121 protein-coding genes, 10 tRNA genes and 1 pseudogene are annotated in these 110,016 nt (G+C 57.8%); 79 read left to right on the forward strand and 53 right to left on the reverse strand.

Annotated elements, in window-relative coordinates; genetic code table 11:
* Positions 1–54: 54 nt before the first annotated feature.
* Positions 55–2,466: a YncE family protein gene (locus J1G18_RS28240; protein ID WP_223007819.1), complete on the forward strand. Its 2,412-nt coding sequence runs from the start codon at positions 55–57 to the stop codon at positions 2,464–2,466.
* Between the two features lie 255 nt (positions 2,467–2,721).
* Here J1G18_RS28240 and J1G18_RS13145 read toward each other — a convergent pair.
* A tRNA-Asn gene (locus tag J1G18_RS13145) sits at positions 2,722–2,797 on the reverse strand.
* Positions 2,798–3,024: 227 nt separating this feature from the next.
* Between J1G18_RS13145 and J1G18_RS13150 the strand changes: the two genes are divergently transcribed.
* Positions 3,025–3,255, forward strand: coding sequence for a hypothetical protein (locus J1G18_RS13150; protein ID WP_003226459.1), 231 nt, complete (start codon positions 3,025–3,027; stop codon positions 3,253–3,255).
* On the opposite strand, the gene J1G18_RS13155 is transcribed toward J1G18_RS13150, so the two are convergent.
* Both J1G18_RS13155 and J1G18_RS13160 read right to left on the reverse strand, forming a co-directional pair.
* Positions 3,252–3,452: a hypothetical protein gene (locus J1G18_RS13155; RefSeq protein ID WP_003226457.1), complete on the reverse strand. Its 201-nt coding sequence runs from the start codon at positions 3,450–3,452 to the stop codon at positions 3,252–3,254. The two genes, J1G18_RS13150 and J1G18_RS13155, sit on opposite strands and share 4 nt — an antisense overlap.
* A 226-nt stretch (positions 3,453–3,678) precedes the next feature.
* Positions 3,679–4,875 (reverse strand): amino acid aminotransferase, encoded by a 1,197-nt coding sequence (locus J1G18_RS13160; protein ID WP_223007820.1) that lies wholly within the window; start codon positions 4,873–4,875, stop codon positions 3,679–3,681.
* A gap of 337 nt (positions 4,876–5,212) precedes the next feature.
* On the opposite strand from J1G18_RS13160, the gene uvrB reads away from it, so the two are divergent.
* Positions 5,213–7,228, forward strand: coding sequence for an excinuclease ABC subunit UvrB (gene uvrB / locus J1G18_RS13165; RefSeq protein ID WP_007969222.1), 2,016 nt, complete (start codon positions 5,213–5,215; stop codon positions 7,226–7,228).
* A gap of 227 nt (positions 7,229–7,455) precedes the next feature.
* Here uvrB and J1G18_RS13170 read toward each other — a convergent pair whose 3' ends face one another.
* Together J1G18_RS13170 and J1G18_RS13175 are read right to left on the reverse strand one after the other, a co-directional pair.
* Positions 7,456–8,946 carry an MDR family MFS transporter gene (locus tag J1G18_RS13170; protein WP_210559006.1) on the reverse strand — a complete coding sequence of 497 codons (1,491 nt, stop codon included), beginning with the start codon at positions 8,944–8,946 and terminating at the stop codon, positions 7,456–7,458.
* Between the two features lie 49 nt (positions 8,947–8,995).
* The gene (locus J1G18_RS13175) at positions 8,996–10,045 is read right to left on the reverse strand and encodes an HlyD family secretion protein (protein WP_027611523.1); all 1,050 of its coding nucleotides are present in this window, start codon (positions 10,043–10,045) and stop codon (positions 8,996–8,998) included.
* Between the two features lie 229 nt (positions 10,046–10,274).
* Between J1G18_RS13175 and gltX the strand changes: the two genes are divergently transcribed.
* The 12 genes from gltX to J1G18_RS13235 all read left to right on the forward strand — a co-directional run bounded on the left by gltX (position 10,275) and on the right by J1G18_RS13235 (position 19,811).
* Positions 10,275–11,756: a glutamate--tRNA ligase gene (gene gltX / locus J1G18_RS13180; protein WP_003226448.1), complete on the forward strand. Its 1,482-nt coding sequence runs from the start codon at positions 10,275–10,277 to the stop codon at positions 11,754–11,756.
* A gap of 203 nt (positions 11,757–11,959) precedes the next feature.
* Positions 11,960–12,035 (forward strand) — tRNA-Ala (locus J1G18_RS13185).
* 79 nt (positions 12,036–12,114) lie between these two features.
* Positions 12,115–12,190, forward strand: a tRNA-Glu gene (locus J1G18_RS13190).
* Positions 12,191–12,243: 53 nt separating this feature from the next.
* A tRNA-Ala gene (locus tag J1G18_RS13195) sits at positions 12,244–12,319 on the forward strand.
* A gap of 81 nt (positions 12,320–12,400) precedes the next feature.
* A tRNA-Glu gene (locus J1G18_RS13200) sits at positions 12,401–12,476 on the forward strand.
* Between the two features lie 181 nt (positions 12,477–12,657).
* The gene (locus J1G18_RS13205; RefSeq protein ID WP_007969225.1) at positions 12,658–13,197 is read left to right on the forward strand and encodes a TetR/AcrR family transcriptional regulator; all 540 of its coding nucleotides are present in this window, start codon (positions 12,658–12,660) and stop codon (positions 13,195–13,197) included.
* Between the two features lie 30 nt (positions 13,198–13,227).
* Complete coding sequence (locus J1G18_RS13210; RefSeq protein ID WP_096796149.1) at positions 13,228–14,061, forward strand: alpha/beta fold hydrolase; 834 nt, start codon at positions 13,228–13,230, stop codon at positions 14,059–14,061.
* Between the two features lie 46 nt (positions 14,062–14,107).
* Positions 14,108–14,557 carry an acyl-CoA thioesterase gene (locus tag J1G18_RS13215; protein WP_098964657.1) on the forward strand — a complete coding sequence of 150 codons (450 nt, stop codon included), beginning with the start codon at positions 14,108–14,110 and terminating at the stop codon, positions 14,555–14,557.
* Positions 14,558–14,719: 162 nt separating this feature from the next.
* On the forward strand, positions 14,720–15,679 hold the full coding sequence (locus J1G18_RS13220) for a tRNA dihydrouridine synthase (RefSeq protein WP_223007821.1): 960 nt from the start codon (positions 14,720–14,722) through the stop codon (positions 15,677–15,679).
* Between the two features lie 122 nt (positions 15,680–15,801).
* On the forward strand, positions 15,802–16,248 hold the full coding sequence (locus J1G18_RS13225; RefSeq protein WP_108183245.1) for an Hsp20 family protein: 447 nt from the start codon (positions 15,802–15,804) through the stop codon (positions 16,246–16,248).
* Positions 16,249–16,434: 186 nt separating this feature from the next.
* A complete protein-coding gene (locus J1G18_RS13230; protein ID WP_223007822.1) occupies positions 16,435–17,130 on the forward strand; it encodes a DUF1266 domain-containing protein in 696 nt (231 codons plus the stop codon).
* A complete protein-coding gene (locus J1G18_RS13235; protein WP_223007823.1) occupies positions 17,127–19,811 on the forward strand; it encodes a DUF805 domain-containing protein in 2,685 nt (894 codons plus the stop codon). The genes J1G18_RS13230 and J1G18_RS13235 overlap by 4 nt, the downstream gene beginning before the upstream one ends.
* Here the strand turns inward: J1G18_RS13235 and J1G18_RS13240 are convergent.
* The 3 genes from J1G18_RS13240 to J1G18_RS13250 all read right to left on the reverse strand — a co-directional run bounded on the left by J1G18_RS13240 (position 19,808) and on the right by J1G18_RS13250 (position 25,823).
* Positions 19,808–21,499, reverse strand: a complete 1,692-nt coding sequence (locus J1G18_RS13240) for a molecular chaperone HscC (RefSeq protein ID WP_223007824.1) — start codon at positions 21,497–21,499, stop codon at positions 19,808–19,810. The genes J1G18_RS13235 and J1G18_RS13240 overlap by 4 nt on opposite strands.
* 86 nt (positions 21,500–21,585) lie before the next feature.
* A complete protein-coding gene (locus J1G18_RS13245; RefSeq protein ID WP_135296209.1) occupies positions 21,586–24,864 on the reverse strand; it encodes a PAS domain S-box protein in 3,279 nt (1,092 codons plus the stop codon).
* A gap of 68 nt (positions 24,865–24,932) precedes the next feature.
* Positions 24,933–25,823: a LysR family transcriptional regulator gene (locus J1G18_RS13250; RefSeq protein WP_007969232.1), complete on the reverse strand. Its 891-nt coding sequence runs from the start codon at positions 25,821–25,823 to the stop codon at positions 24,933–24,935.
* Positions 25,824–25,964: 141 nt separating this feature from the next.
* On the opposite strand from J1G18_RS13250, the gene leuC reads away from it, so the two are divergent.
* The 23 genes from leuC (at position 25,965) to J1G18_RS13365 (ending at position 51,177) form a co-directional block, all read left to right on the forward strand.
* Positions 25,965–27,383, forward strand: a complete 1,419-nt coding sequence (gene leuC / locus J1G18_RS13255) for a 3-isopropylmalate dehydratase large subunit (protein WP_096796153.1) — start codon at positions 25,965–25,967, stop codon at positions 27,381–27,383.
* A gap of 13 nt (positions 27,384–27,396) precedes the next feature.
* Positions 27,397–28,041 (forward strand): 3-isopropylmalate dehydratase small subunit, encoded by a 645-nt coding sequence (leuD, locus tag J1G18_RS13260; protein WP_098964653.1) that lies wholly within the window; start codon positions 27,397–27,399, stop codon positions 28,039–28,041.
* A gap of 137 nt (positions 28,042–28,178) precedes the next feature.
* On the forward strand, positions 28,179–28,946 hold the full coding sequence (locus J1G18_RS13265; RefSeq protein ID WP_223007825.1) for a class I SAM-dependent methyltransferase: 768 nt from the start codon (positions 28,179–28,181) through the stop codon (positions 28,944–28,946).
* Positions 28,947–29,000: 54 nt separating this feature from the next.
* Positions 29,001–30,083 (forward strand): 3-isopropylmalate dehydrogenase, encoded by a 1,083-nt coding sequence (gene leuB / locus J1G18_RS13270; RefSeq protein ID WP_027611530.1) that lies wholly within the window; start codon positions 29,001–29,003, stop codon positions 30,081–30,083.
* Positions 30,084–30,149: 66 nt separating this feature from the next.
* Positions 30,150–31,262 (forward strand): aspartate-semialdehyde dehydrogenase, encoded by a 1,113-nt coding sequence (gene asd / locus J1G18_RS13275; RefSeq protein WP_003226428.1) that lies wholly within the window; start codon positions 30,150–30,152, stop codon positions 31,260–31,262.
* Positions 31,263–31,509: 247 nt separating this feature from the next.
* A complete protein-coding gene (locus tag J1G18_RS13280; protein WP_027611531.1) occupies positions 31,510–32,520 on the forward strand; it encodes an aspartate-semialdehyde dehydrogenase in 1,011 nt (336 codons plus the stop codon).
* A 209-nt stretch (positions 32,521–32,729) separates the two neighbouring features.
* Positions 32,730–35,366: a FimV/HubP family polar landmark protein gene (locus J1G18_RS13285; protein ID WP_223007826.1), complete on the forward strand. Its 2,637-nt coding sequence runs from the start codon at positions 32,730–32,732 to the stop codon at positions 35,364–35,366.
* 273 nt (positions 35,367–35,639) lie between these two features.
* Complete coding sequence (gene truA / locus J1G18_RS13290) at positions 35,640–36,464, forward strand: tRNA pseudouridine(38-40) synthase TruA (RefSeq protein WP_223007923.1); 825 nt, start codon at positions 35,640–35,642, stop codon at positions 36,462–36,464.
* Positions 36,465–36,528: 64 nt separating this feature from the next.
* Entirely contained in the window at positions 36,529–37,173 is a 645-nt protein-coding gene (locus J1G18_RS13295) for a phosphoribosylanthranilate isomerase (RefSeq protein WP_139055550.1), read from the forward strand.
* Between the two features lie 200 nt (positions 37,174–37,373).
* Positions 37,374–38,294: an acetyl-CoA carboxylase, carboxyltransferase subunit beta gene (gene accD / locus J1G18_RS13300; RefSeq protein ID WP_027611535.1), complete on the forward strand. Its 921-nt coding sequence runs from the start codon at positions 37,374–37,376 to the stop codon at positions 38,292–38,294.
* On the forward strand, positions 38,291–39,598 hold the full coding sequence (folC, locus tag J1G18_RS13305; RefSeq protein ID WP_223007827.1) for a bifunctional tetrahydrofolate synthase/dihydrofolate synthase: 1,308 nt from the start codon (positions 38,291–38,293) through the stop codon (positions 39,596–39,598). Before accD ends, folC begins: the two co-directional genes overlap by 4 nt.
* Entirely contained in the window at positions 39,582–40,235 is a 654-nt protein-coding gene (locus J1G18_RS13310; protein ID WP_134786871.1) for an SPOR domain-containing protein, read from the forward strand. The genes folC and J1G18_RS13310 overlap by 17 nt, the downstream gene beginning before the upstream one ends.
* A gap of 98 nt (positions 40,236–40,333) precedes the next feature.
* Positions 40,334–40,894, forward strand: coding sequence for a CvpA family protein (locus J1G18_RS13315; RefSeq protein WP_007961197.1), 561 nt, complete (start codon positions 40,334–40,336; stop codon positions 40,892–40,894).
* Between the two features lie 41 nt (positions 40,895–40,935).
* The gene (gene purF / locus J1G18_RS13320) at positions 40,936–42,441 is read left to right on the forward strand and encodes an amidophosphoribosyltransferase (RefSeq protein WP_003226416.1); all 1,506 of its coding nucleotides are present in this window, start codon (positions 40,936–40,938) and stop codon (positions 42,439–42,441) included.
* A gap of 80 nt (positions 42,442–42,521) precedes the next feature.
* Positions 42,522–43,733, forward strand: a complete 1,212-nt coding sequence (locus tag J1G18_RS13325) for an O-succinylhomoserine sulfhydrylase (protein WP_098964646.1) — start codon at positions 42,522–42,524, stop codon at positions 43,731–43,733.
* Positions 43,730–44,506: an SDR family oxidoreductase gene (locus J1G18_RS13330; protein ID WP_003226413.1), complete on the forward strand. Its 777-nt coding sequence runs from the start codon at positions 43,730–43,732 to the stop codon at positions 44,504–44,506. Before J1G18_RS13325 ends, J1G18_RS13330 begins: the two co-directional genes overlap by 4 nt.
* Positions 44,507–44,723: 217 nt before the next feature.
* Positions 44,724–44,799, forward strand: a tRNA-Val gene (locus J1G18_RS13335).
* Positions 44,800–44,854: 55 nt separating this feature from the next.
* A tRNA-Asp gene (locus tag J1G18_RS13340) sits at positions 44,855–44,931 on the forward strand.
* 94 nt (positions 44,932–45,025) lie between these two features.
* Positions 45,026–45,102, forward strand: a tRNA-Asp gene (locus tag J1G18_RS13345).
* A gap of 500 nt (positions 45,103–45,602) precedes the next feature.
* A complete protein-coding gene (locus J1G18_RS13350) occupies positions 45,603–48,434 on the forward strand; it encodes a xanthine dehydrogenase family protein molybdopterin-binding subunit (protein ID WP_223007828.1) in 2,832 nt (943 codons plus the stop codon).
* A complete protein-coding gene (locus J1G18_RS13355; RefSeq protein ID WP_003226408.1) occupies positions 48,427–48,966 on the forward strand; it encodes a (2Fe-2S)-binding protein in 540 nt (179 codons plus the stop codon). Before J1G18_RS13350 ends, J1G18_RS13355 begins: the two co-directional genes overlap by 8 nt.
* A gap of 2 nt (positions 48,967–48,968) precedes the next feature.
* Positions 48,969–50,204, forward strand: a complete 1,236-nt coding sequence (locus tag J1G18_RS13360; RefSeq protein ID WP_210558991.1) for a c-type cytochrome — start codon at positions 48,969–48,971, stop codon at positions 50,202–50,204.
* Between the two features lies 1 nt (position 50,205).
* On the forward strand, positions 50,206–51,177 hold the full coding sequence (locus tag J1G18_RS13365; RefSeq protein WP_223007829.1) for an XdhC family protein: 972 nt from the start codon (positions 50,206–50,208) through the stop codon (positions 51,175–51,177).
* 147 nt (positions 51,178–51,324) lie between these two features.
* Here the strand turns inward: J1G18_RS13365 and J1G18_RS13370 are convergent, their stop codons facing one another.
* The gene (locus J1G18_RS13370; RefSeq protein WP_134786865.1) at positions 51,325–52,608 is read right to left on the reverse strand and encodes an NAD(P)/FAD-dependent oxidoreductase; all 1,284 of its coding nucleotides are present in this window, start codon (positions 52,606–52,608) and stop codon (positions 51,325–51,327) included.
* A gap of 183 nt (positions 52,609–52,791) precedes the next feature.
* Between J1G18_RS13370 and J1G18_RS13375 the strand changes: the two genes are divergently transcribed.
* The 7 genes from J1G18_RS13375 (at position 52,792) to J1G18_RS13405 (ending at position 58,799) form a co-directional block, all read left to right on the forward strand.
* Positions 52,792–52,868: transfer RNA gene (locus J1G18_RS13375), tRNA-Val, on the forward strand.
* A gap of 282 nt (positions 52,869–53,150) precedes the next feature.
* Positions 53,151–53,510 carry a nucleotide pyrophosphohydrolase gene (locus J1G18_RS13380; RefSeq protein WP_223007830.1) on the forward strand — a complete coding sequence of 120 codons (360 nt, stop codon included), beginning with the start codon at positions 53,151–53,153 and terminating at the stop codon, positions 53,508–53,510.
* Entirely contained in the window at positions 53,507–54,499 is a 993-nt protein-coding gene (locus J1G18_RS13385; protein ID WP_223007831.1) for a hypothetical protein, read from the forward strand. The genes J1G18_RS13380 and J1G18_RS13385 overlap by 4 nt, the downstream gene beginning before the upstream one ends.
* 234 nt (positions 54,500–54,733) lie before the next feature.
* Positions 54,734–55,807, forward strand: a complete 1,074-nt coding sequence (locus J1G18_RS13390; protein ID WP_223007832.1) for an SMEK domain-containing protein — start codon at positions 54,734–54,736, stop codon at positions 55,805–55,807.
* Between the two features lie 81 nt (positions 55,808–55,888).
* On the forward strand, positions 55,889–56,959 hold the full coding sequence (locus J1G18_RS13395; RefSeq protein WP_223007833.1) for a PIN domain-containing protein: 1,071 nt from the start codon (positions 55,889–55,891) through the stop codon (positions 56,957–56,959).
* Between the two features lie 314 nt (positions 56,960–57,273).
* A complete protein-coding gene (locus J1G18_RS13400) occupies positions 57,274–58,152 on the forward strand; it encodes a hypothetical protein (RefSeq protein WP_223007834.1) in 879 nt (292 codons plus the stop codon).
* The gene (locus J1G18_RS13405) at positions 58,149–58,799 is read left to right on the forward strand and encodes a hypothetical protein (protein WP_223007835.1); all 651 of its coding nucleotides are present in this window, start codon (positions 58,149–58,151) and stop codon (positions 58,797–58,799) included. The genes J1G18_RS13400 and J1G18_RS13405 overlap by 4 nt, the downstream gene beginning before the upstream one ends.
* A gap of 308 nt (positions 58,800–59,107) precedes the next feature.
* Here J1G18_RS13405 and J1G18_RS13410 read toward each other — a convergent pair whose 3' ends face one another.
* The 3 genes from J1G18_RS13410 to J1G18_RS13420 form a co-directional block, all read right to left on the reverse strand.
* Positions 59,108–59,728 (reverse strand): recombinase family protein, encoded by a 621-nt coding sequence (locus J1G18_RS13410; protein WP_223007836.1) that lies wholly within the window; start codon positions 59,726–59,728, stop codon positions 59,108–59,110.
* A gap of 132 nt (positions 59,729–59,860) precedes the next feature.
* Positions 59,861–60,076 (reverse strand): hypothetical protein, encoded by a 216-nt coding sequence (locus J1G18_RS13415; protein WP_223007924.1) that lies wholly within the window; start codon positions 60,074–60,076, stop codon positions 59,861–59,863.
* 343 nt (positions 60,077–60,419) lie between these two features.
* The gene (locus tag J1G18_RS13420) at positions 60,420–60,671 is read right to left on the reverse strand and encodes a multiprotein-bridging factor 1 family protein (RefSeq protein ID WP_223007837.1); all 252 of its coding nucleotides are present in this window, start codon (positions 60,669–60,671) and stop codon (positions 60,420–60,422) included.
* Positions 60,672–61,270: 599 nt separating this feature from the next.
* On the opposite strand from J1G18_RS13420, the gene J1G18_RS13425 reads away from it, so the two are divergent.
* Entirely contained in the window at positions 61,271–61,693 is a 423-nt protein-coding gene (locus tag J1G18_RS13425; RefSeq protein ID WP_223007838.1) for a 3-isopropylmalate dehydratase, read from the forward strand.
* 580 nt (positions 61,694–62,273) lie between these two features.
* Here the strand turns inward: J1G18_RS13425 and J1G18_RS13430 are convergent.
* The 5 genes and pseudogenes from J1G18_RS13430 to J1G18_RS13445 form a co-directional block, all read right to left on the reverse strand.
* Entirely contained in the window at positions 62,274–62,921 is a 648-nt protein-coding gene (locus J1G18_RS13430; protein WP_223007839.1) for a hypothetical protein, read from the reverse strand.
* A gap of 415 nt (positions 62,922–63,336) precedes the next feature.
* Entirely contained in the window at positions 63,337–63,858 is a 522-nt protein-coding gene (locus J1G18_RS13435; RefSeq protein ID WP_223007840.1) for a hypothetical protein, read from the reverse strand.
* Complete coding sequence (locus J1G18_RS13440) at positions 63,848–64,099, reverse strand: hypothetical protein (protein WP_223007841.1); 252 nt, start codon at positions 64,097–64,099, stop codon at positions 63,848–63,850. The genes J1G18_RS13435 and J1G18_RS13440 overlap by 11 nt, the downstream gene beginning before the upstream one ends.
* Positions 64,100–65,016: 917 nt before the next feature.
* Positions 65,017–65,213 (reverse strand): annotated as a pseudogene (locus J1G18_RS28005) (integrase); the annotation flags it as partial.
* Positions 65,214–65,303: 90 nt separating this feature from the next.
* Positions 65,304–66,260: a tyrosine-type recombinase/integrase gene (locus tag J1G18_RS13445; protein ID WP_223007842.1), complete on the reverse strand. Its 957-nt coding sequence runs from the start codon at positions 66,258–66,260 to the stop codon at positions 65,304–65,306.
* Positions 66,261–66,607: 347 nt separating this feature from the next.
* On the opposite strand from J1G18_RS13445, the gene J1G18_RS13450 reads away from it, so the two are divergent.
* Both J1G18_RS13450 and J1G18_RS13455 read left to right on the forward strand, forming a co-directional pair.
* Positions 66,608–66,871 (forward strand): hypothetical protein, encoded by a 264-nt coding sequence (locus J1G18_RS13450; RefSeq protein WP_223007843.1) that lies wholly within the window; start codon positions 66,608–66,610, stop codon positions 66,869–66,871.
* Between the two features lie 37 nt (positions 66,872–66,908).
* Positions 66,909–67,364, forward strand: a complete 456-nt coding sequence (locus J1G18_RS13455; protein WP_115989376.1) for a DUF2214 family protein — start codon at positions 66,909–66,911, stop codon at positions 67,362–67,364.
* Between the two features lie 224 nt (positions 67,365–67,588).
* Here J1G18_RS13455 and csrA read toward each other — a convergent pair whose 3' ends face one another.
* A complete protein-coding gene (csrA, locus tag J1G18_RS13460; protein WP_003179932.1) occupies positions 67,589–67,783 on the reverse strand; it encodes a carbon storage regulator CsrA in 195 nt (64 codons plus the stop codon).
* Positions 67,784–68,033: 250 nt separating this feature from the next.
* Here csrA and J1G18_RS13465 point away from each other — a divergent pair, with 250 nt between their 5' ends.
* Both J1G18_RS13465 and J1G18_RS13470 read left to right on the forward strand, forming a co-directional pair.
* Positions 68,034–68,402, forward strand: coding sequence for a sporulation protein (locus tag J1G18_RS13465; RefSeq protein ID WP_047293271.1), 369 nt, complete (start codon positions 68,034–68,036; stop codon positions 68,400–68,402).
* A gap of 86 nt (positions 68,403–68,488) precedes the next feature.
* Positions 68,489–69,400, forward strand: coding sequence for a siderophore-interacting protein (locus tag J1G18_RS13470; protein ID WP_223007844.1), 912 nt, complete (start codon positions 68,489–68,491; stop codon positions 69,398–69,400).
* A gap of 55 nt (positions 69,401–69,455) precedes the next feature.
* Here the strand turns inward: J1G18_RS13470 and J1G18_RS13475 are convergent, their stop codons facing one another.
* The 3 genes from J1G18_RS13475 to J1G18_RS13485 form a co-directional block, all read right to left on the reverse strand.
* Positions 69,456–70,145 (reverse strand): endonuclease, encoded by a 690-nt coding sequence (locus J1G18_RS13475; protein ID WP_003226397.1) that lies wholly within the window; start codon positions 70,143–70,145, stop codon positions 69,456–69,458.
* A gap of 4 nt (positions 70,146–70,149) precedes the next feature.
* Complete coding sequence (locus tag J1G18_RS13480; RefSeq protein WP_371917862.1) at positions 70,150–70,419, reverse strand: DUF1654 domain-containing protein; 270 nt, start codon at positions 70,417–70,419, stop codon at positions 70,150–70,152.
* A gap of 198 nt (positions 70,420–70,617) precedes the next feature.
* Positions 70,618–71,706, reverse strand: coding sequence for an asparaginase (locus J1G18_RS13485; protein ID WP_027611548.1), 1,089 nt, complete (start codon positions 71,704–71,706; stop codon positions 70,618–70,620).
* A gap of 348 nt (positions 71,707–72,054) precedes the next feature.
* On the opposite strand from J1G18_RS13485, the gene J1G18_RS13490 reads away from it, so the two are divergent.
* The 8 genes from J1G18_RS13490 (at position 72,055) to J1G18_RS13525 (ending at position 79,694) form a co-directional block, all read left to right on the forward strand.
* Complete coding sequence (locus tag J1G18_RS13490) at positions 72,055–72,510, forward strand: hypothetical protein (RefSeq protein ID WP_223007845.1); 456 nt, start codon at positions 72,055–72,057, stop codon at positions 72,508–72,510.
* A gap of 202 nt (positions 72,511–72,712) precedes the next feature.
* Positions 72,713–73,669 (forward strand): sugar ABC transporter substrate-binding protein, encoded by a 957-nt coding sequence (locus J1G18_RS13495; protein ID WP_098964634.1) that lies wholly within the window; start codon positions 72,713–72,715, stop codon positions 73,667–73,669.
* 57 nt (positions 73,670–73,726) lie between these two features.
* Positions 73,727–75,280: a sugar ABC transporter ATP-binding protein gene (locus J1G18_RS13500; RefSeq protein ID WP_223007846.1), complete on the forward strand. Its 1,554-nt coding sequence runs from the start codon at positions 73,727–73,729 to the stop codon at positions 75,278–75,280.
* Positions 75,277–76,254 carry an ABC transporter permease gene (locus J1G18_RS13505; RefSeq protein ID WP_007961238.1) on the forward strand — a complete coding sequence of 326 codons (978 nt, stop codon included), beginning with the start codon at positions 75,277–75,279 and terminating at the stop codon, positions 76,252–76,254. The genes J1G18_RS13500 and J1G18_RS13505 overlap by 4 nt, the downstream gene beginning before the upstream one ends.
* A gap of 3 nt (positions 76,255–76,257) precedes the next feature.
* Positions 76,258–77,277 (forward strand): LacI family DNA-binding transcriptional regulator, encoded by a 1,020-nt coding sequence (locus J1G18_RS13510; protein WP_027611551.1) that lies wholly within the window; start codon positions 76,258–76,260, stop codon positions 77,275–77,277.
* Between the two features lie 24 nt (positions 77,278–77,301).
* On the forward strand, positions 77,302–78,219 hold the full coding sequence (gene rbsK / locus J1G18_RS13515; RefSeq protein ID WP_223007847.1) for a ribokinase: 918 nt from the start codon (positions 77,302–77,304) through the stop codon (positions 78,217–78,219).
* Positions 78,216–78,620 (forward strand): D-ribose pyranase, encoded by a 405-nt coding sequence (gene rbsD, locus J1G18_RS13520; RefSeq protein ID WP_223007848.1) that lies wholly within the window; start codon positions 78,216–78,218, stop codon positions 78,618–78,620. The genes rbsK and rbsD overlap by 4 nt, the downstream gene beginning before the upstream one ends.
* 45 nt (positions 78,621–78,665) lie before the next feature.
* Entirely contained in the window at positions 78,666–79,694 is a 1,029-nt protein-coding gene (locus J1G18_RS13525; protein ID WP_096796176.1) for a nucleoside hydrolase, read from the forward strand.
* A 33-nt stretch (positions 79,695–79,727) separates the two neighbouring features.
* Here J1G18_RS13525 and J1G18_RS13530 read toward each other — a convergent pair whose 3' ends face one another.
* Positions 79,728–79,940, reverse strand: a complete 213-nt coding sequence (locus J1G18_RS13530; protein WP_096796226.1) for a hypothetical protein — start codon at positions 79,938–79,940, stop codon at positions 79,728–79,730.
* A 132-nt stretch (positions 79,941–80,072) separates the two neighbouring features.
* Between J1G18_RS13530 and J1G18_RS13535 the strand changes: the two genes are divergently transcribed.
* Both J1G18_RS13535 and J1G18_RS13540 read left to right on the forward strand, forming a co-directional pair.
* Positions 80,073–80,378, forward strand: coding sequence for a hypothetical protein (locus J1G18_RS13535; RefSeq protein WP_098964626.1), 306 nt, complete (start codon positions 80,073–80,075; stop codon positions 80,376–80,378).
* Positions 80,379–80,546: 168 nt separating this feature from the next.
* On the forward strand, positions 80,547–80,864 hold the full coding sequence (locus tag J1G18_RS13540) for an I78 family peptidase inhibitor (RefSeq protein ID WP_098964624.1): 318 nt from the start codon (positions 80,547–80,549) through the stop codon (positions 80,862–80,864).
* Positions 80,865–80,936: 72 nt separating this feature from the next.
* Here the strand turns inward: J1G18_RS13540 and J1G18_RS13545 are convergent, their stop codons facing one another.
* Positions 80,937–81,149 (reverse strand): cold-shock protein, encoded by a 213-nt coding sequence (locus J1G18_RS13545; RefSeq protein WP_003179963.1) that lies wholly within the window; start codon positions 81,147–81,149, stop codon positions 80,937–80,939.
* Between the two features lie 292 nt (positions 81,150–81,441).
* A complete protein-coding gene (locus J1G18_RS13550) occupies positions 81,442–81,741 on the reverse strand; it encodes a hypothetical protein (RefSeq protein ID WP_003226370.1) in 300 nt (99 codons plus the stop codon).
* Positions 81,742–82,123: 382 nt separating this feature from the next.
* Between J1G18_RS13550 and thrS the strand changes: the two genes are divergently transcribed.
* From thrS to J1G18_RS13595, 9 genes are all read left to right on the forward strand, one after another.
* Positions 82,124–84,046, forward strand: coding sequence for a threonine--tRNA ligase (gene thrS / locus J1G18_RS13555; RefSeq protein ID WP_003226368.1), 1,923 nt, complete (start codon positions 82,124–82,126; stop codon positions 84,044–84,046).
* Positions 84,046–84,597, forward strand: a complete 552-nt coding sequence (gene infC / locus J1G18_RS13560; RefSeq protein WP_170929410.1) for a translation initiation factor IF-3 — start codon at positions 84,046–84,048, stop codon at positions 84,595–84,597. Before thrS ends, infC begins: the two co-directional genes overlap by 1 nt.
* Positions 84,598–84,657: 60 nt before the next feature.
* Positions 84,658–84,852: a 50S ribosomal protein L35 gene (rpmI, locus tag J1G18_RS13565; protein ID WP_002553160.1), complete on the forward strand. Its 195-nt coding sequence runs from the start codon at positions 84,658–84,660 to the stop codon at positions 84,850–84,852.
* A gap of 28 nt (positions 84,853–84,880) precedes the next feature.
* Positions 84,881–85,237 carry a 50S ribosomal protein L20 gene (gene rplT, locus J1G18_RS13570; protein ID WP_002553161.1) on the forward strand — a complete coding sequence of 119 codons (357 nt, stop codon included), beginning with the start codon at positions 84,881–84,883 and terminating at the stop codon, positions 85,235–85,237.
* Between the two features lie 109 nt (positions 85,238–85,346).
* A complete protein-coding gene (gene pheS, locus J1G18_RS13575) occupies positions 85,347–86,363 on the forward strand; it encodes a phenylalanine--tRNA ligase subunit alpha (RefSeq protein ID WP_003226365.1) in 1,017 nt (338 codons plus the stop codon).
* A gap of 26 nt (positions 86,364–86,389) precedes the next feature.
* On the forward strand, positions 86,390–88,768 hold the full coding sequence (gene pheT, locus J1G18_RS13580; RefSeq protein WP_139055542.1) for a phenylalanine--tRNA ligase subunit beta: 2,379 nt from the start codon (positions 86,390–86,392) through the stop codon (positions 88,766–88,768).
* A 3-nt stretch (positions 88,769–88,771) separates the two neighbouring features.
* Positions 88,772–89,074 (forward strand): integration host factor subunit alpha, encoded by a 303-nt coding sequence (gene ihfA / locus J1G18_RS13585; protein WP_002553164.1) that lies wholly within the window; start codon positions 88,772–88,774, stop codon positions 89,072–89,074.
* A complete protein-coding gene (locus J1G18_RS13590; protein ID WP_003179985.1) occupies positions 89,055–89,411 on the forward strand; it encodes a MerR family transcriptional regulator in 357 nt (118 codons plus the stop codon). The genes ihfA and J1G18_RS13590 overlap by 20 nt, the downstream gene beginning before the upstream one ends.
* Before the next feature lie 88 nt (positions 89,412–89,499).
* Positions 89,500–89,576: transfer RNA gene (locus J1G18_RS13595), tRNA-Pro, on the forward strand.
* An 81-nt stretch (positions 89,577–89,657) separates the two neighbouring features.
* Here the strand turns inward: J1G18_RS13595 and J1G18_RS13600 are convergent.
* From J1G18_RS13600 to J1G18_RS13725, 29 genes are all read right to left on the reverse strand, one after another.
* Complete coding sequence (locus tag J1G18_RS13600) at positions 89,658–90,809, reverse strand: tyrosine-type recombinase/integrase (RefSeq protein WP_262415583.1); 1,152 nt, start codon at positions 90,807–90,809, stop codon at positions 89,658–89,660.
* Complete coding sequence (locus J1G18_RS28010; RefSeq protein WP_262415575.1) at positions 90,710–91,126, reverse strand: hypothetical protein; 417 nt, start codon at positions 91,124–91,126, stop codon at positions 90,710–90,712. Before J1G18_RS28010 ends, J1G18_RS13600 begins: the two co-directional genes overlap by 100 nt.
* A 46-nt stretch (positions 91,127–91,172) precedes the next feature.
* Positions 91,173–91,532: a hypothetical protein gene (locus J1G18_RS13605; protein WP_223007850.1), complete on the reverse strand. Its 360-nt coding sequence runs from the start codon at positions 91,530–91,532 to the stop codon at positions 91,173–91,175.
* A gap of 51 nt (positions 91,533–91,583) precedes the next feature.
* Positions 91,584–91,901 (reverse strand): hypothetical protein, encoded by a 318-nt coding sequence (locus J1G18_RS13610; protein ID WP_223007851.1) that lies wholly within the window; start codon positions 91,899–91,901, stop codon positions 91,584–91,586.
* The gene (locus J1G18_RS13615; RefSeq protein WP_223007852.1) at positions 91,898–92,230 is read right to left on the reverse strand and encodes a hypothetical protein; all 333 of its coding nucleotides are present in this window, start codon (positions 92,228–92,230) and stop codon (positions 91,898–91,900) included. The genes J1G18_RS13610 and J1G18_RS13615 overlap by 4 nt, the downstream gene beginning before the upstream one ends.
* A gap of 61 nt (positions 92,231–92,291) precedes the next feature.
* Positions 92,292–92,666, reverse strand: coding sequence for a hypothetical protein (locus J1G18_RS13620; RefSeq protein ID WP_223007853.1), 375 nt, complete (start codon positions 92,664–92,666; stop codon positions 92,292–92,294).
* 4 nt (positions 92,667–92,670) lie between these two features.
* Positions 92,671–93,234: a hypothetical protein gene (locus tag J1G18_RS13625; protein WP_223007854.1), complete on the reverse strand. Its 564-nt coding sequence runs from the start codon at positions 93,232–93,234 to the stop codon at positions 92,671–92,673.
* Between the two features lie 46 nt (positions 93,235–93,280).
* Entirely contained in the window at positions 93,281–93,904 is a 624-nt protein-coding gene (locus J1G18_RS13630) for a hypothetical protein (RefSeq protein ID WP_223007855.1), read from the reverse strand.
* Positions 93,905–93,917: 13 nt separating this feature from the next.
* The gene (locus J1G18_RS13635; RefSeq protein WP_223007856.1) at positions 93,918–94,433 is read right to left on the reverse strand and encodes an NUMOD4 motif-containing HNH endonuclease; all 516 of its coding nucleotides are present in this window, start codon (positions 94,431–94,433) and stop codon (positions 93,918–93,920) included.
* Positions 94,426–94,575 (reverse strand): hypothetical protein, encoded by a 150-nt coding sequence (locus J1G18_RS13640; RefSeq protein WP_223007857.1) that lies wholly within the window; start codon positions 94,573–94,575, stop codon positions 94,426–94,428. Before J1G18_RS13640 ends, J1G18_RS13635 begins: the two co-directional genes overlap by 8 nt.
* Positions 94,572–94,850 (reverse strand): hypothetical protein, encoded by a 279-nt coding sequence (locus tag J1G18_RS13645; RefSeq protein ID WP_223007858.1) that lies wholly within the window; start codon positions 94,848–94,850, stop codon positions 94,572–94,574. Before J1G18_RS13645 ends, J1G18_RS13640 begins: the two co-directional genes overlap by 4 nt.
* A gap of 41 nt (positions 94,851–94,891) precedes the next feature.
* Positions 94,892–96,049 (reverse strand): RNA-directed DNA polymerase, encoded by a 1,158-nt coding sequence (locus tag J1G18_RS13650; protein WP_262415576.1) that lies wholly within the window; start codon positions 96,047–96,049, stop codon positions 94,892–94,894.
* 212 nt (positions 96,050–96,261) lie between these two features.
* Positions 96,262–96,615, reverse strand: a complete 354-nt coding sequence (locus tag J1G18_RS13655) for a four helix bundle protein (RefSeq protein ID WP_108183214.1) — start codon at positions 96,613–96,615, stop codon at positions 96,262–96,264.
* 57 nt (positions 96,616–96,672) lie between these two features.
* A complete protein-coding gene (locus J1G18_RS13660) occupies positions 96,673–97,269 on the reverse strand; it encodes a DUF1566 domain-containing protein (protein WP_223007859.1) in 597 nt (198 codons plus the stop codon).
* Positions 97,270–97,387: 118 nt separating this feature from the next.
* Entirely contained in the window at positions 97,388–97,864 is a 477-nt protein-coding gene (locus J1G18_RS13665) for a hypothetical protein (protein WP_223007860.1), read from the reverse strand.
* A 55-nt stretch (positions 97,865–97,919) separates the two neighbouring features.
* Positions 97,920–98,231 (reverse strand): hypothetical protein, encoded by a 312-nt coding sequence (locus tag J1G18_RS13670; protein WP_223007861.1) that lies wholly within the window; start codon positions 98,229–98,231, stop codon positions 97,920–97,922.
* A gap of 81 nt (positions 98,232–98,312) precedes the next feature.
* Positions 98,313–98,777 carry a hypothetical protein gene (locus J1G18_RS13675; protein WP_223007862.1) on the reverse strand — a complete coding sequence of 155 codons (465 nt, stop codon included), beginning with the start codon at positions 98,775–98,777 and terminating at the stop codon, positions 98,313–98,315.
* On the reverse strand, positions 98,774–99,016 hold the full coding sequence (locus J1G18_RS13680) for a hypothetical protein (RefSeq protein ID WP_223007863.1): 243 nt from the start codon (positions 99,014–99,016) through the stop codon (positions 98,774–98,776). The genes J1G18_RS13675 and J1G18_RS13680 overlap by 4 nt, the downstream gene beginning before the upstream one ends.
* A gap of 7 nt (positions 99,017–99,023) precedes the next feature.
* Entirely contained in the window at positions 99,024–99,587 is a 564-nt protein-coding gene (locus J1G18_RS13685) for a siphovirus Gp157 family protein (RefSeq protein ID WP_223007864.1), read from the reverse strand.
* Positions 99,584–100,321: a hypothetical protein gene (locus tag J1G18_RS13690; RefSeq protein WP_223007865.1), complete on the reverse strand. Its 738-nt coding sequence runs from the start codon at positions 100,319–100,321 to the stop codon at positions 99,584–99,586. The genes J1G18_RS13685 and J1G18_RS13690 overlap by 4 nt, the downstream gene beginning before the upstream one ends.
* Positions 100,322–100,363: 42 nt before the next feature.
* Complete coding sequence (locus J1G18_RS13695) at positions 100,364–100,600, reverse strand: DUF551 domain-containing protein (protein ID WP_123587644.1); 237 nt, start codon at positions 100,598–100,600, stop codon at positions 100,364–100,366.
* Between the two features lie 157 nt (positions 100,601–100,757).
* Positions 100,758–100,883, reverse strand: coding sequence for a hypothetical protein (locus tag J1G18_RS28015; protein ID WP_256616944.1), 126 nt, complete (start codon positions 100,881–100,883; stop codon positions 100,758–100,760).
* Positions 100,880–101,050, reverse strand: coding sequence for a hypothetical protein (locus J1G18_RS13700; protein WP_223007866.1), 171 nt, complete (start codon positions 101,048–101,050; stop codon positions 100,880–100,882). The genes J1G18_RS28015 and J1G18_RS13700 overlap by 4 nt, the downstream gene beginning before the upstream one ends.
* Positions 101,047–101,262, reverse strand: a complete 216-nt coding sequence (locus tag J1G18_RS13705; RefSeq protein WP_123587643.1) for a hypothetical protein — start codon at positions 101,260–101,262, stop codon at positions 101,047–101,049. Before J1G18_RS13705 ends, J1G18_RS13700 begins: the two co-directional genes overlap by 4 nt.
* Positions 101,259–101,687 carry a hypothetical protein gene (locus J1G18_RS13710; protein WP_223007867.1) on the reverse strand — a complete coding sequence of 143 codons (429 nt, stop codon included), beginning with the start codon at positions 101,685–101,687 and terminating at the stop codon, positions 101,259–101,261. Before J1G18_RS13710 ends, J1G18_RS13705 begins: the two co-directional genes overlap by 4 nt.
* Positions 101,684–101,944 (reverse strand): hypothetical protein, encoded by a 261-nt coding sequence (locus tag J1G18_RS13715; RefSeq protein WP_223007868.1) that lies wholly within the window; start codon positions 101,942–101,944, stop codon positions 101,684–101,686. Before J1G18_RS13715 ends, J1G18_RS13710 begins: the two co-directional genes overlap by 4 nt.
* A gap of 162 nt (positions 101,945–102,106) precedes the next feature.
* Positions 102,107–102,280 (reverse strand): hypothetical protein, encoded by a 174-nt coding sequence (locus J1G18_RS13720; protein WP_223007869.1) that lies wholly within the window; start codon positions 102,278–102,280, stop codon positions 102,107–102,109.
* Between the two features lie 373 nt (positions 102,281–102,653).
* Complete coding sequence (locus tag J1G18_RS28020) at positions 102,654–102,785, reverse strand: hypothetical protein (protein WP_262415577.1); 132 nt, start codon at positions 102,783–102,785, stop codon at positions 102,654–102,656.
* Positions 102,786–103,304: 519 nt separating this feature from the next.
* Complete coding sequence (locus tag J1G18_RS13725; RefSeq protein ID WP_223007870.1) at positions 103,305–104,018, reverse strand: XRE family transcriptional regulator; 714 nt, start codon at positions 104,016–104,018, stop codon at positions 103,305–103,307.
* Positions 104,019–104,110: 92 nt separating this feature from the next.
* Here J1G18_RS13725 and J1G18_RS13730 point away from each other — a divergent pair, with 92 nt between their 5' ends.
* The 10 genes from J1G18_RS13730 to J1G18_RS13780 all read left to right on the forward strand — a co-directional run bounded on the left by J1G18_RS13730 (position 104,111) and on the right by J1G18_RS13780 (position 109,875).
* Positions 104,111–104,320 (forward strand): hypothetical protein, encoded by a 210-nt coding sequence (locus J1G18_RS13730; protein ID WP_044463860.1) that lies wholly within the window; start codon positions 104,111–104,113, stop codon positions 104,318–104,320.
* 29 nt (positions 104,321–104,349) lie between these two features.
* The gene (locus J1G18_RS13735; protein ID WP_039012569.1) at positions 104,350–104,550 is read left to right on the forward strand and encodes a hypothetical protein; all 201 of its coding nucleotides are present in this window, start codon (positions 104,350–104,352) and stop codon (positions 104,548–104,550) included.
* Positions 104,551–104,865: 315 nt separating this feature from the next.
* A complete protein-coding gene (locus tag J1G18_RS13740; RefSeq protein ID WP_223007871.1) occupies positions 104,866–105,627 on the forward strand; it encodes a phage antirepressor KilAC domain-containing protein in 762 nt (253 codons plus the stop codon).
* Positions 105,627–106,409, forward strand: coding sequence for a hypothetical protein (locus J1G18_RS28025; RefSeq protein WP_262415578.1), 783 nt, complete (start codon positions 105,627–105,629; stop codon positions 106,407–106,409). The genes J1G18_RS13740 and J1G18_RS28025 overlap by 1 nt, the downstream gene beginning before the upstream one ends.
* Positions 106,399–107,205 (forward strand): ATP-binding protein, encoded by an 807-nt coding sequence (locus J1G18_RS13755; RefSeq protein WP_223007872.1) that lies wholly within the window; start codon positions 106,399–106,401, stop codon positions 107,203–107,205. Before J1G18_RS28025 ends, J1G18_RS13755 begins: the two co-directional genes overlap by 11 nt.
* Positions 107,206–107,397: 192 nt before the next feature.
* Positions 107,398–107,874: a hypothetical protein gene (locus J1G18_RS13760; RefSeq protein WP_223007873.1), complete on the forward strand. Its 477-nt coding sequence runs from the start codon at positions 107,398–107,400 to the stop codon at positions 107,872–107,874.
* Positions 107,871–108,269 carry a recombination protein NinB gene (locus J1G18_RS13765; RefSeq protein WP_223007874.1) on the forward strand — a complete coding sequence of 133 codons (399 nt, stop codon included), beginning with the start codon at positions 107,871–107,873 and terminating at the stop codon, positions 108,267–108,269. Before J1G18_RS13760 ends, J1G18_RS13765 begins: the two co-directional genes overlap by 4 nt.
* Positions 108,269–108,880 carry a recombination protein NinG gene (locus J1G18_RS13770; protein ID WP_223007875.1) on the forward strand — a complete coding sequence of 204 codons (612 nt, stop codon included), beginning with the start codon at positions 108,269–108,271 and terminating at the stop codon, positions 108,878–108,880. The genes J1G18_RS13765 and J1G18_RS13770 overlap by 1 nt, the downstream gene beginning before the upstream one ends.
* Entirely contained in the window at positions 108,877–109,572 is a 696-nt protein-coding gene (locus tag J1G18_RS13775; protein WP_223007876.1) for a hypothetical protein, read from the forward strand. Before J1G18_RS13770 ends, J1G18_RS13775 begins: the two co-directional genes overlap by 4 nt.
* Positions 109,573–109,710: 138 nt before the next feature.
* Positions 109,711–109,875, forward strand: coding sequence for a hypothetical protein (locus J1G18_RS13780; protein WP_158547276.1), 165 nt, complete (start codon positions 109,711–109,713; stop codon positions 109,873–109,875).
* Positions 109,876–110,016 lie beyond the last annotated feature (141 nt).

Consider the following 110,016-nt stretch of genomic DNA (forward strand, 5'->3'; position numbering starts at 1 on the left):
CCCAGGCCTGTGGTGAAGCCATGGGTAGCCAACGACGAGGCCACCTGGAAGTGGGTGGGCGACATCTCCGGCGAGGAACCCGGGTCCCGCAAATTCAATGCCGTAACCGCCCAACAAGACTGGGTCATCAACCTGGACGCCGCCTTCGTCGCCCAGCACATCGAACCGAACCGCGGCAGCAAGATCACCGTCCGCTACCAGCTCTGGCGGAATGCCACAGATGAGACCAGCCTTTCGAATCCATTGGTGTTCACCGTGGGTGTCGCGCTGGAACTGCTCGCCCCCTCGATCAAGGAGAACAACGGCGACAGCGCACTCAACCCGCTGCTGGTCAGGGACACCTTGACCATCGTGGTGCCGGACAACAGCGCGTTGCTGCCAACTGATGAAATCATCGCCACCTGGACTGGCGCACAGGGTACGCCCGCAGGCGGTTCGCACACCTCTGTTCCTCGGCCGCTGGGCAGCAACCGGGAGTTTGCGATTCCAAATAGTGTGGTCGCGTTCAACCTGAACAAAGATGTGAAGGTGTCCTACGTCGTCATCCGCGACGGCAAGCCGCTGCCGTCCCTCGTCTTTGATTTGACTGTGTTGAGCATGCCGGAGAATGAACTGCTCAAACCGATCATCAAGGACGCGGACAACAACGGCGAAGGCCCGGAGTTCAACGTAGGGAATCTGACCACCAATGCCACCTATCGCATGGGCGTCTGGCCGTTGATTGCCACAGGCCAATATGTCTGGCTGCGCCTGAAAGGGACGAACGCTGATGGCAGCGACTACAACCTGCAGATTCATACGGCACCAGGCTCAATGGTCAGCGCCCAGTGGATCAATCAAGGTTATTACGAGCGAAGCATCGCCTTTGCAGGCTTGAGAAACCTCAAGGATGGCAGCACGCTAAGGATGGAATTCAAAGCCGCGTTCGGCAAGAACACGAATGAGAGCGAGGCAGTGGACTTCCCTGTGCGCACTTACATGATCAAAGCGCTTGAGGATGTGCGCCCCGACATTACCCGAGTGGAAGACTCCAAAGGGAATGAGATTCTCCCGGGCGGCACGACCGTCGACACCTCGATCACGCTTGAGGGCACCGGGGCTGTAGGGCAGGAAGTGGAAATCTTCGACGGTGCTACCTCCACTGGCAAAAAGCCCAAGGCCGATGACAAAGGTATATGGACTGTTGAACTGACCGGGCTGACACGTACGAAGCATGTGTTCCAGGCCAAAGCGTTGTATGGCAGCGGGACGGAGTCGGGGGAGTGGACGGTGAACATAGAGAACGACTGGGCTCTGGCTTTTACCAACTCTCCCTATCTGACCACTTCACTCGGCCAGGTCCAAGCCATAGTCCTGAGCTTGAGCACTACTCAAGGCGCGCCTGTGCCGAATGGAAAAATCACCTTGACCCTGCCGGCAGACTTCACTTATGCCGACAGTGGCACGGGGGGACGTGACTTCTTGACTGACAGTAACGGCACGTTGACCGTCAGTGGCGTGAAAAGCCAAGGAGCACCGGGGGCTTATAATCTGACTGCGGTTAGCGGTACTCAGACAGTCACGGCAAGGCTAGTGGTTTTTGGGGAGATTGGGACCATTTCCCTGCCAAACTCCCCCTTTGACATAGCCTTCACACCGGATGGTTTGCGAGCGTTCATTACTTTACAAACAAGCAGCGGTGGAGTCCTAGTGCTCGATATGCTGAACCAATCAGTGATCAAGACCATTGAGACTAGAGGAGGCTTCTATGATGGAGTGGCCATCACGCCAGACGGGAGATACGTGTACATAACCAACAGTGCCGGCTCAACTGTTTCAATCATCGATACACTGAGTCTTTCCGTGATTAATACCATTTCCGTAGGGAATCGTCCGTATAGAATTGCTTTCACCCCGGACGGTACGCATGCGTATGTTGCTAACGGCGAAAGCCAACATATCTCGGTCATCAACACGATGAGCCAGTCAGTGATAAAGCAAATTCACATAGGGAATTCCAATTGGGACGTTGCCATCACACCAGACGGCAAGCATGCGTATGTTAGCCTGCCCTATAGCGACACATTTGCAGTTATAGATACGGAAAGTCTTTCGGTGATTAATCGGATCCCTGTCAGGATCGAGTCCGGGATAGTCTTTACACCGGACGGCTTGCTCGCATTTGTGGGTAGACCATCGGGCAATCAGGTGTCGGTTATCGATACGCTAACGCAATCGGTGAGCCGGATACTCAACATTGCGGGAGGCCATAAACGAGTTGCCATCACACGGGGTGGCCAGCATGCCTTCGTTACCCATAATTATAATCATGGCATCTCGGTCATCGATACGGTAACCCCGTCAGTGATTAACAACATTAATTCATCTTCAGATTTGCCGGCTGGGATCGCAATTACCCCGGATGGCACACGCGCCTTTGTCTGTAATCTTAGTAAAAAGGAACTCATGATCTTAGCCGTAGGATGAGCCGAACCCATGCTAAACGTCTCATATATGTTCTCGCCAGAGACGGACCCAAGATACCGTTCGAATTAACTATATAAGTGAGTGTGGAGGGCTGGAGCACGATCTACATCACGGGCAAAAAGCCTAATGAGCTCACGACTCGAGTCCCTCCCTCGAAAGTCGAGATACAAAGAGCTGCAGCAGGTTGCGATCTTTTGACTTTTCGAGCGTCCACAAAAAAGCCCCTGAATCTTGCGATTCAGGGGCTTTGCTATTTGGCTCCACAACCTGGACTCGAACCAGGGACCCAATGATTAACAGTCATTTGCTCTACCAACTGAGCTATTGCGGAATTGGTGCGTATGTTACTGATTCAAAAAGAGAAGTCAAGCACGGGATATAAAATTTCTGGTTTGAGCAGGACGGACGGTGCTTTGTCAGCGATTAGCGATTACCAGAACCGCCTCACAGGTCTACCATGGTTGCCCGGAAGTGGTCACACGCGCTGCCGGCCATTCGCCAAAAGGTACGCGCCATGATTCAAACCGTTCTGATTTCTCTTTCACGCGAGGTGTTCGTATGAGCGTCACGCAGATCAGCCTGCCTAAAGGCGTCGGCCCGCACGCCGAGAAACTCTTCGACGCGATTACCCAGGCCAGCACCGCTGAGGAGTTGAACCGCGCTGGCGGCAAGGCCGAAGGTTTCGTGCTCGGTCTGGAAAGCACCAAGGCGATCAAGAGCCAGATCGCCGAATCGCTCTACGTCGCGTATGACGATGCGGCCAGTCAACGGGCGACGGAACTGGCCTAACCGCCGAAGGTGATCGTACCGAGCATCAGTTTGGCGTAAGCGGCGGTGGCGGCCAGTTGCACCAGCCACAGGGCCAGGCCGCCGAGGAAGACGCCCGCTGCGACTTGCAGCACCAGGCTTTTGTCGCGTTTGGCCGTGGTGCGGGGGATGAAGTCATCCAGGTCGTCTCGGTCGGCGCGCAGGTTGTCGTTTTTCATGTTGTCTCTCTTCAGAAATCTCGGGTGTACACAAAACCTGTAGGAGTGAGCCTGCTCGCGATAGCGGTGCGTCAGGCAGTGCAGCCTCAACTGATCAGACGCTATCGCGAGCAGGCTCACTCCTACAGTTTCGATTTGTGTGCAGTTTAGAGGGAATGTTGCATTCCTTCGGACAAATAAAAAACGGGAAGCCCCAAGGCTTCCCGTTTTTCATTGCCAGGCGAAATCAGATGACCTGAACGATCGCATCCGTGACCGCTTTGATGTTGCTCTGGTTCAGTGCCGCGACGCAGATGCGGCCGGTGTCCAGGGCGTAGATGCCGAACTCGTTGCGCAGGCGGTGCACCTGTTCGGTGGTTAGGCCGGAGTAGGAGAACATGCCGCGCTGACGGCCGACGAAGCTGAAGTCACGCTGCGGGGCTTTTTCGGCCAGCAGGGCGACCATCTGCTCGCGCATGCCGCGAATGCGCAGGCGCATTTCTGCCAGTTCCGCTTCCCACTGGGCGCGCAGTTCCGGGCTGTTCAACACAGCGGCGACGATGCTTGCACCGTGGGTCGGCGGGTTGGAGTAGTTGGTGCGGATCACACGCTTGACCTGCGACAGCACGCGCGCGCTTTCTTCTTTCGATTCGCTGACGATCGACAGGGCGCCAACGCGCTCGCCGTACAGCGAGAACGACTTGGAGAACGAGCTCGAAACGAAGAAGGTCAGGCCCGATTCAGCGAACAGACGCACAGCCGCGGCGTCTTCGTCGATGCCGTCGCCGAAACCCTGGTAAGCCATGTCGAGGAACGGCACGTGACCTTTGGCCTTGACCGCTTCCAGCACGTTTTTCCAGTCGGCCGGGGTCAGGTCGACGCCGGTCGGGTTGTGGCAGCAGGCGTGCAGCACAACGATCGAGCCGTTCGGCAGGGCGTTGAGGTCGTCGAGCATGCCGGCGCGGTTCACGTCGTGGGTGGCGGCGTCGTAGTAACGGTAGTTCTGCACCGGGAAACCAGCGGTTTCGAACAGCGCGCGGTGGTTTTCCCAGCTCGGGTCGCTGATCGCCACGACGGCGTTCGGCAGCAGTTGCTTGAGGAAGTCGGCACCGATTTTCAGCGCGCCGGTACCGCCGACCGCCTGAGTGGTGACGATGCGACCGGCAGCGATCAGCGGCGAGTCGTTACCGAACAGCAGCTTTTGCACGGCCTGGTCATAGGCGGCGATGCCGTCGATCGGCAGGTAGCCACGGGAGGCGTGCTGAGCAGCGCGAATGGTTTCGGCTTCGATCACCGCGCGCAGCAGGGGAATTCGCCCCTCTTCGTTGCAGTAAACACCTACACCCAGGTTGACCTTGGTGGTCCGGGTATCGGCGTTGAATGCTTCGTTGAGGCCCAGGATTGGATCGCGGGGTGCCATTTCGACAGCGGAGAACAGGCTCATTATTACGGCGGCTCTGAATGGAGAGTGGAGGGACGTGTCGCGCTCCAGCCGAATGCACTAGAGCGGTGCACAAACGGGGAGCTAGTATAGAGGCCATCACTGAGCAATGGCGACAGGCGATTCAGCTTTTCAGGCAAGTTTTTCCGATTATTTCTTGACCGTTAGTCGATTGACTCTGTCAGAGACTTTACCGGATGTAGGACGTTTGCCTTGAAAGGCGAGGCAATCGGCTCCACATTGAGCACAATCTTCGTTTTTCCTTGGGCGACAACGGTCGTTTGCGGTCATCCCCGCGGCTCGGCTGTTTTCTGCGCGAGCCGCGATCCCAGAGGTGTGTATGTCCGAATTCCAGCTAGTCACCCGCTTCGAGCCCGCCGGCGATCAGCCTGAAGCGATCCGCCAATTGGTCGAGGGCATCGAGGCTGGGCTGGCGCACCAGACGCTGCTCGGTGTGACCGGCTCGGGCAAGACCTTCAGCATCGCCAATGTCATCTCGCAGGTACAGCGCCCGACGCTGGTGCTGGCGCCGAACAAGACCCTCGCCGCGCAACTGTATGGCGAGTTCAAGGCGTTCTTCCCGAACAACGCGGTCGAGTATTTCGTTTCCTACTACGACTATTACCAGCCCGAAGCCTATGTGCCGTCGTCCGACACCTTCATCGAGAAGGACGCGTCGATCAACGATCACATCGAACAGATGCGTCTGTCCGCGACCAAGGCGTTGCTCGAGCGCAAGGACGCGATCATCGTTACCACGGTGTCGTGCATCTACGGTCTCGGTAGCCCGGAAACCTATTTGAAGATGGTGCTGCACGTCGATCGCGGCGACAAACTCGATCAGCGCGCCTTGCTGCGGCGTCTGGCCGATCTGCAGTACACCCGCAACGACATGGATTTTGCCCGCGCGACGTTCCGTGTGCGCGGCGACGTTATCGACATCTATCCGGCGGAATCCGATCTGGAAGCGATCCGCATTGAGCTGTTCGACGATGAGGTCGAGAGCATCTCCGCGTTCGACCCGCTGACCGGCGAAGTCATCCGCAAGATGCCGCGCTTCACCTTCTACCCGAAGAGTCACTACGTGACGCCGCGCGAGACCCTGCTCGACGCCATCGAGCACATCAAAGTCGAGTTGCAGGAGCGCCTCGAATACCTGCGCAGCAACAACAAACTGGTCGAGGCCCAGCGCCTCGAACAGCGCACCCGTTTCGACCTGGAAATGATCCTCGAACTGGGTTACTGCAACGGCATCGAAAACTACTCGCGCTACCTGTCCGGACGTCCGGCCGGTGCCGCGCCGCCGACGCTGTATGACTATCTGCCGGCCGACGCCTTGCTGGTGATCGACGAATCCCACGTCAGCGTCCCGCAAGTCGGCGCGATGTATAAGGGCGACCGTTCGCGTAAAGAAACCCTGGTCGAATACGGCTTCCGCCTGCCGTCGGCGCTGGACAACCGGCCGATGCGTTTTGACGAGTGGGAAGGGGTCAGCCCGCAGACGATTTTCGTCTCGGCGACGCCGGGCAACTACGAGGCCGAGCATGCCGGTCGCGTGGTTGAGCAAGTGGTGCGTCCGACCGGTCTGGTCGACCCGCAGGTTGAGGTGCGTCCGGCGCTGACCCAGGTTGATGACCTGCTCTCGGAAATCACCAAACGCGTGGCGGTCGAGGAGCGGGTGCTGGTCACCACGCTGACCAAACGCATGGCCGAAGACCTCACCGATTACCTCGCCGACCACGGCGTGCGCGTGCGTTATCTGCACTCGGACATCGACACCGTCGAGCGGGTCGAGATTATCCGCGACCTGCGTCTGGGCACCTTCGACGTACTGGTGGGGATCAACCTGCTGCGCGAGGGTCTGGACATGCCGGAAGTGTCGCTGGTGGCGATTCTCGACGCGGACAAGGAAGGCTTCCTGCGTTCCGAGCGCTCGCTGATCCAGACCATCGGCCGGGCCGCGCGTAACCTCAATGGCCGGGCGATTCTCTACGCTGATCGCATCACTGGCTCGATGGAGCGGGCGATTGGCGAGACCGAGCGTCGTCGCGACAAGCAGATCGCCTTCAACCTGGAAAACGGCATCACCCCGAAGGGTGTGTTCAAGGACGTCGCCGACATCATGGAAGGCGCCACCGTGCCCGGTTCGCGCAGCAAGAAGCGCAAGGGCATGGCCAAGGCTGCCGAAGAAAACGCCAAGTACGAAGCCGAACTGCGCTCACCGAGCGAAATCACCAAACGTATTCGCGCGCTGGAAGAGAAGATGTACCAGTTGGCGCGGGATCTGGAGTTCGAAGCGGCGGCGCAGATGCGCGATGAGATTGCCAAGTTGCGCGAGCGGCTTTTGGCTGTTTGATCTTCATCGCCTGACCGGGCCTTTTCGCGAGCAAGCCCGCTCCCACAGGGATTGATGGTGTACACAAAATGTGTGATCACCAAAGAAGCCTGTGAGGGCTGACTTGGCCCCATCACTGGCAAGCCAGCTCCCACAAGGATTGATGGTGTACACGAAATGTGTGAGCACCAAAGAAACTTGTGGGAGCGGGCTTGCTCGCGAAGAGGCCGGTCCAGACACCACAAAAATCAGTGAGCTTCCCCAGCCTTCAACCCCGCCGGTAATTTCCTGGTCAACAAGATCGCCAACATGCTGACCCCCAGTGCAATCCCGACAAAGTGAAACGCATCGTTGTAGGCCATGATCAGCGCCTGCTGATGCACGATCTCACTCAACTTGCCGAGCGCCGCCGTGTCACTGCCAAAGCGGTCGGTCATTGATGCCAGTCGCTCGGCCACTTGCGGATTGGTCGGCACCACCGCTTCACGCAAATAATCGAAGTAGGTCTTGGTGCGCGCATCCAATAGCGTGGCGAGCAGGGCAATGCCGATCGCACCGCCGAGGTTGCGCAGGATGTTGAACAGACTCGATGCCGACCCCGCGTCCTGCGGCAGGATGTACGCCGTAGCGATCAGCGAAATGGTCACCATGATCAGCGGCTGACCCAGCGCGCGGATGATCTGGATCTGATTGAACTGCGGCCCGGCGAAGTCCGGGTTGAGCACCCCCGACGAAAAACTCGCCAGCCCGAACAACCCGAAGCCCAGGGTGCACAGCCACTTCGGCGAAACGAACTTCATCAGCTTCGGCACCAGCGGAATCAGGAACAGCTGCGGCACGCCCATCCACATGATCACTTCGCCGATCTGCAGAGCGTTGTAGTTCTGGATCTGCGCCAGGTACAGCGGCAGCAGATAAATCGAGCCATACAAGCCGACGCCCATGCCGAGGCTGGAAATGCTCGACAGGCCGAAGTTGCGATTGCGCAGAATGCCGAGGTTGATCAGCGGATTGGGTTTGGAAATCTGCACGATGACGAAGGTGATCAGGCTGAGCAGGGCAATGCTGCCCAGGGTCACGATCAGGTTCGATTCGAGCCAGTCCTTGCGGTGGCCTTCTTCGAGAAAGACTTGCAGGCAGCCGAGGCCGACACCCAGCGTGAGAATCCCGGTGTAGTCAGTGCTTTTCAGCAGTTCCCAGTGCGCTTCCTTCTTTTCCAGCCCGTACATCAGCCCGGCGATCATGATCAGCCCCGGCGGGATGTTGATGTAGAAAATGTATTCCCAGCCCCAGTTTTCCGTGAGCCAGCCGCCCAGTGTCGGGCCGATGGACGGGGCGAAGGTCGCGGTCATGGCGAACATCGCCATGCCTTTGGCGCGATGGTGTTCGGGGAGTTTGATCAGGGTCAGGGTGAACGCGAGCGGGATCAGTGCGCCGCCGGTGAAGCCCTGCATGGCGCGAAAGACGATCATGCTTTCGAGGCTCCAGGCCATCGAGCACAGCAGCGATGACACCAGGAAACCCAGCGACACCCATACCGCCAAGCGTCGCGCCGAGAGCAACTGCACCAGCCACGCGGTCAGCGGGATCATGATGATTTCCGCGACCAGATAGGAGGTGGAAATCCACGAGCCTTCTTCCAGCGTCGCCGACAGGGCGCCCTGAATGTCCTTGAGCGAAGAGTTGGTGATCTGGATGTCGAGCACCGCCATGAACGCGCCGAGCATCACGCTCATCACCGCGATCCAGTCCCGCCGGGTCGGTTCGCCGACCGGGCGGATCAGCGAATCACCGGCCATTGTCTGGGGCGTCTTTGATGTTCACGGTGGCGGTGACCGACATGCCCGGGCGGATCTTGCCATGCAACGGGTTATCGGCCTTGAAGGTCAGCTTTACCGGAATCCGCTGCACGACTTTGGTGAAGTTGCCGGTGGCGTTGTCTGGCGGCAGCAGGCTGAACTGCGCACCCGAGGCGGCGAACAGGCTGTCGACTCGCGCTTCGATCGGCGTGTCGCTGTAGGCATCGAAGGTCAGCTCGGCTTTCTGTCCGGGCTGCATGTGGCCGATCTGGGTTTCCTTGAAGTTGGCCTGCACCCAGATGTCTTCGTCCGGGACGATCGACAGCAGATAGGCGCCGGCCTGCACCACCTGGCCATTGCGTGCGGCGCGCTGGCCGACCATGCCGCTGATCGGAGCGTGGATTTCGCTGCGGGTCAGGTTGAGTTCGGCTTGCGCCAGATCGGCGCGGGCGTTGGCAATCTGTGCGTCGAGGCGTTTGATCTCGGCCGTCAGTGCATTGACCTGCTGGCGCTGGCTCTGCGCATCGGCCTGGGCCTTGGCTACCTGTGAGCGGGCGATATGGGCGTCAGCGGAGAGGGTGGTCACCCGTTCCTCGGAAACGTAACCGGGTTTGCGCAGGGTTTCAGCACGCGATAAATCCATCTGCGAGCGGCCAAGCGTGGCCTGGGTGGTCGCCACTTGTGCGTCACTGGCGGCGATCAGGCTCGATTGCTGAGTCAATTTGCTCTGCGCCTGCAAACGCTCGGCTTCGCGGGTGGCGAGGGCGGCATTGGCGCGGTCGACCGCGAGGCGGAAATCATTGGGTTCAAGGCGCACCAGCAACTGGCCTTTTTCCACGTGCTGGTTGTCCTGCACCAGCACTTCGTCGATGCGCGCACTCAACTGGCTGGAGACGCGGGTGATCTCGCCCTGGACATAGGCGTTATCGGTGCTTTCATAAAAACGCCCCTTGAAAAACCAATGGGCGAAGAAGCCCCCGGCAATCAACAGCACCAGGAGCAGGAAAATAAACAGACGACGCTTGAGTTGGGCAGGCATGAGGCAAACTGTAGTCGAGGAATTGTAAGGAAAGTTATCTGCGGCTGAATCTGGCATACCGCCGATAAACGGTAAATGCCAATGGCTGATATTCGGGCCGTCACCACGGTCTATGGGCGTTACAGACGCAAACTTGGCTTAAATGCCCTGCCCGCTGGAGCGGGGCGGGTGTCGCCTGTTACCATTCGCCGCTTGATTGTTTTGCTTTTCATTCTTTTCGAGACATGCCATGACCACCGTCCGCACTCGCATCGCGCCATCGCCTACCGGGGACCCCCACGTAGGTACCGCTTACATCGCATTGTTCAACTACTGCTTTGCCAAGCAGCATGGCGGTGAGTTCATCCTGCGCATCGAAGACACCGACCAGTTGCGTTCGACCCGCGAGTCCGAACAGCAGATCTTCGACGCCCTGCGCTGGCTGGGGATCGACTGGAGCGAAGGCCCGGACGTTGGCGGCCCGCACGGCCCGTACCGGCAGAGCGAGCGTGGCGATATCTATCAGAAGTATTGCCAGCAACTGGTCGACATGGGCCACGCGTTCCCGTGCTTCTGCACCGCTGAAGAGCTGGACCAGATGCGCGCCGAACAAATGGCGCGCGGCGAGACCCCGCGCTACGACGGCCGCGCGCTGCTGCTGTCGAAGGAAGAAGTCGCCGCCCGTCTGGCCGCCGGCGAACCGCACGTGATCCGCATGAAGGTGCCGACCGAAGGCGTCTGCGTGGTGCCGGACATGTTGCGCGGCGATGTCGAGATCCCGTGGGATCGCATGGACATGCAAGTGCTGATGAAGACCGACGGCTTGCCGACGTACTTCCTCGCCAACGTGGTCGACGACCACCTGATGGGCATCACCCACGTGCTGCGCGGCGAAGAATGGCTGCCATCGGCGCCGAAACTGATTCTGCTGTACGAATACTTCGGCTGGGAGCAGCCGGAGCTGTGCTACATGCCGCTGCTGCGTAACCCGGACAAGAGCAAGCTGTCCAAGCGCAAGAACCCGACCTCGGTGACCTTCTACGAGCGCATGGGCTTCATGCCGGAAGCGATGCTCAACTACCTCGGTCGCATGGGCTGGTCGATGCCCGACGAGCGCGAGAAGTTCTCGCTGCAGGAAATGGTCGACAACTTCGACCTCAAGCGTGTGTCCCTCGGTGGGCCGATCTTCGACATCGAGAAACTGTCGTGGCTCAACGGCCAGTGGCTGCGTGACCTGCCGGTGGAAGAGTTCGCCGCACGCGTGCAGAAGTGGGCGTTCAATTCCGAGTACATGATGAAGATCGCACCGCTGGTGCAGGGGCGTGTGGAAACTTTCAGCCAGGTTGCACCGCTGGGCGGCTTCTTCTTTGCCGGTGGCGTCAATCCCGATGCCAAGCTGTTCGAATCGAAAAAGCTTTCCGGTGATCAGGTGCGTCAGTTGATGCAATTGATTCTGTGGAAGCTGGAAAGCCTGCGTCAGTGGGAGAAGGACAGCATCACCGCGACGATTCAGGCGGTGGTCGAATCCCTTGAGCTGAAGCTGCGTGACGCGATGCCGTTGATGTTTGCCGCGATTACCGGGCAGGCGAGTTCGGTATCGGTGCTCGATGCGATGGAAATCCTCGGCCCGGATCTGACCCGTTTCCGTCTGCGCCAGGCGATTGACCTGCTGGGTGGCGTGTCGAAGAAAGAAAACAAAGAGTGGGAAAAGCTGCTGGGCGCGATTGCTTAAGCACGTCTGACTCTGCGGTAACCGCCGAAGGCCGGGATCGTTTGATTCCGGCCTTCGGCGTTTTTCCCCCGGATTTTCGGGGGGAGGGCGGTAAGTGATTGTTATGCCGACAAAAAACTTTGAAATTTTTCAAAAATAAGTTTGACAGGCTTTCGATACGCCCTTAAGATTCGCCCCGTCCTCAGCGATGACATCAACGATGAGGGGCTATAGCTCAGCTGGGAGAGCGCTTGCATGGCATGCAAGAGGTCGACGGTTCGATCCCGTCTAGCTCCACCAATTTACACTTCGAAGCCTGGCCACACCGGCTCCGAAGCGATCAACACTCAGCGTTGATCAGTTGTATAGAAGGGTTTGCGTCCCCTTCGTCTAGTGGCCTAGGACACCGCCCTTTCACGGCGGTAACAGGGGTTCGAGTCCCCTAGGGGACGCCAGTTTTACAGAAGCGATGTTGCAAGATGTCGCTCCGCCGCGAGGCGAAAAATCCGGGGCTATAGCTCAGCTGGGAGAGCGCCTGCATGGCATGCAGGAGGTCAGCGGTTCGATCCCGCTTAGCTCCACCAATTTTACAGTTCAAGGTCTGGCCACACCGGCCTTGAATCAGATCAGATCTCAGCACTGATCAGCTGTATAGAAGGGTTTGTGTCCCCTTCGTCTAGTGGCCTAGGACACCGCCCTTTCACGGCGGTAACAGGGGTTCGAGTCCCCTAGGGGACGCCACGATTACCCGCTCTGCGGGATTTATAAGGGTCATTCAATTATTGAATGGCCCTTTTGTTTGTCTGGCGTTTGGCCAACTCTCCTTTTTCCTTACACTGTGCTTCAGACCAGCGGTCATATCCTCGACTTGCGGAATATTATTATGCGAATAATATTCTAGTCGTAATATTCGGAGGCAACGATGAACGATAAAAAAGCTCAAACCCGCGAACGCATCCTCAAGGCGGCCAGCGCCGCACTGATGCAGCGTGGCCCGGCGGATCCCAGCGTGGGCGAAGTGATGGGCGCCGCCGGCCTGACCGTCGGTGGTTTCTACGCGCACTTCGAAAGCAAGGACGCGATGATGCTCGAGGCGTTCAAGCAACTGCTCAGCCGTCGACGCGACCTGATTGCCGACATGGATTCCGAGCTGACCGGCGAAGAGCGTCGCGCCTTGGTCGCTGCGTTCTACCTGTCGCGCAAGCATCGCGATTCCAGCGATGCCGCGTGCCCGATTCCGGCTTCCATCGGCGAACTGGGGCGTCTGCCGGAATCCTTCCGCATCGCACTGAACGAGCACCTGGAACTGATGATTGCGCAGTTGGCGTCCAGCCCCGAGGACACCGACAAGGCGTTGGCTGATGTGGCGTTGATGGTGGGTGGTCTGGCGCTGGCACGTGCGCTGGGCCCGGGCGATTTATCCGATCGATTGCTGCGCGCTGCCAAGTCGGCGGTGCGTTGACCTGAAGGCAACACGCCTGAGGAGAAAGCGATGAACACGTTGAAGTGGGTTCGTGGCGTTAATGGCACCTTGGGCTGGATTGCACCGCAACGAGTAGCAAGCAAAATGCGTCAGGCGTTCATGACGCCGCGCACGTTGCCACTGCGCGATTGGGAGCTGCCGCTGCTGGCGAGTGCCGAACGCATCACGCTGCGCTTCGGCCTGTCGGCGCTGCGTTGGGGGCAGGGGCCGGCGGTGCTGTTGATGCACGGTTGGGAAGGGCGGCCCACCCAGTTTGCGGCATTGATCACGGCGCTGGTTGAGGCCGGTTACACCGTCGTTGCCCTCGATGGCCCGGCCCATGGTCGCTCACCGGGGCGTGAAGCCAACGTCGTACTGTTCGCCCGCGCCATGCTCGAAGCGGCCGCCGAACTGCCACCGTTGCAAGCCGTCATCGGCCACTCCATGGGCGGCGCCAGTGCCATGCTCGCGGTGCAACTGGGCCTGCGCACCGAAACCCTGGTCAGCATCGCAGCCCCCGCACGGATCCTCGGCGTACTGCGCGGTTTTGCCCGCTATGTCGGCATGCCACCGCGGGCCCGATCGGCGTTCATCCGCCAGGTCGAGCAGGACGTTGGCATGCGCGCCGCGACCCTTGATGTCGCGCACTATCAACTGGATATGCCGGGCCTGATCGTGCATGCCGAGGACGACACCTTTGTCTCGGTCAAGGAATCGCAATTGATCCACGAATCCTGGTTCGACAGTCGCCTGCTGCGCCTGGAAAGCGGCGGCCACCAGCGCGTGCTGGCCGACCCTCGAGTGGTTGATGGCGTGTTATCACTGTTGGCGGGGCGCAGCCTTCAAGCGCGGCAATCGGCCTGACATCCGTTACACTGCCCCGGTTGAATCATCTGACCGGGAGTGGGGCATGGGCTGGGATCGGGCAACGCCGTTCACCATTGATCTGCAAGTAGGCGCCGAGGACATCGACGGGCTGGGCCACGCGAACAACGCGGTGTACGTGACCTGGCTCGAGCGCTGCGCCTGGCGCCACTCGCAGCGTCTGGGGCTGGATCTGGTCGAATACCGGCGCCTGGATCGGGCGATGGCCGTGGTGCGTCACGAAATCGATTATCTCGCGGCTGCCTACGAAGGCGACGAGCTGCAACTGGCGACCTGGATCGTCGATTGGGATCAGCGCCTGAAAATGACCCGGCACTTCCAGCTGATCCGCCCCAGCGACAACGCCACCCTGCTGCGTGCCCAGACCACATTCGTCTGCATCGAACTGTCCAGCGGCAAACCCAAGCGCATGCCGGCGGAGTTCATCGAGGGTTACGGCCCGGCGATCCAAAATCCAGAAACAGCCCAAATCTAAACTGTAGGAGTGAGCCTGCTCGCGATAGCGGAGTGTCAGTCGGCATTCCTCTATCTGACCCACCGCTATCGCGAGCAGGCTCACTCCTACAAGGGATCTGCGGTTTCTTGCGATATCCAGTAAACTGCCGCACGTTTTTTCTTCCTGAGTAGTGTTTTCCCCATGCAAATTGCCTTGGCGCCCATGGAGGGGTTGGTCGACGACATCCTGCGCGACGTGCTGACCCGCGTTGGCGGCATCGACTGGTGCGTGACCGAGTTCATTCGGATCAACGATCAGTTGCTCACCCCGGCCTACTTCCACAAGTTCGGCCCGGAGCTGCTCAACGGCGCCCGCACCCGTTCCGGTGTGCCGTTGCGCGTGCAATTGTTGGGCTCCGATCCGGTGTGCCTGGCGGAAAACGCAGCGCTGGCCTGCGAGCTCGGCTCGGAAGTGATCGACCTGAACTTCGGCTGCCCGGCCAAGACCGTCAACAAATCCCGGGGCGGGGCAGTGCTGCTCAAGGAGCCAGAACTGCTCAACAGCATCGTCGAACACGTGCGTCGCGCCGTGCCGGCGCACATCCCGGTCACCGCGAAAATGCGCCTCGGTTTCGACAGCCCTGACGGCTCGCTGGTCTGCGCCACGGCGCTGGCCGAGGGCGGCGCCGAGCACATCGTGGTGCATGCCCGGACCAAGGTTGATGGCTACAAGCCGCCGGCGCATTGGGAGTGGATTCCGCGGGTGCAGGACGTGGTCAAGGTGCCGGTGTTCGCCAACGGTGATATCTGGAGCGTCGAGGACTGGCGTCGTTGCCGCGAGATCAGCGGCGTCGAAGACATCATGCTCGGACGCGGTCTGGTGTCGCGCCCGGATCTGGCCCGGCAGATCGCTGCCGCGCGCGCCGGTGAAGAAGTGGTCGAGATGAGCTGGGCCGAGCTGCTGCCGCTGATTCAGGACTTCTGGCTGCAAGCCAAGGCGCAGATGACTGCACGCCAATCGCCGGGTCGCTTGAAGCAATGGCTGGCGATGCTGACGCGCAATTATCCCGAGGCGACGGAGCTGTTTACCGTGCTGCGCCGCGAGACAGAGCCGGACCAGGTCTCGCGCTTGCTCGGTTTGCCGGTCGTCGCCGCAGCCTGAAAAAAAATCTGCAAATACTCTCTTGAAAACATTTTGGCGGTCCCTATCTAAGGGGTACGCGATGCCGAATTCGGGTCGCGGAGTCAAAAAACCTTGCTGATTGTTTTCAGGAGATTTGAACCATGAGTACTGCATTTTCCCTGGCACCACTGTTCCGTTCCTCGGTGGGTTTCGACCGTTTCAACGACCTGTTCGAAACCGCGCTGCGCAACGAGCCAGGCAGCACCTACCCACCCTACAACGTGGAAAAACACGGTGACGATCAATACCGCATCGTCGTAGCGGCCGCCGGTTTCCAGGAAGAAGACCTGGAGCTGCAAGTCGAGAAGGGTGTGCTGACCATCAGTGGCGGCAAGCGTGATGCCAACGAAGGCGTGACCTTCCTGCATCAAGGCATTGCCCAGCGTGCTTTCAAGCTGTCCTTCCGCCTGGCCGATCACATCGAGATCAAGGCCGCCGATCTGAGCAACGGTCTGTTGAGCATCGACCTGTTGCGGGTGATTCCGGAAGAAGCGAAAGCCAAGCGCATCCCGATCAACGGAGCGCAGAAGCCGGTTCTGCAGCACTGATTCACGTGCAGATACAAAATGCCTGAACAGGCGCTGAGCCGCTGAATGAAGGCCCCGATCCGTCGGGGCCTTTTTTGTGGCCGCAAGAAAAGCGCTGTTCGACTTTGCCCCTGACAGCGGTTTCTCTACAATTCTCCGCAATTTTGCCGGCCCCACTCCTTGGCGGTCGGCCTGGAGCCTTTTTTCATGGACGAGATTCAACAGCGCTGGCTGTGCGCCCTTTCTGCACCAATGGCTGCGCTCAATACCGGCGCCGGGTACGACGACCCCGCGTTCTGCGACGACCACTACATTGATCTGAAAGACAGCTGGGGAATCGATGATCGGCGGCAATTGTTCGACATGCTCGAATGGATGACCGATGACGGCCATGCCAAGCATCTCAGCGGTGCCTATCTGGCTTGGCAGCGTTGTCTGCCGAGTCAATGGCAGGCGTTGCTCGAAGTATTGAGCCCCCGCGAGCGTGTCCTGCATGAATTCGCCAGCCGTACGTTCGGCAGTTGCGGCCCCGGGGGGATTTTGTCCTGGGATTACGGGCGGATGGGGTTTCTCCTGCGGTGTGCGGTACGCAATCAGTGGATCGATTTGGTCGAGAGCAACTGGCTGCACAGTCGCTTGGCCATCAGGGCGCAATTTCACTACGGCAGCTGGATGGCTTATTTCAATGGTTTTGTGGTGGGTCGGACCTTTTGGAGCTGCCTGAGCACCAGCGATGACGAGCTGGCTTGCGAGCTGGACCGACAGGGTAACAGCGCCCACAACCTGCGGATTACTCGTGGCCTTGCGCAGAACATTCCGCACTTTCTGGCTGATTTGCCTTGGCACATGGAAATTGAGCTGCCGCCACGGCCGGCATCGCTCAAGGAGTTCGACTGGTCATGAGTTGCTGGATCCGACTGGGCATCGAGCCTACTACTGACGAAAACCTGATTCGCAATGCCTACCGCGCACGCCTGCCGGCGCATCATCCAGAGACCGATCCGGAGGGCTTTCAGGCGTTGCGCGTGGCTTACGAAAACGCGATGCGTCTGGCGCGTGAGGAAGAGGAGGACGAGTCCGAAGAGGCAGAGCAGGAGATCGTCGCGATCCCTCAGGTGTTCGTGAATTTCTGCGAGCTGCTTGATGATCCCGCGCGGCGGTTCAATTTTGCGGCATGGCAGGCATTTGTTCAGGCACTGGATGAATTGTCACTGGATGAGCTTGATGAGCTCAGTTGGGGGCTCTACCACCGGATGGCGGGTGCCGGTCCGTTGTCCTACCGTTGCGCGAACCTGTTGGCCAGGCGAATGGCCTGGGATCAACAGTTGCTCGATCTGGAGTTCGATGATGCACACCGGGTGGAAGCCTTTCTGCAGCGAATCGAAACGCCCGACCCATTCAACACGGATCTGATGAGCGCCTGGTCAGAGTCTGCGCAGACTGAATCGCTGTGGTACGCCCGTAGTCTCGACTTCATCTTCTCTCAGCGCCCCCTCCATGAGTTCGCCGACTTCGCCAGTCAGCACACGTGCCTGCCGTTGCCGGATGATGCTGTGTTCATCAAGCGCTTGCTGGTGCAGTTCACTCAAGCGGGAATCGGTGCGTCGACATTTTTGCAGTGCTGTGTCGAGCAGCAACTTGCAGCTCCGGATGATGTGGACTGGCTGTACTTGCTGGCCTGTCAGAACAGCTTGTTGGGCCGGGACGATCATGCATTGCCTTGCTGGATCCGGCTGTGGAGCGAACATCGTCATCCGATGGCTGAAAGCCGTCTGCTGGAGCTATGTGCCAAGCGACAGCCGACCTTTCTACCGCTGCTGATTCAGGCATTCGATCGTCTGCAGGACTGCGCTGACTGGTCAGAGGATCTCGGGGATGAGTGCCAGGTCTATGGCAGTCCGTCACAGCGCCCGGAGACGCTGAATCGTTGGCTGGATGTCGGGCAGTTGCAGCTTGATAGTCTGGCGCAGAGCTTTGTCGACTGGCGCATGACGGGCGATGAACTCCCATTGTTAGCACAGCTGTTGGGCGAAAATGCCGACAGCCGATTGCTGCAGCTGTACCGCCAGGCCTGGGCGTTGCATCGGGGGGATTCGGCGTTGCTGCAGCAGATTCTGGATGCGCCGCTGCCGGTCGATGCGCTCGAATGCCTGGTGATGGGCGGTTTCAAATATCAGGCCGGGCAGCATCTGCGCTGGTTGAGCAGTGCCCCGATTGCGCAGGCGATGGACGCTTTCTGCGAGGCGGACGCGATTTCGCGCAGCTTGCCCGAGGTGCTGACAAAAGGCGAAACGCACAAGGTCTGTCGTTTGTGGCTGCGACGCTTGCGGCCCTACAGCGCCGCGGCGCTGGAGCGAATGGCCGAAGCGTTCAGCCTGAGCGCCGTCAAAGACGACTGCGACTTGTCCGAACTCGATCTGCTGCTGCAGTTGAGCCTTCGCGGTATTGAATTGCCGCCGGTTGGCTTGGGGCAGGCTACATGGGAATGGAATGCCCAGACCCTGTTTTTACTGGCGTTGCTGGAGCAGCCCGGGCGTTGGCTGCAGTTGATTGATGCACAGTGCCTGGAGCGCCTGGCATTCAATCCTGCTCATCCTTTGGCTCGGTTGCAGCCACTGTTGCAACGCTTGCGGCGTGAGCAAGGCAGTTGCGACGGTTTACTGGGATGGCTGCAAGGCGATGATCCGGTTCATGGTTTGTTGGTGCAGCAATTGTTCAGCGTGCAACAGGCTCTCGACAGCGCCAGACTGCCTGCCAATACCTTGCTTTACACCTGCGTCGAAAGCGACCGGGAAGCCTGCGGTGACGATCTGCTGGGTTTGTTGATGTTCTGGGGCGTGCTCTATCACGACCCGAGCCTGGGCGCCGAACAGCATCGTGCCTTGTTGCAGTCGATCGCGGCGGTCAGTTGTGAGGACGACTGGTTCGAAGGTTTTCGCGACGGCTTGATCAAGGGCGAGCCGGTGTGGCCGCCGCGCAAGGTGTTGACGGATTTTGGTGTCGACAAACTGCTGGCGTATGAGGCACTGGACGCACTCAAGTCCCTGATTCGTTATGGCGCTGCCGGTGTGCCGAAAACGCGCGTACTGCGCCAATTGCAGCAGGGCAAGGATGACGTGCAGAACAGTATCGGGTTACGGCTGGCATTGTGTGCCTTGCTGTCCTGGTCGGAACGGTTACTGCTGGCCAACAGTGATATTCAGCCGGTACCGGCGGGTGCGATCTGGCGCCTGGGGTCTCGGCTGGGGCGCAAGGCTTTTATCGCTCAGGTTCTGGGGGTTGTGGTGATTACACCGGTGGCAGGTCTGATCAGTGGCACCACGGCCTCTGGCATTCTCATCCTGTTACTCGGTGTCCTGCTGTTGCTCGGCGCCATTCTGCGCCGGTTGCACGACATGGGCCGGGGCATACCCACGTTGCTGATATTCATGGCGCTGTCACCGGTCCTGCCATTTTTGCCATTGGTGCTGTTCGGTTTTCCGGGAGATAAATTACCCAACCGCTACGGCGAGCCGCCGGACAGCGGTGGTAGCGACATGCTTTCCGGCGGCCTGCAGGCTGCTTTGCGTCGGCTCAACGGCTAAAGGCGCAGTTGATCCAGCGCCTTGTTGAGCTCCGAGCGGTGGCTGGCAATCTCTGACGGTTGCTGGCCGCCGAGTACCGTAGTGAAACTGTGCAGCCATTCGGCAATGCATTCGCGTTGTGTGCCGAGGCTCTGCATCCACGCTCGTTCCAGGCGGGCCAGCAATGTGCGGTTGGGTAATGCATCACGTGGATGGACCTTCAGTGTGGACAGGCGGTTGTGGCTTTCCCTTCGCGCCTGTTCATCCAGCCCCGTGGGGCTGCGGTCAATACTGTGGCTGTGGCGATCACCGGTTTCGAGCAGCGTGACGTCGACTTCGAGCAGCCCGTTGATGTCGTAACTGAAGCGCACATCCAGTTCCTGAATGTGATCGCAGGGCGTCAAGTCGACATCGAAAGCGTCAATCAGGATGTTGTCGCGTACCCACGGCCGTTCGCCCTGATAGACCGCAATGCGGATCTGTGCCTGACCGGGATGGGTGGTGTGATAGCGCTCCACCCGTGACGTCGGGATGATGGTGTTACGTTCGATGATCGGCGAAAAGGCACCGTCGATACCGTTGCCGCGCATGGTCGCAATACCCAGCGTGTAAGGGCAGACATCGGTCAGGATCAACTCTTCCACCGCACCATCACGCGCCTTGCACGCGGCTTGTGTCGCCGCTCCCAGCGCAACAATCGTATCTGGATCGAGATGCCGATACGGCAAGCGTCCAAATAGCGTGGCGACCATCTGCTGCACCGCCGGCATCCGCGTGGCGCCACCGACCAGCACCAGGCTGTCGAGATCCCTAGGCTTCAGGCGTGCATCGCGCAGAGCCTGTTCGATCGGTGCGCGCAATCGTGCGAGCAATGGCTCCCAGATCTTCACGGCGGCGGCTTCGTCCAGCGACCATTCAAATGACCGGTCGACATGCTGCCAGCGCAATGACTGAGTGCCTTCGCCGAGTTTGCACTTGAGCTGCTCCAGCGCGTCGCCAAGGCTGGCCATGCCTTGAGCATCGATCGTTGACGGGGTCAGTTGCCAGTTTTTCAGGCAGGCTTGCAACAGCGCAGCGGTGAAGTCCTCGCCACCAAGGAAGTTGTCGCCGGTGGAGGCATGCACTTCGATCAACGGCAGTGCGTATTCCAGCACCGTGACGTCGAACGTGCCGCCACCCAGATCGAAGATCAATGTGCGCTCGACCTTTTGCTCGTGCAGCCCATAGGCCATCGCGGCAGCGGTCGGTTCATTGATCAGGCGCGTGACGGTGAGGCCGGCCAGTTCGGCGGCGAACAGGGTGCGCTTGCGTTGCTCGTCACTGAAATACGCCGGCACCGAAATTACAGCTTCCGATACCGGGTAGCCGAGAAATGCTTCGGCGTCCTGTTTGAGCGAGCCGAGCACCAGCGCCGACAATTCTTCCGGGCTGAAGTGGCGATTCCCGAGTTCGATTCGCTTGTCGCTGCCCATGAAGCGCTTGAAAGCAGCGGCTGTGCGATCGGGATGCGTGGTCAGGCGAGCGCGAGCGGCTTTGCCGACCAGAATCGTGTCATCTTCATCGAGGCTGACCACTGACGGGGTGAGTACCTCGCCGAGGGCGTTGGGGATCAATCGGGCCTGACCGTCCTGCCAGACGGCGATCAGGCTGTTGGTGGTGCCAAGGTCAATGCCCAGCAGGGCTGGGCGGGGAAGGGTTGCATCCTGCATGATCGATCTCGAAACAGCGCAAAAAACGCGACCCTACAGGTTGTCGCAAATCCTGACAATTATTGATCTGTTGCAAACTGCCCGCCTCACGACAGCATCTTTTTCAACGCCTCCAACGCCACCGGCCGACTGTGCAGATAGCCCTGATACAAATGGCAGCCCAGCCCCTGAAGGAACGCCAGTTGCTCCGGCGTCTCCACGCCTTCGGCAATCACCTCCAGTTCCAGGCTGCGGGCCATGGCGACGATGGCGCGGATGATCTCGGCGTCGTTGGGGTCGGTGGTTGCGTCGCGGATGAACGACTGGTCGATTTTCAGGGTGTCCACCGGCAGGCGCTTGAGGTAGGTCAGCGATGAATAGCCGGTGCCGAAATCGTCCATGGCGAAGCTCACACCGAGTTTTTTCAGGCGGCGCATCTTGCTGATGGTGTCCTCCAGGTTCTGGATGACGATGCCTTCGGTGATCTCCAGTTTCAGCAGCGAGCAGGGCAGGCCGTGGCTGCTCATGCTGTGTTCGATGCGTTCGACGAAGTCGTTCTGGCGGAACTGCCGTGGGCTGATGTTTACGCACAGGCTGAAGTTGAGCGGGTCGACCAGTTTCAGCGCGATCAATTGTTTGAACGCCTCACAGGCCTCATCGAGGATCCAGGTACCGACCTCCAGAATCAGCCCGCTGTCTTCCAGCACCTTGATGAATTCAGTGGGCGATTGCGCGCCGAGTTCCGGGTGATTCCAGCGCACCAGCGCCTCGGCGCCAATGATGCGGTTGTCCCGCGCATCGACCTGCGGCTGGTAGTGCACGTTGAATTCACCGCGCGACAACGCCAGACGTAAGTCAGTCTCCATGCGCAGCCGTTCGCTGGCCGCCTTCTGCATGGTGTTGTGGTACATCTGCGTGGTGTTGCGCCCGGAATCCTTGGCCCGGTACAGCGCAATGTCGGCGCGTTTGAGCAGGTCGGTCGGGGTCGAGCCGTGATCGGGAATCAGTGCCACGCCGATGCTCGGTGTCACTTGCAGGCGCTGGCCGTCGAGGAACATCGGCTCCGAGAGCAGTTCGCGAATGGTGTCGGCCAGTTCCCGCACTTGTGCACTGACCTCGTTGCGCGTGCCTTCGAGGCCACTGAGCAGCACCACGAATTCATCGCCGCCGAGACGCGCCACCGTGTCCTCCATGCGCACGCTGGCTTCAAGCCGCGCGGTGATGATTTTCAGCACCGTATCGCCGACCGGATGACCCAGCGAGTCGTTGATGTGCTTGAAGTGATCGAGGTCGAGGAACAGCAGCGCACCGCGCAGGTTGTGGCGCTTGAGCAGGGCAATCTGCTGGCTCAGGCGATCCATCAGCAAGGCGCGGTTGGGCAGATTGGTCAGCGGATCGTGATAGGCCAGATGGCGGATCTGTGCTTCAGCGTTTTTCAACAGGCTGACGTCCCGGGCGGTCAGCAGCAGGCACGCCGTTTCGTTGAGGGTGATCGGTTCGATCGACACTTCAACGGTCAGCAACTCACCGCGCTTGTTGCGCCCGAGCATTTCCTGATGGTGCACGCGGCCCTTGATCTGCAGTTCGGCGAGCAGCGCCGAGCGTTGTTTCTCTTCGGCCCAGATGCCGATCTGGTACACGGTTTTGCCCACCACTTCTTCGGCGCGATAGCCGGTGAGGCGGCAGAAACCGTCGTTGACCTCCAGATAGCGCCCGGTGTCACGTTCGGTGATGGTGATCGCATCGGGGCTGGAGTGAAACGCCTTGGCGAATTTCTCTTCGCTGGCCTTGAGTGCGGCCTCGGAGCGCTGCTGTTGGGTGATGTCGCGCAGGGTGGTGACGATGCACGGCTGATTGCCGACGCTGATCTGCCGGCTGGAAATCACGCACGTCAGCGACTGGCCGTCCTTGTGCTGGACGATGATTGCGACATTGCTCAGGCCCTGTTCGCGGATCACCCGCTCGATGCGTTGCAGGCTTTTCGCCGAGGCGTCCCACAGGCCGATGTCCTCGGCGGTGCGCCCGATGACGTCGGCGGCGCTCCAGCCGAAGGTCTGGGTGAAGCTGTTGTTGATTTCGATGAACTCGCCGCTGTCCTGACGGGTGACGCAGATCGGGTCGGGGCTGACCTGGAACAGCGTGGCGAATTTCTCTTCGGAGGCGACCAGACGTTGCTCGCGCTCGACCTGATCGGTGATGTCCAGCAAGGTCCCGGCCATACGCAGTGGCGCGCCATTTTCGTCGCGGTAGAGGCGGGCGCGGCTTTCCAGATAACGTGAGCTGCCATCCGCCAGTTGCACGCGATAGGTCAGTTGATAGTTGCCGGCCGGGCCTTCGCGCAGGCTGCGGTAGGCGTCGCGCATGCTGTCGCGCTCCTCACCGGGCACGCCTTCGAAAAACTCCTCGAATGATTCGTGAAACGGGATCGGCTCCAGCCCGTGCAATTGCGCGGCCCGCGCCGAGCCGTAGAGCATGCCGCTGGGAATGTGCCAGTCCCAAGTGCCGAGTTGCGCCGAGTCCAGCGCCAGATCAAGGCGTTCCTGACTGTCTTTCAAGGCGTGTTCGGCGGCTTTGCGTTCGGTGGTGTCGAGAAACGTGCTGAGCAGATACGGCTGGCCTTCGAGTTCGACCTTTTGCGCACTGAGGATACCGTCATGGATCTGCCCGTTGCTGGCGCGGAACTGCACCTCCATGCTGATCAATTCACCTTTGGCCTTGGTCTTTTTCACCAGCTCTGCGCGTTGTTCGGGGTGCACCCACAGGCCCAGTTCCAGTGTGGTGCGACCGATGGCGTCCTGGACCGGCCAGCCGAACAGGCTTTCGAAATACTGGTTGGCTTCAGTGATCAGGCCGTCTTCCTGGCGCGTCAGCAGCACCATGTTCGGGCACAGGTGAAAAAGTGTGGCGAAACGTTTCTCCGAGCTGCTCAGAGCCTGTTCGCGCTGGCGCTGGTGGGTGATTTCGCGAATCACCCCGATCATTCGGGGCCGGCCGTTTTTGTCCGGCAGCAGGCTGCCGCTGATTTCCAGCCAATGCAGGCTGCCGTCGGGCCAGCGGATGCGGTGGTGCATCGCCTGTTCCAGCGGGGCGCCGGCGATCACCGCGTGGAAGGCGCGCACGGTTTTCGCCCGGTCTTCGGGCGGCAGCAGGTCGAGATATTCCAGGTCCTGGGGCAACGGTTGACGTGGATCGAAGCCGAACAGCGCCTGGGTACCCCGTGACCAGCTGATCTGCCCGCGCTCGATGTCCCAATACCAGGCACCGAGCCGGGCGCCGTTGAGCGCGGCGAGCAATTGCGGCGCACTCTCCCAGCTCTGCTCGGAACGTCGCGGATCAATGGCCTGAATACGCGGCATCGGCGGAATTCGGTCAACAGATTTCGGCATTGTTAACGGGCCTTGAGCTGATGGTGGCGTTAGGCACAGGGACAGCGGCTCTATAGGAGTAGCACAAGTTAGCCTGGAGTCCCTGGCAGATCGATTTGCGCATCCAGCAAGGCCATGAAAGCCCTTGCCGCATTCGACAGCGTCCGTTCGGTGTGCACGATATAGCCTAGCTGGCGACTGAGCTGTATGCCCGGCAAAGGTATGCGCGCCACCTGTTCATCAAGCATGGTGCGGGGCAGAACACTCCAGGCCAGACCAATGGAGACCATCATCTTGATGGTTTCCAGGTAGTTGGTGCTCATGGCGATGTTCGGCGTCAGCCCTTGGGCTTCGAACAAGCGTTGGACAATGTGATGAGTAAAGGTGTTGCCTCCGGGAAAAACGGCCGGATGACCGGCAATGTCCGCCAGACTCACCGCGCCGTTGCTGATCAGCGAATGCTCCGGCGCCACCACGAAATCCAGCGGGTCGTCCCACACCGGCGTGGCTTTGACCAGCGTGTGTGGCTCTGGCGCCAGGGTGATGACTGCCAGTTCAGCGCGGCCATGGAGAATTTCCTCGTAGGCCACTTCCGAATCGAGAAACTGAATATCCAGCGCCACTTGTGGGTAGCGGCGGGTGAATTCCCTCAATAGCGGCGGCAAACGGTGCAGGCCGATGTGGTGACTGGTGGCCAGGGTCAGCCGACCGCTGACTTCGCCGGTCAGGTTGGTCAGGGCGCGGCGGGTGTCGTCCAGCACGTTGAGAATCTGATAAGCCCGGGGCAACAGGGCGCGGCCGGCCTCGGTCAGGCCGACTTCACGACCGAGTCGGTCGAACAGCCGCACCTTCAATTGTTGCTCCAGTCCGGCGATGCGTTTGCTGATCGCCGGTTGCGTCAGATGCAGGCGTTCCCCGGCGCCGGAGAAGCTGCCGGTCTCGGCGATGGCGATAAAAGCATTGAGGTTGGCCAGATCCATGGTTCGTATTCCAGTTGGTTATCCAAAGCATAAAAAATATGAATTTGAGTTATTTAATGTAACCCCATAGGATCGGCCTCACAAGCCAAAGGGTTATTGATAAGCCCAGGGCATAGAAACAAGCTGATGAGGAACCGTCTGATGGCCGGCAAAACGCTCTACGACAAGCTCTGGGATTCGCATTTGGTCAAACAGCGCGACGATGGCTCGGCGCTGATCTATATCGATCGTCACATCATCCACGAAGTGACCTCGCCGCAAGCCTTCGAAGGCCTGCGTCTGGCCGGGCGCAAGCCTTGGCGCATCGATGCCAACATCGCGACCCCGGACCACAACGTACCGACCACACCGGAGCGCAAGGGCGGCATCGCCGCGATTGCCGACCAGGTCTCGCGTTTGCAGGTGCAGACCCTCGATGACAACTGTGATGAGTACGGCATTGTCGAGTTCAAGATGAACGACATCCGCCAAGGCATCGTCCACGTGATCAGCCCGGAGCAGGGCGCAACCTTGCCGGGCATGACCGTAGTCTGCGGCGACTCGCACACCTCGACCCACGGCGCGTTCGGTGCCTTGGCCCATGGGATTGGCACTTCCGAGGTCGAGCACGTGCTCGCCACCCAGTGCCTGGTCGCGAAGAAAATGAAGAACATGCTGGTGCGCGTCGAAGGTCAGTTGCCATTCGGTGTGACCGCCAAGGACATCGTCCTCGCGGTGATCGGCAAGATCGGCACCGCCGGCGGTAACGGCCATGCCATCGAATTCGCCGGCAGCGCGATCCGCGACCTGTCCGTCGAAGGCCGCATGACCATCTGCAACATGTCCATCGAAGCCGGCGCCCGTGTGGGTCTGGTGGCTGCGGACGAAAAGACTGTCGAGTACGTCAAGGGCCGTCCGTTCGCACCGAAAGGCGCGCAGTGGGATCAGGCGGTTGAAGCCTGGAAAGACCTGGTCTCCGACGCCGACGCCAAGTTCGACACCGTAGTTGAGTTGGACGCTGCACAGATCAAGCCGCAAGTCAGCTGGGGCACTTCGCCTGAAATGGTGCTGGCCGTTGATCAGAACGTGCCGGATCCGGCCAAAGAGATGGATCTGGTCAAGCGCGATTCGATCGTCCGCGCCTTGAAATACATGGGTTTGACCGCCAATCAGGCGATCACCGACATTCAGCTGGATCGCGTGTTCATCGGCTCCTGCACCAACTCGCGCATCGAAGACTTGCGCGCTGCGGCCGTGATCGCCAAGGGTCGCAAAGTCGCTTCGACGATCAAGCAAGCAATCGTCGTACCGGGCTCGGGTCTGGTGAAGGCGCAGGCGGAAGCCGAAGGTCTCGACAAGATCTTCCTCGAAGCCGGTTTCGAATGGCGTGAGCCGGGTTGCTCGATGTGCCTGGCGATGAACCCGGACCGTTTGGAGTCCGGCGAGCATTGCGCCTCGACCTCCAACCGTAACTTCGAAGGCCGTCAGGGTGCCGGTGGCCGTACCCACCTCGTGAGTCCGGCCATGGCTGCTGCGGCGGCGGTGAACGGTCGTTTCATCGACGTTCGTGAATTGATCTGAAGGAGAGCGCAGCATGAAAGCTTTTACCCAGCACACTGGTCTTGTCGCGCCTCTGGATCGTGCCAACGTCGACACCGACCAGATTATCCCGAAGCAGTTTTTGAAGTCGATCAAGCGCACCGGTTTCGGCCCGAACCTGTTCGACGAGTGGCGTTACCTGGATGTCGGCCAGCCGTACCAGGACAACTCCAAGCGTCCGTTGAACAAGGACTTCGTGCTCAACGCCGAGCGTTATCAAGGCGCCAGCGTGTTGCTGGCCCGCGAGAACTTCGGTTGCGGCTCCAGCCGTGAACACGCGCCGTGGGCGCTGGAAGAATACGGTTTCCGCAGCATCATCGCGCCGAGCTACGCCGACATCTTCTTCAACAACAGCTTCAAGAACGGCTTGCTGCCGATCATCCTGAGCGACGCTGAAGTCGATGAGTTGTTCAAGCAGGTCGAGGCCGAGCCGGGCTATCAATTGCAGATCGATCTGCACGAACAGACCGTGACCAGCCCGAACGGCAAGGTGTACCGCTTCGAGATCGACGCGTTCCGCAAGCATTGCTTGTTGAATGGGCTGGACGATATCGGCCTGACCTTGCAGGACGGTGATGCGATTGCCGCGTTCGAGGCCAAGCATCGTGTGAGCCAGCCGTGGTTGTTCCGCGACGCGTGATTGATTCGAGATTGATGTAGTCAGGGCTGTCCTCTTCGCGAGCAAGCCCGCTCCCACATTTGAAATGCATTCCCCTGTGGGAGCGGGCTTGCTCGCGAAGAGGCCGGCCCAAACAACACAAATACCAGGAAGTGACCATGACCAGCACCGCCCAGCACAGTCAGGTTGTACAAAAGCAATTCGGTGAACAGGCCGCCGCCTACCTGAGCAGCGCTGTTCACGCTCAAGGCACCGAATTCGCGCTGCTACAGGCTGAACTGGCCGGGCAGGGCGACGCCCGGGTGCTGGACCTGGGTTGTGGCGCCGGTCATGTGAGTTTTCATGTGGCGCCACTGGTCAAGGAAGTGGTGGCCTACGACCTGTCGCAGCAGATGCTCGATGTGGTGGCCGCTGCGGCGGTTGATCGCGGCATGAACAACATTGCCACGGTCAACGGCGCCGCCGAGCGCCTGCCGTTTGCCGATGGCGAATTCGATTACGTGTTCAGTCGTTATTCGGCGCACCATTGGAGCGACCTCGGGGTGGCCCTGCGAGAGGTGCGCCGGGTGCTGAAACCGGGTGGCGTGGCAGCGTTCATCGACGTGTTGTCACCGGGCAGTCCGTTGTTCGACACTTACCTGCAGAGCGTCGAAGTGCTGCGCGACACCAGCCACGTGCGCGATTATTCCGCCGGCGAGTGGTTGCGTCAGGTCAGCGAGGCCGGGCTGCACACTCGCAGCACCACGCGTCAGCGCCTGCGTCTGGAGTACCGCAGTTGGGTCGAGCGCATGCGCACGCCCGAGGTGATGCGCGCGGCGATCCGCCAGTTGCAGCAGTCGATGGGCAACGAAGTACGAGAATATTTTGAGATTGATGCCGACGGCTCGTTCAGTACAGATGTAATCGTATTGATGGCTGAGCGCTAAGAATTTTTCCGGGCGCGCCCTGAGTGGCGCACCGATTGAAGACACGAGGAAAGCATGAGCAAGCAGATTCTGATTCTCCCAGGTGACGGTATTGGTCCGGAAATTATGGCCGAAGCGGTCAAGGTGCTGGAGCTGGCCAACGACAAGTACAGCCTGGGCTTCGAGCTGAGCCATGACGTGATCGGTGGCGCGGCCATCGACAAGCATGGCGTGCCGTTGGCCGACGAAACCCTCGAGCGTGCCCGTGCAGCCGATGCAGTCCTGTTGGGCGCCGTGGGCGGCCCGAAATGGGACACCATCGAGCGTGACATCCGCCCTGAGCGCGGTCTGCTGAAAATTCGTGCGCAGCTGGGCCTGTTCGGCAACCTGCGTCCGGCGATCCTCTACCCGCAACTGGCCGACGCTTCGAGCCTGAAGCCGGAAATCGTTGCCGGTCTGGACATCCTGATCGTGCGTGAGCTGACCGGTGGCATCTACTTCGGCGCGCCACGCGGCACCCGCACCCTGGAAAACGGCGAGCGTCAGTCTTACGACACCCTGCCGTACAGCGAAAGCGAAATCCGCCGCATCGCCCGCGTCGGTTTCGACATGGCCATGGTTCGCGGCAAAAAGCTGTGCTCGGTGGACAAGGCCAACGTGCTGGCGTCCAGCCAACTGTGGCGTGAAGTGGTCGAGCAGGTCGCCAAGGATTACCCTGAAGTCGAACTGAGCCACATGTACGTCGACAACGCCGCCATGCAACTGGTGCGCGCGCCGAAGCAGTTCGACGTGATCGTCACCGACAACATGTTCGGCGACATCCTGTCCGACGAAGCCTCGATGCTCACCGGCTCCATCGGCATGCTGCCGTCGGCTTCGCTGGATTCGAACAACAAGGGCATGTACGAGCCGTGCCACGGTTCGGCGCCGGACATCGCGGGCAAAGGCATTGCCAACCCGCTGGCGACGATTCTGTCGGTGTCGATGATGCTGCGTTACAGCTTCAATCTGCACGATGCGGCCGATGCCATCGAGAAAGCCGTCAGCGTGGTACTGGATCAAGGCTTGCGTACCGGTGACATTTATTCGGCCGGTTGCACCAAAGTCGGAACGCAGGAAATGGGTGACGCAGTAGTCGCCGCGCTGCGGAATCTGTAATCTCTCGGGCCCGCTGCGAAATTCAATACAAAGCAGCGGCCCACTTTTCAAGAAGGTGTAGTTGCGATGAAACGTGTAGGTCTGATCGGTTGGCGCGGCATGGTCGGTTCCGTGCTCATGCAGCGGATGCTGGAAGAGCAGGATTTCGATCTTATCGAGCCGGTGTTTTTCACCACTTCCAATGTCGGTGGCCAAGGCCCGTCCGTGGGCAAGGACATTGCTCCGCTCAAGGACGCTTACAGCATTGAAGAGCTGAAAACCCTCGACGTGATTCTGACCTGCCAGGGCGGCGACTACACCAGCGAAGTGTTCCCGAAGCTGCGCGAAGCCGGCTGGCAGGGTTACTGGATCGACGCGGCTTCCAGCCTGCGCATGAACGATGACGCGGTCATCATTCTCGACCCGGTCAACCGCAAGGTCATCGACCAGCAACTGGACGCGGGCACCAAGAACTACATCGGCGGCAACTGCACCGTCAGCCTGATGCTGATGGGCCTGGGTGGTCTGTTCGAGGCCGGTCTGGTCGAGTGGATGAGCGCCATGACTTATCAGGCGGCCTCCGGTGCCGGCGCGCAGAACATGCGTGAACTGATCAAGCAGATGGGCGCGACCCACGCTGCGGTGGCCGATCAACTGGCCGATCCAGCGAGCGCGATCCTCGACATCGACCGTCGCGTGGCCGAGGCCATGCGCAGCGACGCGTACCCGACCGAAAACTTCGGCGTACCGCTGGCCGGCAGCCTGATCCCGTGGATCGACAAGGAACTGCCGAACGGCCAGAGCCGTGAAGAGTGGAAGGCCCAGGCCGAGACCAACAAGATCCTCGGCCGCTTCAAGAGCCCGATCCCGGTCGACGGCATCTGCGTGCGCATCGGCGCCATGCGTTGTCACAGCCAGGCGCTGACCATCAAGCTGAACAAAGACGTGCCGATCGCTGATATCGAAGGGCTGATCAGCCAGCACAACCCTTGGGTCAAACTGGTGCCGAACAACCGCGACATCAGCATGCAGGAGCTGAGCCCGACCAAGGTCACCGGCACACTGAACGTACCGGTGGGTCGTCTGCGCAAGCTGAACATGGGCTCGCAATTCGTCGGTGCCTTCACCGTCGGCGACCAACTGCTGTGGGGCGCGGCCGAACCGCTGCGTCGCATGCTGCGGATCCTGCTTGAGCGTTGATAGCTTGATGCAATGAAAGAACCCGTGCCTTGTGAGAGGTGCGGGTTTTTTTATGCCTGAGGTTTTCCGGTGTCAGGTCTGGCGCCTTCGCGAGCAAGCCCGCTCCCACCCTTGAAATGCGTTCCCCCTGTGGGAGCGGGCTTGCTCGCGAAGAGGTCAGAACAGACACTGCAAGTCCCGCAGAAATTGCCTGCATCTCACTCACCCGGTAAAGTGCCGCTCCCCCCGTTTCGCCAGAGGTAGAACCATGACCCAGACCCTTGATATTGCCGTCGTCGGCGCCACCGGTACTGTCGGCGAAACCCTCGTACAGATTCTCGAAGAGCGCGACTTCCCGGTCGGCAACCTGCACCTGCTGGCCAGCAGCGAATCCGCCGGCAGTTCGGTGCTGTTTCGCAACAAGAACGTGCGCGTGCGTGAAGTCGACGAGTTCGATTTCAGCAAGGTCAAACTGGTGTTCTTTGCCGCTGGCGCTGCCGTTTCCCTGAGTTACGCGGCGCGTGCCCACGCGGCCGGTTGCTCGCTGATCGATCTGTCCGGCGCATTGCCGGCCGAGCAGGCGCCGCAAGTGGTGCCGGAGGCCAACGCTGAGGTGATCGCCGGTCTGAAAGCGCCGTTCCAGGTCAGCAGCCCAAGCCCGTCGGCGACGACGCTGGCCGTGGTGCTGGCACCGCTGCTCGATTTGCTCGAACTGCAATACGTCAACGTCACCGCCAATCTGGCCGTGTCCGCGCAAGGTCGCGAAGCTGTGACCGAGCTGGCGCGGCAGACCGCTGAGTTGCTGAACATGCGTCCGCTGGAGCCGACTTTCTTTGATCGGCAGATGGCCTTCAACCTGTTGGCCCAGGTCGGCACGCCCGACGCTCAAGGCCACACGCTGCTGGAAAAGCGGCTGGTGCGCGAGTTGCGTCAGGTGCTGAAGCAGCCTTTATTAAAGATTTCCGCCACTTGCGTTCAAGCCCCGGTGTTTTTTGGCGATAGCTATAGCGTGACCTTGCAGTCAGCGAGTGCGGTTGACCTGGCAAAGGTCAACGCTGCGCTTGAGGATGCGCCCGGCATCGAGCTGGTTGAGGCCGGCGATTATCCGACTGCGGTGGGTGACGCGGTGGGGCAGGACGTTGTCTATGTCGGTCGGGTGCGCAGCGGTGTCGACGACCCGGCGGAACTTAATCTGTGGCTGACGTCAGATAACGTACGCAAAGGCGCCGCCCTGAATGCTGTGCAGGTCGCTGAATTGTTGATAAAAGACCTGCTGTAAAAGATACTTGGCAACAATTTGTCGACTGATTCTAGGTGAGCGCTATGCTTGCCCGGAGCACTTGATAACGTGTCACCCTCCGGGACTTTCCGGGGCATCAAAGAAATGATCGCGCGCGGCAGTCTGTCGTCGTCGCGCGCAATGCCTTACGGCAGCGGCAATCAACATCTTCTCGCTGGCCGAGGAACGTTCAAACAAAGGATGAGGCTATGGTTCAAGTTCGCAAACTGGTGTTAGCAATAGCGGCCGCCTCGGCGCTGTCCTCCGGTATGGCGCATGCCCTCGGGCTCGGGGAGCTGACCCTGAAGTCGACCCTGAACCAGCCGCTGGTGGCCGAGATCGAGCTGCTCGACGTCAAGGATCTCACCGCTGCCGAAGTGGTGCCGAGCCTGGCTTCACCCGAAGATTTCGCCAAGGCCGGTGTCGATCGCCAGGCCTTCCTCAACGACCTGACGTTCACCCCGGTGCTCAACGCCAGCGGCAAAAGCGTGCTGCGCGTGACTTCGAGCAAGCCGCTGTCGGAACCGATGGTGAAATTCCTCGTGCAGGTGATGTGGCCGAATGGCCGTCTGCTGCGCGATTACAGCGTGCTGCTGGATCCGTCGAAGTTCTCGCCGCAGACCGCTGATGCCGCCGCGCAACCGGCGCCGTCGCAGACCATCACCGCACCGACCACCGGCGCCACGCACCCGTCGCAATACACCACCACGCCGCGCGACACTCTGTGGGAAATTGCCGCGAAGGCGCGCACCGGCGGTTCGGTGCAGCAAACCATGCTGGCGATTCAGGCGCTCAACCCGGATGCGTTCATCGACGGCAACATCAACCGGCTGAAAACCGGTCAGGTGCTGCGCCTGCCGGACTCGGTGGAAAGCACCGCGCTGCCGCAATCGAAAGCGATTGCCGAAGTCGCCGCGCAGAACGAAGCCTGGCGTCAGGGTCGTCGCTATGTGGCCAAGCCGGGTACCGGCCAGCAGCAGCTCGATGCCACCAAGCGTGGTCGCAGCAATGTCGGCGCTGGCCAGAATGCCAAGGACAACCTGAGTCTGGTCTCTGCCGAAAACGCCAAAGGGCGTGGCAAAGGCCCGGCCGGCGATGCCAAGGCGTTGAGCAACAAGCTGGCGGTGACTCAGGAAAGCCTCGACACGACCCGTCGTGACAACGAGGAACTGAAAAGCCGCATGGCCGATCTGCAAAGTCAGCTGGACAAGCTGCAACGCCTGATCGAGCTGAAGAACAATCAACTGGCGAAGATGCAGGCCGAAGGCCCGGGCGCTGCGCCAGCCGCCACTGCTGCCGTACCGGCGATCACCGCCGAACTGGCTGCAACCCCTCCAGCCACCCCGGCAGAAGCGGCGCCAACACCAGAATCGGCGATTGCGCCACCGGTCGACACGCCTGCCGAGACGCCAGTGGTTGCGCCAAAACCGGTAGTCGATGAAGACAAAACCTTCAATGAACTGCTGACCAATCCGATCCTGCTGGGTCTGATCGGTGGCGGTGCGGTGGTGTTGCTGCTTCTGCTGTTGCTGCTGGCCCGTCGCCGCAAAGCCCAGCAGGAAGCCGAGAAACACCTGCGCATGGCCCGCGCTCTGGCGGAAGAGCAAGAGTTCTCCGCCGAGCAGGATCTGCCGGAAAGCAGCTTCGAAGGCCTGGAAACACCTGCTGCCAGCGTCAAGCTCAACACCCCGGCACCTGCGCCAGCGCCTGCTGCGGTAGTGGCTCCGGTGGTGATGGCTGAGCCGATTGCTGCGCCATTGGTCGCACCGTCCGCCGAGCGTTCCGATGACGTGCTGGACAAGGCTCAGTCGCACATCAATGCCGGTCGCCTGAATCAGGCCGCAGCGTTGCTGGAAGAGGGCGTCAGCCTCGAGCCGCAACGCAGTGATCTGCGTCTGAAGCTGATGGAAGTCTACGGTCAGCAGGGTGACCGCGATGCGTTCGTCGGTCAGGAGCGTCAGTTGGTGGCCAACGGCGATAACTTCGCCAAGGTCGAAGAGCTGAAAAAACGCTTCCCGGCCATGGCGGTCGTCGCTGTCGCGGGTCTGGCTGCAGCGGCAGCCGCCGCCGAACTCGATGCGCAATACGTCAAGGAGCTGCTGCTCGACGAGCCAGAGGCGCCTGCGCCTGAGCCTGCGGCGGACGACCTGGATAGCGCGTTCGACCTGAGCCTGGACGATCTCGACAACATCACTCCGGTTGAGCCTGCACCTGTCGTCGCACCTGAAGCGCCGGTAGAGCTGGACGAATTCCCGGCCGACGACGATCTGAGCTTTGAATCGGTGCTGCAACAGCAGACCGAGATCAAAGAGAACCTCGACGACCTGTCGGACTTCGACCTCGATCTGGATCTGGGTGCCGAGCCTGCGCCAGCTCCGGCGGCGGATCTGGCGGATGATGACTTCCTGCTGGATCTGGACGAAGGCGTGAAAGATCTGTCGCCGGCCGAGCCTGTGGTCGCCAACGAAGTGCCACAGGACGATCTGGAGCTGCCGGCGGATTTCGATCTGTCGCTGGCTGATGAAATGGACAGCAACCCGGCGGCCGAGCCTGACGCATTCGCAGCGGAACTGAATGACGTCAACGCCGAGCTGGATCGCCTGTCGCAGAGCATCGCCGAGCCGACCTTCACCGAAGCTGATGCGGCATTGGGCGATGATCTGGGTGAAGACGATTTTGACTTCCTCGCCGGCACCGACGAAGCCGCGACCAAACTCGATCTGGCCCAGGCCTACATCGATATGGGCGACAGCGACGGCGCACGCGACATCCTCAACGAAGTGTTGACCGAGGGTGACGAAAAGCAGCGTGGCGAAGCCAAGGAAATGCTTTCGCACCTGGCATGAGCCAGCGTCAGCAGTAAACGGAACGGCAGCCCATCGAGGCTGCCGTTTTTGTTTGGGCTGGATTTCTGTGGTGCCTGATCGACCGCCTTCGCGAGCAAGCCCGCTCCCACATTTGGAATACATTCCTCCTGTGGGAGCGGGCTTGCTCGCGAAGAGGTCGGATCCGTCAACACAGAACTGACTGGCATCCCCGACTCACAGCCTTATAATGCCCGCCTTTGTACCTCAGCAGGCTGTCCCACCTTGGCAAACATAGATAACCCGGTCGCCGAAATGGCACCCGAAGGCTTTTACCGTGTGGCACTGGGCGTCGAGTACAAAGGCTCGCGCTACAGCGGCTGGCAGCGTCAGTTGACCGGCGTGGCCACGGTGCAGGAAGAGCTCGAAAAAGCCTTGTCGAAAGTCGCCAATTCGCCGATTTCGCTGCAGTGCGCCGGGCGTACCGATGCCGGGGTGCATGCTTGCGGACAAGTGGTGCATTTCGATACGCAAGTCGATCGTTCGCTGAAAGCCTGGGTGATGGGCGCCAATATCAATCTGCCCCACGACATCAGTGTCAGCTGGGCGCGGGTGATGCCGGCGCATTTCCATGCGCGGTTCAAAGCCATCGCCCGGCGTTATCGCTATGTGATCTACAACGATCAGATTCGTCCGGCGCATCTCAACGAAGAGATCACCTGGAACCACCGCCCACTCGACGTTGAGCGCATGGCTGAAGCGGCGCAATACCTGATCGGCACTCACGATTTCAGTGCGTTCCGTGCTGGTCAGTGCCAGGCCAAGTCGCCGATCAAGAAGATGCATCATCTGCGCGTGACTCGCCACGGCAAGATGATCGTTCTCGATATTCGCGCCAACGCCTTTTTGCACCACATGGTGCGCAACATTGCCGGTGTGTTGATGACCATCGGTGCTGGCGAGCGCCCGGTCGAGTGGATGAAGGAAGTGCTGGAAAGCCGCGAGCGCCGTTCCGGTGGCGTGACAGCGCATCCGTACGGGTTGTATCTGGTGCAGGTCGAGTATCACGATGAATTTCCGTTGCCCGAGCGTTTTATCGGGCCACATTTCCTTACGGGTTTCTCGGAACTTGACGGCTGACGCCCTCGAACGCATTTGTTACCATCCGGGACTTTCCCGAATTTGACGCGGAGTTTTTCTCGATATGTCAGCCGTTCGCAGCAAGATCTGCGGGATTACCCGCATAGAAGATGCGTTGGCAGCGGTCGAGGCCGGGGCGGATGCGATCGGGTTCGTGTTCTACGCCAAGAGCCCGCGTGCAGTGAGCGTGCAGCAGGCAAGGGCGATCATCCAGGCCTTGCCGCCGTTCGTGACGACGGTGGGCCTGTTCGTCAATGCCAGCCGCTGCGAGTTGGGGGAAATCCTCGATGCCGTGCCGCTGGACCTGTTGCAGTTCCATGGCGACGAGACCGCTGAACAGTGCGAAGGTTGGCATCGTCCGTACATCAAGGCATTGCGGGTCAAGGCTGGCGATGACATCGCGGCTGCCGTCGATGCCTATCCGAGTGCCAGTGGCGTGCTGCTCGACACTTACGTCGAAGGCGTTCCGGGCGGAACCGGCGAGGCGTTCGACTGGTCTTTGATTCCGCAAGCTTTGAGCAAGCCGCTGATCCTGGCCGGTGGCCTCACCCCGGAAAACGTCGCCGACGCTGTGGCCCGGGTCAAACCGTACGCGGTCGATGTCAGCGGCGGGGTAGAAGCGAGCAAGGGCATCAAGGATCATGCGAAGATCCGCGCGTTCATCAATGCCGTACGTAGAAGCTCGCAGGGAGCGTCTACTTCGATGTGACGGCTGGCGAACTGCCGCCGTCCATCAATGCACTTGCACAAAGCAGGCGAGGCTGAGGGTTTCTGGAGTTGCACGCAGGTCATGTTCCGCGCTGACCGCGGCGTTCCACCAACCATCGCCACACACATGAATTTAGCTGAAGGGCATACGCGGGGCTGCGAACCAGAGCGTTCGGGCCGCCGGTACTGGAGAAAGAAAGCATGAGCAACTGGTTGGTAGACAAACTGATCCCTTCGATCATGCGTTCGGAGGTCAAGAAGAGCTCGGTGCCTGAAGGTCTGTGGCACAAATGCCCGTCCTGCGAGGCTGTGCTGTATCGCCCTGAGCTGGAAAAGACCCTGGACGTTTGCCCCAAGTGCAACCACCACATGCGCATCGGCGCACGGGCGCGTATCGACATCTTCCTGGATGCCGAAGGCCGCAACGAGCTGGGTGCAGACCTGGAGCCGGTAGATCGTCTGAAATTCCGCGACGGCAAGAAGTACAAGGACCGTCTGGTCGCTGCACAGAAGCAGACCGGCGAAAAAGACGCGCTGATCTCCGTCAGCGGCACCCTGCTGGGTATGCCGGTGGTGGTGTCGGCGTTCGAATTCAGCTTCATGGGCGGTTCCATGGGCGCCATCGTCGGTGAGCGCTTCGTGCGCGCCGCCAACTACGCCCTGGAAAACCGTTGCCCGATGATCTGCTTCGCCGCCTCCGGTGGTGCGCGCATGCAGGAAGCGCTGATCTCGCTGATGCAGATGGCCAAGACGTCGGCGGTACTGGCGCGTCTGCGTGAAGAAGGCATTCCGTTCATCTCGGTGCTGACCGATCCGGTCTACGGCGGCGTTTCCGCCAGCCTGGCAATGCTCGGCGACGTGATCGTCGGTGAGCCAAAGGCGCTGATCGGCTTCGCCGGTCCGCGCGTGATCGAGCAGACCGTGCGTGAAAAACTGCCGGAAGGCTTCCAGCGCAGCGAGTTCCTGCTGGAGCATGGCGCGATCGATCTGATCATCGATCGTCGTGAACTGCGTCCACGCCTGGGCAATCTGCTGGCGCAACTGACCGGCCAGCCGACTCCGACCTACGTCGCCGCTCCTGTCGAGCCAATCGTCGTTCCACCGGTGCCTGCCAACGTATGACCGAGCGTACCCTTGGCGAGTGGCTCGCCTACCTTGAGCAGTTGCATCCATCGGCCATCGACATGGGGCTGGAGCGTTCGCAACAGGTAGCGTCCCGCATGGGACTGGGCCAGCCGGCGCCTCGGGTGATTACGGTCACCGGCACCAACGGCAAGGGTTCGACCTGCGCTTTCGTGGCTTCATTGCTGCGGGCGCAGGGTCTGAGCGTGGGTGTCTACAATTCTCCGCACCTGCTGCGTTACAACGAGCGGGTGCAGCTCAATGGCGTCGAAGCCACTGACGCGCAGCTGTGCGAGGCCTTCGCTGCGGTGGAGGCCGGGCGTGGCGACACTTCCCTGACTTACTTCGAAATGGGCACCCTGGCGGCGTTCTGGCTGTTTCAACAGGCAAAACTTGACGCTGTGGTGCTGGAAGTCGGGCTGGGCGGGCGTCTGGACACGGTCAATGTGGTGGACGCCGATATCGCGCTGGTCACCAGCATTGGCGTCGATCATGCCGAATACCTGGGCAATACCCGCGAATCCGTGGCCTTCGAGAAGGCCGGGATTTTTCGTCAGGGCAAACCAGCCTTGTGCGGCGACCTGAATCCTCCGCAACCGCTGCTCGACAAGGCGCGGGAGCTGGCATGTCCGTTTTTCCTGCGTGGGCGTGATTTCGACCTCGGCATCACAGACCAGCACTGGCAGTGGCGCGGCACTGATGCGCAAGGCCAGCCGGTCGAACTGCGCGACTTGCCGCTGCTCGATCTGCCGATGGAAAACGCCGCGCTGGCATTGCAGGCGTATCTGCTGCTCGGCTTGCCGTGGAATCCGTCGCAAATTGTTGCTGCCTTGCAGGCCACTCGCGTGGTCGGCCGGCTGGATCGCCGCTCGTTCGAATTCGATGGCAAGCGCCTGAACCTGCTGCTGGACGTGGGGCATAACCCGCACGCGGCGGAGTATCTGGCGCGGCGCCTGGCCACTCGGCCGCCGGTAGGCAAGCGTCTGGCTGTGTTCGGCCTGTTGGCCGACAAGGATCTGGATGGTGTTGTCGGCGAATTGAATGCTAGTGTCCAGCATTGGGCGGTCGCGCCGCTGGATTCGCCGCGTTCGCGTCCGGTCAGTGAATTGCACGCCGGGTTGCAGAACCTTGGCGCGTCCGTCACGTCCTATGACAGTGTCGCGGCTGCGCTGGAAGGGCAGTGTGCGATCGCAACCAGCGACGACGAGATTCTGTTGTTCGGATCATTTTATTGTGTTGCCGAGGCCCTTGAATGGCTGGCCCGGCGCTCCACGGAGGAAGCGGCAAATGGCTTTGCTGGATAAAGCGTACAAGCAGCGCATGGTCGGTGCCCTGGTGCTGGTGGCGCTGGCGGTGATTTTCCTGCCGATGCTGTTTTCCCGCCAGGACGAGCAACGTCAAGTGACGGTCGAGGCGCCTGCCGCGCCGCAAGCCCCTTCGATGCCGCAGGTGCAAATGGAGTCGGTGGCCGTGCCTGAGCCGCAAGCTTCGCCACAAGAGCCGGTGCCAGCGGATGAAGAAGTCGCAGAAGACACTGCGCCTGCTGCACCAATCGCGGCAGCCCCGGCGCCGACGGCGCCCATAGCAATCGCCAAGCCGACTGCGCCGCCTGCGGTGGCCAAACCGATTCCGGCACCTGCTCAGCCTATTGCTGCTGCGTCGAAACCTGACACCACGCAAAGTCGCGTCGATGCCAACGGTCTGTCGGTCAGCTGGTCGGTGCAACTGGCCAGTCTGTCGAGTCGCGCCAGCGCCGAAAGCCTGCAGAAAACCCTGCGCAGTCAGGGCTACAACGCTTATATCCGTTCCGCCGACGGCAAGAACCGGGTGTTCGTGGGTCCGCTGATCGAGCGTGCCGAGGCCGATCGTCTGCGTGATCTGTTGAGTCGCCAGCAGAACCTGAAGGGGTTTGTCGTGCGCTTCCAGCCCGAGCGCGGCTAGGATCTATCGATTCGATTGAAATGCACTGAAAATCGCAGCTTACCGACAGCGGTGCGCTCTGCTAAAATGCGCCGCCTTATCCGTCTGTAGGCTGCACTGTGCCATTTACCCTGGTTGACTGGGCGATTGTTGCAATCATCGCCATCTCCGCTTTGATCAGTTTGAGCCGCGGCTTCGTCAAGGAAGCATTATCGCTGGTGACCTGGATCATCGCAGGAGCGGTTGCCTGGATGTTCGGTGGCTCACTGTCCGAGTACCTCGCCGGATACATCGAAACCCCATCGGCTCGCGTGATCGCGGGCTGTGCCATCATGTTTGTCGCCACGCTGATCGTGGGCGCAATGATCAATTATCTTATCGGCGAGTTGGTGCGCGTGACCGGATTGTCCGGCACCGATCGATTCCTGGGCATGGCCTTCGGCGCGGCGCGTGGCGTGTTGCTGGTGGTCGTGGCAGTCGGGCTGTTGAGCCTGGGGCCGGTACAGCAGGACGGGTGGTGGAAAGAATCACAGCTCGTGCCAAAGTTTCTATTGGTCGCCGACTGGTCCAAAAACCTGATTCTCGGGTGGAGCAGTCAGTGGCTTGCCAGCGGAATCAGCGTACCCGCTGATATTCCGTTCAAGGAGCAACTCTTGCCGTCGGCCAAAACGCCTCAGTGAGTGTTGTTCAGTTCAGATCCATTAAGTAGGGGTTGCGTCGCATGTGTGGCATCGTCGGTATCGTCGGTAAGTCGAACGTCAATCAGGCGCTGTATGACGCGCTAACCGTGCTCCAGCACCGCGGCCAGGACGCTGCCGGTATCGTGACCAGCCATGACGGCCGGTTGTTCTTGCGCAAGGACAATGGTCTGGTGCGTGACGTGTTTCAGCAGCGTCACATGCAGCGCCTGGTCGGCCACATGGGTATCGGTCACGTCCGTTACCCGACTGCCGGCAGCTCGACCTCGGCCGAAGCGCAGCCGTTTTACGTCAACTCGCCTTACGGCATCACCCTGGCGCACAACGGCAACCTGACCAACGTTGAACAGTTGGCCAAAGAGATCTACGAATCCGACCTGCGTCACGTCAACACCAGTTCCGACTCGGAAGTGCTGCTCAACGTGTTCGCTCATGAGCTGGCCCAGCGCGGCAAGCTGCAACCGACCGAAGAAGACGTGTTTGCCGCCGTGACCGACGTGCATAACCGTTGCGTCGGCGGTTACGCGGTGGTGGCGATGATCACCGGTTACGGCATCGTCGGTTTCCGTGACCCGCACGGCATCCGTCCGATCGTGTTCGGTCAGCGTCACACCGACGAAGGCGTCGAGTACATGATCGCTTCCGAAAGCGTTTCCCTGGACGTGCTCGGTTTCACCCTGATTCGCGACCTGGCCCCGGGCGAAGCGGTGTACATCACTGAAGACGGCAAGCTGCACACCCGTCAGTGCGCGACCAACCCGTCCCTGACCCCGTGCATCTTCGAACACGTTTACCTGGCGCGTCCGGATTCGATCATCGACGGCGTGTCGGTGTACAAGGCGCGTCTGCGCATGGGCGAGAAACTCGCCGAGAAGATCCTGCGCGAGCGTCCAGAGCACGACATCGACGTGGTCATCCCGATTCCGGACACCAGCCGCACCGCCGCGCTGGAGCTGGCGAACCACCTGGGTGTGAAATTCCGCGAAGGCTTCGTCAAGAACCGCTACATCGGCCGGACCTTCATCATGCCGGGCCAGGCTGCCCGCAAGAAGTCGGTTCGTCAGAAGCTCAACGCGATCGAGCTGGAATTCCGCGGCAAGAACGTGATGCTGGTCGACGACTCGATCGTACGCGGCACCACCTGCAAGCAGATCATCCAGATGGCCCGCGAAGCCGGCGCGAAAAACGTCTACTTCTGCTCCGCGGCTCCGGCCGTACGCTTCCCGAACGTTTACGGCATCGACATGCCGAGCGCTCACGAACTGATCGCACACAATCGTTCGACTCAGGATGTGGCGGATCTGATCGGTGCAGACTGGCTGATCTATCAGGATCTGCCGGACTTGATCGAAGCAGTCGGTGGCGGCAAGATCAAGATCGAAAACTTCGATTGCGCGGTGTTCGACGGCAAGTACGTCACCGGCGACGTCGACGAGGCTTACCTGGACAAGATCGAGCAGGCACGCAACGATGCCTCCAAGGTCAAGACCCAGGCGGTCAGTGCGATCATCGATCTGTACAACAACTGAGTTTCTACCGGCCCTGAGGGGCCGGTTTTGTATCTGACAAAAGACTTTCATTTATTCAGAACAGGGCAAGGAGTGACAGCATGAGTCAGGAATGGGATGCCGGTCGGCTGGACAGCGACCTCGAAGGCGTAGCGTTCGATACCCTGGCCGTACGTGCCGGTCAGCACCGGACGCCGGAAGGCGAACACGGTGATCCGATGTTCTTCACTTCCAGCTACGTGTTCCGCACCGCTGCCGACGCGGCCGCGCGGTTTGCCGGGGAAGTGCCGGGCAACGTTTACTCGCGCTACACCAACCCGACCGTGCGCGCGTTCGAAGAGCGGATTGCCGCTCTGGAAGGTGCCGAGCAAGCGGTCGCCACCGCCACGGGCATGGCCGCGATCATGGCAGTGGTGATGAGCCTGTGCAGTGCCGGCGATCACGTGCTGGTGTCGCGCAGTGTGTTCGGTTCGACCATCAGCCTGTTCGAGAAGTACTTCAAGCGTTTCGGTGTGCAAGTCGACTACGTGCCGCTGGCCGATCTCTCGGCTTGGGATGCGGCGATCAAGCCGAACACCAAGCTGCTGTTCGTCGAGTCGCCGTCCAATCCGTTGGCAGAGCTGGTGGATATCACCGCGCTGGCGGAAATCGCTCACGCCAAAGGCGCGATGCTGGTGGTCGACAACTGCTTCTGCACGCCTGCCTTGCAGCAGCCGCTGAAACTCGGTGCGGACATTGTCGTGCACTCGGCGACCAAGTTCATTGACGGCCAAGGCCGTTGCATGGGTGGTGTGGTGGCTGGTCGCAGCGAGCAGATGAAAGAAGTTGTCGGTTTCCTGCGCACCGCCGGGCCGACACTGAGCCCGTTCAACGCGTGGATCTTCCTCAAGGGCCTGGAAACCCTGAATCTGCGAATGAAGGCGCACTGCGCCAACGCCCAGCAACTGGCCGAATGGCTGGAGCAGCAGGACGGTATCGAGAAGGTTCATTACGCCGGTCTCAAGAGCCATCCGCAGCATGAACTGGCCCAGCGTCAGCAGAAGGGCTTCGGCGCGGTGGTGAGTTTCGAGGTCAAGGGCGGCAAAGAGGGCGCGTGGCGCTTTATCGATGCCACCCGGTTGATCTCGATCACCGCCAACCTTGGTGACAGCAAAACCACCATCACTCATCCGAGCACCACCTCCCATGGCCGTCTGGCGCCACAGGAGCGTGAAGCAGCAGGGATTCGTGACAGCCTGATCCGCATCGCGGTCGGTCTGGAAGACGTGGTGGACCTGCAGGCTGATCTGTCGCGCGGTCTGGCGGCGTTGTGATCGAGTTGTCTACTCCGAAGGCGGGCACCCATGGCCGCGTGGCGCTGGTTACCGGTGCTGCGCGCGGCATCGGTTTGGGTATCGCGGCCTGGTTGATCAGCGAAGGCTGGCAAGTGGTGCTGACCGATCTCGATCGGGTGCGCGGCTCGAAAGTGGCGAAGGTACTGGGCGAGAATGCCTGGTTCATCGCAATGGACGTGGCGGATGAAAGTCAAGTCGCGCTCGGCGTTGCCGAGGTGCTCGGCCAATTTGGTCGTCTCGATGCGCTGGTGTGCAACGCGGCAGTCGCTGACCCGCACAACATCACCCTGGAAAGTCTTGATCTGGCGTACTGGAATCGAGTGCTGGCGGTAAACCTCAGTGGGCCGATGCTGCTGGCCAAGCACTGTGCGCCGTATCTGCGCGCGCACAACGGCTCGATCGTCAATCTGGCCTCGACCCGTGCGCGGCAGTCGGAGGCTGATTCCGAGGCGTATGCGGCGAGCAAGGGCGGGTTGTTGGCGCTGACCCATGCGTTGGCGATCAGTCTCGGGCCAGAAATTCGCGTCAATGCGGTCAGCCCTGGCTGGATTGATGCTCGGGATCCTTCTGCGCGGCGAGCAGAGCCTTTGGCCGATGCCGATCATGCTCAGCATCCGGCGGGCAGGGTAGGAACGGTCGAGGATGTGGCGGCGATGGTCGCGTGGCTGTTGTCGCGCAATGCCGGGTTTGTCACCGGGCAGGAATTCGTCGTGGATGGTGGCATGACCAAGAAGATGATTTATACCGAGTAGATCGCGTTCTTCTCCTGAATTTGCGTCAAATGGGCTGCCGCCTTCGCGAGCAAGCTCGCTCCCACATTTGGACTGCAATCCCCCTGTGGGAGCGAGCTTGCTCGCGAAGGCAGTCTTGCAGGATGGAAACAATTTCGTCTTTTTCAGAAAAACTTCAATCCTGCTATTGACTTAGGTTCGCTACCTGCGTAAATTTCGCGGCCTCGGAGATGCAAACGGGTGATTAGCTCAGCTGGGAGAGCGTCTGCCTTACAAGCAGAATGTCGGCGGTTCGATCCCGTCATCACCCACCACTCCCCGAGAAACTTGCGAAAGCAAGAGGTAGGCTGAAAGTGCCTCCACCGACGCGCAGCGGTAGTTCAGTCGGTTAGAATACCGGCCTGTCACGCCGGGGGTCGCGGGTTCGAGTCCCGTCCGCTGCGCCATATTTTACGAGTCAGACATTGTCTGGTTCGCGATTGCAAAGCACCGAAGCTTTCAATCAAAACGAGTTACTTGAGCGCAAGCTCAAAGCGATACGCAGCGGTAGTTCAGTCGGTTAGAATACCGGCCTGTCACGCCGGGGGTCGCGGGTTCGAGTCCCGTCCGCTGCGCCATATCTGTTTCAAGGACCACTGAACGCCTTGAAACACCGAAAGCAACCGTTGGTTGTTTCGGAATCGATAGCAAAGACCCTGGTCGAAAGACCGGGGTTTTTTGTGTCTGAAATTTGGTATTTCCTTCCTTAGGCTCGTGCCTCCACCCTGAATCCAACACAAATCCCCCTGTGGGAGCGGGCTTGCTCGCGAAAGCGGTGTATCAGTTGAAAATGGTCTGCCTGACACCACGCCTTCGCGAGCAAGCCCGCTCCCACAGGGGGGGGGTCGGTGTGCCCGGCGATCTGCTGCGGTGCCGCGTCGCATTGATTTTTTGATTCTTTAGTCAAATTTTTGTAACTGGTTGTTTGCCGGACGCTCAGAAACCTTTAAAGTTAACCTTTCGGTCAGCTTTGCACTGTCAACACGCCCTTTGTTTAGCCAAGAAGGGCTTCTGCAAGACTCGAGATTCCCAGTAGATAACCAGAAGGGCGGACACATAACCGCCCAGAGGATGATCCATGTCCAACCGTGATATATCCCGGCGCTCGTTCCTCCAGGGCGGGCTGGTGGCGGGTGTGAGCGTCACGCTCACGCCGCTCAGCAGTCAGGCGCTGGCTGCCTTGATGGAAAACAGCGTCACCGTGCCGTCCGAGAAGTGGCTCGGCAACAACGGCAAGGCACGCCAACGTAACGACGCCCTGTCCAAGGTCTGCGGCAACAAAGTATTTGCCCGCGACATTCGCTCCAAGGACATGCCGGGCTGGCCTGAACAGCAAGGCCACGCCATGTTGCTGAAAACCATCAAGGCCGACCGAATCTACGAAGGCTACGACCTGTCGTGGCTGGGTGCCGACCTGCAACCTGACCGCATTGTCACAGCGGCCGATCTGGACAAGGACGGCATCGTGTTCCCTGAAGAACACGCGCCAGACCCTTTGCTGCCGGAAGGCAAAGTGCCGATGTTCATCGGCCACCCGGTGGCGATCCTGATCTGGAACGATTTCGAGCGTTTCCGTCAGGCCAAGAACAAACTCAAATTCAATGACAAGGCGATTCGTTACGGTGCACAAGTGCCGTACTACGAAGGCGACCCTTATGGCAGCTTCCGCTACGTGCGCGTGGGCGGCGCGACCTCGGCCGACGAAGACGAATTCGCCAGCCTGAAAGACTCGATTCTGTTCCCGATGCTGAAAAACCGGCGTCCGGTGTGGAATTCCCAGCCGAACCTGCACGGCAACCTGACCGAGCGCGGCCTGTTCTACGCCGACCGCATGAAAAAAGAGATCGATACGCCGCCGGACAACTGGCTGGTGTTCGACGAGCGCTACAAAACCCCGTCGATCGAACCGGCCGCCATGGAGCCGGACAACGGCAACGGCTGGTACGACCCGAAAACCAAGACCCTGCACTTCGTGGTCGCGACTCAGTGCCCGCTGGAAGCGGCGACCGAGACCGCGAAAATGATCGCGCCATCGCGCTTCGGCCTGGCAAACCTGAACATGCACCCGGGTTACACCGTGGGCTACGGTTCCAAAGACCACAACATCTTCGTCTACTACGCGGCCCTCGCTGCGCTGTACGGCGCCGGTGTACCGATCCGTCTGGCCAACGACCGCTATGAGCAGTTCCAGAGCGGCATCAAGCGTCACCCGTTCGATATCCGCTATCAGCTCGCAGTGGACAAGAACGACTACAGCTTCAAGATTTTCCGTGCCGAGATGAGCGTCGACGGTGGTGGCCGTATCAACTACAGCCCGTCGGTAGCGGCAGTCGGTGCCACGGCAGCCCAGTCGATCTACTACATGCCGCAGAACGATCTGCAGGTCACCGCTTACCACTCGCGTGGGGTTGAAGCGGGTTCGATGCGCGGTTACGGCACCCTGCAAAGCATGGCCTCGACCGAAATGATGGTCGACGAAATCGCCAATCGCCTCGGTGTCGACGCGATTGATCTGCGTCGCAAGAACGCCCTGCGTTCGGGCATGAAAAACACCCAGGGCGCGATTCCGGCCGGTGCCCTGCGCCTGCACGAGATTCTCGACAAGGCCTCGGTGCACGAAGTCTGGAAAAACCGCGACGCGATCAAGAAACAGCGCGAAGCCGCCGACCCGGACAACTGGTACGGCGTGGGTTTCGCGATTTGCCAGAAAGACTTCGGCACTGGCTCCGAAGCGCCGATGGCCAGCATCGAATTCACTGCTGAAGGTCGCATCACCCTGCGTCACATCGGTATTGAAATCGGCACTGGCATGTCCACTTCGCAGGCGCTGGTGGTGGCCGATTTCCTTGGCAGCCCGGCGCACGACGTGAAGACCGGCGAAACCGAATGGAAGGAAATGCAGCTGATCACCAGCGGCAACCCTTACATCATGAGCCAGGCCGAACAGGACAACCTGCTGCGCAACCCGCGTTGGGTCGGCAAGCTGGCCTCGGCGTCGTCCGCGACCAACTCGGCCTACTACTTCAGTCACGCCACCCGTGAAGCGGCGCGCGTGCTGTTCAACAACGGTTTGTGGCCGGCGGCCATGGAAATCTGGCGTCAGGGCCCTTACGGCGGTCAAGCCCACCCTTACGTGGTGCGTCGTGAAGATGCGCATTGGGTCGACGGCAAGCTCACTGCCAATGGCATGCAGCCATTGAGCTTCGAAGAGCTGGCCAAACGCGCTCACGAACGTGGTCTGGTCACCGGCGCCACCGTTCACGCGTTCAACCGCTGGAGCTGGGCCGAGGCCGAATACAGCATCGACGGCGTGCGCGAGCGTCTGCCGCTCGACGGTCTCGCAGTGAAGTACGGTGATGGCGCGCCGAAGGCGAAGAAAGCGTTGATGAGCACGGCGGGTTTCCACCTGCTGGATCGCCAGAACATCAACTACCCGGTGGTCCAGTTGAACAACGCTGCGGTGACTTACTACAGCCCGGTGGCCACGTTGGTCGAGCTGAAGGTCAATAAAGGCTCGGCGGAAGTCGAAGTGCTCAACCACCATTCGTGGGTCGAGTGCGGTCGTGTGCTGGTCGAAGAACTGGTCAAGGGCCAGCTCGAAGGCGGGATCGCCATGGGCATCGGTCACGCGCTGATGGAAGAGATGCCGCTGTACGAAGGCGGGCCGGGGGAGGGTGACTGGAACTTCAACCGTTATCGCCTGCCGATGGCCCGTCACGTGGCGGTGTGGAAGCAGACTGCGGAGATTCTGCCGCCGCTGTCGCCTAGCGATCCGTCCAAAGGCATCGCCGAAGTGGTGATGATCCCGGTGGTCGGTGCCATCGGTAACGCCGTGGCGCATGCCATCGGTAAACGTGTTCGCGATCTGCCAATCACTGCTGCGCGCATCAAGGAGGCCCTCAATGGCTAACCGTCCGCTTCAACTGACCCTCAATGGTCAATCCGTCGGTCCGGTGGACATCCCTGATGACCTGCCGATGATCGACTATCTGCACGAATACAAGAACCTCACCGGTTCGCGCCTGGGCTGCGGCCAGGGTATCTGCCACGCCTGCGTGGTGATCGTCGACAACCCGGACGGCACCAGTGAAGAAGTGCGCACCTGCATCACCGGCGCGCATTACTTCGAAGGCAAGAAAGTCCGCACCATCGAAAGTCATGCCAAGCGTGATGAGAGTGGCCAAGTCACTGAGCTGAACCCGATCCAGCAGCGTTTCGTCGACGAATTCGCCTTCCAGTGCAGCTACTGCGCGCCGGGCTTCGTCAACGCCGCGACGGTGCTGGTGGAGAAGCTGCAGCGCCAGCCGATCGTCAAAAGCCAACTGGAAAAAGTCATCGAGGACAGCCTCGGCCACCACATCTGCCGTTGCACCGGGTACGTGCGTTACTACAACGCTACGCGCAACGTGCTGACCGATCTCGGCCTGGTCAAGGAGGGTTGAGCATGAAGCATCTATTGACCCGCCTGACCCTGGCGGTCGGGCTGGCTGCGCCGGTGTTGTTTGCTCACGCTGATGATCAGGTCAAGCGCGGCGAATATCTTGCTCGCGCCGCCGACTGCATGGCGTGCCACACCGCGCCTGGCGGCGCGCCGTTTGCCGGCGGGCTGCCGATCGTCTCGCCATTCGGCACGATCTACGGCACCAACATCACCCCGAGCAAAGAGCACGGCATCGGCTTGTACAGCGATGACGAATTCTTCGCTGCGCTGACCGAAGGCAAGCGTCGCGACGGGGCGAATCTGTATCCGGCGATGCCGTACACCTCGTATCACCTGGTCCCGCGGGAAGACTCGGATGCGATTCACGCGTATCTGAAAACCATCGAGCCGATCGAGCGCGCCGCGCCGGTCACGAGTCTGAGCTTTCCGTTCAACGTGCGTCCGGGCCTGATCGGCTGGAACATGCTGTACGGCAAGGCCTTGAAGCTGGAATCTGCCGAAGGCAAAAGCGCAGCCTGGAAGCGCGGCCAGTACATGGTCGAAGTGCTCGGTCACTGCGGCGAATGCCACACGCCACGCGGCCTGCCGGGCGCGATGCAACTGGACAAGCGCCTGACTGGCGGCATCCTCAACGGGTATCTGGCACCGAGCCTGCTCGCCACCGATCTGGCGGCGCGCGGCTGGAATCAGCAGGATCTGAGCACGTTCCTCAAGCACGGCATGAGCGCCCAGGGCACGATGTTCAACGAGATGTTCCCGGTGTTCCACAACAGCACTCAGGGTCTGAACGATCAGGATCTGGCGGCGATGGCGACGTTCCTGCTTGGCGACAAGCCGCCAGCGGCGAAAGAGCTGACTGAAGTGTCGCTGGACAAACTCAGCCCGAGTGCGCAACGCGGCCGTCAGGAATATTTGAACGTCTGCGCCGGTTGTCATGCCGCCGGTGGTGAAGGCAAACCGCACATCGCCGTGGCCATGCGCGGCAATACCACGCTGCGCCTGGAAGATCCGCGCAACCTGGTGCGGGTGATCGAGGACGGTATCGGTGAGCAGAAATTCGCCGGGTTCGAACACATGCAACCGATGCCGGGTTTCGCCGACAAGCTCAAACCTGAGCAACTGACTGATCTGCTGAACTACCTGCGTCAAGGCTGGGGCGGTCAATCGGCTGAACTGGCGGTGAGCGACGTGCAGAAACTGCAGGCTGACGCTCCGGCCGTCGAGCACAAGGCGCACTGACATGCAGCATCTCGATCTACAGGTTGTGCGGCGGGCACTGGAGTGGTCGGTAGCGGGGCAGCGCATTTGGCTCTGCACGGTGCTGACCACTTACGGCTCGGCGCCGCGTGCACCGGGTTCGCTGCTGGCGGTGAACGATAGAGGCCAGTGGATCGGCTCGCTGTCCGGTGGCTGTGTTGAGGAAGACTTTCTCGAGCGCGTCGCTGAAGGTGCGTTTCTCGATGCGGTCAACGTGGTGCGTTACGGCGAAGGTGATGATCCGCGCTCGCGGGTCAGCCTGCCCTGTGGCGGCATTCTCGACGTACTGGTAGAGAAATTTGACGCCGACTGCGAGGTGCAGGCGCATCTGAGTGAACTCGAATCGGCATTGCTCGGCCAGCGCCGTTTGATTCGCGAGGTCGATCTGGCCAGCGGTGCGCGCAGTCTGTTCACTGATCGCGAGCAGGGTGCGCGCATCGAGCGCGAGATCGATCGGGTGCGGATTCGCATTGGTGCCGCTCAGCGCTTGCTGCTGGCGGGTTACTCCAGCGTGGCGCAGGCCTGTGCCGAGTTCGCGGTGGGTCTGGGTTTCGAAGTGATTCTCTGCGATCCGCGCGATGAAGTGCTCGAAGGCGTGGTGCTCAACGGCGTGGAGATTCGTCGGCAACTGCCTTCGGTGTTCATCGCCGATGGCGGCTGTCATCGCGATACCGCGGTGGTGGCGCTGACCCATGATCCGCGCATCGACGATCTGGCGATGATGGAAGCGGTGCGCACCGAGGCGTTTTACATTGGCGTCATGGGCTCGCAGCAGACTTCGCAGAAACGCTTCGAGCGCCTGCGCAGGATTGGTGGGCTGGGGGAGGTCGAGCTGGCGCGGATTCATGCGCCGATCGGCCTGAACCTGGGCAGCAAAACACCGGCGGAGATCGCTTTGGCGGTGCTGGCGGATATCTTGCGGATTCGTAGCGGAATTGCCCGAGACCAGCTCTGATCTGAATTCTGCAAATATTTGTGGCGAGGGAGCTTGCTCCCGCTGGACTGCGCAGCAGGCCTTCTTTCTAAATAAAAGAGGGGCCGCTGCGCGACCCGGCGGGAGCAAGCTCCCTCGCCACAGTTGTTTGCCAGTCAAGAAAACTGATCAGAAGCCCAGCTTGTCACGCAACCCGTAATACCACGCACCCAATGCCGCAAACGGCGTGCGCAGCAACTGCCCGCCGGGGAACGGGTAATGCGGCAGATCGGCAAACGCATCAAAACGCTCGGCCTGACCGCGCAACGCCTCGGCCAGTACTTTGCCGGCTAGATGCGTGTAAGTCACGCCGTGGCCGCTGCAGCCTTGCGAATAGTAGATGTTGTCGCCCAGGCGCCCAACCTGCGGCAGGCGCGACAGGGTCAGCAGGAAATTGCCGGTCCAGGCGTAGTCGATCTTCACGTCTTTCAGTTGCGGGAACGCCTTGAGCATTTTCGGGCGGATGATCGCTTCGATGTTCGCTGGATCCCGCGCACCGTAAACCACGCCGCCGCCGAAGATCAGACGCTTGTCGCCGGTCAGTCGGTAGTAGTCGAGCAGATAGTTGCAGTCTTCGACGCAGTAATCCTGTGGCAGAAGAGATTTCGCCAGCTCATCGCCCAGCGGTTCGGTGGTGATTACCTGGGTGCCGCACGGCATCGATTTCGCCGCCAGTTCCGGTACCAGATTGCCGAGATAGGCGTTGCCGGCAACGATGATGAACTTGGCCCTGACCTTGCCTTGCGGCGTGTGCACTACCGGGTTGGCACCACGCTCGATGCGCACGGCTGGCGATTGCTCATAGATGGTGCCGCCGAGGGACTCGACCGCGGCAGCTTCACCGAGCGCCAGGTTCAGCGGATGAATGTGGCCCCCGCTCATGTCGAGCATGCCGCCGACGTATTGATCGCACGCCACCACTTCGCGAATGCGGCGCTGATCGAGCAGTTCCAGTTGCGTGTGGCCAAAGCGCTCCCACAGGCGCTTCTGCGACTCCAGGTGACCCATCTGCTTGGCGGAGAGGGCGGCGAACACGCCGCCGTCCTTCAGGTCGCACTGGATGTTGTACTTGGCCACGCGCTCCCGAATGATCCGTCCGCCTTCGAAGGCCATCTGCCCGAGCAGTTGCGCCTGCTTCGGGCCAACGGTGCGCTCGATGACGTCGATGTCACGGCTATAGCTGTTGACGATCTGCCCGCCATTACGCCCCGATGCACCGAAGCCGACCTTGGCTGCTTCCAGCACCGTCACGCGAAAACCGTTCTCCAACAGAAACAACGCCGAGGACAGCCCGGTATACCCGGCGCCGATCACACAGACATCCGTCTCCACATCATCCTGCAAGGCCGGACGTGGCGGTACGGCATTGGCCGACGCAGCGTAATAAGACTCTGGGTAAGGGGTGTTCGCCATCCTGCGCCTCTGTTTAATATATTTTACGAGTGCGTCGATCCTACCCGAGTTGAAAAACCTCCGCCAGCCACCGGAAAAATCTTCTCTACTGGCCCGAAATTAAATATTTTGCATATTCATAGGGTTAGGTGAAAAAAAGGTGTTGACACCCCTCCGGAATTCCGTAGAATGCCGCCTCACAGCAGGCACGTAGCTCAGTTGGTTAGAGCACCACCTTGACATGGTGGGGGTCGTTGGTTCGAGTCCAATCGCGCCTACCAAACAAAATCCGCTCTGCTGGGCGGTCTAGAAGGGCTCACCGAAAGGTGGGCCCTTTTTTGTTGTCTACGATTTCATGCAGAACGTTCACAAAATATAGGCTTCGTTCACACCGAGCAATGTGAACGCCCACAGAGTCTGTCCTGAGCTGCGATTCGTTTCCATTTCCCAGGAGGGTAATGTAGTCGAGTGTTCTTGGTGAGCGTGTCATGTGTTGGTGGCTGGACAGGTTTTGCTAGAGTCGTTAGCGTCCACGCTATCATGATCACGGTGCAGGAATCGGAATGGACGTACTGAAACAACTGCAGTCCGAACTGGCTGCGTTTGCTATCGAGAGGGACTGGGATCAGTTCCATTCCCCCAAAAATCTAGTGATGGCATTGTCCGGCGAGGTGGGGGAGCTTACAGAGCTCTTTCAATGGCTCACTGCTGAACAGAGTGAGCGTGCCGTGCTCGCCGATGAGACAGTAAAAGCCGTTGAAGAAGAGATGGCCGATGTTCTGCTTTACCTTTTGAGACTGGGAGATAAGCTACATATCGACGTTGCAGCGGCGGCTCAAGCCAAAATCAAGCTGAATGCAGAGAAGTATCCCGTTGATAAGTCCAAGGGCAATGCTGTGAAGTACTCAAGGAGAGAGAAATGACTGCCGCAGTTGTGTACCAACCTTGCTCCGATCCAGTTGCGAGGCAAAACCTTCAGAACACCATACTCAACCCCATCTTTCTTGACGATATCGTGCACCTTCTTGATCCTGTGCTTAGTGCGATACTGCGAGCAGAGAATCCTTCGGGCAAGCTGTATATCTGGGGTCTATCGCCCAGTAAAACCGAAGCAGCTTGGCTGAGAATGGCTCCAAACGACGTAGTCATCTTCAATGTCAAAGGAATGGTTACAGTTGCGTCAAGGTTTACTCATCGCACCCGTAATCGGCGCCTTGCTCTTCATCTGTGGGGCTTTAAAAACGACAGTGTGGGCACTACTTGGGAGAATATTTACTTCGTTTCGGATGTCCGCCATGTGTCTATTCCATATTCTGACATCTTGCTCTGCACCGAAAGCCAGCCTCGTATGTCTTTCAATCGCTTCTCTGAGGCCGACAGTGCAGCGATTTTTGATCGCTACGAGCAGCTACTTGGCGAACTTGCCGATGAGCTTATAAGTCTCGAAGAGGCTCGCATTGAAATCAGTCTCCAGATGGAAACAGATGGTATTGCTACGAGACCGACTAGAAACGAGCACCGCTTCATCGTGAAACACCTCTTTAAAGGCTTGGCCGCTGGTACATGCTGCATCTGCTTAAACGAATACCCTCGCAACATGCTGGTTGCAGCGCACATCAAAAAACGGGCGTCTTGCGACAGAAAGGAAAAACTGGATATCGAAAATATCGCAGCCCCTATGTGCCGTATGGGCTGTGACTCTCTTTTTGAGTTCGGATACATTTCGGTAAATAATGGGGTGGTTGTTAGACATCCATCACTCGAAGCGTCTGCTGCAATATCGAGTTACATTGATGGTGTATTGGGTAATTGCGTACCTGCTTGGAGCCAGAGAACGAAGAAGTACTTCCAATGGCACAGAGATACGCATGGGTTCGAACCCGCTGAAGCTTTGGAGCTACTTGAAATTTAACCATGTGGTCGTAACATACGCATGTATTTTTTATATTAGTGCCAAAATAGATAAGTAATAGACTCAGATAGCCCTACATCCGAAATACAGCATTGGCGTAATGAAAGGTTGTAAAATTTACTAGAAAAACAAGCCTTCTATTAGCTTGGCTATCAAAAAAATTCCAGTTGCAAAAATTTAGGAAAAAGGAAGTAGGCTTCGGAAACACCTAAGAGCCTCCGCAAGAAGGTTTTTTTGTCTATTGATGGCGTTGTGCCTTTATGGATTGTTGGTGTATCCTTGAAGAAACCAAGTTGTAGGGTGATAGGGATGACTACTCATACGCAAAAGAAGCTGGATGAAATAGAACGTAAATTCATTGAGATTGCTACTCACGTTAAATTTCAAAATAAAAAAGGTCGCACCGATATTAATGATGATATGGAGCGATTTTTCAAACAGGTGCTGAATGCCTATCATGGGTATGACCTCAGAACCACCAATGAGAAAATTAGTACGTTTCCGGCGATTGATCTGAGAGATTTGGGGAATCGTATTTGCTATCAGATTACATCCACGAATAGAACGACAAAAATAAAATCTACAATCGATACCTTTGTTAGCAATGATATGTTCAATGAGTACGATAATCTTGTCTTTCTTATTTTGACTGATCAGCCTGTGTGTAAAGTTCCAGAATCTCTGTCAAATCAAATGAAAAACACGACTGTATCTATCATGTCGATAACTGACTTGGATTTTCAAATCAGTAGAATTCATGATGAGTACAAGATTAATAAGATACACAGTCTGGCAATGCTGGAATATGCACCACCTTCTGGCTCGCGTAGTTATGTCATTAAAGCCCCTGCAAAAAGTAATTTTCTCTCCATGCAGCGGCTCATTGATCAATCGGGTTACGATCCCAAAGAAAACAAAGACGAAATAAAAACGTATGTTCGTGATTTTACGGAATTCGTCGAAATGCTCGAAGGATTAGACGTTCAGCAGAGGTTGACTTTGCACCGGCTGGTAATGAAGTCTGAATTGCGCCCTAAACATCATGACTGGCTATATTACCGAAAGAAAAGATCCGTTTTTGATTTCAAAGAAGATAAGGAAGCATTGGAGTCTCTTGAAGGGCAATACTTCGATTATGATTGGCACTTCGAAATTGACGATGAGGGCGGTTTTCCCGCTATATGTTTGAAGAGAATGACAAAGCTTGATCTCAATATTTTTGAGGAGATTAGAAAAATAGCTAAATATGATGAGGACCTAGTGAGGGAAATGATTGTGAGTCTTGATTTTAAATGCGTAGCCCTTTGAATGAAATAATTACTCTCGTGACGGCACCGCCGAACCGCTTGGTAAAGAATTCGTAATACTCACAGATTTAGGGTTTTACACATGCCACTCGCGACCAAAAATGTCTTCATCGACACAGAATTTTACGTCAAAGCTGAAATGGATTTTGAGTCACAAACCTTCAAGTCATTTGAAGAACTATGCCAGAAAGTTGAATTGGTCCACATCACAAGCACAGTGGTAGAGCAGGAAGTCAAAAAGAAGATTCTCGAATCTATCAAGGAAGGTCTGAAAAATCTAGAGAACTTCAAAAAACGAGCGGGATTCCTTCGCAATGACGATGAGCTGGCTGGCAAGATTTTTCCTGATTTGACAGAAGATGATTTGAAGAAAAAAGGTTATGACGATTTCCAAGGTTTTCTAGAATCTTCGAATGCTAAAATTGTAGACATGAGCAAGGTAAACCCAAACGAGATTCTTGATATGTTCTTCAAGCAGATCAGGCCGTTTGGAGCCAAGAAGCAAACCGAATTCAGAGACGCCTTCTCCCTGCTCGCCATCCGGTCAGCTCTGCAGCGAGGTGAGAAAGTCTACGTTATTTCTTCAGACCCAGATCATCGAGCGTTTTGCCAAGGGAATGACCAATTTATCAGTGTCGACACACTAAGCGCTATGCTCGATATATGTTACAAGCATATCGATGCACGGTCTAAATTTGTTGAGAAGTTCCTGCAGGATAAAAATGATGAAATCAGAGAAGAGATCAGATCGCTTCTGAATGACGCCGATGTATATAACTCGTCGACTTGGGAGGACGCAGAGGTTGATCATTTTGAGGTTGTAGAAATTGAAGATTTCGAACCACAAATTACCCACTTGGATACTGAAAGCTGCCTAATAAATTTTGACGTAGTTGTGAAATTCAAAGTCGAGGTATCTGGTCCGGATACTGCCAATAGCTACTACGATAAAGAAGATGACATACTTCACGTTTTTGATTCGCTGGAGCGAGTAGAGGAGGAAGAGCATAACTTCTCCGTTGTAATTGAGCTTGCTTTCGAATCTGATGAGGGCGAATTTATCAATGAGGAATTTAACCTATCCATTATTGGCTTGAATAAAGGGATTGAGTTCGACGTAGAAGAGTATCCTTACGAAGACCCAAGAATGTAACTCGCCTAAGCAAAAAGCCGACTGCAATGGTCGGCTCATCTAGATTCCTTTGACTCGGTTCGTTATAGGTGCAGATTGAGCCTTTATAAGCGATTCTGGGCGTAGTTACATCGCCAGCAGCGGTTTTCGCCAGTGTGCTAGGCTTATCTCCCTCACTGCATGCCAATGGCTTATCAATGACCTTGTGAAGGTCTTTCTATAGGCAGAGAAGGTATAAGGTTTTTTGGAGGTGAGGGTCAGTTTTACCCTGTAGTGCATTCAGATCGAATTTGATCTATGATTTCCCCCAAACGGATCATGGATGGATAATCGCAGTGATGCAGAATCAAATAACTCTCACCTTTGATGGGGTTCTCGCGCCTAATCATAGCGTTTCGTTACGTACGCTTGCTTACACTCTTCCTCATATACAGCGTTCAATTGATAAAATTGTTTACTTTGAGCGTAAGGGCGAAGTTAGGAAGTTCACTTCGCTACCAAAAGAGCTTCAAGGTTATGCTGATATTTACATAAATGAGCTTGAGGAGGGCTCACTAAGAATTCCTTTTGTAAGTGATCTGGCAGCTAAGATACCTGAGCTCTACAATGCTTTTTTGGCGGAATCATATGAGAGGTCGGCCAAGGAGGTAGTGTCACATAGCAAGATTCTGCAAAGTGACTTGGAAGCATGCAAGGGCCTAGTTTTGCATGATAACGCTGAACCAATTACACAAGACGATTTGATTGCGGTGGAGGGGGGGCGAAAGTTAGCATATGCTCGGACTGCCGTACTTAAAGATATAAATCAGGCTTTAGCAATAGTCAGGACGACTCCCGGTGCGCTTCTTAAGTTGGATGTCGATTCGCAAAAAGGTTATGGTAGTTATTTGTTTGATCCGATGAGGGCTGCACGATTTTCCAAAGTCGTTGCAACGAAACGACTGGAGAATCCCGCTGTCTATATAGGGCAGATTACAGGGCTTGAGCAGCAAGGAGCAACGTCGGCGTTCAAGTATGCAGCGAAATTTTGGAGTCGGGTTACTGGGCAGGAGAATAAGTTAATGATTCAGGATTACGATGATGCTCTCAAGCTGCATGCTCATAACTTAAGTAACAAGGATGTTGCGATTTGGGCTGCCCCTATATCAGTGCATGAAACATTCGATCCAGTACGGGGTGATCTTGTGTTTATTGATATTTTGCCGACACGATGATTGTCGATAAGTTTTTTGACTCAGTCTATGATGTTGCGTCCCGCTACGTAACGCACTGGCGGATATGCTGCTTTATATTCGCGATGCTCTTGGGGGCGGACGAATTTTATCGCGTGATTTTGAGTGAGTTTTGGTTGGAGGGTGCGGCGGACTTCGGTGGTGCACTAATTGGCATTATCACCAAGGCGCCGCTGTGGAGATTTGTGGTGACCCTCGTTATGGCATTCTATGCTGTCCCTGTGGTGTCGAAGATCATTGTTATAAAAATCCTGAAGTCGGAATTGCAGCAGGCACGTGTGCTTGTGTTGATAGATGCGGTGGAAAGTGCAGTTCGTACTGTGCCTCTGGAGACCGCTAGTGAGGAGCTTCAGTTAGCAAGGGCGAAGGCTGAACTGGCTGAGAAAAAAATACTTAGACATAAATCTCTCTTAGAGATTTTTACTTTTTGGGTTGGCTGCGGTCTAATGTTTTTCGCTTTGGGTAGGGTAGGTTACGTTGTTGTGCTCATATCTTTGTTATGGCCGTTTTTTTGCTGGCGAATGGTTCCTTATGTTCTTAATGAATATATTAAAGGGATTTATTATTATAAACAATTGGCTGTGAGGGTGGGTGGTGGGATGCTTTCTGGTCAATCAGGAATTGGTTAATAAATGCTCCGTAATAATCTCCTTAGTTTGCGTGAGGTTTTTTAGTTGGGTTGTGTGATTTTAGTCCCCTCCTCATAGTTTAAAAAAACGCGGTTCCAAGTCGAATTCGTATATTCACCGCATTAAAATCCGTGGTGATGGAAATATTTGTCTATGGCTCTGACCAGCTTAATACCCCGACTTCTAGAAAAAACCGATGGCCGGCGTAAATATTGAAATCCGTGAGCTTGCGAAGCTCCCCGTATGAGGCGTTTTAGCTGAATGTCAGTGCTTGCAATTCATTCAGCTTTTTCCTCGCTGAATGAGGCTCAGGCGAGCTCACGCTTGATCCGGTATACCGTTGCAACACCACAATCAGCTAGCTTTGCAATCTGGTTAGCAGACATAGTTGGATGCTTCGCCATCAGCGATTTCACCTGTTCCCACAACGTGGTGTTTCGCCCCTTGCCAGATGGTTTCCAATCCGGCTCAGCAAGCTTTTTGTTCTCTATCCCTTGCTTGATGCGTTCCACGCGCTTGTCTTGATCCAGCCGAGCCATGGTTGCCATAAGATCAATTAGCATGTTGTTGATCACATTCATGATTTGCCCAGTGATCCCATTCGATTCGACCAGCATGTGACTGGTGGGAAGGTCAGCTACCACAAGACGCAACCCCTTGGCCTTGATAGTGGCATTGAGAGTGTCCCAGTCAGCCTGTGAGAGGCGACTCAGGCGGTCTACCGACTCAACCAATAGCACTTGACCCTTCTCGGCAGCTTCGAGTAGAGCGAGCAACTGGGGGCGGTTGAGCTTGGTTCCGCTGATATTCTCTGAATACACGCCAACGATGCTCAATCCTTTCTCGGCAGCGAACAGCTCAAGAGCAACTTTTGCACGACTGGCATCTTGGTCTTTGGTCGAGGCTCGAAGGTAGAGGTGGGTATTCATGGGCTTTATCCTTTGTCATTACGATTGATAGGCAAATGATAAATTGATCATATGACATTCCACAATAGTTTATTGATAGTCCTTTCTAGGCTGCCCTCGCGCTACCGGATAGGTCTACTTCTTTGATAGGGGTTAGCTACGCAGCTTGAATATCCCGGCAGTTATGGCAGACGCGTTGGCGTCGAGAGTTTCCAGTGCTGTTACAGCGTTCTCATGGGTTTCGCTTGAGCCAGTAGTTCTAGCCCAGAGGGCTACCTCTTCGATTGCCGCAGCTAAAGCATGTTGGTTGTGCAGCAACAAGGTTAGTACGTCTGCTGTGGCGATGTGGGCATCTGTATTGTCTGGCATGTCTTCATCCTTGAGCGTTGAGCAGATGGACTTCAAGGCTCTTGCTCCAGATGTGATGGAGGAGCGCAGGCCGCGACGATTAGCTTACGTTTTTTCGAAGATTTTCTACTAATTTGGGATGTGAGGGCGAGAGTGTAGTGCGCTTAGCCTAAAGGTGCTTCAAACCCAGGTTTAATCAGTGTCGCAGCTTGAACACTACAAAAAGCCGACGCACGGCCCCTTTATTTACCCTGATATTAGTTCTGTTCAAGTGTCTGATAGTAGTAATTGTGTCTGGTTGGCTGACGGTCGAGGAATCAGCTTGAAGAGGCGGTAGGAGAGCAGTGGCCAACAAAGGGCTGAATTAATTAGAAACCGCAATAGCGTTCTCTAGCTCCTGTACAAATTCGCAGAGACTAATCCCAAGCACCTTGCACAGGTCTCGGAGCTGAATAATATCCAGCCGACGTGTTCCACTTTCTACGTCACTCATAAACGATTGAGGGCGGCTCAAAGCCTTTGAGCACTCCGCCTGTGTCAACTTGGCTGCATTCCTGTGCTTCTTCAAAAGTGACAGCACTACGTCGTGTTCGGGTCTATAGATTGTTTTTGGCATGGGGGAGGCCGTTTCGCAAGATTCAGCCCAGCAAGCTATATCTGGTTTTCAGATATCTGAAATTCAGATATTCTAGCGAATCTGCTTCCTCCCCATGTGGGAAGACGCATTGATCGGTGACCCTCCTGAAACTCATCTGGGTGACTACAGGCAATGATTAATCGGAATGAAATCGTTATGAAAACTCTAAACACGTCGGCTGCGGCTCTGATCTTGAGCATTCTGTGTAGCTCAGGGGTACAGGCAGCTAACAGGGTGTCATCGGTGCAAGGTGCTACAGAGCTCTACGCTCTTAAACTTGAGCTTTGTACAGGAGATTTGAGTTTCTGCCAGGAATTTCCAGTAACCGAGAAAACAAACCGAATTTACATGCATGACAAACTATCTTGTACTCAGACCGGGAAAGGATTGGCACTAATTAAGGCTAATGAAAGCCCTAAAGAAAACGAGCTTACTTATAAGGTTACTTGCTCAGGCAAGAACTATGACGCTCCGATAATCAATACCTACATACCTTCTAAAGATTTCATGTAGGAGCGCAGCTTACCTCAAAGCAATAGCACTCAAATCTTCATATCACCTAAAACAAGGAAGAACTCATGCGATCAATTATTGTCGCTGTTGCGATTGCGATTCTGAATGGCTGTGCGTCGCCTCCATCTGGCGGGGATGTAGGGATAGCACCAGCAAATCGATTACTTGCCTACCAATCAGAAGAAAAGGGGCGCGATGCCAACGTCACTGTTATCAGGGAGGGAGGCGTGAATGGTGCGGGTTGTCTATTTGCTATTTTTATCGATGGCAAGCTTGTAGCGCGATTGGGAGGAGATGAGAAAGCTCGTTTTTATTTGAAGCCGGGTAGAAGGCTAATTGGCGTAGGGCCAGATCCTGAAGCAACTGGAAGGTGCGGCGGCTCCAGTTCCTTCAGGCGCGAAGTGGCGACATGGGTACAGACTGGTGAACAACAAACCTTCAGAATCGTATTTCAACCCCAGCTAGACATTCGTGTATCTTCGTACTGATATTGGTTTTATTAGCATTGTTATTTGATGCGACCTCTAAGGACTGATGTGGGCAAGGCAGGAAGACGTTCCTACTCGTCCTTCACTCAAAGAGCGGTTCACTTCGTTCAGCTTGCCTACATCACCTTTATGAGTGTCAGTCAATTGATAGACGATCTTTTTCAAAGTGGCGTTTTATAGAATCCGTGTAGGCCAGTGAGCGCCAGAGGCGTGAATGCTCTTCAGGAGGGAAGGACAATAAGTCCCCGACAAGTTTTTGATCTTTTTTCTTAACACTACCTACTGAACAATTCCAACATCATCGGAGATGATAGAGCATCTTGTTCAAGCTCAGTTAAGAGGTCTATAACTCTAAAGTAATAGTCTTGGTGTTTTGAGGGGTTTACCCCTCTTCTTCCTGTTTTTTCCAGTAGTGTTTTACCAGTCAAGCTTACCAACACAAAGCAGTGGCCCTCCGCCCACAAGCAAAGCATCGCTCGCTTCGCTCTCTCTATACTTAATAGGAGTTTTTCAAAACCCTTTATTTACGTGGGTTGTAGACCATTTCTTGCGTAGTTTTTTTAAAAAAGTTACGGAAAGACTACGCAGCTAAGGCGAGGCATTCTTCCACGCTGAAAGGATGAAGGGCGCCCGTATGCAGGTAGCCCATTGGGCGATACCAAGCCGCTATGTACCGGTCGCGTGCCTTGTCCGGCCCTCTGAAAATGAGTCGAGGGTTGATGGCAAGTTTGATCTCACCCTTGCGTATATCGCCACCCCTTGATGTATAGACCCGTAACATGTTCGCACGAACTAAGGTATTCAGCTTTTTCATCAGGTTCGACTCTGTCGTTTTCAGTGCATTCGCCAGATCAGTTTGCGAAATAATGATAACGCCATGATACTTAACCAATCCGTGCAGCTCGCGAAGCGTATTCATCATCGGCACGGTGATGCGACAATCCATGCCTTCACGGCGCCATACGCCATGGGCAGAGTCCTGTGCGTAGATCAGTGAGTGCTGCGTGTGCGCAGGCAGCTTACGAAGGTCAATGAGCTTATGCTTCAGGAACGAATTCAGGTCGTCAACACTCCGGCAACTATTTAGTCCGGGGCATTGGTCAGGACATTCGCTGAAAACCGATGGCTTATCGTCATAGCCGAAGATTTCGCCGGTTGCCGAGCTAATCAGTAGGCCGTCGACGTGAAGAAAGGGTGTTGCAGTAAAAGCCGGGCAATAAAGTGCCATTGTTCATTCTCCTTTTAAGTTCATTTCATAGGCAATTCCTCTCGGTAGCTGCCAAATGGGTTGGATTGTCAAATCGTAGGCACGACAAAACCCCTACGATGCAAACCCAAACTGGATGCGGTCGTGTAGAGGTAGAGGTGCTTTGATGGCGAGCTTTATACGCTAATTCTCGCCTTATGTCAAGATTCAATCATTGTCAAGTTGTATTTCATCATCGTTGTAAGATCAGAGGCGTGTATCCGCAGGGCCTAAAAGGGCCAGACAGGAACGATGCAGGCAAATCCAGACGGCGCATCAATCAGTGGGAGAACGTGCAGTAGACGGCAGCGTAGACAGCCTGATGGTAAACGACAGACAAAGAAAAGCCCTAGACCACCGGTTGGCAATCAAGGGCCTGTCATTATATCTCAGCTTGTCACTGCATATCTGTACAGAACACAGCAGCACTTCGCTCTGGAATGTCATCAGGGATATCAAGCGGGGTGTAGCAGGCTTGAACCTGTTTGTTGATGGCTTCGATCTTCTTGGCTTCCTCACGCTCACGCTGTACACGTTCTTTTTCTGCCTGTGCTTGCACCAGTTGCTCACGTAGCAGGTCTTGATAGCGGACATGCTCAGATTCAAGATGTTGCACATATTCAACCTTTGTCTTTTGCTTGAGTTGTTCAATGTCTGTCGCTTGTATCTCGGCAGGTTTGGTCATGTAAACCGTATGCGATAGCTGTTCATGCCTGATCGGGAAACGAGTGCTGATGCTATACCCTTGCTTACTCTTCTCAATCACAAGATTCAGAAAGTCATGTTCAAGTGGGGCGTTCACCAACTCAAGAGATGCAGCAGTATGATGGTATGCATGCAACTCCATATCAAGACGACGCAGATACTCACTGTCGTTCCAAGCTGGTGGTGTTCCTTTGATTGTAATCTTATTGCTCATGTGTAGCTCCTTTTCGAATGTGGTTAATGATTGCTGTCTGTAGCCTGTCTTTGAATTGTTCGTCGGTCAGCTTTGTAGAACTAAGCTTTGTAATGACGCTGGCTGTGGGATTAACGGTAGGAGTGACTGTCGTCACCACCACCGTGTTGACATTCTGTAAAACTTGTTTTCGCTGCTCAGCACGTTCCTTTGCTTGTGCCGCTGCACGTATAAAACTTCTCATGAAATGGTCGCTGCTCATTTGCGTTCACTCATTACTATTCCTTTAAGTTTTTATTCAGATTATTGTAAATAGTCGTCAGCATCACTTGCACGCAATGCGTGGGATTGGTATGGCCAGTCCGGTACATGAGCGAAGTGAGTTTTTCCACTGTTTTTCCATTAGGTATTACTTTCATTTGCTGCGACTCCTTCAGTTGATGATGGTGTGAGTGGGATTAGAGCTAATGGCTCGACTCTTAATGTAGTTGGCAACTGTCATTCCATGCTTGTCAGCAGCACTCTTGATCTTTTCAAAGTAGTTGACGGTGAATGAGAGCTTCACTGGTATCATCACTGATTGTTTTGCATACCATCGCCTCCAGCGACATGTACTTGAACAGGTGAGCGTATGGCTACGCCTGTTAATTAGCTTTGTTCCACAAGTGACGCACAACCTTGCATTAGGCATAATGGTATCCTCCAAATGGATTGGTTTTTGGTTTAATAAACAGATTGTTTTACAGGCAATAACAACCCACAACCCATGATGAGGTTGTGGTTATAGAATTCAGGAGAGGCGCACTAAGAGGCTTAGCTTGACGATCAAGCTAGTTGCTAGAATCAGAAAATGAATAAGTCGTGCTAATAGCGCCATGATGATTGGCTAGTAACTACCTAAACACTTAGATGGTTTGAAAAAAGGTAGTCTTTTGTCTTGACATTATATGATATATTTTACACAAATGATTCCCATTTGTCAATGGGTTTGACTGGTTTGTCAAGCGGTTTCTTCAGTTATTTTCAATGGTAAAAGTTGAGTCGCACGGATTGCTTACTACTTCTGTTAAAATGAACATCTACCACTGTAGATGTTCAACGTCAGTGACTTTCCTTCCGTGTCAAAGTGTGTGCGATAGAGCTTTCATACCGGAACCTACCCGATGATCTCAATCATGGTTATGTGCCGGGTAGCGAAAGATATCCCAGTGCTCCGATCATCGCTTTAATAGGGATACGGCTGCCGTAAACACCGAAGGTGACGGCAGAGTCTTCGTGACCAGCGATACGCTGATCAGGGAATCTTGTACTTCAGCACCCCGTAGGTCATCGATCATTGTGTGACGGAACCTGTGAATGGGTTTCTTTGGGTTTGTGGCTCAGCATGCTTCATTGGAGCTGACGAATCATTTGGAAGGGGAGAGGCAGCCAACTCCTATCTCATCATGGCTGCCCGCCGTGTTTGATCAGTCGATCAGGTGCAGCACGTCCCTAACATTGAGGTGGGAGTATCGCGCCACGGATCGTGTATCTCTATGCCCTGACACAATCATGATCTGAGCATTGTTGAAGCCTTTCTTTGCGACGTTGGTGATTCTGGTGTGCCTGAGTTGATGTAGCCTGACACTGCTGTCTAAGCCAGCCTTCACACGTGCCAAGCGCACGGCTTGAGTAACGGCGTGCGGTGTAACGGTAAACACTTGACCGTTTGGGTGGCGTGCCACAATGGCACAAAGTTGGGCGAGTTCAAGAATCTCTACCGCACGGTGGGTGAGGGGAACTGACCGTGTACCATTCTTCCCGTCGATAACATCAGCGATACGGTCCTTGAGGTGGAGGCAGTCGTTTGTCAGCTTCAGAATTTCGGATCGTCTCATGGCAGTCTCATAAGCCAGTTCAACGATGAGCTTCATGGTGGGTGAGAGCTTCGCCAATAGTCGCTCAAGCTCGCTCGCTCGGATCACCTTGTCAGAAGATCGGTCTGGCTTCGGTAGGGCGATATCACTCACAGGGTTGTGAATGTCGATCAGCAATCCGCGTTTAGCGAACCTGTAGAAGCGTGACATGAATGCAAGCTGCGTCCTGCACGTCGATGGCTTCACTTTTTTCAGCCGCATGATCTTGAAGTCGTTGATCATCTGAGGCGTGATTTCGTGAATGGGTTGTGTGAAGTGTCTGCCCAGATGCTCTACGATTTTCAGTGCGTGGTCGTAGCTGCCTTTGCCCTTGAGCATGGTTTCGCAGTAGGTCATGCCCAGCGTATATATAGTGTGATGCTTGCGATCCGCCGTCACGGCTTCGATCTGTCTCGCCCATAGTTCTGCTTCGGCCTTCGTGCTGAAGGTTTTTGACTGGGGGGATTTACCTTTAACCCGTACCTGAGCGTTCCAGTTGCCGGATGGGAGTAAGCGAAAGTTAGCCATTTTTGACGCCTCATGATGTGAATGGGCGTTCTGAGAAATCCAAGAGCAGCAGGGCTCGGAGCTCGCTCCGAGCAGACCTTGACATGGTGGGGGTCGTTGGTTCGAGTCCAATCGCGCCTACCAAACAAAATCCGCTCTGCTGGGCGGTCTAGAAGGGCTCACCGAAAGGTGGGCCCTTTTTTGTTGTCTGCGATTTGCAAAACTTTTGCAAAGCTTTTTCAAAACCCCCACCTCAGCGCACCTCTCGACACTGCATCTCTTCCGTTACCCAAGCGCTTAGCGTGTTTCGAAATAACACGACCTGCTGATATGGCGTTCTGTTCTTTTTTTGGATCCGTCTAAAAAGTGTGGATATTGAAGGGGTTACCGGTATTTTTAACCGACCGGTTATCAAAAAAATGTTGTTGCTGGTCGTGAAGTTCAGTAACATCTGCCCCGCGTTCACCACCACGGTTTATGCATTTTTAAATCCCAAGCTTCCATCAGCTGCTTGGGATTTTTTTTGCCTGCGATTTGGTGAATCGCGCTTTCTGTCTCCCGGCTTCCAGTGCGAAGCTTTCCAACCCCACGATCGTGTGCGGGCGCAACCGGCTTTTTTCGACTACTACTGACTGGCGTTTTCCAGGGCTTTCTCAAAGGAGTTCGTCGATGCTGGTTCACTGGTTTCTCGCCGCGATTCATCTCTTGGCTTTTGCACTGGGCTTCTGGGCCGTGTTGACCCGTGGCACAGCGTTCAGTCGTCTGGCCGCTGGCGTCGGTGAGGCCAAGCGGGTTTTGCTCGCTGATAATCTGTGGGGGATTGCCGCGCTGGTGTTGCTGGTCACCGGAGGCATGCGCGCCTTCGGTGGATTTGAAAAGGGCACTGACTACTATCTGCACCAGCCGCTGTTTCATTTGAAGATGACGTTGTTCGTGCTGATTCTGCTGACAGAGCTGGCGCCGATGATCACGCTGGTCAAATGGCGGATCGCATTGGCGCGGGGCAAGGCGCTCGATACCGGACGTGCAAAGCTGTTCGCGCGGATCAGCCATGTCGAGGCGCTGCTATTGGTACTGATGATGATTGCAGCTACCGGCATGGCGCGCGGCGTGACGTTCGGCTAGCAGGGAGCAATTCCCTGTGTCCTCTCGGAAATGTCTGACAGCCAGGCTTGGCAGTCGCAGGTAGTATCGCGCTGCTGGAGAAAGGGAGGGGAGCGAATGAAGCGGAGAAGGGATGTGTCAGGCGCCGTGCCCAGTGGACTGGGGAGCGGATGGCAATACGGCGCGTGAATCTTTAGCCAGTCTTACGCGAAGGCAAATGGACTGGCTACTGACTGCGGGGTGGCTCAGGGCGTTTGTGGCTTGTCCGGGGCGGTCAGGCCAGCCTGAATGCGCTGATAGATCTCTTCACGGTGCACGGCAACGTTTTTCGGGGCGTTGATGCCGATACGGACTTGCTGACCGCTTACGCCGAGGATGGTGATCGTAATGTCATCACCAATATTTATGCTTTCACCGACTTTGCGGGTGAGTATCAGCATGGTCTTCTCCTTGATTGCTTTGTAGGGCACCTGATTCAGACAGTGCAGAGGTCGGTGGTACGTATAGATTAGTGCGAAGTCTCACGGTTTGGGTGCCTCTTTCTGACGCGCAGATGCGGCATTAATTCCCAGGGCGTAACTATACAGAGGCTGCAATCATCAATCTCGTTGTTTTGTGCCCATTTTGCGGGCCTCGCGAAGTATTTATGAATGTTAAGATCGGCGCTTTGTGATTTTCGAGGAAAGCGTTGTGCGCAAACTGGTCTGGATGGTCGCGGCACTGGCATTGGCGGGATGTGGTGAAGGCAAGAGTGTAGACGTGCAGAAGCCGAAAACGGCAGTCGCGGCCGCACCTGCGGCGGCGTCCGCCCCGCAATGGGACCTCGAAGTACGCGGCGAAACGCCTCAGGCTGTCAGTGACCTGAGTGGCTGGTTGATCGAGCATGCGTTCGTGCCGACCGTGATCAAGGACAGCAGCGGCAAGACGCGGATCCTGATTGGTCCGTTCAACTCCCAGGCCGACGCGCAAGCGCGCAAGGTAGAGGTGGATGCGGCATTGGTGAAGGCCAAGAAGCAGAACGTCGAGTCGGTGATCGTCGAGCATCCGCTCGCGCCGTAAGCAGCACTTTCAGCGGAGCGGCCTAAAGGACATCGCGGGCGATTCGTCTTATACGAGTCAATCACGATTTCCCGAAGGAGCTCCGCATGGCCTCCACCGCTCCCTACAAACTCTTCAATGCGGTTTTGCACCGCAAGACGCTGGTGAGTCCGCACATGATGCGGATCACGCTCGCCGACCCTTCGATAGGTGGCATGGCCACTTGGGCGCCGGATCAGCGGGTCAAATTGTTCTTCCCTGCTGAAGATGGATCGCCTGCAAGTCTTGCGCAGGAGGAGGGCTGGTACGCGCGTTTTCGTTCGATGCTGGCGAGCCGGCGGCCAGCAATGCGCACCTACACCATTCGTCATTTACGCGCCGAGCAAGGCGAGGTCGATATCGATTTTGTTCTGCATGGCGAAACCGGGCCCGCGTCGCGCTGGGCGCTGCGTGCGCAGCCAGGAGCGTCTATGCAGATTCTCGCTCCTGACAGCGGTTTTTCCGCGCAGGACGCCGGCGGGTTCGAATGGAAGCCGCCGCAGCTGCTCAAGGAGGTTTTGCTGGTGGCCGATGCCACGGCATTGCCGGCCGCCATGGGCATTCTTGACGAGTTGGCTGCCATGGCTGAACCGCCTCAGACTCAGGCGTACTTTGAAGTGGACAGCGTGCCAGACATGCTCCCGGTGCCGGATTGGCCTGGGCTGTCGGTGCAGTGGCTGATTCGCGATCAGACGCCAGAAGTAGTGGCTGGGGCGCTGATGGTAGAGGCAGTGCAGCAGGCGTTCCTGCCGGCAGAGGATTCATCGGTCGGGCAAGCTGCCGAACTCGCCGAAGTCGATATCGACAAAGACATTCTCTGGGAGATCGCCAACACGGCCCCTGAAGGTTTTTATGGCTGGATTGCCGGAGAAAGCGCAGCGGTCATGCGTCTGCGCAAATACTTGATCAAGGAGTGCGGTATCTCGCGCGAGTCACTCAATCTGATGGGCTACTGGCGCTACAACAAGGCTGGCAGCTAAAAACAAAAAAGGCCTCGAACATCACGTTCGAGGCCTTTTCTTTTGCGCTGAAGAATCAGCCGCAGGCTTTCAGGTTTACCGGGCCGACAAATTCATTGCCGCGTCCCATCACGCACGCCACGCTCTGATTGCGTTGACGTTCCCAGTCCTGCACTGGATAAGTTTTGTCCCACGCTTCGTACAGTTGCCGATCCTGTTTCGACAGGCGCAAGCCGTACTGCTTGCTCATGTAGAAATAGGTGCGCGCGATCATGCCGCGAATCGACGGGCGCGGCATGACCTTCTTGGCCTTGAAGTCGACCTGGGTCAGGCACGAGCCGTACTGCCCGGATTGCACCGGCAGCCAGCCATAACTGAAGTTGCTGCGGTCACCGTTGACCTCACCAATGCTCGGCACCAGGTTGTGCAGGTCGGCTTCGGCTTTCTGGTAGCTCGGGTCATAGCGGGTGCAGTTCTTGCGCCCGCCCGACTGCCAGCATTGACGCTGGTGACCGAACTCCCACGCCGGGACGATGTGTTCCCATTCGATGCGTGAAGCACGCTTGGCATTTTTACGTGGTACGTAGCCGCAAGCCTTCAAGTCCACCTTGTTGCCGGTGTACTTGCACCCGCAGTAAAACTCGGTGGACTGCGGTGCATACAGTTTCCAGGCGGCCTTTTTGGCCTCGGTAAAAGTGCGGGGCGCGCCAGCCTGGGCGCCAAAAGCGATGAACAGCAGCAGCAAAGCAAAACAGCGGACACTCATTGAATCAATCTTCCTTCGGCACAACCCAAAAAATCTGCACGCCGCCATCGTCGCGATAGGCGAGTGTGACGTTGTCGTTCTCGTCGATTTCCTCGAGCAGTTGCTCCCATGCATCCACAGGCTCGTCCGGCAGACGGAAGATCAGTGCGGCTTTGGCTTTTTGTGCGGTAGGGGAATTGATGATTTTCTGAACGCGCATGCCCATGCGTTCGTAAGCGTCAGGAGCATCAGGAGAGGTGGCCACGAGGTTATCCTTATTAAGCTGTACGGGCATACAGTATTTAACTGTAAGCATTTTCGCAAGTGCTTAAAATTCAAGAAAATCCTCTGACAGCGCTTTTCCGCTTTTGGTGTAAGTCGGGTCGATTATTTTGTATGAAAAAGTCGCGCTCAGCGTAAGTGGCAGCACCACCCGCCGCACGGGCGAGTGGTGAGCAGGTTGCCCGACCCGAAAGGGTCAGGCGAGGGCCAATCAATATTCCCAGAACATCCGCTGCAGTTCTTTGCTGTCGTTGGTTTTGGTCAGGGCGACCATGGCCAGGATGCGGGCCTTTTGCGGGTTCAGGTCGTGAGCGACCACCCAGTCGTACTTGTCGTCAGGTTGTTCGGCGTTACGCAGGACGAAGCCGCCGGCGTTGACGTGGGACGAGCGGATGATCTGCACGCCGTCTTTACGCAGGGCTTGCAGGGATGGCACTACGCGCGAAGACACCGAACCGTTACCGGTACCGGCATGGATGATCGCTTTGGCGCCGGCCTGGGCCAGAGCCTTGTAAGCGGTGTCGTCGACGTTGCCGTAGGAGTAGGCGATTTCTACGTCAGGCAGGCTCTTGATGTTTTTGATGTCGAATTCCGAATCCATGGTGTGACGCTTGGCCGGCAAGCGGAACCAGTAGGATTTGCCTTCAACCACCATGCCCAGCGGACCCCAAGGGCTTTTGAACGCCTCGGTCTTGATGTTGATCATTTTGCTGACGTCGCGACCGGACTGGATCTCGTCGTTCATGGTTACCAGCACGCCTTTGCCGTGCGCTTCTTTGCTGCTGGCGACGGCGACGGCGTTGTACAGGTTGAGCATGCCGTCCGCCGACATGGCGGTGCCCGGACGCATCGAGCCGACCACGATGATCGGCTTGTCGGTTTTTTCCACCAGATTCAGGAAGTACGCGGTTTCTTCCAGGGTGTCGGTGCCGTGGGTGATGACGATGCCATCGACGTCTTTGCTGTCGGCCAGCTCGGATACGCGGCGACCCAGTTGCAGCAGGTTGTCGTTGGTGATGCTTTCCGAAGCGATCTGCATGACTTGTTCGCCACGCACGTTCGCCAGTTTGCTCAGTTCGGGGATGCCGGCGATCAGTTGTTCAATCCCGACTTTGGCCGCTTGATAGGTGGCGCTGTTGGCTGCGCTGGCGCCGGCACCGGCAATGGTGCCGCCCGTGGCAAGCACCACGACGTTGGCGAGTTTGGTCTGGGTTTCGACTTCTTTTGCCTGAAGGGCGGTGGGCAGGAGCAGGAGGAGGGCCAAAGCGCCCGGAACCAAGGTGTTGAAAGCAGATTTCATTATTTTTCTCTCTAGTAGTGAGACGGTGCTGATGCAGGTTCATCTAGATGCGCCCCGTGCCGATCTGAATGCCCGGGGTGCAGGCTAGGGAGCAGGATCTGTACCAGTGCTACTTTGCTTTAGAAAAATGTTTAACCTGATGATTTATATCAATATTTTGTAAGTTGGCGGATTCTTGAGTGAATGGCTTATCCGGGTTTCCGAACAAAGGAAGCTTTCATGTTCGGTTCACCGAAAGGGACTACGCCTCCTGGCGACCGCAACGGCTTGCCGGTTCAGGTTTTCCGCTAAAGAAACCCGTCAGCAGGCCGATGGCTGTGGAAGGAAACGTTTATTTAGGGAGTGCACATGTCACTGACGATCGGTTTTTCAAATCCCGGCTCAGTCACCATTGGCGGTAAAACCGCAGCGACAATCAATGCAATGAACCAGGCGGAAGCAGATGCGGCCGACGAGGCGCTTGGCGTTGAAAAAGAACCGAGCAATCAAGTTCGCACCGGTGGTCTCACGCAAGAAGCCAGCAAGGCGGATAGCGCTGACAGCGGCGACAGTCTGAGCGTCACCGTAAAAATGTTGCTCAAGCGCATGCAGGAATTGCAGAAGCAACTGCAGGAGCAGCAACAGCAACTGGCGGCGGCCCAGGCGGCGAGCTATCCGACGCCCGAGGCCAAGTCACAGGCGGTGATGTCCGTTCAGGGGCAGATCGCGCAAACCAGCGGCGCGCTGATGGAAGTCGCAGCGGCACTGGTCAAGGAAATGTCCAAGGATTCCACCAGCGGCAACCTGGTCAGCACCACGGCTTAAGCGGTAAGGGGTGAATCAGACGATTGCGCCCCGCAATACAACAACGATTTCTGATTGTTGACAAATGTCGGCGGGATTCGCATAGTTCGGTCTACGCAAACGTTTGCGCGGCTTCCCCGGTGCACTATTATCCGGAAGAGAGCGCTGAAGCTTACGCCAGCGCGAGCGTTGCTCACAATAATCATAAGATCGGAGTGAACCCATGAAGCTGCCATTCGCTGGACGTCTTCTTGCTGTCGCTATGTTGGCTGCCGCAGCCGCCGCACTACCTGTCTCTTCGGCTTTCGCCGAGTCCCCGGAAAAACCTAAAGTCGCACTGGTCATGAAATCCCTGGCCAACGAATTCTTCCTGACCATGGAAGATGGCGCCAAGGCCTACCAGAAAGAACACTCCGCCGACTTCGACCTGATCTCCAACGGCATCAAGGACGAGACCGATACCGCCGGCCAGACCCGCATCGTCGAGCAGATGATTCTGGCCAAGGTCAACGCGCTGGTCATCGCACCGTCCGATTCCAAAGCCATGGTGCCGGTGATCAAGAAAGCCGTCGATGCCGGCATCACTGTGATCAACATCGACAACCAGCTCGATCCGCAGATCGTCAAAAGCAAAAACATCAGCGTGCCTTTCGTCGGCCCGGACAACCGCAAAGGTGCGCGTCTGGTCGGCGAATACCTGGCCAAGCAACTGAAGGCCGGTGACGAAGTCGGCATCATCGAAGGCGTGTCAACCACCACCAACGCCCAGCAACGCACCGCAGGCTTCAAGGATGCGATGGAGGCGGCGCAGATCAAGGTTGTCTCCTTGCAATCCGGTGACTGGGAGATCGACAAGGGCAACAAGGTTGCGGCTTCGATTCTCAGCGAATACCCGGATGTGAAAGCGCTGCTGGCGGGTAACGACAGCATGGCCGTTGGCGCTGTTTCCGCTGTGCGTGCTGCCGGCAAGGCGGGCAAGGTCCAAGTGGTCGGTTACGACAACATCAATGCGATCAAGCCGATGCTCAAGGATGGTCGCGTACTGGCGACGGCCGATCAGTTCGCTGCCAAGCAGGCCGTGTTCGGTATCGAGACTGCGCTGAAAATCCTCAAGGGCGAAAAAGTCGAGAGCGGCGTCAATGGCGTGATCGAAACGCCAGTCGAGTTGGTCACTAAGTAAGTCTTCCGGCGACACAACGGCGCTCGTCCGTCCGGACGAGCGCATGGAGAGTTTTTTATGTCAGTTTCCGCCCCGAACGCTGTCCTCTCGGTCAGCGGTATCGGTAAGACCTATGCGCAACCGGTGCTCACGGGCATCGACTTGACGCTGATGCGCGGTGAAGTGCTGGCGCTGACCGGTGAGAATGGCGCCGGTAAAAGCACGCTGTCGAAGATCATTGGTGGTCTGGTTACGCCCACCACCGGTCAGATGCAATTCCAGGGCAAGGACTACCGTCCGGGCAGTCGCACCCAGGCTGAAGAGCTTGGCGTGCGCATGGTCATGCAAGAACTCAATCTGCTGCCGACGCTGTCGGTGGCGGAAAACCTGTTTCTCGACAATCTGCCCAGCAACGGCGGCTGGATCAGTCGCAAGCAATTGCGCAAAGCCGCGATCGAGGCCATGGCGCAGGTTGGCCTCGATGCCATTGACCCGGACACCCTGGTCGGCGAACTGGGCATTGGCCATCAACAGATGGTCGAAATCGCACGCAACCTGATCGGCGATTGCCACGTGCTGATCCTCGATGAGCCGACCGCGATGCTCACTGCGCGTGAAGTGGAAATGCTCTTCGAGCAGATCACTCGCTTGCAGGCGCGTGGCGTCTCGATCATCTATATCTCGCACCGTCTCGAAGAACTGGCGCGCGTCGCGCAACGCATTGCCGTGCTGCGTGACGGCAATCTGGTCTGCGTCGAACCGATGGCCAACTACAACAGTGAGCAACTGGTCACCTTGATGGTTGGCCGCGAACTGGGCGAACACATCGACATGGGCCCGCGCAAGATCGGCGCCCCGGCCCTGACGGTCAAGGGCCTGACCCGTTCCGACAAGGTGCGCGATGTTTCCTTCGAAGTGCGCGCCGGCGAGATCTTCGGGATTTCCGGGCTGATCGGGGCAGGGCGCACCGAATTGCTGCGGCTGATTTTCGGTGCCGACCTGGCCGACAGCGGCACGATCGCGCTGGGTTCGCCGGCGCAGGTGGTCAGTGTGCGTTCGCCAGTTGATGCGGTGAACCATGGCATTGCCTTGATCACCGAAGACCGAAAGGGCGAAGGCCTGCTGCTCAGTCAGTCGATCAGCGCCAACATCGCCTTGGGCAACATGCCGGAGATTTCCAGGGCAGGAGTCGTCAATGCCAGTGACGAAATTTCCTTGGCGCAGCGTCAGATCGACGCCATGCGCATCCGCAGTTCGAGCCCGACACAATTGGTGTCGGAACTGTCCGGCGGCAATCAGCAAAAAGTGGTGATCGGCCGCTGGCTGGAGCGCGATTGCTCGGTGCTGTTGTTCGACGAGCCGACCCGCGGCATCGATGTCGGTGCCAAGTTCGATATCTACGCCTTGCTGGGCGAGTTGACGCGTCAGGGCAAGGCGCTGGTGGTGGTGTCCAGTGACCTGCGCGAGCTGATGCTGATCTGCGACCGGATTGGTGTGCTGTCGGCAGGGCGTTTGATCGATACCTTCGAGCGCGACAGCTGGACCCAGGATGATTTGCTTGCCGCCGCGTTCGCCGGCTACCAAAAACGTGATGCGTTGCTCAATGAAGCGGCGCCTAGGGATCTCCCATGAAAACTGCATCTTCCGCCGGCAAACGTAGTGGCAATTTCTACGGTCTGGGCACCTATCTGGGCCTGGCCGGGGCTCTGTTGGCGATGGTGGCGCTGTTCTCGATGATGAGCAGCCACTTTCTGTCCTATGACACTTTCAGCACGCTGGCCAACCAGATTCCCGATCTGATGGTGCTGGCGGTGGGCATGACCTTTGTACTAATCATCGGCGGCATTGACCTGTCGGTCGGTTCGGTGCTGGCGCTTGCCGCCTCGACAGTCAGCGTGGCGATTCTCGGTTGGGGCTGGAGCGTGTTGCCGGCCGCGTTGCTCGGTATGGCGGTGGCGGCACTGGCGGGAACGGTGACCGGTTCGATCACCGTGGCGTGGCGCATTCCGTCGTTCATCGTTTCGCTCGGTGTGCTGGAAATGGCCCGTGGTCTGGCGTATCAGATGACCGGTTCGCGCACCGCGTACATTGGTGATTCATTTGCCTGGCTGTCGAACCCGATCGCGTTCGGCATTTCGCCGTCGTTCATCATTGCCTTGCTGGTGATATTCATTGCGCAAGCTGTGCTGACCCGCACCGTGTTTGGTCGTTACCTGATCGGTATCGGCACCAATGAGGAAGCGGTGCGGCTGGCCGGGATCAATCCAAAACCGTACAAGATTCTGGTGTTCAGCCTGATGGGGCTGCTGGCCGGGATTGCCGCACTGTTCCAGATTTCCCGTCTGGAAGCTGCAGACCCGAATGCCGGCTCCGGTCTCGAATTGCAAGTGATCGCCGCCGTGGTGATCGGTGGCACCAGTCTGATGGGTGGCCGTGGTTCGGTGATCAGCACCTTTTTCGGTGTGTTGATCATTTCGGTACTGGCCGCCGGTCTGGCGCAGATCGGCGCGACCGAGCCAACCAAACGCATCATCACCGGCGCGGTGATTGTCATCGCGGTAGTGCTCGATACCTATCGCAGCCAGCGCGCCAGTCGACGGGGCTAACAGATGGCAACGATCAAGGATGTGGCGGCGCTCGCGGGGATTTCCTACACCACGGTTTCTCACGTGGTGAACAAGACGCGCCCGGTCAGCCAGGAAGTGCGGTTGAAGGTCGAGGCGGCCATCAAAAGCCTCGACTATGTGCCGAGTGCGGTGGCGCGTTCGCTGAAAGCCAAGACCACTGCGACCATTGGCTTATTGGTGCCCAACAGCCTCAACCCGTATTTTGCCGAGTTGGCACGGGGCATCGAGGATTACTGCGAGCGTAACGGCTACTGCGTGATCCTCTGCAATTCTGACGACAACCCGGAAAAACAGCGCAGCTACTTGCGCGTGCTGCTGGAAAAACGCATCGACGGCTTGATCGTCGCCTCCGCCGGTGGTGACATCGGGCTCGCGCAAGGGCTGGCCGGGGTGAAGACGCCAATGGTCATCGTCGACCGCGGGCTGGATGGTGTCGACGCCGACCTGGTGCGTATCGACCATGAATATGGCGCTTATCTGGCGACGCGGCACCTGTTGGAGCTGGGCCATCGCGATATCGCCACCATCGGTGGTCCGTCGAGCACCAGCGTGGCGCAAATGCGTCAGGCCGGTTTTTGTCGGGCGCTGCAGGAGGCGGGCATCAAGGTGCGGGCCGAGCGCATGCTGGAAAGCGATTTCACCAGCACCGGTGGTTACAACGCGGCGGCGATCCTGCTTGAAAGCAATCCGCCGAGTGCGATCTTCGCCGGTAACGACATGATCGGGATCGGTGTGCTCCGCGCGGCGGCCGAGCGCAATGTCCGCGTGCCAAGCGAGCTGTCGGTGATCGGCTTCGACGATATCCAGATGAGTCGCTACGTGTACCCGGCGCTGACCACCGTTGGCCAGTCGATCCTGCAGTTGGGCGAGATGGCTGCCGAAGTGTTGCTGCGAAGGATTGCTACCCCGAGTCTGGTCACCGATCAACGGATCGTGACCCCGAGTATTGTCTTGCGCGAATCGACTGCGCCGCTGTCCGGCGTATTCACCGAGTACCGCTGAAACCGAATTGACGAGTAGTGATGTATGCCAGCAAATGTAGTGGTAATAGGCAGCCTGAACATGGATCTGGTCACCCGGGCACCACGGCTGCCCAAGGGCGGTGAAACGCTGATCGGTCATTCCTTTGCCACCGTGTCCGGCGGCAAGGGCGCCAATCAGGCAGTCGCTGCTGCGCGCCTGGGTGCGCGGGTGGCGATGGTCGGCTGTGTTGGCAATGATGACTACGGCGTGCAATTGCGTGACGCGTTGCTGGCTGAGCAGATCGATTGTCAGGCGGTGAGCACGGTCGAAGATTCCAGTGGCGTGGCGCTGATCGTGGTCGATGACAACAGTCAGAACGCCATCGTGATCGTTGCTGGCGCCAACGGTGCAATGACCCCGGCAGTGATCGACCGTTTTGATGCGGTGCTGCAAGCGGCCGACGTGATTATCTGCCAGCTCGAGATCCCGGATGCAACGGTAGGGCATGCGCTCAAGCGTGCACGTGCGCTGGGTAAAACGGTCATCCTCAATCCGGCGCCGGCCAGTCGTCCGCTACCGGCAGACTGGTTTGCCGCCATCGACTACCTGATCCCCAACGAAAGTGAAGCATCCGCGTTGAGCGGGTTGCCGGTCGATTCGCTGCAAAGCGCAGAAAGCGCTGCCAACCAGTTGATCGCAATGGGCGCGGGCAAGGTCATCATTACCCTCGGTGCGCAAGGTTCACTGTTTGCCAATGGCAAAGGTTTCGAGCACTTCCCGGCGCCAAAGGTGCAGGCGGTCGATACCACCGCCGCGGGCGATACCTTCGTCGGCGGTTTTGCGGCGGCGCTCGCCAGTGGCAAATCCGAGGCCGAGGCGATCCGGTACGGGCAAGTCGCTGCTGCGCTGTCTGTGACCCGGGCCGGCGCACAACCTTCCATTCCAACCATGTCCGACGTACAGGCGTTCAAACCCGCATGAAAAAGACTCCTCTGCTCAACGCCGCGTTGTCGCGGCTGATCGCTTCCCTGGGCCATGGCGACATGGTGGTCATCGGTGATGCCGGACTGCCGGTGCCACCGGGTGTTGAATTGATTGATCTGGCGCTGACCCACGGCGTTCCGGATTTTGTCAGTACCCTGAAAGTCGTGCTCAGCGAGATGCAGGTGGAAAGCCATGTACTGGCCAACGAAATCCTCGACAAGCAGCCGACCGCCCTGGTCGCGCTGGACGAGTTGCAAGAAGAGGGTGCCCTCGGTCGGCGCGATCTGCTGACGCATGAGCAATTCAAGGTTCTCAGCCGACAGGCGCGGGCGATTGTTCGTACAGGCGAATGTCAGCCGTACTGCAACATCGTGCTGGTGGCCGGGGTAACGTTCTAATCGGGTTTCCGACCCTTTCATTTTCATCAGCACAAGGAATGCGCCATGCACCGCTATGCTCAAAAACTCCACCAATTGCTTCGGAGTCTGCTGCTTTTGTCTTTTATTACCGCCACCGGCGCTCAGGCTGCTGAAAAGATCGACCTGATCATCGACACCGACCCTGGCGCCGACGACGTGGTCGCTTTGCTGTTCGCCCTGGCTTCGCCGGATGAACTGAACATTCGTGCACTGACCACCGTGGCTGGCAACGTGCGCCTCGACAAGACATCGCGCAACGCGCGCCTGGCTCGCGAATGGGCAGGGCGCGAAGACGTTCCGGTGTATGCCGGTGCGCCGAAACCGCTGATGCGTACGCCGATCTACGCCGAGAACATCCATGGCAAGGAAGGCCTGTCGGGTGTCACCGTGCATGAGCCGAAAAAAGGCCTGGCCGAAGGCAATGCGGTCAACTACCTGATCGACACCCTGAAAAAAGCCAAGCCGCACAGCATCACCATCGCCATGCTTGGCCCGCAAACCAATCTGGCGCTGGCGCTGATCCAGGAGCCGGAGATCGTCAATGGCATCAAGGAAGTGGTGATCATGGGCGGTGCGCACTTCAATGGCGGCAACATCACCCCGGTGGCCGAATTCAACCTGTTCGCCGACCCGCAAGCGGCGGAAGTGGTACTCAAGAGCGGCGTGAAACTGACCTACCTGCCGCTGGACGTGACCCACAAGATCCTCACCAGCGACGCACGCCTGAAACAGATCGCTGCACTGAACAACAACGCAAGCAAGATTGTTGGCGACATCCTCAACGAGTACATCAAGGGTGACATGGAGCACTACGGCATCCCGGGCGGCCCGGTGCACGACGCTACCGTTATCGCTTACCTGCTCAAGCCTGAGCTGTTCACCGGTCGTTCGGTGAACGTTGTGGTGGATAGTCGCGAAGGTCCGACTTTTGGCCAGACCATCGTTGACTGGTATGACGGTCTGAAGGCGCCGAAGAACGCCTTCTGGGTGGAAAATGGGGATGCTCAAGGCTTCTTCGATCTGCTGACCGAGCGTCTGAAGCGCTTGAAGTAAGGCTGTGACCCGCAGGTGCCAGCCTGCGGGTTTTTATTTTCTCTCGGTGTCCTGCGTGTTCTCGCCGTCATGCTGGTACCGCTCGAACACCTGGGCGATAAACGTTTGTGCGCCCTGGGTTCCCATCGTCTTGACCAGCAGATCGATGCTGATCAACGCCAGCTCCTCCGCACTGCCCGGGCTGTACGAGCTGTGCCCCTTCGGCCAATGAACCTTGATGTCGGCGGAGATGCTTACGGTGTTCATGAGTGCGCTCGAAAAGTCGGGAATGTCTGAAAGCGAGTTAACCACTTTGTCGGGCGTTTGGCACTGCGACTTAGGCATGAGCGCGACGCTATGCGACACTTGGTCTTTTCCGGCTGATCCAAGGAATGTGCTGTGCAGATCGATTTGAACACCCCCGATGGCCTGACACTCGACGCTGTGCGCCAGTTGCTGGCGTCGGCCAGCGATGATGTGCACACGCAGCTGCGCGTGACCAAGAGTGGAATTGCCTATATTTCTTCCGGTGTGACCGGCGGGCAGGATATTGATGGCCTGCTGTTTCGCCTGGAGACCTGGGCCAAGGGGTCGGGGTATGTCGGCAAGGTCGCGGCCAGTGATGAAGTCTGGGTGATGCAGATTTTCAATGCGCTGAAAGACAACTGGCCGAATCCGCCGCACGATTACATCGACGTCTATTGAGCTTCATTAATATTCGGTGACGATTGCGTGAGGATGCGGTGCGCGCACTTCAGGCAGACTCAGCGTTTTTCCGGGTCGTGGGGCAGGGTGATGGCACCGGCTGTGAAACCAAACGCCGAATTGGCGGTCGCACGATCTCAGCTTAACCATTTGAAAAAAGGAGGCTTCATGCCTTTGAAGTTCGCGTCTCTGGGTGCACTAATGGCCGTTGCCATGTTGGCCGGTTGCAGCACAACCTCCAGCGAGTCGGCAAAGGATCCTGTGGCGACCGATGCCGGTCATAGCCGCTGTGAAGCAAAGGCAGCGGAGTTTGCCATCGGTAAAAAGGCTTCGCCGGAACTGCTCGATCAGGCTCGCGTCAAGGCTGGCGCGCAAAACGCCCGCTTCCTCAAGCCAACTGACATGATCACTCTGGAGTACCGTTCCGATCGCCTGAATCTGAACACCGACAACAACCTGGTGGTCACTCGCGTCAACTGCGGCTGATCGCAGATCGCTTTTGTTGCAGGCATAAAAAACCCCGTCACATGGACGGGGTTTTTTTAGTGCGCCAGGAAATTACTCTGGGCGAACTTGTGCAGCTTGCATACCCTTTTGGCCTTTCTCAGCCACGAAAGAGACGGTCTGGCCTTCTTTCAGGCTTTTGAAACCGTCGGATTCGATAGCTTTGAAGTGTACGAACAGGTCGTCACCGCCACCTTGAGGAGTGATGAAGCCGAAGCCTTTTTCATCGTTGAACCATTTAACGGTGCCGGTTTGGCGATTAGACATGGTGTATCTCCAAGAAACATATATTTTCAGTAGTACTGTGCTGCTCAGGCCAACTGGGCACACCGGAGTATCATAGTCGAAATGTTCGCTTTGGTAGCCCCCCGGACGTGCTGTTTGCTTTCATATTGCATTGATTTAAACCTCTCAAATGTCTGCAAGCCCCGGTTTCAGTGGCTTTCAGCCGAGTGAAGAGGGTGTAAAAAAAGCTATAAAACCTGCGTAAATTATCGATTTCGGGGTCTTTTGGGCGGTTTTCAGCCTGCTCGGCGCCCGAAAAAACATTCGTCAGCGCTTATTTCTGCACGCGGCAAACCGAGATTTCTTTCAAGGCTCGCTGACCCAGTTCACCACTTGGCGGGGTGTTCTTGTCCATCAGTTGCGCGATCTCTTGCGTGGTGAATTTCTTTTCCAGAACGTCGGCACCGCAAGCGCAATGTTTATTGGCTTCGGCCGGATTGACGCTCTTGCTGGCTGCGGCGGTGCAGTCGTTCATGTATTGGGCTTTGACGCCGGCAGGCCAGGCCGCGTTGGCGCTCAGCGGCAGCAGCAGGGCCAGCGGGGCCGCGAAAGCAAAAAGTCGGATAAGGCGCATGTCGGAAACTCCTTGGGTTGATATCGGCGACGATTCTCAGCTTATTTGAGGCAAAGCGTATATCCCAAGTTCACTTCGCGACGCAAAAATGCGCAAATCAGCAGGACCTCAATTCGATGACGTCGATGACCGCTCATCTGTGCTAGCATGCCGGGCTCAAGCGTTCTCAGGCTCCGGATGGCCTTCAGCCCCGGCAGCGGTCAGCGTGCGAAAAATTCTGATTTGAATCCCAGTCACTCTGGTTCGGTTTTCCGGTTGGCCGCAAGGCTCCTGCCGCTGTAAGGCAGGCGTTCGTCATTGAATGGCCTGGATCGGATCTTGTACTGGCTCATCCCAACCCACGTGACCTTTGGTAGGGGTCACCACTAGGAGAGGAGGCGCCATGCCAACTATTACTCTTCCCGACGGCAGTCAACGTTCATTCGATCACCCGGTTTCCGTAGCCGAGGTCGCCGCATCCATTGGTGCAGGTCTGGCCAAGGCCACCGTGGCCGGCAAGGTCAACGGCAAGCTGGTCGACGCCTGCGACATCATCGACAGCGACGCGACGCTGCAAATCATCACGCCAAAGGATGAAGAGGGGCTGGAGATCATTCGCCACTCTTGCGCGCACCTGGTTGGCCATGCGGTCAAGCAGCTGTACCCGACGGCCAAAATGGTCATCGGTCCGGTCATCGATGAAGGCTTCTATTACGACATCGCCTTCGAGCGTCCTTTTACTCCGGACGACATGGCCGCCATCGAACAGCGCATGCATCAGCTGATCGATAAAGATTACGACGTGATCAAGAAAGTCACTCCGCGCGCCGAAGTGATCGAAGTGTTCAAGGCTCGCGGCGAAGACTACAAGCTGCGTCTGGTCGAGGACATGCCGAACGAACAGGCCATGGGTCTGTACTACCACGAAGAATACGTCGACATGTGCCGCGGTCCGCACGTGCCGAACACTCGCTTCCTGAAATCCTTCAAGCTGACCAAGTTGTCCGGTGCCTACTGGCGCGGTGATGCCAAGAACGAGCAGCTGCAGCGCGTCTACGGCACCGCCTGGGCTGACAAGAAGCAGCTGGCGGCTTACATCCAGCGCATCGAAGAAGCGGAAAAGCGCGATCACCGCAAGATCGGCAAGCGCCTGGGCCTGTTCCACACCCAGGAAGAAGCGCCGGGCATGGTGTTCTGGCACCCGAATGGCTGGACTCTGTACCAGGTGCTCGAGCAGTACATGCGCAAGGTGCAGCGTGACAACGGCTACCTCGAGATCAAGACCCCTCAAGTGGTCGATCGCAGCCTGTGGGAGAAATCCGGGCACTGGGCCAACTACGCCGACAACATGTTCACCACCGAGTCGGAAAGCCGCGACTACGCCATCAAGCCGATGAACTGCCCGTGCCACGTGCAGGTCTTCAACCAGGGCCTGAAGAGCTACCGCGAGCTGCCGATGCGTCTGGCCGAATTCGGTGCCTGCCACCGTAATGAGCCATCGGGCGCGCTGCACGGCATCATGCGTGTGCGTGCGTTCACCCAGGATGACGCCCACATCTTCTGCACTGAAGAGCAGATGCAGGCCGAATCCGCAGCGTTCATCAAGCTGACCATGGACGTTTACCGCGACTTCGGCTTCACCGATGTCGAGATGAAACTGTCCACTCGTCCGGAAAAACGCGTGGGTTCCGACGAGCTGTGGGATCGCGCCGAAGCGGCACTGGCTGCAGCCCTTGATTCTGCGGGTCTGCCGTATGATCTGCAGCCGGGTGAAGGTGCGTTCTACGGTCCGAAAATCGAGTTCTCGCTGAAAGATTGCCTCGGTCGCGTCTGGCAGTGTGGTACCTTGCAGCTCGATTTCAACCTGCCTGTCCGTCTCGGCGCCGAATACGTCTCCGAAGACAACAGCCGCAAACACCCAGTGATGCTGCACCGGGCGATCCTCGGTTCGTTCGAGCGTTTCGTCGGGATTCTGATCGAGCATTACGAAGGTGCATTCCCTGCGTGGCTGGCGCCAACCCAGGCAGTGATCATGAATATCACTGATAAACAGGCAGATTTTGTTGCAGAAGTAGAAAAAACTCTCAACGAAAGCGGATTTCGTGCCAAGTCCGACTTGAGAAATGAAAAGATCGGCTTTAAAATCCGCGAGCATACTTTGCTCAAGGTTCCCTATCTTTTGGTTATCGGAGATAAGGAAGTCGAGATGCAGACTGTCGCTGTGCGTACTCGTGAAGGTGCTGACCTGGGCTCGATGCCCGTCGCCCAGTTCGCTGAGTTTCTCGCGCAAGCGGTTTCCCGGCGTGGTCGCCCAGATTCGGAGTAATTATTATTAAGCGTGAAATGAGACAAGATAAACGAGCTGCACCGAAAGCCCCGATCAACGAGAATATCTCGGCACGCGAGGTTCGGTTAATTGGCGCTGATGGCGAGCAGATTGGCATCGTCTCGATTGATGAAGCGCTTCGTATTGCTGAAGAAGCAAAGCTTGATCTGGTAGAAATCTCTGCTGACGCAGTCCCACCGGTTTGCCGGGTGATGGACTACGGCAAATCGATCTTCGAGAAGAAGAAGCAGATTGCAGCAGCGAAGAAAAACCAGAAGCAGATTCAGGTAAAAGAAATCAAGTTTCGTCCAGGGACGGAGGAAGGGGATTACCAGGTAAAACTGCGCAACCTGGTACGTTTCCTGAGTGACGGGGACAGGGCCAAGGTATCCTTGCGATTCCGCGGCCGTGAGATGGCCCACCAGGAGCTGGGGATGGAACTCCTCAAGCGGGTTGAAGCTGACCTGCTCGAGTACGGTTCGGTCGAACAGCATCCTAAGATGGAAGGACGCCAGCTGATCATGGTCATCGCCCCGAAAAAGAAGAAGTAATCAACAGGGCACGGCAGGCCTTCTGATTATGTTTATCAACTGAATGCGGAGTATCCGAACATGCCAAAAATGAAAACCAAAAGTGGTGCTGCTAAGCGGTTTCTGAAAACTGCTAACGGTATCAAGCACAAGCACGCTTTCAAGAGCCACATCCTGACCAAAATGTCGACCAAGCGTAAGCGTCAACTGCGCGGTAGCAGCTTGCTGCATCCGTCTGACGTGGCAAAAGTCGAGCGCATGCTGCGCCTTCGTTAATTTTAGTCAAGAATAGAGGAAGTAACTCATGGCTCGTGTAAAGCGTGGCGTCATTGCCCGTAAGCGTCACAAAAAAATTCTGAAACTTGCTAAAGGCTACTACGGCGCACGCTCCCGCGTATTCCGTGTTGCCAAGCAAGCGGTAATCAAGGCAGGCCAATACGCCTACCGTGACCGTCGTCAGAAAAAACGTCAGTTCCGCGCTCTGTGGATCGCTCGTATCAACGCTGGTGCTCGTGTTAACGGTCTGTCCTACAGCCGTTTCATTGCTGGCCTGAAAAAAGCGTCCATCGAGATCGACCGTAAGGTTCTGGCTGATCTGGCAGTGAACGAAAAAGCGGCGTTTGCTGCGATTGTCGAGAAAGCTAAAGCCACCTTGGCTTAAGTACCCCCGACAGTCACCCGGCCTCACCTCTGTGGGGCCAGGTGTTAAACGTCATAAATAGGGGAAGAGCCTTCAAGCTCTTCCCCTATTTTGTATCTGGAGTCTGTACATGGAAAACCTGGATGCGCTGGTCTCTCAAGCACTAGAGGCTGTGCAAAGCGCTGAAGATATCAATGCCCTGGAGCAAATCCGGGTTCAATACCTTGGCAAAAAAGGTGAATTGACTCAGGTGATGAAGACCCTGGGGAATTTGCCGGCAGAAGAGCGTCCGCAAGTCGGCGCCCTGATCAACGTTGCCAAGGAGCGTGTTACAGGCGTTCTCAATGCGCGCATGGCTCTGTTTGAAGAAGCCGAACTGGCTGCCAAACTGTCTGCCGAATCCATTGACGTGACGTTGCCGGGCCGTGGCCAGACCTCCGGTGGTCTGCATCCTGTGACCCGGACTCTGGAACGAGTCGAGCAGTTCTTCACCCGCATCGGCTACGGCATCGCCGAAGGCCCTGAGGTCGAAGACGACTATCACAACTTCGAAGCGCTCAACATCCCAGGCCACCACCCGGCCCGGTCGATGCATGACACCTTCTATTTCAATGCGAACATGTTGCTGCGCACCCATACCTCGCCGGTACAGGTCCGCACCATGGAGTCCAAGCAGCCGCCGATCCGCATCGTCTGCCCAGGCCGTGTGTATCGCAGCGACTCCGATATCACCCACTCGCCGATGTTCCACCAGGTCGAAGGCCTGCTGGTCGATCGCGACATCAATTTCGCCGACCTCAAAGGCACCATCGAAGAATTCCTGCGGGTGTTCTTCGAAAAAGAGCTGGCCGTCCGTTTCCGTCCTTCGTACTTCCCGTTCACCGAGCCATCCGCTGAAGTCGACATGGAATGCGTGATGTGCAGCGGTAAAGGCTGCCGCGTCTGCAAGCAGACCGGCTGGCTGGAAGTCATGGGCTGCGGCATGGTGCACCCGAACGTGCTGCGCATGTCCGGCATCGATCCGGAAGAGTTCTCCGGTTTTGCCTTCGGCATGGGTGTCGAGCGTCTGGCAATGCTCCGTTACGGCGTGAACGACTTGCGTCTGTTCTTCGACAACGACTTGCGGTTCCTCGCGCAATTTCGCTAGTCGTAACGAATTCTTAGGAGAGCAGGATGAAATTCAGTGAACAATGGCTGCGTGGCTGGGTTAGCCCGCAGGTAAGTCGCGACGAGCTGGTTGCTCGTCTGTCGATGGCGGGTCTGGAGGTCGATAGTGTGACTCCGGCCGCCGGTGTATTCAGCGGCGTGGTCGTGGGCGAGGTGCTGAGCACCGAGCAACACCCTGATGCCGACAAGTTGCGTGTGTGCCAGGTCAGCAATGGCGCGGAAACCTTCCAGGTCGTGTGCGGTGCGCCAAACGTGCGTCCGGGCCTGAAGATTCCGTTCGCCATGATCGGTGCCGAACTGCCGGGCGACTTCAAGATCAAGAAGGCCAAGCTGCGTGGCGTCGAGTCCAACGGCATGCTGTGCTCGCAAGCCGAGCTGCAGGTCGGTGAAGGCAACGACGGTCTGATGGAACTGCCGGCCGATGCGCCGGTGGGCGAAGATTTCCGTGTGTACCTGGATCTGGAAGATGCCAGCATCGAGGTCGACCTGACCCCGAACCGTGGCGACTGCCTGTCGCTGGCCGGTCTGGCCCGTGAAGTGGGTGCGCTGTACGACACGCCGGTCACTCGCCCGGTGGTCATGACCATTCCGGCTGTGCACGACGAAGTGCGTCCGGTAGAAGTGCTGGCGCCTGCCGCCTGCCCGCGTTACCTGGGTCGTGTCATCCGTAACGTTGATCTGTCCAAACCAACCCCGCTGTGGATGGTTGAACGCCTGCGCCGCGCCGATGTGCGCAGCATCGACGCTGCCGTCGACATCACCAACTACGTGATGCTTGAGCTGGGTCAGCCACTGCACGCTTTCGATCTCGCCGAAATCAATGGCGGCATCCGCGTGCGTATGGCGGAAGAGGGTGAGAAGCTGGTTTTGCTCGACGGTCAGGAAGTCAGCCTGCGTAGCGATACCCTGGTGATTGCCGACCACACCCGCGCTCTGGCGATTGCCGGCGTAATGGGTGGCGAGCACAGCGGTGTGTCCGCAACCACTCGCGACGTTTTCCTGGAAAGTGCCTTCTTCGATCAGATCGCTGTGGCGGGCAAGGCTCGTTCCTACGGCCTGCACACCGACGCCTCGCACCGTTACGAGCGTGGCGTGGACTGGCAACTGGCCCGTGAAGCCATGGAGCGCGCCACTGGCCTGCTGCTGGAAATTACCGGTGGTGAAGCCGGCCCGATCATCGAGACCGTCAGCGAACAGCACCTGCCATCGATCGCGCCGATCACCCTGCGTGCGCAGCGCATCACCCAGATGCTGGGGATGGAAATGGATTCGGCGCAGGTCGAGCGTCTGCTCAGCGCCTTGGGTCTGAAGATTTCCGCTGACGGCGCAGGGCAGTGGCGCGTAGAAGTGCCAAGTCACCGCTTCGACATCAGTCTGGAAGTCGATCTGATCGAAGAGCTGGCGCGTCTGTACGGCTATAACCGTCTGCCGGTTCGTTACCCGCAAGCGCGTCTGGCGCCGCAAGCGAAGGCTGAAGCACGCAGCGAATTGCCTGAGCTGCGTCGTCTGCTGGTAGCCCGTGGTTATCAGGAAGCGATCACTTACAGCTTCATAGATCCGAAACAGTTCGAACTGTTCAACCCGGGCGTTGAGCCGCTGTTGCTGGCCAACCCGATTTCCAATGACATGGCCGCCATGCGTTCTTCGCTGTGGCCGGGCCTGGTCAAGGCGTTGCAGCACAACCTGAACCGCCAGCAGGATCGCGTGCGCCTGTTCGAAAGCGGTCTGCGCTTCGTCGGTCAGCTGGAAGGTCTGAAGCAAGAACCGATGCTGTCGGGTGTTGTTTGCGGCAGCCGTCTGCCGGAAGGTTGGGCGCAGGGTCGCGACACCGTCGATTTCTTCGACGTGAAGGCTGATGTTGAAGCGGTGTTGGGCTTTGCCGGTGCACTGGATACCTTCACTTTCACTCCGGGTAAACACCCGGCGCTGCACCCGGGGCAAACCGCGCGCATCGAACGTGACGGGCGTGAAGTCGGCTTTATCGGTGCGATTCACCCGGAGCTGTCCAAGGCCCTGGGTCTGGATCGTCCGGTCTTCGTCTTCGAGCTGGTTCTGGCTGAAGTCGCTTCCGGAAAAATGCCGCAATTCCACGAGTTGTCGCGTTTTCCTGAAGTGCGTCGTGACCTTGCACTGATCGCGCACAAAGACGTCGCGGCCTCGGCTGTACTGGACGTAATCCGTGAAAATGCAGGCGAATGGCTCACGGATCTCAGGCTGTTTGACGTGTATCAGGGTAAAGGCATTGATCCTGATAGAAAAAGCCTTGCAGTTGGCTTGACCTGGCAGCATCCATCGCGCACTCTTAATGACGATGAGGTGAATTCGACGACGCAAAATATCCTCACCTCGCTCGAACAAAGGTTGAACGCCACGTTAAGGAAGTGACGTATGGGGGCTTTGACGAAAGCTGAGATGGCGGAACGTCTGTATGAAGAGCTGGGCCTGAACAAGCGAGAAGCCAAGGAGTTGGTTGAACTGTTTTTCGAGGAAATCAGGCACGCTCTTGAAGACAACGAGCAGGTCAAATTGTCTGGTTTCGGCAATTTCGACCTTCGGGACAAACGCCAGCGGCCTGGCCGCAACCCGAAAACGGGGGAAGAAATCCCGATCACGGCTCGCCGTGTGGTCACCTTTCGTCCAGGGCAGAAGTTGAAGGCCCGAGTTGAGGCTTATGCTGGAACCAAGTCATAACGACGAACTACCCGTCATCCCGGGCAAACGCTACTTCACCATTGGTGAAGTCAGCGAGCTGTGTGCAGTAAAGCCACACGTGCTGCGCTACTGGGAGCAGGAGTTTCCTCAACTCAACCCCGTCAAACGCCGCGGAAACCGCCGGTATTATCAGCGCCAGGATGTGCTGATGATCCGGCAAATCCGCGCGCTCCTTTACGATCAGGGATTCACCATCGGCGGCGCGCGTCTGCGCTTGTCCGGTGATGAAGCCAAGGACGACACCACCCAATACAAGCAAATGATCCGCCAGATGATCGCTGAGCTTGAAGATGTACTGGTGGTGCTCAAGAAATAAAAAGCTGCGTTTGAATACTTCCAGTTTTCAAAAGCTTGCGATATATTCTTGAGCGCTCTTCGAGACGAGGGGCGGGTTTCAAACCAGTCGGGGCGTAGCGCAGTCCGGTAGCGCACTAGCATGGGGTGCTAGGGGTCGAGTGTTCGAATCACTCCGTCCCGACCATATATTTCAATAACTTAGCCGCTTTCGAGCGGCTTTGTTGTTTCTGCCATAGTGACTTTCCGAGTGACCTTGGCCTTCTCTTCACGCTTCCCTCCTTTTCAGAATCGTCAGCGCTGGTGCGCGCGAGTCGGTTGCTGATACCTTGTTTGCCGCCGCAATGAGCTGATCCAACTCTGCCGCTGAGTAGTGACTGGTGATGCTTCCATTCTTGTGGCCGAGCAGCGCTTTCCGATCCTCCTCAGTCACACCTGCAGCACGCAGCCTTCTCCCAAAGGTGTGCTTCAAGTCGTGAATTCGGATTCTGGCAAAGCCGTCATGTGCCGGCCGCAAGAATTTCTCCTGCCACTTCTTCGCCGCTCTGATCCGCGCCTTCTTCCAGGCTGAGTCGTTCATGCGGTGAACAGTCGTTTCATTCCCATCACCATCTGGCTTGCCAAACGGAAACACGTAGACGGGGTGCTGTCCTCTCTGCTGCTCGATGACCGATTTGGCTACGTCATTCAAAACCACCAGGCGCTCGTCGCGGTTCTTCACACCTGCGCGTGCACTGCGACCACCAAATCCAGGTGGAATCAGGAACACGCTTGTGTTCAGTTCTGGCACTGCGATCTCCCACGACCATTCCAACTTGCAAACCTCCTGCTCCCTGCAACCAGTATTGACCTTGTAAAGGGCCATTTTCTGAAGGTGCGCCGGGAGTTCGGCGAACAGGATCGACTGCTCTTCCCATGAAAGCGGGTAGGGCTTTCGGCTGTTCGTCTTCTCGTCCAGTAGGGAAATCATCGGCACCACGTCCAGCAACGGCCGGCGCTCCTCGTCACGCCACTTTCGCGCGCAGAGGTTCAACACCCTGATGACTCGCTGAAGCGCAATATTCACTGTCCGGTTCGTGACTGGCTTGCCTACCGCTGGATTCAGCTTCGACTGGATGTACGGCGCGAGGGCATCGTCGTCAATGTGGGTCAGCGGCATATCGCCAATAAACGGGTCGAGCTGCTCCATATAGGTGGCCGAGATATGTATGGAAGCCTGATCCTTCACTTCCAGCAGGAAGCGAGTCGCCGCCTCCCGCCACGTCCTGACCCGCCGGACGCCGTACACCTTCTGCTGGCGCAACTGCTCCAGCTTGTGGATCAGGTACTGCTCTGCTTCGGCGCGGTTACAAGTGCCAGTACTCTCTTGAATTCGTTCTCCTCTGTACTTTTTGTCGATCTTCCAGATGCCGTTCGGCATTTGCTGGAGGCCGGTGATTGCTTTTTGGGCCACGGCGTTGCTCCTTTCTTCTTGCCCTGGCGCTCGCTGCGAGGGCGATTGTTGTCCTGATTCGCGGCCTTTTCAATTGCCATGGTCTCGATGTAGCGATCTGCCCACTCATCAAGCTCGACTCGGTCGAAGCCGACGCCCTGTTTCCCGATCGGGAATTCGCGGACGTTCGGGCGCACCGTTTTGTTGAATTCTTCCCGGCACATGCCGAGGTAGCCGTATGCCTCGCCGGCGCGAATGAAGCGCGGGAGGATGGGCGCGACCTGAGCCGCGCTTCGATTTGCCATGAGGTATTGCTCCATGCCGCGCGTGGCGGCAGAAGGTGGTGATGGGTTACGCGGCTTGCCGCCGCGCCTGAGTTGAATTCCTGCGTCGAGCCATCAGGCACTGCAAGCGATATGCATGAAATCGCCGGCCATCCTGCGAGCTGATTTCTTGTGCAAGATCTGATAAGTCCTCGTCGAGACGGCCGAAGTAGTAGAGATGTTCGCCGTCGCCCATCCATTCGGGCTGAGCGATCGCCCAAGTGCGCGCTTCGACGCAGGGCAAGCATGTTTTGAAAGAACCCATATCGCCTTCCCAGCAGCCGGACACGAGTTGGTATTTCTGGCCTGGCTCAATGAGGCCGTAGCATTCGCCACACTTGTGCTGCTTGCGCGCGGTGGGCGTGGTTTCGGTTTGAAAATCGGACATGACGAATCCTCACCCGCCGTACCCCGGCAGGCTGTTGAGTTGGGGGAGTGGTTACTGCTGGATGAAATCGGCGGGGACGGTGACCGTGGCGCCGAGCTTGGCGAAGACAACGGCGCGGAACACTGCAATGGTTCGAGTTTCGCCGGGCTGGCGATTGAACGGTTCGTTTGTCGCGTCAGCCAGCCACTGGTCGCTGTGGCCAACATCGACCCAGACGCCGTGCTTCGTGATCAGTTGCTCGGTATCAGGCAGGGCGAAGAGATCCAGCTGGCCCGCGACGGGCTGCTGGTCACCCTCGATCGCGTTGATTGCCCAGTCCAGCGCAGGGCCGGTCAGTTCCTCTGTGCGGACGCTGACCATGCGGCTCATGGCAGGCTGCCGATTTCTGCTGCGGCACGCACGATCGCGCGACGAGTTCCATAATCATCCATCGCTTCGACGATCATCACGCCGTGCGCAGAGTGTTCTGCCACAACCGAGTCGCACTCTTCCATGAAAACGATGCAGATTCCGAGCTTTATAGCCAGCCGAAGGGCTTTGCCGTCGTCTTCGAGCGGGTTCCACCAGTCGCGTCCACAGGCACCATTCGGAGCTATTCCGCAGGACTTGGAGTCGGTGAGGTCGTCCCACCATTCTTGCCAAACACCCTTCACACCCGCAGCCTTTGCCGCCAGTTCCAGAAGCTTCTGATCGTTCATCGCCACGGCCCCCTGTAGATCAGGAAGGCCATGTAGAGCGGGGCGGCTATTGGAATCAAGATCATAGTAGGTCTGCTCCTGCTTCAAGTAGGGCGTCGCGGTCTTGACGCAGGTTAGTGAGCTCGGCCTTGATTTGGTCGCGCTGCCTGATCAAAGCCTTGAGGGCTGTTGAGATATTCCGGTGACCGAGCTTGATCGTGATGACTTGAGCCTCGTCGAACAGCTTGACCTTCTGGTCTCGGTCGTCCGCCGCCCGCGCCGCCAGTTCTTTTTCCCGAATCTTCAGGCAGCGCTTGCAGGTGACGTGACGCCAGTTATTGGTGAGCTGGTCGTCGGTCATGTCGCCTTCGGTACCGCAGTAAACGTCTTCGGGCGGATCTTGGTCGGCCTCGGTGCCGCCGTCCCATGGGTAAAGGTGAATCGCTCGTTTGCTCATGGCGTCACTCCACCCCGTTCAGGTAGCAAGGTTCCGGGGCTTCAGCCAGCCACTGCCGGAGAGATCCCGCTGGAGTACCGGGTGAATCTTCGTCCTGCCAATGCCAGTCGAGCTCCGAATCGCCAGTCAGAACCACGTCGTAATCGTCGGAGTGCTCGTGCAGCCAATCGCCGTTGTATTCAGCCAATACCGCTAAGGCCTGTTCCGGGTTCTGCGCGGCAACCCAATCTTGATCGCCGACCTGATAGCAGAGCAGCGGGCCATCCTCCGGCTCGAAGGTGTAGCTTTTGGAGTTCATGGCGTTGTCGATGGCCTTGTCCAGCGCGGCGCCGGTCAGCACGTCTTCATGGCTGGCGAGGCCAACGACAATCCATTGTTCTTCCGGGAGCGTTACGGGCGCGCTTGCTTTTGGTTCGCGCAGAAAGCGGTACCGATCAGCAAGCGGGCGATCTTCATCATGACTTCGCTTTAGGCCCTCGACGTTTGCGAGCAGAGTCGACAAGGAGTGGTTGCTGCTCAGGCCGAACACGTTGTAGATCCTGGCCAAATCTGGGTGAACTTGAGACATGAGTCGTCCTTGCCGCTATAGCGGCTGACTTTGAAGGGGGAGGGAGTTACAGGGAGTGGTTCAGTGCTTTCACTGTGTGAAGGCAGGCGCTCCAGCCATCCCGGAAACCGCGACGCAGCTTTTGGGATTTGTAGAATTTGCCAGCAGGCTGGTCGGCCGGAAGAACAATTGATGTCCGAGAAGCGTTTTCTGCAACCAGCCGCGCAAGCGCTTCCTGATCTGGCCTGCAGCACCCACAGCATGGATCGCCGTAATAATCATGGCCGACGCCATAACACCACTCGCAGTCAGCGTTTTCAGGCGTGTCAGTCCGCGCCTTCAGTGCGGCCTTGTAGATCTTGACCGCCTGTTCTTTGCCGATCGGGTAGCCAAGGCCTGCGGCGATCAAGGTGTCCTCGGACGGCCAGATCGACATCTTGTATCGCTCCAGCTCATCAATCCGCTCATCGCGTTTGGTCAGCAGCAGTTGCAGGGCGTTGCGCTCAGCTGTGACCCGTTCCAGCTCGGCGCGGTCAACCAGCTCGACGCAAACGTCATGGGAGCTGGTGACCAGACGCTGCTGCAGCTCTTCGATCAGCTTCGAATCTGGCTGGATGTCGTTCTCGCCAAGCTCAGTTGCGTCGAAGGCGCCGCCCAGCACCAAAGTCGCCAATGTTTGTATTCCACTCATCATGCAATCCTTTTCAATTGTCGGTACCGGTGTAGGTGCCAGTCAGGACTGGACGCCTAGTTCGCTTGGCAAAACCCTCCGTTGTAGCGAGAGGGATACCTGTTACTGCGCTGATTTCCTTTATTAGCATGCCACTGTCGTACAGCTGCCTTACTTTCAGTACCGCAGAGTCAGCGTGCTTCAGCTTCCCGTTTGTTCTGCCGCGCGCCGTGGTCCCGTGAGCATCACGATCGCGCATGTTCTGTACATGGAGCACCCAACGGAGATTGCTCGAAGCGTTGTTGTGGCGGTCTCCATCACTGTGAGCAACTTCGTGCTCAGGTGATGGGCTTTCTCCGAGAAAGGTGATGGCGATCAGCCGATGAGCGAGAAACGTTTTGAACGCCATCTTGTTCCACAGCTGGACATTTAAATATCCAGACTTGTGCGGGAACTGCTTCAGCACGCGGCCCGTCTTGGAATTCCTCACTCGCCCGAGATTGCTCGCTTCATACGGCCAGCCGGGGACAGATTTCCAGACTTCAGTCATGGCAGCGGCCCATGTACATCTCGGTGCCGTCGGCGGACATGATGTGCTGGTATGGGGTGATATTGGCGCGGGCGATGAGCCATTCGGCGATTGCCGGGCGCGCGAGCAGCTTGGCGACCAGGCGCCAGAAGAGATTGATCATGCTGCCTCCGTGTCGTGGCCTGGGCAGCCTTTGCCGGTGAAATCGAAACCCTCGCAAGGCGGTCCGAACGGCAGCACTTCTTTGCCCTGGGCCAACGCCTCGAGCAGGTGATCCTTCGCCTCATCGGCGGTGCACTTGCGGCCGTCCTCCATGCGGAACATGCCTTTGAGCTGACGCTTGCTGAAGTCACGCAGCGCGCCGCGCACGCTCAAGTGAATGTGGAAGGTGCGACCGCTGGGGCCGAATGGATCGGCTGGTTTGTTTTCTGTAGGCATGTGCGTCCTATGCCAGGGCATGCCCGGGCGGTGGAGGGTGGTTACGACTTCTTAAATGTCTTGGTCAGTGCTGCGTTGACGCTGCTGCCTCGCAGCAAAACCACTCGGGCGATGGCCGCACGATCTTTCTGGCTGTGACTGGCTTGTCCTAGCAGGCCGAAGTAGCTGTTGGCGGTTTCGCGCAGATCCTCGGCAGGCGCTGCGGTGATTCGCTTCAGTGCTTGGGCCATCGAGCGTTTCCGAGTGGTGCGCCGCCACGGCTTGATGACGTGCCCTACGAAGTCCACGCCGCGATCCACTGGCTGTAAGATCGTCTTGCTGGGATTGAGCTTGGCGCCGAGTTTCGGCAGGAACGCTTCAACTTGCTCCCGCCACTGATTCAGTTGTTGTGGCGATTCATGAAGAAACACGAAGTCGTCGACATACCGGATGTAGTGCTTGGCGCCGAGCTGGTGCTTTGCGAACTGGTCGAGCGCATCGACGTACACGTTCGCGAAGAACTGCGATGACAGGTTCCCGATCGGTAGGCCGAGGCGCGCAGGCTGAGCGGTGAGACGCTTGTGCTGCGGCACTCGATTGAACAGGTGCGGTGGGCTGCGCAGCACGTAATCTTCGCGCGGGTCGTGCATCAGGATCGTTTCGGCCAGTGCCAGCCACCAGGGTTCGGTGATCTTCTTCGCCAGTTGCTGGCGCAGCACCTGCTTATCGATCGCCACGAAGAAGTTGGCTAGGTCGCACTTGAGATAGAACATCGGCTTCGACCAGTTTTGGCTGGCGCTGCGGATCTTCGATTCAAGGCGTTTCGCTGCATACAACGTGCCTCGCCCGGGGATGCACGCACAACTGTCCGCTATGAAGCTGGCGTAGAAGCGCGGTGCCACATGGTTGTACATCAGGTGGTGGACGACGCGGTCCCGGAACGCTGCCGCCCAAACTTCTCGGGCTTTCGGTCGGGTTACCACGAAACAGATGGAACGGCCTGGCCGGTAAGTGCCAGCGATCAGGTCGTCGTGGAGCTCCAGCAAGTTGATCTCCATGTCCTTCTCGAAGTGCCGGGCGCTCGCGGTGTTCCGCTTGTTCCGGCGACAGTCGTAATACGCTTGGACGAGATCCTCGAACTGGAAGGGTGCAACGCTTAAATCTGCGGACCGGGCGCGCGACGCGCTCGATGTTCTTGCCGCCGTAGTCGAGCCAGCCATCTGCAAAGTCCATGGTGTAGGCGATGTAGGCGGAGAACTGCGACCTATCGAGCTATCTACATCGCCTTGCTGAAGGCGGAACCGATCAGCAAGGAAACTGCACAAGACCTACGCGGACGCTTTAGACCGGCGGTATCTTTTGTGTGCATGGCGGTGACCCAGAGGTCAGCGGCTCGACCAGATTTTGCGCACAGACGCGAGAGCCTTGACCCTCACGCAGCGGGCGCGGTTGCGGACTTCTTCCAGGCGTTCGCCTGTCGGCCTACGGAGGCCGTTAACTTCATTGCTTTGGCGTGCTGCCCCTTGCTGATCAGCGCTTTATTGGTGAGCGCTCGCAGCAAGTAATTCAGCATCCATATGCTTTCCAGCAGGAGGTTCAGGTGGGGCAGCTTGTCTCTCGACATATTGGCCCGGCCGATCAGCACCAGAACTTGCAAGCACTCATCTCGAATCTTTGCTCCGACAACCTGTTTCAGGTCGCGAGGGATGTTGCGCACCAGATCAAGCGACATGCCGAGCAGTTCTTCTGCAACCTTGTGGATCTCCAGATCCATGTGAAGGGCCATCCTGGCCTCCTTGAAAAGCGAGGGCGCTAACGCGCCCATGAATGAAGGATTGAAGGATCAAATAAAGCGTCTGCGGACCGGGCGCGCGACGCGCTCGTCGCCCTTGGCGTCGTAGCGGCTGAGCCAGCCATCTTCAAAGTCCATGCGGTAGGCGTTGTAGGCGGAGAACTGCGAGCTGGTCCAGTGATAGCGCTTGCTGAACACGTCCTTGTCGCCGATCGTGATCTCCAGAAACGAAGCCTCGCGACGGGACATCAGATGAAAGTCCTTGTGGCCCTCGCGCTCGAAGGCGGCACAGAACTGGGCGGCGGGGTAGGAGTCATCGGCAGCGATAAGATCGTCCGTATTGGCTCGGCCATCCCAGGCACTCTTGGCGCCGTTGAGTTCGTTGCCGTAACCACCCCACTCGAACTCGCCTTCTGCATCGGCGCCGGTCGGGACGATCAGGTAGTAGGGTTTGCCGTCGCCCGGGAACAAACCGCCATTCACACCACCTTCGCCGGGCCAGATTTCACCTACAGCAGGGATGTCGCTTGCGGCAGCGGTCGGCGTGACTCCAATCGCCAGAGAAGCCAGCTTGAGCACCACCGATTCATCTGGGCTGCTGATCATCAGATCGCCACGGGTGTAGGTGGTCAGTTGATTCGTTTGCATTGGATGCTCCTGTGAGCGAATTGGGCGCAGGCCGCCGGCGCTACCCGGCAAGCTTCTGGTCTGAGCGTCGTCCTGACGCTCCCGGGAATCGCCTGCATAAAAGCAATGAAGGAATGAATTACTGAATAGGAAGGCTGCGGACCGGGCGCGCGACGCGCTCGAGGCTCTTGAAGTCGTTGTCGAGCCAGCCATCTTCAAAGTCCATGGTGTAGGCGAGGTCGGCGGAGAACTGCGAACTCAGCCAGTGCCAACGATCTTCGCGTAGGGTGACCAAGCCTTCGGACTTCGCCGCCATCAGCAGAGCGCCTTCGAGGTAGGACGGGATGTGCGCATCCAGCTCCAAGGCCTTCACCGCGATATCGTTGCCGGCTTCGGCCATGGCGCGGGTATTTGCGGCACCATCACTGAGGCTCTTCGCGCCGGCGACGTCCTCGCCGTACTTACCCCAGCTGCCGATCAGTTCGTTGTCGAGCAGCACCAAGGCGCGCTCTTCGCCGTTCAACCAATAGCGAGCGAAGAAGGTGCCACCGGCGAGAGGTTGACCGCGTTCTGGCAGGTCGGCGGCCGCTACGGATTGTTGTGCATGTTCAGTCATGATTTTCTCCGGGTATGTGCCGCCCTCCGTGACCGGATGCGCAGCGTGAGGGTGGTTATTCGTCGTGAGTGATGCGAAGGGCTTCGCGGTCGTGGGCAAGCTTCAATTTCCGCGACACGTTTTCAGGTATCACGTATTCGTGTCGCGGCGGCGTGAGTAAGGGAAGGGCGCCGCCCGGGCCAAGGCCATGCAGGTGGTGAATCATCAGCGTGATCGCCTCGCCCTGTTCCTCGATGCCGCTCCAGGCCATCAGCTCAGCAAGGGCTTGGCGCGTGCCGGGCAGGCAGTGCAGCCGAATCTCTTCTTCGCCGCGGCTCTTCCTCTTCGCCGCGGCTTTCTCTGAACGCTCCGCGCTGCTCTTGGCCATGGCCTACCTCTTCAATTCCGCTGGCCGGCAAGTCCAGCCAGGTCTGTCGGCGGCGCGTGGCCGCCCGGTTGATGGTTCGTCTCACGCTGCTACCTTCACCTGATGCCAGGCGCCGGCGGCGTAGAACAGCTTCGCGGCTTGGGCTTCGTCCATCGACACTTCGTCCGGAATGGCGATCCAGCCTGACGCAACCAGATGGTTCGGGTTCGCGCTGTTGCGCAGCTCCAGGTAGTAATGCTCGATCGCATCGGTCAGGCGCTCGACCTTGTAGATGCCCTCGGGCGAGATCTCGACCGACTTGATGTACTCAGCGCCGCGCTCATCCCGACACATGGCGCCGATGTAGATCGTCCAGCGGTAGGAGAAATCGAATATCGCGTTGGCGATCGCCAGACTTCGGATCTGCCGGCAGCTCTTCCAGTTCGCCATGATCTGGCTGCCGCTGGGGTCGATGTTCACCACCGCGACGTGGTTGGTGCGCAGCAGCGCCCGGCAACTGCGTTCGGCCCGGGCGAAGCCGTTGTTGGGTTTGCGTTTCGACTTCATATCGAGTCCGCCATTTTGCGCAGAGTCTTTCGGTCAGCGGCCGATATCGGCTTCGGTCGCCGCTTGAGGACCGTTTCAGGGTCTATTCGAGTCGAGCGGGGCGGTGGCAGCGGATTGCGCGGCGGACTTTTCAGCTTGTCGATCCGCCCGCCAGCGGCGAGGTACTGGGCAACCTGCGCCGATATCGCCTCGGCGCTTTGTCGCTGCTGTTCGACCAGGTTGAGGTGGTTGCTGATCATGCTGGCCTCACTTGATCCGGATCGAGCTGTCACCGCGCTCCAAATGCGCGTAGGCAGGCTCTTCGATCAGTTCGTGTTCTGCGTCTTCGCCGGCGGCCATGCGCTTTCGCACAGCTTCGTTGTGCTCGCGAATGTCCTTGAGCTTGGCGGCGATCGCGTTTTTGTCCGGGGCAATGCTAGTTTTCACGGATGTCAGTTCGTCGGGCACCGCGTCCTCGTTGTCGACGATGACCTTCTCCTTGCCCAGGGCCAAGGTGATGGTGAACAGCGGGCGCTTGATCGACTTGAGGTTTGCCGCTTCCATGTTCCGGCGCAGGTAATCGCTGATCTGCGCAACGCTGTTGGACTTGATGCGCTTGAGCTCGGTCAGTCGCTCAATCTCAGATTCGATGGCGGTCACGTCGCTTTCAATGTTACGACGCAGCATGACGATGTTGTCGGCCTTCACCTCAAACTCGCCTTGGATCTCGTCCATTGCGTGCTGCAGGGCTTCTTTCAGACCCTCGTCGTCGGTGTCTGCCATTCCCTGAAGTTCGGCGAGTTTGCCGGTCAATGCGTATAGCTGGGTCATGCTGCATTCTCCTTGCCGGGCTCAAGGGCCGCTTTGCGCTCTTCAAAAGCGCGAGTGATTCGGGCGATGAATGTCGGCTCGTTGCGGCGGGTCGCCTCGCGGATGTATTTCACGTTCAGCATCTTCAGTTCGTGGGCGGTGACGGCCTTGCCCATCGTTTCCACCGCAGAATTCAGCCAGTCCAGTCGCTCCTGCTTCTGACGAAGGATCTCGGCGTCCTTGTCCACTGCCTGCTCGATCGCCTGTTCTTCCTTAAGCTGCTCGACGTAGGTCTCATCATCGAACAATCCAAGGAACACATCCGCGCTGAACCCAAGCATGGAAAGTGCTTTCTTGATTGCGTCAGTCAGCGACTTCTTCGGCGCCTCGCCATCGGTGGTCATGCCATAGCTGGTCTTGTACTGGTACCGAGTGCAGCCGTATTGCTCGATCTCGCCGCGCTGGCCGTCCTGCATGAACCAGAGAGCAATTTTCAGCGTGTGCCCGATCTCGCGACCGATGCAGGTACGCTTATCGCCTTCGCCGGTAAAGATTTCATGGCCGTCATCAAACCGTTCTTCGATGATTTTCCAACCCCAGCCGATGCCAACCGGGCCGAACAGCTCGGTGGCCTTCATAACCATCGCGGTGCCGCTCAGGCTGGTGATGTCCTGGCCGTTCACCTTGGCTTTTTTGGTGAACCGGGTGTCTGTCTTCTCGACCAGGGACCAAATCTGCATGTTTTTATCGGACATGACTGTTCTCCGCGCCACTGGAGAGGGGCGCTGTGGAAGTGGTTATTCGGCGGGAGGAGCTGGGAGAGGCTGCCAATGCGTTACCGCATCAAGACATTGCGCGCGAGATTCGCCAATTACGTTCCAGTACTTCCGCCCCCATTCGCCGAGATACCCGGCGCCGTACCAGTTGCAATGGAAATCATCAGATCCGGTGTTCATCCAGACCTCAGTGTTCAGTAATGCGACTACCTGATTTATTTCAGGCAGGCGCTCGCTGCATGCGATCCATTCGGTCACAGAAGTTTCCTTGCCGCGCCCAGCGCAGCGATTGAAAGCTTGGTTTATTGAGTGATGCGATCGGCGAGGGCGCTGAGCAGCATCAGGAAGGTGAAAACGCCGAGGGAAGAGAATGCACCGCGCCAGATGATCAGGCGCCGCGCCCACTGGCGGCTGGTCACTGGAACACCTTGTAGGTGGTCGACTGCGGCGGCTGGCAGGTGCTGGAGGAATCGCGTGCCACGTTGTAGCTGGCCATCACGATCAGCAAGCCGCCAGCGAGAACCCAAAACATGATCTTCATGGTCGAGACCTCACGGCAATGCGGCCTTGTTTGATGGCTGCTACCAGCGGAGGGGGAAGCGCGGAAACAGGAAGTTCGCGAGGGATGCCAGCGCCGACAACCGCGAGGCTGCGTTCAATCTCTTCCAGCTGCTCATCTAGAACCGTTTTAACCGGTGCAATGGTCATGCCGAGACTCCTTTCAGGTAACCGTTGCGCTCGACGAACTTGGCGTCCAGCGCATCCCGATAACGATTGGCGGTAGGCGTGTCGATGATCTGGGCGAACTCCGCCATTTCGATCATGCCCATTACGAAGGTGCGATCCGGTACTGGAGTGCAGGACTTTCGCATCTTCGCGATTTCAAGGCCCAGCCGGGCCAGTGCTACCTGGTTGCTCATACTGCGTCGTCCTCGGCAGCTTCGCGCTCAGCAGCAACTGCATCAGCGGCGTGAGGGCGGAGGAAGTTGGCGGCGATCGCCTCAAGCTGCGTGACCGGGCTGTTGCTGCCCAGCAGGTGCTTGGCGTGAGTCAGCGCCTCGGCTTGGCTGCCAACCACGACGGCCAGCACCAGGTTGGAGAATGAGTCACGATCATCCAGCCCGTCGATCTGCCGCTGATTCAGGTGGTGCTGCAGGTGTTCGGCGTACTCCGCTGAGGTCACCTTCCGCACCGGGCCAAACCGGCGCTTCCATTCCACATCCGAGCCGCACACCAATTGTTCGGCGGCGCTTTCCAGCCATTCGCGCTGATCGTCCGGCTCACTCACCGCCGGAGGCAACTGTGCGTCGTACATGGCCTGACAGAGTTTCAGTGCTGCGTTCATGGCTGTGTCCTCGATGCCTGCGCTCGGTAACGGCGCATGAGTCCGTCAGTGAGGCGTTTGATGATTCTTGGATAGCGGTCGGGGTGATGCAGGCGGCAGGGCAATTCCTCACGCCCCCACATCTCGTGGTCGCAGTAATCGCAATCGCAGTGCTTATTCAGCAGGGCGCGTGCTTCGGCCTTACAGGCTGCGCGGAGCGTGAACCACCGGCGTCCACCGCCACGGAATACTTCGGCGCTTTCGGTCGTGACGTTCATGGTCGCCTCCAAAGTGGCGGGTATTGATCCAACAAAACTCGGATGCACTCGTTCGCTCCGCTGGTTGCCGTTGGGCGCGGAGGGGAGTGCATTCGGGTGGTGTCGGAGAATTACGGGTATGAAAAAGCCCGCTTGGTGCGGGCTTTTGTGAAACTGCGCCGGTTACTGCCGGACGAGTTCGATCAGACGCTTAGCTTCAATCACTGCCGGGTCGCCAGACTGCTCTGGCGTCCACGTTGTGTACTCGGCCAGCATCGACTCTTCGTGCGCCCTGTACAGCGCTTCAAGCGCCGCCAGCAGCTCGGGCGCCATCTTCTGCAACTCTTTCTTGTCCACGGGTGAATCCTCATTTCGTGATGACTTCATCATAGCCGCATCGGGGTGTGATCTGTCCGGGGCTCAACCGGCATTGAGCAGATGGGGCAGTCCTGAAGACTACCTGTTGGCACATCCGCCGCCCGAGGCTTGGCCTCAGATCACACCCCGATGCGCTCTCATAGAGAGGATCGGGCAGTTAACGACAGGCTGTCGTGCAGTGATTCTGTGTCCGAAGGAGGTCGGACCGGCATGCAAGGCCATTACGCCATTCACCCACCTATCGGGCTCTGTCACCCCTTCATGACGCGTTCGGGGTTTTACGCGGCGATCCAGACTTACTTTTAGATTGGGTTCCAGGGTCGCATCTCGCCAATTTCTTTTTGGCTTACGCCTAATTCGTGCGATGCATCAGTTCCAGGATCAGCGCCTTCTCGTAGCCCGGGACATCGCAGGTGCAGGAGGTCGGGTTGAGCCGGTCGAGCATTACCGCGACGCGGGCCTTGCGGAATTGTTTGCGGTTCATCGTCTTGCCCTCCGTTGATTTCCAATGCCGCCTCATCGAAGCGGCATCAGTAAATCTGTGGCGCCGTGACCCGCTACTGGCGGCCGTCATCGGCTTGATTTGAATGTCTGGTCACTCACCGCGCCGCCGGTAACCGGTGGGCGAAGCTCGATTCCTCCCGATTACCGCCGGGGAAGGCGGGGCGCATTGCTTGCCGGGTTACTCACACGGTTAAGGCGTTTCACCATCGATCAGCCGTACAGGTTTTTCCTGTCGTGGGCAGGCTTTCGGGCCTGTCTGATCGCCGGTCGCCGGTAGAGGCAATGCGGTCTGTTGTTTGGTTATTGCGCTGGTTGTTAAAGAGCGGCGGGTCTCTTGAGGCCCTGGCGCCTTCTTGCTTTGGCGTTGAGGCAAATTTAGAAAACTTAACAAGATTGGTCAAGGCCTATTTTTAGAAAACTTAACAAAAGTTTAGGGAGGTTGATTTGCGGGCACAAAAAAGCCCGCCGATTGGCGGGCCTTGGGAGAGGTGGAGTTACGTCAGTTCGCACCGCGTGAGTACATCGCCCACCAGAAAACGTGGCCAATAATGACGATCTGCTGCTCTTGGATCTGATCGAAGGTGTAATCCTCGTCCGGATGCTCGTCGCGATTGAAGCTGCGAAGCCTAAGACCGGTCGGGATTCGGTAGAGCTGCTTCACACGCAGCTGTCCATTGTGATTGATTGCGTACATTTCGCCGTCGACCACGTCCCGCAGGGTGTTTTTCCCCATGTTCACGCCGACCGTGGCGCCGTCGCGCAACACCGGGATCATGCTGTTGCCGCTAACCATCACGCACTTGGCGTTATTGAACTGAACGCCATTGTTGCGCAGATCCTTCTTGAAGAAGCGCAGTCTCGCGGTATCGCTTTCCTCAATCACAGACCGCCCAGACCCCGCAGCAAGTTCGACCTCTTGCAGGAAGGGGACATATACCTCGTCATCACCGAGTGGTGTCTCGTCATCCCACGTTTCAATAGTGCCGAGCGGTATCGACTTGTGCGCATCCGGCAAGCCAGCACCATCAGATAGCCAGTCCGGCGAACAATCCAAGGCTTTAGCCAGGGCGAGCAGATTCTTGCCCTTCGCCCCATTCGTACCAGCCAGCCAGAAAGAGACAGTCGTCCGAGAGACGCCAGTCATTTCGCTTATGTCAGTCGCTCGTAGGCCCTTGGCCTCCATTCGACTCTTCAATCGTTCGCTGAAATTCATATTTAGGATTCTAAACAAGCGTCTGTTTAGATAACTTGCACTTTGCTGTTAACATTTCTAAACTCGCTCGCAGTGAAGTGGAGAAACCTTAAATGACCTATGACCAAGCCCTGCAATTCTTCGGCTCGCCCGGCGCGATCGGTGAAGCCCTGCGCGTCACCCGTAGCCGCGTCTCGCAGTGCCGATCTGCCGGTGGCTTCTCCTACCCAATGCAATGCGTGTTGGAGAAGGAGTCCGCCGGGAAGCTCACTGCGAGCCGTCACGACGACCCTGCCAGCTCGACCAAGCAAACAGCTGCATAACCAATTTCCACAGCCAGGAGCATCGAAGCATGTACATGGACCCCAATCAAAAGCGCGCCATCCCGGTGAAGGTTCGATTCGAACCAGTGCTTGATCGGATTCTGCGTAAGGCCGCGACCAAAACCCGTATGCAGCACGCCACCTACCTCTACGAAATCATCGAGTGGGCAGTGGCCAATGGCGTGATCGAGGAACTGATGCAGGACAAACAAGAAGATATCGCGGGCTGAAGCCCCTTTGGAGGGCCAAATGACCGTAGAGCTTGAAAGGCTGCCTCCACCGACTCGAAAGCGAGTGGAGGAATTGATGCGCGTAAACGGCTGGAGTTTCAGCCATGCCGTCAACGCAATGATGGAAACCGCGATTGCATGCGGTGCGCTCTCAGAAGTGGGGCGAAAGAAAGCCAAGGTGCTGAAGTTGGTGCCCCCAATGAGGGCCTCTGGCAGGGACTCTTAAGGGTAATCCAGAGGGCCTCTGCCAAATTCGAGACGAAAAAAAGCCGGGGTAGTGACCCGGCTCTCTTACAACGCGTTGTGGAGCAAATCATGCACCAATCAAACCAAACGATCAATACCCCGGCCAGTGTCGCGACACAATTTGGCAACGGTGAAAACGTGTCGCGCATTGTTTCAACCATCGCCCTCCGCGACATGATCAACGAAGCGCGACAGCAGGCAGGCGAGCCAAGGGTCCGCAATGACCATTTCCTTTCCCGGGTTGAGGACGAGTTGGGCGACGATCTGGAGGGGGTGCAAAAATATTACACCCCTCTGCACGGTAACCAGGTGGCGACTTACGGGCTGACTCTCGACCAATGCATGCTGGTAGGGATGCGCGAATCGAAAGCCGTGCGCCGTTCCGTTCTCCAGAAACTCAAGGAGCTGGAAGGTCCTCGGGTTATCGCCACACTTCCAGACTTTTCCAATCCTGCAGCGGCTGCCCGAGCGTGGGCTGAGCAGTTCGAACTTCAGCAAGCGGCCAATCAGGCCCTGATTGAGGCCGCGCCGAAGATTGCCTTCGTCGAGCGCTACGTCGAATCAACCGGCCTCAAGGGCTTTCGCCAGGTGGCGAAGCTGCTCAAGGCCAACGAGTCGCGATTCCGCGAGTTCCTGCTCGACAAAAAGATCATGTGCCGCATGGGCGGCGAGTGGCAGGCCTACCAGCCTCACATCGACGCTGGCCGCTTTGAGGTAAAGGCAGGCACCACTGACAGCGGTCACGCCTACAACCAATCCAAATTCACTCCCAAGGGCGTCAACTGGATTGCCGGTCTGTGGGCGCAATACCAACTGAGGGAGGCCGTGTAATGGCCGGGGACTGGATCAAAATGCGAATCGACCTTCAGACACATCCGAAAGTTTTCCGCATGGTGTCCGCATTGAAAGCGGACAGACTGCGGATCATCGGCGGACTGCACATTGCGTGGAGCATCTTCGACACTCATTCCGACGACGGTGTGCTGCACGGCTACAGCGTCGAGGCGATGGATGCTGTGGTGGGCTGGCCAGGCTTTACCCAAGCCATGATCGAGGTGGAATGGGCGTCCGTGCAGGACGATGGAAGCCTTGTAATGCCTCGCTTTGACGAGCACAACGGCGCCAGTGCAAAGCGCCGAGCCAACGACAGCGAGCGCAAGCGTAACGACCGTAAAAACAACTCTGTCCGCAATGTGTCCGCAAGCGATGCGGACAAAACGCGGACCAGAGAAGAGAAGAGAAGAGAAGAGAAGAAAGAGCAAGATCAAAAGCAAGGTGCTGGCGCACCGGCGAAGGCTGGCAAGTTCGATCCGCTCACTGCAAAGCCTGAGAACGTGTCCGAGAAGGCCTGGGCCGATTGGTGCCAGCACCGCAAGGAAATCCGCAAGCCACTGACTGCCAAGAGCTGCGAGCAGCAGGCCAGGGCTTTGCTGGGTCACGCCGAGCCGGATCAGGTGCTCGCCACTTCGATCTCCAACGGCTGGACCGGGATCTTCCCGGAGAAGCGTGCCAGCAACGTGCACCCGTTCCCGCAATCCCGTCACACCGGCTTCGCTGAACGCGATTACCAGGCCGGCCTGATCCAGCGGGAGGACGGCAGCTATGCGCTCTGAGCCAGTCCAAGCCACTCCAGACCTGCCGCCGGGAACCCGGATCCAGCCGGCCGACTGCGAAACCCATGGCGCCTACGACCAGAAGATATTTGCACTGTTGGGCAAGGAGCTGAAGAGCGGTTGCCCAGAGTGCGGGCGTCTCGCTCGCGAGAAGACCGAGGCCGCTGAGCTGGCGAACAAGGCGATGGAACTGCGCATGGCCATGGAGCGAAAGCTCGGCGCCGCGCTGATCCCAAAGCGCTTCGCCAGCAAGACGCTCGACGGATACATCGCGACCACCACGGAGCAGCGCAAGGCGCTCAACACGTGCCGCCGCTACGCCGCCGAGTTTCCGCAGAACGCAGCCACGGGGCGCTGCCTGTTGCTGCTTGGCAAGCCTGGCACTGGCAAAACGCACCTTTCCGTGGCGATCGCCAACGAGATCATGGCCAAGTCATCTGCCACGGCGGTGTACCGCACCATCGGCGCCGTGCTGCAGTCGATCCGTGCTTCGTACGACCGCGCCACCGAACAGACTGAAAGTCAGATCCTGTCGAGCCTGATCAGCCCCTCACTGCTCATCCTGGACGAGATTGGCGTGAGCAAGGAGAAGCCGAGCGACTTCGAGCTGACGACGCTGTTCGCGATCATCAACGGCCGGTACGAGGAGATGCGACCGACGATCATCGTTTCAAACTTGAGCGCCAAGGCGCTCCCGGAAGCCATCGGCGATCGCTGCGTGGATCGCTTGCGGGAGGGCGGCGTGATCGTGCTTCCGTTCGAGTGGGAATCTCAGCGCGGCAAGGAGGGCTTCTGACATGGCCGTAAAACTGTGGAGCATGCGCGAGCAGTGTCACATCGTCCGAGGTGTTCGAGGAACCGTCTTTGAGCTGGCTAAGCACTTCGGGATTCCGCCCAAGGTCGCGCAAAGCCGAATCGCTCGGTATGGCTGGACCGTCGAGAAAGCTGTCACCGAGCCTATGCGTGAAGACTCAAGGAGAAAGCGGCCATGAACCCGTTGATTGTTCGCCAAATGCAACCTTGCCCGGTGAGTTGCGTTTCAACGTGCCTCGCGATGCTTGCCGGTCGACCTGCTGCTGAGGTCATCAATGAGCTGCACAAGCCATACCGCGAGGGCGAATTGACTATGCGCGAAATGCTCGAATACCTCGGGATCAAATACACCGCGTTTTTCAGTGTCGACAATCCGCCCTTGGCGGATGAGGGTGTTTATCTCTGCACGGCGCCTTCGCTCAATATCGAGGCTGGCAATCACCAGATTCTGATCGAGGTGACCGATGAGGGTTACTTCGTGATTGACCCGGTTCAGGGCCGCGAGGATCGCAAATATTACGTGCCGCACGGCCAGGGCAACGGTGATCCGCTCGCAATCGATCTCGGAGGATTCGTCGTCGATGCGTTCGTCTCACGTTCCTACCTTGTGGAGAAATACACGAACGCGATGGCGACGGAGGTTGCGGCATGAACGAGTTCGCGATCCGCAGCCAGCGCGACATCAGCCGCCTCATGGGTGTTCTGCACGCCACCGACTTCACCAAACCCAAGATCGTGGTCATCAAGGACGAGAAGCGCCCGGACGTCTGCAACCGCAAAATGTGGGCAATGCTCAAGGACGTATCCGAGCAAGTGATCTGGCATGGCAAGAAACTGACCAGTGAGGACTGGAAGTGCCTTTTCAGTGCCTCGTTGGAAAAGCAGCGCGCAGAGCCTGGCCTCGACGGTGGCTTCGTTGTGATGGCTGTGTCCACCCGCAAGCAGTCCCAGAAGTGGTTCAGCGATTTGTTCGAGCTGATGCATGCCTTCGGCGCCGAGCATGGCGTGCGCTGGACTGAGCAGGACAAGTGGGGAGGGCGCTACTGATGCGCGTAGCCATCAAGGAAAAGAAGGCGCCCAAGCCGAAGAAATGCCGTGTTGCCTCCTGCGGGGCCTCATTCGTCCCTCAGCGTTTGGGTCAGGCAGTGTGCAGCCCAGCCTGCGCGCTGAAGGACGCACCACGGAACGAGCAGAAGGCAAAGAAGGCGATCGCCCAGCGTGATCGCCGCGAGATCAAAGTCCGAAAAGAGAAGCTGAAGACCAGAGCTGACCACCTGCGCGAAGCCCAGGCCGCGGTGAACGAGTACGTCCGCCTGCGTGATGCGCACCTGCCGTGCATCAGTTGCGACTCGATGCCGAACGACAGCGACCTGATCACCGGCAGCCGCTGGGACGCCGGCCATTACCGATCCGTTGGTGCCTGTCCGGAGCTGCGATTCGAGCCGCTGAACATCCACCGCCAGTGCGTGAGGTGCAACCGCAACCTGTCCGGTAACGCGGTCGAGTACCGCATCCGGTTGGTGCAGCGCATCGGCGTCGAAACCGTGGCATGGCTCGAAGGGCCTCATCAGCCCAAGAAGCTCACCGTCGAAGAAATCAAAACCATCAAGGCCGAATACCGAGCCAAGACCCGCGAACTGAAGAGGGCTGTAGCATGATCTATCCAGGCGTTCTGAACGCAGTTGTCTCCGCCCTCGCGGCTGAGGCCATCGACAACACCAGCAAACAGGCATGGCAGAAGCTGTACAACTCTGCCGACGAAGAGGAGGGCGGCGATCTGGCGACACTGGTTCGCTCGCGCGGCGCCGACGCCATGGATCGCCGTGAGGTGGACTGCTGGGTGTCTGCAAGGCTGCACAATGCGCTCGAACCGAAGCACTGGGATGCGCTTGTGGCGAAGTACAGCACCCACAAGGGACGCAAGGTGCAAGCGATCTCAGCGTTGCAGACCCTCATCAACACCCCGGCCCCGAAGCTGTTCCTGTTCAAGGCGACCACTGCTTGGGCTATCCCGCAGCTGAAAGGTGCGCGGCCGAAGGTGGCCACGTCCGTATCCGTCGAGATCCCGCTCGATGCACCGGAGTGGCGTCGCGAAGCAGTGGTGAAGGCGGCTCTGGCGGCAGGCCAGGCCAAGGCGAAGAGAGACGAGTCCCGATCGGCCGACATGATCGTGCTGAAGGACAGCTTCTACGACATGAACACCTGGGACAACGACGGGACGCCGGAGTCGACTCGCCGCCGGTGGCGGCAGGATATCGGCAAGGCTGCTGACGTCTTGGTCGACGAGGCTCTGGCGCACGCTGCCGACATTCTGGAGGCGGAAGGTCTGCTGATTGAACAAGCTGCGTGATTTCCTGTTGACATCAGTGAGCGAATGAGCGAAATTAATCCCATCCTGTCATTCCTGCGTGTGTAGGACAGACAAACGAAACCCGGCCACCGCGCCGGGTTTTTTATTGCCTCGAATTCGACTCGCTAGGAGGTGCGCATGAAGCTGAAGGCCAAAGCCAATCTGCTGGAGCGCGCAAGAACAGCGTGGGAGACGGTCGCGCGACAGGTTGGTGAGACGGACTTCTCTCGCCATCCACAGACCGGTGAATACCTCCACCCTGGTGTCGCCATGGGTTGGCGCATCCACAAGAAGAATCTGTAGTTTCACCTGTAGCCAGGGCAGCCTTCGGGAAGGCCTGGACGTCGTTGGCCGGTAGTGCGATGCATCTGAAAAACACCGGCAGCCCGCGCACCCTGACCTCAAACTTGCTTTCGGGGTGGCGCGAGACTGGATCAGCGAGAT

Origin of the sequence: Pseudomonas sp. MIS38 (assembly GCF_019891575.1) — a bacterium.
Taxonomy (GTDB): Bacteria; Pseudomonadota; Gammaproteobacteria; order Pseudomonadales; family Pseudomonadaceae; genus Aquipseudomonas; species Aquipseudomonas putida_A.

Coding starts and splice junctions, on each gene's coding strand:
- J1G18_RS13150 (WP_003226459.1), top strand. CDS start 3,025: ATGAGCGTCACGCAGATCAGCCTGCCTAAAGGCGTCGGCCCGCACGCC.
- J1G18_RS13155 (WP_003226457.1), bottom strand. CDS start 3,452: ATGAAAAACGACAACCTGCGCGCCGACCGAGACGACCTGGATGACTTC.
- J1G18_RS13160 (WP_223007820.1), bottom strand. CDS start 4,875: ATGAGCCTGTTCTCCGCTGTCGAAATGGCACCCCGCGATCCAATCCTG.
- uvrB (WP_007969222.1), top strand. CDS start 5,213: ATGTCCGAATTCCAGCTAGTCACCCGCTTCGAGCCCGCCGGCGATCAG.
- J1G18_RS13175 (WP_027611523.1), bottom strand. CDS start 10,045: ATGCCTGCCCAACTCAAGCGTCGTCTGTTTATTTTCCTGCTCCTGGTG.
- gltX (WP_003226448.1), top strand. CDS start 10,275: ATGACCACCGTCCGCACTCGCATCGCGCCATCGCCTACCGGGGACCCC.
- J1G18_RS13205 (WP_007969225.1), top strand. CDS start 12,658: ATGAACGATAAAAAAGCTCAAACCCGCGAACGCATCCTCAAGGCGGCC.
- J1G18_RS13210 (WP_096796149.1), top strand. CDS start 13,228: ATGAACACGTTGAAGTGGGTTCGTGGCGTTAATGGCACCTTGGGCTGG.
- J1G18_RS13215 (WP_098964657.1), top strand. CDS start 14,108: ATGGGCTGGGATCGGGCAACGCCGTTCACCATTGATCTGCAAGTAGGC.
- J1G18_RS13220 (WP_223007821.1), top strand. CDS start 14,720: ATGCAAATTGCCTTGGCGCCCATGGAGGGGTTGGTCGACGACATCCTG.
- J1G18_RS13225 (WP_108183245.1), top strand. CDS start 15,802: ATGAGTACTGCATTTTCCCTGGCACCACTGTTCCGTTCCTCGGTGGGT.
- J1G18_RS13230 (WP_223007822.1), top strand. CDS start 16,435: ATGGACGAGATTCAACAGCGCTGGCTGTGCGCCCTTTCTGCACCAATG.
- J1G18_RS13235 (WP_223007823.1), top strand. CDS start 17,127: ATGAGTTGCTGGATCCGACTGGGCATCGAGCCTACTACTGACGAAAAC.
- J1G18_RS13240 (WP_223007824.1), bottom strand. CDS start 21,499: ATGCAGGATGCAACCCTTCCCCGCCCAGCCCTGCTGGGCATTGACCTT.
- J1G18_RS13245 (WP_135296209.1), bottom strand. CDS start 24,864: ATGCCGAAATCTGTTGACCGAATTCCGCCGATGCCGCGTATTCAGGCC.
- J1G18_RS13250 (WP_007969232.1), bottom strand. CDS start 25,823: ATGGATCTGGCCAACCTCAATGCTTTTATCGCCATCGCCGAGACCGGC.
- leuC (WP_096796153.1), top strand. CDS start 25,965: ATGGCCGGCAAAACGCTCTACGACAAGCTCTGGGATTCGCATTTGGTC.
- leuD (WP_098964653.1), top strand. CDS start 27,397: ATGAAAGCTTTTACCCAGCACACTGGTCTTGTCGCGCCTCTGGATCGT.
- J1G18_RS13265 (WP_223007825.1), top strand. CDS start 28,179: ATGACCAGCACCGCCCAGCACAGTCAGGTTGTACAAAAGCAATTCGGT.
- leuB (WP_027611530.1), top strand. CDS start 29,001: ATGAGCAAGCAGATTCTGATTCTCCCAGGTGACGGTATTGGTCCGGAA.
- asd (WP_003226428.1), top strand. CDS start 30,150: ATGAAACGTGTAGGTCTGATCGGTTGGCGCGGCATGGTCGGTTCCGTG.
- J1G18_RS13280 (WP_027611531.1), top strand. CDS start 31,510: ATGACCCAGACCCTTGATATTGCCGTCGTCGGCGCCACCGGTACTGTC.
- J1G18_RS13285 (WP_223007826.1), top strand. CDS start 32,730: ATGGTTCAAGTTCGCAAACTGGTGTTAGCAATAGCGGCCGCCTCGGCG.
- truA (WP_223007923.1), top strand. CDS start 35,640: ATGGCACCCGAAGGCTTTTACCGTGTGGCACTGGGCGTCGAGTACAAA.
- J1G18_RS13295 (WP_139055550.1), top strand. CDS start 36,529: ATGTCAGCCGTTCGCAGCAAGATCTGCGGGATTACCCGCATAGAAGAT.
- accD (WP_027611535.1), top strand. CDS start 37,374: ATGAGCAACTGGTTGGTAGACAAACTGATCCCTTCGATCATGCGTTCG.
- folC (WP_223007827.1), top strand. CDS start 38,291: ATGACCGAGCGTACCCTTGGCGAGTGGCTCGCCTACCTTGAGCAGTTG.
- J1G18_RS13310 (WP_134786871.1), top strand. CDS start 39,582: ATGGCTTTGCTGGATAAAGCGTACAAGCAGCGCATGGTCGGTGCCCTG.
- purF (WP_003226416.1), top strand. CDS start 40,936: ATGTGTGGCATCGTCGGTATCGTCGGTAAGTCGAACGTCAATCAGGCG.
- J1G18_RS13325 (WP_098964646.1), top strand. CDS start 42,522: ATGAGTCAGGAATGGGATGCCGGTCGGCTGGACAGCGACCTCGAAGGC.
- J1G18_RS13350 (WP_223007828.1), top strand. CDS start 45,603: ATGTCCAACCGTGATATATCCCGGCGCTCGTTCCTCCAGGGCGGGCTG.
- J1G18_RS13355 (WP_003226408.1), top strand. CDS start 48,427: ATGGCTAACCGTCCGCTTCAACTGACCCTCAATGGTCAATCCGTCGGT.
- J1G18_RS13360 (WP_210558991.1), top strand. CDS start 48,969: ATGAAGCATCTATTGACCCGCCTGACCCTGGCGGTCGGGCTGGCTGCG.
- J1G18_RS13365 (WP_223007829.1), top strand. CDS start 50,206: ATGCAGCATCTCGATCTACAGGTTGTGCGGCGGGCACTGGAGTGGTCG.
- J1G18_RS13370 (WP_134786865.1), bottom strand. CDS start 52,608: ATGGCGAACACCCCTTACCCAGAGTCTTATTACGCTGCGTCGGCCAAT.
- J1G18_RS13380 (WP_223007830.1), top strand. CDS start 53,151: ATGGACGTACTGAAACAACTGCAGTCCGAACTGGCTGCGTTTGCTATC.
- J1G18_RS13385 (WP_223007831.1), top strand. CDS start 53,507: ATGACTGCCGCAGTTGTGTACCAACCTTGCTCCGATCCAGTTGCGAGG.
- J1G18_RS13395 (WP_223007833.1), top strand. CDS start 55,889: ATGCCACTCGCGACCAAAAATGTCTTCATCGACACAGAATTTTACGTC.
- J1G18_RS13405 (WP_223007835.1), top strand. CDS start 58,149: ATGATTGTCGATAAGTTTTTTGACTCAGTCTATGATGTTGCGTCCCGC.
- J1G18_RS13410 (WP_223007836.1), bottom strand. CDS start 59,728: ATGAATACCCACCTCTACCTTCGAGCCTCGACCAAAGACCAAGATGCC.
- J1G18_RS13415 (WP_223007924.1), bottom strand. CDS start 60,076: ATGCCAGACAATACAGATGCCCACATCGCCACAGCAGACGTACTAACC.
- J1G18_RS13420 (WP_223007837.1), bottom strand. CDS start 60,671: ATGCCAAAAACAATCTATAGACCCGAACACGACGTAGTGCTGTCACTT.
- J1G18_RS13425 (WP_223007838.1), top strand. CDS start 61,271: ATGCGATCAATTATTGTCGCTGTTGCGATTGCGATTCTGAATGGCTGT.
- J1G18_RS13430 (WP_223007839.1), bottom strand. CDS start 62,921: ATGGCACTTTATTGCCCGGCTTTTACTGCAACACCCTTTCTTCACGTC.
- J1G18_RS13435 (WP_223007840.1), bottom strand. CDS start 63,858: ATGAGCAATAAGATTACAATCAAAGGAACACCACCAGCTTGGAACGAC.
- J1G18_RS13440 (WP_223007841.1), bottom strand. CDS start 64,099: ATGAGCAGCGACCATTTCATGAGAAGTTTTATACGTGCAGCGGCACAA.
- J1G18_RS13445 (WP_223007842.1), bottom strand. CDS start 66,260: ATGGCTAACTTTCGCTTACTCCCATCCGGCAACTGGAACGCTCAGGTA.
- J1G18_RS13455 (WP_115989376.1), top strand. CDS start 66,909: ATGCTGGTTCACTGGTTTCTCGCCGCGATTCATCTCTTGGCTTTTGCA.
- csrA (WP_003179932.1), bottom strand. CDS start 67,783: ATGCTGATACTCACCCGCAAAGTCGGTGAAAGCATAAATATTGGTGAT.
- J1G18_RS13470 (WP_223007844.1), top strand. CDS start 68,489: ATGGCCTCCACCGCTCCCTACAAACTCTTCAATGCGGTTTTGCACCGC.
- J1G18_RS13475 (WP_003226397.1), bottom strand. CDS start 70,145: ATGAGTGTCCGCTGTTTTGCTTTGCTGCTGCTGTTCATCGCTTTTGGC.
- J1G18_RS13480 (WP_371917862.1), bottom strand. CDS start 70,419: ATGCCCGTACAGCTTAATAAGGATAACCTCGTGGCCACCTCTCCTGAT.
- J1G18_RS13485 (WP_027611548.1), bottom strand. CDS start 71,706: ATGAAATCTGCTTTCAACACCTTGGTTCCGGGCGCTTTGGCCCTCCTC.
- J1G18_RS13490 (WP_223007845.1), top strand. CDS start 72,055: ATGTCACTGACGATCGGTTTTTCAAATCCCGGCTCAGTCACCATTGGC.
- J1G18_RS13495 (WP_098964634.1), top strand. CDS start 72,713: ATGAAGCTGCCATTCGCTGGACGTCTTCTTGCTGTCGCTATGTTGGCT.
- J1G18_RS13500 (WP_223007846.1), top strand. CDS start 73,727: ATGTCAGTTTCCGCCCCGAACGCTGTCCTCTCGGTCAGCGGTATCGGT.
- J1G18_RS13505 (WP_007961238.1), top strand. CDS start 75,277: ATGAAAACTGCATCTTCCGCCGGCAAACGTAGTGGCAATTTCTACGGT.
- J1G18_RS13510 (WP_027611551.1), top strand. CDS start 76,258: ATGGCAACGATCAAGGATGTGGCGGCGCTCGCGGGGATTTCCTACACC.
- rbsK (WP_223007847.1), top strand. CDS start 77,302: ATGCCAGCAAATGTAGTGGTAATAGGCAGCCTGAACATGGATCTGGTC.
- rbsD (WP_223007848.1), top strand. CDS start 78,216: ATGAAAAAGACTCCTCTGCTCAACGCCGCGTTGTCGCGGCTGATCGCT.
- J1G18_RS13525 (WP_096796176.1), top strand. CDS start 78,666: ATGCACCGCTATGCTCAAAAACTCCACCAATTGCTTCGGAGTCTGCTG.
- J1G18_RS13530 (WP_096796226.1), bottom strand. CDS start 79,940: ATGAACACCGTAAGCATCTCCGCCGACATCAAGGTTCATTGGCCGAAG.
- J1G18_RS13540 (WP_098964624.1), top strand. CDS start 80,547: ATGCCTTTGAAGTTCGCGTCTCTGGGTGCACTAATGGCCGTTGCCATG.
- J1G18_RS13545 (WP_003179963.1), bottom strand. CDS start 81,149: ATGTCTAATCGCCAAACCGGCACCGTTAAATGGTTCAACGATGAAAAA.
- J1G18_RS13550 (WP_003226370.1), bottom strand. CDS start 81,741: ATGCGCCTTATCCGACTTTTTGCTTTCGCGGCCCCGCTGGCCCTGCTG.
- thrS (WP_003226368.1), top strand. CDS start 82,124: ATGCCAACTATTACTCTTCCCGACGGCAGTCAACGTTCATTCGATCAC.
- rpmI (WP_002553160.1), top strand. CDS start 84,658: ATGCCAAAAATGAAAACCAAAAGTGGTGCTGCTAAGCGGTTTCTGAAA.
- rplT (WP_002553161.1), top strand. CDS start 84,881: ATGGCTCGTGTAAAGCGTGGCGTCATTGCCCGTAAGCGTCACAAAAAA.
- pheS (WP_003226365.1), top strand. CDS start 85,347: ATGGAAAACCTGGATGCGCTGGTCTCTCAAGCACTAGAGGCTGTGCAA.
- pheT (WP_139055542.1), top strand. CDS start 86,390: ATGAAATTCAGTGAACAATGGCTGCGTGGCTGGGTTAGCCCGCAGGTA.
- ihfA (WP_002553164.1), top strand. CDS start 88,772: ATGGGGGCTTTGACGAAAGCTGAGATGGCGGAACGTCTGTATGAAGAG.
- J1G18_RS13590 (WP_003179985.1), top strand. CDS start 89,055: ATGCTGGAACCAAGTCATAACGACGAACTACCCGTCATCCCGGGCAAA.
- J1G18_RS13600 (WP_262415583.1), bottom strand. CDS start 90,809: ATGCCGAACGGCATCTGGAAGATCGACAAAAAGTACAGAGGAGAACGA.
- J1G18_RS28010 (WP_262415575.1), bottom strand. CDS start 91,126: ATGGCAAATCGAAGCGCGGCTCAGGTCGCGCCCATCCTCCCGCGCTTC.
- J1G18_RS13605 (WP_223007850.1), bottom strand. CDS start 91,532: ATGTCCGATTTTCAAACCGAAACCACGCCCACCGCGCGCAAGCAGCAC.
- J1G18_RS13610 (WP_223007851.1), bottom strand. CDS start 91,901: ATGAGCCGCATGGTCAGCGTCCGCACAGAGGAACTGACCGGCCCTGCG.
- J1G18_RS13615 (WP_223007852.1), bottom strand. CDS start 92,230: ATGAACGATCAGAAGCTTCTGGAACTGGCGGCAAAGGCTGCGGGTGTG.
- J1G18_RS13620 (WP_223007853.1), bottom strand. CDS start 92,666: ATGAGCAAACGAGCGATTCACCTTTACCCATGGGACGGCGGCACCGAG.
- J1G18_RS13625 (WP_223007854.1), bottom strand. CDS start 93,234: ATGTCTCAAGTTCACCCAGATTTGGCCAGGATCTACAACGTGTTCGGC.
- J1G18_RS13630 (WP_223007855.1), bottom strand. CDS start 93,904: ATGAGTGGAATACAAACATTGGCGACTTTGGTGCTGGGCGGCGCCTTC.
- J1G18_RS13635 (WP_223007856.1), bottom strand. CDS start 94,433: ATGACTGAAGTCTGGAAATCTGTCCCCGGCTGGCCGTATGAAGCGAGC.
- J1G18_RS13640 (WP_223007857.1), bottom strand. CDS start 94,575: ATGATCAATCTCTTCTGGCGCCTGGTCGCCAAGCTGCTCGCGCGCCCG.
- J1G18_RS13645 (WP_223007858.1), bottom strand. CDS start 94,850: ATGCCTACAGAAAACAAACCAGCCGATCCATTCGGCCCCAGCGGTCGC.
- J1G18_RS13650 (WP_262415576.1), bottom strand. CDS start 96,049: ATGGCTGGCTCGACTACGGCGGCAAGAACATCGAGCGCGTCGCGCGCC.
- J1G18_RS13655 (WP_108183214.1), bottom strand. CDS start 96,615: ATGGCCCTTCACATGGATCTGGAGATCCACAAGGTTGCAGAAGAACTG.
- J1G18_RS13660 (WP_223007859.1), bottom strand. CDS start 97,269: ATGCAAACGAATCAACTGACCACCTACACCCGTGGCGATCTGATGATC.
- J1G18_RS13665 (WP_223007860.1), bottom strand. CDS start 97,864: ATGACTGAACATGCACAACAATCCGTAGCGGCCGCCGACCTGCCAGAA.
- J1G18_RS13670 (WP_223007861.1), bottom strand. CDS start 98,231: ATGGCCAAGAGCAGCGCGGAGCGTTCAGAGAAAGCCGCGGCGAAGAGG.
- J1G18_RS13675 (WP_223007862.1), bottom strand. CDS start 98,777: ATGAAGTCGAAACGCAAACCCAACAACGGCTTCGCCCGGGCCGAACGC.
- J1G18_RS13680 (WP_223007863.1), bottom strand. CDS start 99,016: ATGATCAGCAACCACCTCAACCTGGTCGAACAGCAGCGACAAAGCGCC.
- J1G18_RS13685 (WP_223007864.1), bottom strand. CDS start 99,587: ATGACCCAGCTATACGCATTGACCGGCAAACTCGCCGAACTTCAGGGA.
- J1G18_RS13690 (WP_223007865.1), bottom strand. CDS start 100,321: ATGTCCGATAAAAACATGCAGATTTGGTCCCTGGTCGAGAAGACAGAC.
- J1G18_RS28015 (WP_256616944.1), bottom strand. CDS start 100,883: ATGAAGATCATGTTTTGGGTTCTCGCTGGCGGCTTGCTGATCGTGATG.
- J1G18_RS13700 (WP_223007866.1), bottom strand. CDS start 101,050: ATGACCATTGCACCGGTTAAAACGGTTCTAGATGAGCAGCTGGAAGAG.
- J1G18_RS13705 (WP_123587643.1), bottom strand. CDS start 101,262: ATGAGCAACCAGGTAGCACTGGCCCGGCTGGGCCTTGAAATCGCGAAG.
- J1G18_RS13710 (WP_223007867.1), bottom strand. CDS start 101,687: ATGAACGCAGCACTGAAACTCTGTCAGGCCATGTACGACGCACAGTTG.
- J1G18_RS13715 (WP_223007868.1), bottom strand. CDS start 101,944: ATGAACGTCACGACCGAAAGCGCCGAAGTATTCCGTGGCGGTGGACGC.
- J1G18_RS28020 (WP_262415577.1), bottom strand. CDS start 102,785: ATGAACCGCAAACAATTCCGCAAGGCCCGCGTCGCGGTAATGCTCGAC.
- J1G18_RS13725 (WP_223007870.1), bottom strand. CDS start 104,018: ATGAATTTCAGCGAACGATTGAAGAGTCGAATGGAGGCCAAGGGCCTA.
- J1G18_RS13730 (WP_044463860.1), top strand. CDS start 104,111: ATGACCTATGACCAAGCCCTGCAATTCTTCGGCTCGCCCGGCGCGATC.
- J1G18_RS13735 (WP_039012569.1), top strand. CDS start 104,350: ATGTACATGGACCCCAATCAAAAGCGCGCCATCCCGGTGAAGGTTCGA.
- J1G18_RS13740 (WP_223007871.1), top strand. CDS start 104,866: ATGCACCAATCAAACCAAACGATCAATACCCCGGCCAGTGTCGCGACA.
- J1G18_RS28025 (WP_262415578.1), top strand. CDS start 105,627: ATGGCCGGGGACTGGATCAAAATGCGAATCGACCTTCAGACACATCCG.
- J1G18_RS13755 (WP_223007872.1), top strand. CDS start 106,399: ATGCGCTCTGAGCCAGTCCAAGCCACTCCAGACCTGCCGCCGGGAACC.
- J1G18_RS13760 (WP_223007873.1), top strand. CDS start 107,398: ATGAACCCGTTGATTGTTCGCCAAATGCAACCTTGCCCGGTGAGTTGC.
- J1G18_RS13765 (WP_223007874.1), top strand. CDS start 107,871: ATGAACGAGTTCGCGATCCGCAGCCAGCGCGACATCAGCCGCCTCATG.
- J1G18_RS13770 (WP_223007875.1), top strand. CDS start 108,269: ATGCGCGTAGCCATCAAGGAAAAGAAGGCGCCCAAGCCGAAGAAATGC.
- J1G18_RS13775 (WP_223007876.1), top strand. CDS start 108,877: ATGATCTATCCAGGCGTTCTGAACGCAGTTGTCTCCGCCCTCGCGGCT.
- J1G18_RS13780 (WP_158547276.1), top strand. CDS start 109,711: ATGAAGCTGAAGGCCAAAGCCAATCTGCTGGAGCGCGCAAGAACAGCG.